The 115,343-nt window shown below is 65.2% G+C and carries 91 protein-coding genes (2 of these 91 only partly in view); 37 read left to right on the top strand and 54 right to left on the bottom strand.

The features are described from left to right. Positions 1-537, top strand: the 3' portion of a protein-coding gene (locus K7H93_RS11100; RefSeq protein WP_230783656.1) for an HNH endonuclease family protein. The gene continues 426 nt to the left of window position 1, outside the view; 537 of the gene's 963 nt are visible here — the last part of the coding sequence; the start codon falls outside the window, past its left edge; it ends in the stop codon at positions 535-537. Positions 538-646: 109 nt separating this feature from the next. Here K7H93_RS11100 and K7H93_RS11095 read toward each other — a convergent pair whose 3' ends face one another. Further along, positions 647-1,942: an Nramp family divalent metal transporter gene (locus tag K7H93_RS11095; protein ID WP_230783655.1), complete on the bottom strand. Its 1,296-nt coding sequence runs from the start codon at positions 1,940-1,942 to the stop codon at positions 647-649. A gap of 236 nt (positions 1,943-2,178) precedes the next feature. Here K7H93_RS11095 and K7H93_RS11090 point away from each other — a divergent pair, with 236 nt between their 5' ends. Together K7H93_RS11090 and K7H93_RS11085 are read left to right on the top strand one after the other, a co-directional pair. Continuing rightward, positions 2,179-3,411, top strand: a complete 1,233-nt coding sequence (locus K7H93_RS11090) for an NAD(P)/FAD-dependent oxidoreductase (protein WP_230783654.1) — start codon at positions 2,179-2,181, stop codon at positions 3,409-3,411. Positions 3,412-3,470: 59 nt separating this feature from the next. Beyond that, positions 3,471-4,466, top strand: coding sequence for an NAD(P)H-binding protein (locus K7H93_RS11085; protein ID WP_230783653.1), 996 nt, complete (start codon positions 3,471-3,473; stop codon positions 4,464-4,466). Positions 4,467-4,469: 3 nt separating this feature from the next. Here K7H93_RS11085 and K7H93_RS16095 read toward each other — a convergent pair whose 3' ends face one another. The 4 genes from K7H93_RS16095 to K7H93_RS11065 all read right to left on the bottom strand — a co-directional run bounded on the left by K7H93_RS16095 (position 4,470) and on the right by K7H93_RS11065 (position 10,084). Continuing rightward, the gene (locus K7H93_RS16095; protein ID WP_230783652.1) at positions 4,470-6,422 is read right to left on the bottom strand and encodes a diguanylate cyclase domain-containing protein; all 1,953 of its coding nucleotides are present in this window, start codon (positions 6,420-6,422) and stop codon (positions 4,470-4,472) included. A gap of 78 nt (positions 6,423-6,500) precedes the next feature. Continuing rightward, entirely contained in the window at positions 6,501-7,583 is a 1,083-nt protein-coding gene (locus K7H93_RS11075) for a DUF2855 family protein (RefSeq protein WP_230783651.1), read from the bottom strand. 90 nt (positions 7,584-7,673) lie between these two features. After that, positions 7,674-8,825 carry a sensor histidine kinase gene (locus tag K7H93_RS11070; protein ID WP_230783650.1) on the bottom strand — a complete coding sequence of 384 codons (1,152 nt, stop codon included), beginning with the start codon at positions 8,823-8,825 and terminating at the stop codon, positions 7,674-7,676. After that, positions 8,822-10,084: a sigma-54-dependent transcriptional regulator gene (locus tag K7H93_RS11065; protein ID WP_230783649.1), complete on the bottom strand. Its 1,263-nt coding sequence runs from the start codon at positions 10,082-10,084 to the stop codon at positions 8,822-8,824. Before K7H93_RS11065 ends, K7H93_RS11070 begins: the two co-directional genes overlap by 4 nt. A gap of 99 nt (positions 10,085-10,183) precedes the next feature. On the opposite strand from K7H93_RS11065, the gene K7H93_RS11060 reads away from it, so the two are divergent. Genes K7H93_RS11060 through K7H93_RS11045 form a run of 4 tightly spaced genes read left to right on the top strand, consistent with a single transcriptional unit; the run spans position 10,184 to position 15,902 of the window. Continuing rightward, positions 10,184-11,479, top strand: coding sequence for an efflux RND transporter periplasmic adaptor subunit (locus K7H93_RS11060; protein WP_230783648.1), 1,296 nt, complete (start codon positions 10,184-10,186; stop codon positions 11,477-11,479). 8 nt (positions 11,480-11,487) lie between these two features. Continuing rightward, a complete protein-coding gene (locus K7H93_RS11055; RefSeq protein ID WP_054525142.1) occupies positions 11,488-12,177 on the top strand; it encodes an ABC transporter ATP-binding protein in 690 nt (229 codons plus the stop codon). 13 nt (positions 12,178-12,190) lie between these two features. Then, entirely contained in the window at positions 12,191-14,611 is a 2,421-nt protein-coding gene (locus K7H93_RS11050; protein ID WP_230783647.1) for an FtsX-like permease family protein, read from the top strand. Next, the gene (locus K7H93_RS11045) at positions 14,604-15,902 is read left to right on the top strand and encodes a TolC family outer membrane protein (RefSeq protein ID WP_230783646.1); all 1,299 of its coding nucleotides are present in this window, start codon (positions 14,604-14,606) and stop codon (positions 15,900-15,902) included. Before K7H93_RS11050 ends, K7H93_RS11045 begins: the two co-directional genes overlap by 8 nt. 4 nt (positions 15,903-15,906) lie before the next feature. On the opposite strand, the gene K7H93_RS11040 is transcribed toward K7H93_RS11045, so the two are convergent. Continuing rightward, the gene (locus tag K7H93_RS11040) at positions 15,907-16,887 is read right to left on the bottom strand and encodes an aldo/keto reductase (protein ID WP_230783645.1); all 981 of its coding nucleotides are present in this window, start codon (positions 16,885-16,887) and stop codon (positions 15,907-15,909) included. 98 nt (positions 16,888-16,985) lie between these two features. On the opposite strand from K7H93_RS11040, the gene K7H93_RS11035 reads away from it, so the two are divergent. The 4 genes from K7H93_RS11035 (at position 16,986) to K7H93_RS11020 (ending at position 19,575) form a co-directional block, all read left to right on the top strand. Then, positions 16,986-17,825, top strand: coding sequence for a LysR family transcriptional regulator (locus K7H93_RS11035; protein ID WP_230783644.1), 840 nt, complete (start codon positions 16,986-16,988; stop codon positions 17,823-17,825). A 67-nt stretch (positions 17,826-17,892) separates the two neighbouring features. Further along, positions 17,893-18,303, top strand: a complete 411-nt coding sequence (locus K7H93_RS11030; RefSeq protein WP_230783643.1) for a DUF2946 family protein — start codon at positions 17,893-17,895, stop codon at positions 18,301-18,303. A gap of 74 nt (positions 18,304-18,377) precedes the next feature. Then, on the top strand, positions 18,378-18,920 hold the full coding sequence (locus tag K7H93_RS11025; RefSeq protein WP_230783642.1) for a copper chaperone PCu(A)C: 543 nt from the start codon (positions 18,378-18,380) through the stop codon (positions 18,918-18,920). Then, positions 18,913-19,575, top strand: a complete 663-nt coding sequence (locus K7H93_RS11020; protein WP_230783641.1) for an SCO family protein — start codon at positions 18,913-18,915, stop codon at positions 19,573-19,575. The genes K7H93_RS11025 and K7H93_RS11020 overlap by 8 nt, the downstream gene beginning before the upstream one ends. A gap of 22 nt (positions 19,576-19,597) precedes the next feature. Here the strand turns inward: K7H93_RS11020 and K7H93_RS11015 are convergent, their stop codons facing one another. From K7H93_RS11015 to K7H93_RS10985, 7 genes are all read right to left on the bottom strand, one after another. After that, the gene (locus K7H93_RS11015) at positions 19,598-20,962 is read right to left on the bottom strand and encodes an efflux transporter outer membrane subunit (RefSeq protein ID WP_230783640.1); all 1,365 of its coding nucleotides are present in this window, start codon (positions 20,960-20,962) and stop codon (positions 19,598-19,600) included. Between the two features lie 5 nt (positions 20,963-20,967). Next, complete coding sequence (locus tag K7H93_RS11010) at positions 20,968-22,086, bottom strand: HlyD family secretion protein (RefSeq protein WP_230783639.1); 1,119 nt, start codon at positions 22,084-22,086, stop codon at positions 20,968-20,970. Further along, positions 22,083-23,768: an MFS transporter gene (locus K7H93_RS11005; RefSeq protein WP_230783638.1), complete on the bottom strand. Its 1,686-nt coding sequence runs from the start codon at positions 23,766-23,768 to the stop codon at positions 22,083-22,085. Before K7H93_RS11005 ends, K7H93_RS11010 begins: the two co-directional genes overlap by 4 nt. Continuing rightward, entirely contained in the window at positions 23,761-24,393 is a 633-nt protein-coding gene (locus K7H93_RS11000) for a TetR/AcrR family transcriptional regulator (RefSeq protein WP_230783637.1), read from the bottom strand. Before K7H93_RS11000 ends, K7H93_RS11005 begins: the two co-directional genes overlap by 8 nt. Before the next feature lie 143 nt (positions 24,394-24,536). Next, a complete protein-coding gene (locus tag K7H93_RS10995; protein ID WP_230783636.1) occupies positions 24,537-26,669 on the bottom strand; it encodes a S9 family peptidase in 2,133 nt (710 codons plus the stop codon). A gap of 66 nt (positions 26,670-26,735) precedes the next feature. Then, positions 26,736-27,143: a MerC domain-containing protein gene (locus tag K7H93_RS10990; RefSeq protein WP_230783635.1), complete on the bottom strand. Its 408-nt coding sequence runs from the start codon at positions 27,141-27,143 to the stop codon at positions 26,736-26,738. After that, positions 27,140-27,730: a DUF1826 domain-containing protein gene (locus tag K7H93_RS10985; RefSeq protein ID WP_230783634.1), complete on the bottom strand. Its 591-nt coding sequence runs from the start codon at positions 27,728-27,730 to the stop codon at positions 27,140-27,142. The genes K7H93_RS10990 and K7H93_RS10985 overlap by 4 nt, the downstream gene beginning before the upstream one ends. Before the next feature lie 171 nt (positions 27,731-27,901). Here K7H93_RS10985 and K7H93_RS10980 point away from each other — a divergent pair, with 171 nt between their 5' ends. Further along, the gene (locus K7H93_RS10980; RefSeq protein ID WP_230783633.1) at positions 27,902-29,260 is read left to right on the top strand and encodes an alkaline phosphatase PhoX; all 1,359 of its coding nucleotides are present in this window, start codon (positions 27,902-27,904) and stop codon (positions 29,258-29,260) included. 26 nt (positions 29,261-29,286) lie between these two features. On the opposite strand, the gene K7H93_RS10975 is transcribed toward K7H93_RS10980, so the two are convergent. Genes K7H93_RS10975 through K7H93_RS10930 form a run of 10 tightly spaced genes read right to left on the bottom strand, consistent with a single transcriptional unit; the run spans position 29,287 to position 39,603 of the window. After that, the gene (locus tag K7H93_RS10975) at positions 29,287-30,357 is read right to left on the bottom strand and encodes a phosphotransferase (RefSeq protein WP_230783632.1); all 1,071 of its coding nucleotides are present in this window, start codon (positions 30,355-30,357) and stop codon (positions 29,287-29,289) included. Beyond that, positions 30,354-31,547 carry an acyl-CoA dehydrogenase family protein gene (locus K7H93_RS10970; RefSeq protein WP_197637174.1) on the bottom strand — a complete coding sequence of 398 codons (1,194 nt, stop codon included), beginning with the start codon at positions 31,545-31,547 and terminating at the stop codon, positions 30,354-30,356. The genes K7H93_RS10975 and K7H93_RS10970 overlap by 4 nt, the downstream gene beginning before the upstream one ends. A gap of 40 nt (positions 31,548-31,587) precedes the next feature. Next, complete coding sequence (locus tag K7H93_RS10965; RefSeq protein WP_230783631.1) at positions 31,588-32,790, bottom strand: cytochrome P450; 1,203 nt, start codon at positions 32,788-32,790, stop codon at positions 31,588-31,590. Positions 32,791-32,815: 25 nt separating this feature from the next. Next, positions 32,816-33,349 carry a VOC family protein gene (locus K7H93_RS10960; protein WP_230783630.1) on the bottom strand — a complete coding sequence of 178 codons (534 nt, stop codon included), beginning with the start codon at positions 33,347-33,349 and terminating at the stop codon, positions 32,816-32,818. Positions 33,350-33,388: 39 nt separating this feature from the next. Next, positions 33,389-34,828, bottom strand: a complete 1,440-nt coding sequence (locus tag K7H93_RS10955; protein WP_230783629.1) for a 2-oxo acid dehydrogenase subunit E2 — start codon at positions 34,826-34,828, stop codon at positions 33,389-33,391. 13 nt (positions 34,829-34,841) lie between these two features. Continuing rightward, positions 34,842-35,852: an alpha-ketoacid dehydrogenase subunit beta gene (locus K7H93_RS10950; RefSeq protein ID WP_010235107.1), complete on the bottom strand. Its 1,011-nt coding sequence runs from the start codon at positions 35,850-35,852 to the stop codon at positions 34,842-34,844. 13 nt (positions 35,853-35,865) lie between these two features. Continuing rightward, positions 35,866-36,837, bottom strand: a complete 972-nt coding sequence (locus tag K7H93_RS10945; protein ID WP_230783628.1) for a thiamine pyrophosphate-dependent dehydrogenase E1 component subunit alpha — start codon at positions 36,835-36,837, stop codon at positions 35,866-35,868. A gap of 19 nt (positions 36,838-36,856) precedes the next feature. Beyond that, positions 36,857-38,065 (bottom strand): acyl-CoA dehydrogenase family protein, encoded by a 1,209-nt coding sequence (locus tag K7H93_RS10940; RefSeq protein WP_230783627.1) that lies wholly within the window; start codon positions 38,063-38,065, stop codon positions 36,857-36,859. Beyond that, positions 38,066-39,211, bottom strand: a complete 1,146-nt coding sequence (locus tag K7H93_RS10935) for a thiolase family protein (RefSeq protein WP_230783626.1) — start codon at positions 39,209-39,211, stop codon at positions 38,066-38,068. It lies immediately after the preceding gene. Next, positions 39,208-39,603: a Zn-ribbon domain-containing OB-fold protein gene (locus K7H93_RS10930; RefSeq protein ID WP_230783625.1), complete on the bottom strand. Its 396-nt coding sequence runs from the start codon at positions 39,601-39,603 to the stop codon at positions 39,208-39,210. The genes K7H93_RS10935 and K7H93_RS10930 overlap by 4 nt, the downstream gene beginning before the upstream one ends. Before the next feature lie 127 nt (positions 39,604-39,730). Between K7H93_RS10930 and K7H93_RS10925 the strand changes: the two genes are divergently transcribed. Next, positions 39,731-41,341 (top strand): GMC family oxidoreductase, encoded by a 1,611-nt coding sequence (locus tag K7H93_RS10925; RefSeq protein WP_230783624.1) that lies wholly within the window; start codon positions 39,731-39,733, stop codon positions 41,339-41,341. Between the two features lie 15 nt (positions 41,342-41,356). Here K7H93_RS10925 and K7H93_RS10920 read toward each other — a convergent pair whose 3' ends face one another. Then, positions 41,357-42,130 carry a helix-turn-helix transcriptional regulator gene (locus tag K7H93_RS10920; protein ID WP_029140296.1) on the bottom strand — a complete coding sequence of 258 codons (774 nt, stop codon included), beginning with the start codon at positions 42,128-42,130 and terminating at the stop codon, positions 41,357-41,359. Positions 42,131-42,257: 127 nt separating this feature from the next. Here K7H93_RS10920 and K7H93_RS10915 point away from each other — a divergent pair, with 127 nt between their 5' ends. Further along, entirely contained in the window at positions 42,258-43,355 is a 1,098-nt protein-coding gene (locus tag K7H93_RS10915) for an acyl-CoA dehydrogenase family protein (RefSeq protein WP_230783623.1), read from the top strand. Between the two features lie 27 nt (positions 43,356-43,382). On the opposite strand, the gene K7H93_RS10910 is transcribed toward K7H93_RS10915, so the two are convergent. Together K7H93_RS10910 and K7H93_RS10905 are read right to left on the bottom strand one after the other, a co-directional pair. Then, on the bottom strand, positions 43,383-44,183 hold the full coding sequence (locus K7H93_RS10910; RefSeq protein WP_230783622.1) for a ThuA domain-containing protein: 801 nt from the start codon (positions 44,181-44,183) through the stop codon (positions 43,383-43,385). Further along, entirely contained in the window at positions 44,180-45,613 is a 1,434-nt protein-coding gene (locus K7H93_RS10905; protein WP_010235095.1) for an aromatic ring-hydroxylating oxygenase subunit alpha, read from the bottom strand. The genes K7H93_RS10910 and K7H93_RS10905 overlap by 4 nt, the downstream gene beginning before the upstream one ends. Positions 45,614-45,764: 151 nt before the next feature. On the opposite strand from K7H93_RS10905, the gene K7H93_RS10900 reads away from it, so the two are divergent. From K7H93_RS10900 to K7H93_RS10890, 3 genes are read left to right on the top strand one after another with little or no spacing between them, the layout of a single operon-like run. After that, positions 45,765-46,547, top strand: coding sequence for an SDR family NAD(P)-dependent oxidoreductase (locus K7H93_RS10900; RefSeq protein WP_230783621.1), 783 nt, complete (start codon positions 45,765-45,767; stop codon positions 46,545-46,547). Continuing rightward, positions 46,544-47,347 carry an SDR family NAD(P)-dependent oxidoreductase gene (locus K7H93_RS10895; RefSeq protein WP_230783620.1) on the top strand — a complete coding sequence of 268 codons (804 nt, stop codon included), beginning with the start codon at positions 46,544-46,546 and terminating at the stop codon, positions 47,345-47,347. Before K7H93_RS10900 ends, K7H93_RS10895 begins: the two co-directional genes overlap by 4 nt. Then, positions 47,344-48,120 carry an SDR family NAD(P)-dependent oxidoreductase gene (locus K7H93_RS10890; protein ID WP_054527009.1) on the top strand — a complete coding sequence of 259 codons (777 nt, stop codon included), beginning with the start codon at positions 47,344-47,346 and terminating at the stop codon, positions 48,118-48,120. Before K7H93_RS10895 ends, K7H93_RS10890 begins: the two co-directional genes overlap by 4 nt. A gap of 33 nt (positions 48,121-48,153) precedes the next feature. Here K7H93_RS10890 and K7H93_RS10885 read toward each other — a convergent pair whose 3' ends face one another. From K7H93_RS10885 to K7H93_RS10875, 3 genes are all read right to left on the bottom strand, one after another. Next, positions 48,154-48,561, bottom strand: a complete 408-nt coding sequence (locus K7H93_RS10885; RefSeq protein ID WP_230783619.1) for a nuclear transport factor 2 family protein — start codon at positions 48,559-48,561, stop codon at positions 48,154-48,156. Further along, positions 48,558-49,916: an aromatic ring-hydroxylating oxygenase subunit alpha gene (locus K7H93_RS10880; protein WP_230783618.1), complete on the bottom strand. Its 1,359-nt coding sequence runs from the start codon at positions 49,914-49,916 to the stop codon at positions 48,558-48,560. Before K7H93_RS10880 ends, K7H93_RS10885 begins: the two co-directional genes overlap by 4 nt. A 154-nt stretch (positions 49,917-50,070) precedes the next feature. Then, positions 50,071-51,258, bottom strand: coding sequence for an aromatic ring-hydroxylating oxygenase subunit alpha (locus K7H93_RS10875; RefSeq protein WP_010235085.1), 1,188 nt, complete (start codon positions 51,256-51,258; stop codon positions 50,071-50,073). Between the two features lie 147 nt (positions 51,259-51,405). Between K7H93_RS10875 and K7H93_RS10870 the strand changes: the two genes are divergently transcribed. Beyond that, positions 51,406-53,025, top strand: coding sequence for an AMP-binding protein (locus K7H93_RS10870; RefSeq protein WP_230783617.1), 1,620 nt, complete (start codon positions 51,406-51,408; stop codon positions 53,023-53,025). Positions 53,026-53,047: 22 nt separating this feature from the next. On the opposite strand, the gene K7H93_RS10865 is transcribed toward K7H93_RS10870, so the two are convergent. Then, positions 53,048-53,851 carry an SDR family NAD(P)-dependent oxidoreductase gene (locus tag K7H93_RS10865; protein WP_230783616.1) on the bottom strand — a complete coding sequence of 268 codons (804 nt, stop codon included), beginning with the start codon at positions 53,849-53,851 and terminating at the stop codon, positions 53,048-53,050. Positions 53,852-53,995: 144 nt separating this feature from the next. Here K7H93_RS10865 and K7H93_RS10860 point away from each other — a divergent pair, with 144 nt between their 5' ends. Beyond that, positions 53,996-54,757, top strand: coding sequence for an SDR family NAD(P)-dependent oxidoreductase (locus K7H93_RS10860; RefSeq protein ID WP_010235077.1), 762 nt, complete (start codon positions 53,996-53,998; stop codon positions 54,755-54,757). A 28-nt stretch (positions 54,758-54,785) separates the two neighbouring features. Here the strand turns inward: K7H93_RS10860 and K7H93_RS10855 are convergent, their stop codons facing one another. Continuing rightward, entirely contained in the window at positions 54,786-55,799 is a 1,014-nt protein-coding gene (locus K7H93_RS10855) for an NADP-dependent oxidoreductase (RefSeq protein ID WP_230783615.1), read from the bottom strand. Positions 55,800-55,941: 142 nt separating this feature from the next. Between K7H93_RS10855 and K7H93_RS10850 the strand changes: the two genes are divergently transcribed. Further along, positions 55,942-58,230, top strand: a complete 2,289-nt coding sequence (locus K7H93_RS10850; protein WP_230783614.1) for a TonB-dependent receptor — start codon at positions 55,942-55,944, stop codon at positions 58,228-58,230. A 67-nt stretch (positions 58,231-58,297) separates the two neighbouring features. After that, positions 58,298-59,065 (top strand): SDR family NAD(P)-dependent oxidoreductase, encoded by a 768-nt coding sequence (locus K7H93_RS10845; RefSeq protein WP_230783613.1) that lies wholly within the window; start codon positions 58,298-58,300, stop codon positions 59,063-59,065. A 72-nt stretch (positions 59,066-59,137) separates the two neighbouring features. Here K7H93_RS10845 and K7H93_RS10840 read toward each other — a convergent pair whose 3' ends face one another. The 4 genes from K7H93_RS10840 to K7H93_RS10825 all read right to left on the bottom strand — a co-directional run bounded on the left by K7H93_RS10840 (position 59,138) and on the right by K7H93_RS10825 (position 61,551). Next, entirely contained in the window at positions 59,138-60,148 is a 1,011-nt protein-coding gene (locus K7H93_RS10840) for an NADP-dependent oxidoreductase (protein ID WP_230783612.1), read from the bottom strand. 4 nt (positions 60,149-60,152) lie between these two features. Next, positions 60,153-60,581 (bottom strand): nuclear transport factor 2 family protein, encoded by a 429-nt coding sequence (locus K7H93_RS10835; protein ID WP_054525108.1) that lies wholly within the window; start codon positions 60,579-60,581, stop codon positions 60,153-60,155. An 88-nt stretch (positions 60,582-60,669) separates the two neighbouring features. After that, a complete protein-coding gene (locus K7H93_RS10830; RefSeq protein WP_230783611.1) occupies positions 60,670-61,020 on the bottom strand; it encodes a Rieske (2Fe-2S) protein in 351 nt (116 codons plus the stop codon). Positions 61,021-61,023: 3 nt separating this feature from the next. Further along, positions 61,024-61,551 carry a VOC family protein gene (locus K7H93_RS10825; RefSeq protein WP_230783610.1) on the bottom strand — a complete coding sequence of 176 codons (528 nt, stop codon included), beginning with the start codon at positions 61,549-61,551 and terminating at the stop codon, positions 61,024-61,026. A 110-nt stretch (positions 61,552-61,661) separates the two neighbouring features. Here K7H93_RS10825 and K7H93_RS10820 point away from each other — a divergent pair, with 110 nt between their 5' ends. The 3 genes from K7H93_RS10820 to K7H93_RS10810 all read left to right on the top strand — a co-directional run bounded on the left by K7H93_RS10820 (position 61,662) and on the right by K7H93_RS10810 (position 66,679). Continuing rightward, positions 61,662-62,069, top strand: a complete 408-nt coding sequence (locus K7H93_RS10820; RefSeq protein ID WP_010235062.1) for a nuclear transport factor 2 family protein — start codon at positions 61,662-61,664, stop codon at positions 62,067-62,069. 117 nt (positions 62,070-62,186) lie between these two features. After that, positions 62,187-63,080: an ABC transporter ATP-binding protein gene (locus K7H93_RS10815; RefSeq protein WP_010235060.1), complete on the top strand. Its 894-nt coding sequence runs from the start codon at positions 62,187-62,189 to the stop codon at positions 63,078-63,080. Positions 63,081-63,094: 14 nt separating this feature from the next. Further along, positions 63,095-66,679, top strand: a complete 3,585-nt coding sequence (locus tag K7H93_RS10810; RefSeq protein WP_230783609.1) for a M1 family aminopeptidase — start codon at positions 63,095-63,097, stop codon at positions 66,677-66,679. Positions 66,680-66,692: 13 nt separating this feature from the next. Here the strand turns inward: K7H93_RS10810 and K7H93_RS10805 are convergent, their stop codons facing one another. From K7H93_RS10805 to K7H93_RS10795, 3 genes are read right to left on the bottom strand one after another with little or no spacing between them, the layout of a single operon-like run. Further along, the gene (locus tag K7H93_RS10805) at positions 66,693-68,411 is read right to left on the bottom strand and encodes a hypothetical protein (RefSeq protein WP_230783608.1); all 1,719 of its coding nucleotides are present in this window, start codon (positions 68,409-68,411) and stop codon (positions 66,693-66,695) included. Beyond that, a complete protein-coding gene (locus tag K7H93_RS10800) occupies positions 68,408-69,346 on the bottom strand; it encodes a lysylphosphatidylglycerol synthase transmembrane domain-containing protein (protein WP_230783607.1) in 939 nt (312 codons plus the stop codon). The genes K7H93_RS10805 and K7H93_RS10800 overlap by 4 nt, the downstream gene beginning before the upstream one ends. Before the next feature lie 28 nt (positions 69,347-69,374). Continuing rightward, positions 69,375-70,364, bottom strand: coding sequence for a glycosyltransferase family 2 protein (locus tag K7H93_RS10795; protein ID WP_010235053.1), 990 nt, complete (start codon positions 70,362-70,364; stop codon positions 69,375-69,377). Between the two features lie 225 nt (positions 70,365-70,589). On the opposite strand from K7H93_RS10795, the gene K7H93_RS10790 reads away from it, so the two are divergent. From K7H93_RS10790 to K7H93_RS10775, 4 genes are all read left to right on the top strand, one after another. Further along, entirely contained in the window at positions 70,590-71,897 is a 1,308-nt protein-coding gene (locus K7H93_RS10790; RefSeq protein WP_230783606.1) for a Coenzyme F420 hydrogenase/dehydrogenase, beta subunit C-terminal domain, read from the top strand. Continuing rightward, entirely contained in the window at positions 71,894-73,480 is a 1,587-nt protein-coding gene (locus tag K7H93_RS10785; RefSeq protein WP_230783605.1) for a hypothetical protein, read from the top strand. Before K7H93_RS10790 ends, K7H93_RS10785 begins: the two co-directional genes overlap by 4 nt. 192 nt (positions 73,481-73,672) lie before the next feature. After that, the gene (locus K7H93_RS10780) at positions 73,673-74,833 is read left to right on the top strand and encodes a glycosyltransferase family 4 protein (protein WP_230783604.1); all 1,161 of its coding nucleotides are present in this window, start codon (positions 73,673-73,675) and stop codon (positions 74,831-74,833) included. A gap of 146 nt (positions 74,834-74,979) precedes the next feature. Then, positions 74,980-78,363, top strand: coding sequence for an FG-GAP-like repeat-containing protein (locus K7H93_RS10775; protein WP_230783603.1), 3,384 nt, complete (start codon positions 74,980-74,982; stop codon positions 78,361-78,363). A gap of 42 nt (positions 78,364-78,405) precedes the next feature. On the opposite strand, the gene K7H93_RS10770 is transcribed toward K7H93_RS10775, so the two are convergent. From K7H93_RS10770 to acs, 6 genes are all read right to left on the bottom strand, one after another. Next, positions 78,406-78,735, bottom strand: a complete 330-nt coding sequence (locus K7H93_RS10770) for a protein tyrosine phosphatase family protein (protein WP_230783602.1) — start codon at positions 78,733-78,735, stop codon at positions 78,406-78,408. A gap of 38 nt (positions 78,736-78,773) precedes the next feature. Then, a complete protein-coding gene (locus K7H93_RS10765; protein WP_230783601.1) occupies positions 78,774-79,529 on the bottom strand; it encodes a proteasome-type protease in 756 nt (251 codons plus the stop codon). Between the two features lie 35 nt (positions 79,530-79,564). After that, the gene (locus K7H93_RS10760) at positions 79,565-80,365 is read right to left on the bottom strand and encodes a transglutaminase family protein (protein WP_230783600.1); all 801 of its coding nucleotides are present in this window, start codon (positions 80,363-80,365) and stop codon (positions 79,565-79,567) included. Then, positions 80,362-81,309, bottom strand: coding sequence for an alpha-E domain-containing protein (locus tag K7H93_RS10755; protein WP_010235037.1), 948 nt, complete (start codon positions 81,307-81,309; stop codon positions 80,362-80,364). The genes K7H93_RS10760 and K7H93_RS10755 overlap by 4 nt, the downstream gene beginning before the upstream one ends. Before the next feature lie 32 nt (positions 81,310-81,341). After that, complete coding sequence (locus K7H93_RS10750) at positions 81,342-82,751, bottom strand: circularly permuted type 2 ATP-grasp protein (protein WP_420840384.1); 1,410 nt, start codon at positions 82,749-82,751, stop codon at positions 81,342-81,344. Positions 82,752-82,880: 129 nt separating this feature from the next. Then, positions 82,881-84,803 (bottom strand): acetate--CoA ligase, encoded by a 1,923-nt coding sequence (acs, locus tag K7H93_RS10745; RefSeq protein WP_230783598.1) that lies wholly within the window; start codon positions 84,801-84,803, stop codon positions 82,881-82,883. A gap of 230 nt (positions 84,804-85,033) precedes the next feature. On the opposite strand from acs, the gene K7H93_RS10740 reads away from it, so the two are divergent. From K7H93_RS10740 to K7H93_RS10705, 8 genes are all read left to right on the top strand, one after another. Beyond that, complete coding sequence (locus K7H93_RS10740) at positions 85,034-87,199, top strand: S46 family peptidase (protein ID WP_420840382.1); 2,166 nt, start codon at positions 85,034-85,036, stop codon at positions 87,197-87,199. A gap of 220 nt (positions 87,200-87,419) precedes the next feature. Next, entirely contained in the window at positions 87,420-88,508 is a 1,089-nt protein-coding gene (locus tag K7H93_RS10735) for a GGDEF domain-containing protein (protein ID WP_230783596.1), read from the top strand. A gap of 92 nt (positions 88,509-88,600) precedes the next feature. After that, positions 88,601-90,073, top strand: a complete 1,473-nt coding sequence (locus tag K7H93_RS10730; RefSeq protein ID WP_230783595.1) for a cytochrome ubiquinol oxidase subunit I — start codon at positions 88,601-88,603, stop codon at positions 90,071-90,073. Beyond that, positions 90,070-91,068, top strand: a complete 999-nt coding sequence (cydB, locus tag K7H93_RS10725) for a cytochrome d ubiquinol oxidase subunit II (RefSeq protein WP_230783594.1) — start codon at positions 90,070-90,072, stop codon at positions 91,066-91,068. The genes K7H93_RS10730 and cydB overlap by 4 nt, the downstream gene beginning before the upstream one ends. Then, entirely contained in the window at positions 91,068-91,193 is a 126-nt protein-coding gene (locus tag K7H93_RS10720) for a DUF2474 domain-containing protein (protein ID WP_230783593.1), read from the top strand. The genes cydB and K7H93_RS10720 overlap by 1 nt, the downstream gene beginning before the upstream one ends. Before the next feature lie 92 nt (positions 91,194-91,285). Further along, a complete protein-coding gene (locus K7H93_RS10715; protein WP_230783592.1) occupies positions 91,286-92,788 on the top strand; it encodes an efflux transporter outer membrane subunit in 1,503 nt (500 codons plus the stop codon). Beyond that, positions 92,785-94,113: an efflux RND transporter periplasmic adaptor subunit gene (locus K7H93_RS10710; RefSeq protein WP_230783591.1), complete on the top strand. Its 1,329-nt coding sequence runs from the start codon at positions 92,785-92,787 to the stop codon at positions 94,111-94,113. The genes K7H93_RS10715 and K7H93_RS10710 overlap by 4 nt, the downstream gene beginning before the upstream one ends. Beyond that, on the top strand, positions 94,106-97,399 hold the full coding sequence (locus K7H93_RS10705; RefSeq protein WP_230783590.1) for an efflux RND transporter permease subunit: 3,294 nt from the start codon (positions 94,106-94,108) through the stop codon (positions 97,397-97,399). Before K7H93_RS10710 ends, K7H93_RS10705 begins: the two co-directional genes overlap by 8 nt. 36 nt (positions 97,400-97,435) lie before the next feature. Here the strand turns inward: K7H93_RS10705 and K7H93_RS10700 are convergent, their stop codons facing one another. The 3 genes from K7H93_RS10700 to K7H93_RS10690 all read right to left on the bottom strand — a co-directional run bounded on the left by K7H93_RS10700 (position 97,436) and on the right by K7H93_RS10690 (position 103,693). Continuing rightward, positions 97,436-97,633, bottom strand: coding sequence for a hypothetical protein (locus K7H93_RS10700; protein ID WP_010235015.1), 198 nt, complete (start codon positions 97,631-97,633; stop codon positions 97,436-97,438). A 103-nt stretch (positions 97,634-97,736) separates the two neighbouring features. After that, positions 97,737-102,257 (bottom strand): glutamate synthase large subunit, encoded by a 4,521-nt coding sequence (gene gltB / locus K7H93_RS10695; protein WP_230783589.1) that lies wholly within the window; start codon positions 102,255-102,257, stop codon positions 97,737-97,739. Next, positions 102,254-103,693, bottom strand: coding sequence for an NAD(P)-dependent oxidoreductase (locus K7H93_RS10690; RefSeq protein ID WP_420840383.1), 1,440 nt, complete (start codon positions 103,691-103,693; stop codon positions 102,254-102,256). Before K7H93_RS10690 ends, gltB begins: the two co-directional genes overlap by 4 nt. 224 nt (positions 103,694-103,917) lie before the next feature. Here K7H93_RS10690 and K7H93_RS10685 point away from each other — a divergent pair, with 224 nt between their 5' ends. After that, positions 103,918-105,771 carry a gamma-glutamyltransferase family protein gene (locus tag K7H93_RS10685; RefSeq protein ID WP_230783587.1) on the top strand — a complete coding sequence of 618 codons (1,854 nt, stop codon included), beginning with the start codon at positions 103,918-103,920 and terminating at the stop codon, positions 105,769-105,771. A gap of 42 nt (positions 105,772-105,813) precedes the next feature. On the opposite strand, the gene ppc is transcribed toward K7H93_RS10685, so the two are convergent. From ppc to K7H93_RS10650, 7 genes are all read right to left on the bottom strand, one after another. Beyond that, positions 105,814-108,480, bottom strand: coding sequence for a phosphoenolpyruvate carboxylase (ppc, locus tag K7H93_RS10680; RefSeq protein ID WP_338080319.1), 2,667 nt, complete (start codon positions 108,478-108,480; stop codon positions 105,814-105,816). 29 nt (positions 108,481-108,509) lie between these two features. Then, positions 108,510-109,118, bottom strand: coding sequence for a bifunctional 4-hydroxy-2-oxoglutarate aldolase/2-dehydro-3-deoxy-phosphogluconate aldolase (locus tag K7H93_RS10675; RefSeq protein ID WP_230783586.1), 609 nt, complete (start codon positions 109,116-109,118; stop codon positions 108,510-108,512). After that, complete coding sequence (gene glk / locus K7H93_RS10670) at positions 109,115-110,092, bottom strand: glucokinase (protein WP_230783585.1); 978 nt, start codon at positions 110,090-110,092, stop codon at positions 109,115-109,117. The genes K7H93_RS10675 and glk overlap by 4 nt, the downstream gene beginning before the upstream one ends. After that, a complete protein-coding gene (edd, locus tag K7H93_RS10665; protein WP_230783584.1) occupies positions 110,089-111,909 on the bottom strand; it encodes a phosphogluconate dehydratase in 1,821 nt (606 codons plus the stop codon). Before edd ends, glk begins: the two co-directional genes overlap by 4 nt. Continuing rightward, positions 111,906-112,523 (bottom strand): 6-phosphogluconolactonase, encoded by a 618-nt coding sequence (locus K7H93_RS10660; protein ID WP_230783583.1) that lies wholly within the window; start codon positions 112,521-112,523, stop codon positions 111,906-111,908. The genes edd and K7H93_RS10660 overlap by 4 nt, the downstream gene beginning before the upstream one ends. After that, positions 112,516-113,964 (bottom strand): glucose-6-phosphate dehydrogenase, encoded by a 1,449-nt coding sequence (gene zwf / locus K7H93_RS10655; RefSeq protein WP_230783582.1) that lies wholly within the window; start codon positions 113,962-113,964, stop codon positions 112,516-112,518. The genes K7H93_RS10660 and zwf overlap by 8 nt, the downstream gene beginning before the upstream one ends. Positions 113,965-114,109: 145 nt before the next feature. Further along, a protein-coding gene (locus K7H93_RS10650) for an alpha-amylase family glycosyl hydrolase (RefSeq protein WP_230783581.1) crosses the window boundary here: on the bottom strand, positions 114,110-115,343 show its 3' portion. 152 nt of this gene lie beyond the right edge of the window; 1,234 of the gene's 1,386 nt are visible here — the last part of the coding sequence; the start codon falls outside the window, past its right edge; its stop codon occupies positions 114,110-114,112.

The raw sequence follows: 115,343 nt of genomic DNA, 5'->3' as shown, positions 1-115,343 counted from the left end.
GGCACCGGCAAGAAAGACAGCTTCCCGCTCGCTGCAGGCGGGGTTCGCGCGACCCGGGCCGATGATCCCCTGTCTGCCGAAAAGCCGCTGCTGCTGAACCCGTGCGAGGAAGATCCGGGGGAGCATCTGGAATACCTGTTCGACCCCGCCAACCCTGTCTCCTTCGTGGTCGCGCGCAAGCTGGTGGGGGGCGACCCGGACTTCGCCGGAGACCACTCCCTCAGCCTCAAAGGCGCGACTTCGATCCACGTCTACGGGCTCAACCGTATCGGCCTGGTCCAGGCCCGCACCGAAGTTCTTCGACGGCTCGAGTTTCTCGGCGCCTTGATGATCGACCTGAAGGCGCTGGCGCAGGACCTCGCGGGTGCGCCGCCCGATGAGACGGTTCGTCGGGCGGAACGGGCCGTCTCCGGATTTGCCGACCGCTTGCTGGTCGAGATGAGAGCGATGGCCGATCCGGCACGGCCCTATTCGGCGATGGTCGCGGCCTGGCTGGACCACTTCGCGTCCAGAGTGGCGGATCCCGACGGTGCGTAGAGAGGCTTCCGGAGCCGGTTAGCTGGCGTTGTATCGACACGCCTGATTTTCGATGTTAATTCCGCCTTCTGCCACCGCGCAAAGCTGCTCCACTCCGGATATCCGCCACCTATCCGACAAGCCTCGCGACCTGCTGGACCGCCAGCACGATAAACAGGATCGCCGATCCCGCCAGCGTGATGTTTGAAACCACACCGTTGCGGGCCTCTGCCGGCAGGCGTTCGGAATTGTTCAGCATCAGCAGCGTGATGGCGAGGAACGGCATGAAGAGCGCCCCGAACGCGCCGTAGATGATTACGAGCAGGAAGGGGCGGTCCGCGAACAGCAGGAGCATCGGCGGAAAGGTCAGCCAGGCGAGGTAGAAACGATAGGCGTTGCTGCCCTCGTGCCCGCCCTCTTCGCGGCCCTTCATCTGATACCACCAGTCGGAGAAAAACAGGCTCATCCCCTGCCACACACCGAGCAGGGATGAGACCGAGGTCGCAGCGAAGCCGATCAGGAACAGGGTCGCAATCGTCGCGCCGAACCGCTCCTCCAGCACGCCCGATAGGCCCAGCAGCCCCTGGTCGCTGTCCTGCAGCGCGATACCGGCGGAATGGAGCAGTTCGGCACCCACGATCAGCATGGCAATGACGAAAATACCCGTCACGATGTACGCGGTGGAATTGTCCACCCGCATCATCGGCAGCCACGGCGTGCCGCGCCATCCCTTGGCCTGCGTCCAGTAGCCATAGGCGGCGGTGGTGATCGTCCCGCCGACCCCGCCGATCAGGCCGAGCGTGTAGAACAGCGAGCCTTCGGGCAGCGTGAAGGTCATGCCGCGGGCAAGGTCCGGCAGGCTTGGCGCGACGAGGATCGCCAGCCCCACCATGATGACGAACATCGTGCCCACGAGCAGCTTCATCACCGTCTCGAAGGTCTCGTACTTGTTGAACCACACGAATACGAAGCCGAACAGGCCCGCGATGATCGCCCAGGCGCGCAGCGACAGGCCCGGAAACAGCGCGGTCAGCGGCAGGGCGGTCGCGCTCATCGCGGTGGCGCCGTAGATGAAACCCCAGATGATCACGTAGACGCCGAAATACCAGCTGGTCCATCGGCCCAGCGATCGCCAGCCCGCAAGGATGGTCGAGCCTGTGGCGAGGTGATAGCGGGCGGAGCCTTCGGACAGCGCGATCTTGACGATGCAACCGAGCACCGCGGCCCACAGCAAGGCATAGCCGAAGCGCGACCCGGCAATCAGCGTGGCGACCAGATCGCCGGCCCCCACCCCGGTCGCCGCGACCACGATTCCGGGGCCGAGATGGCGCCACATCCGGCCGCGCGTCGGCGGAGCATGCCCGGCATCCGGTCCTTCCGGATCGCTCGCATGATGGTGCTGCGCCATTTCGCCCTGGTCGCTCATGATTGCGCTCTCCCTCTTTCGGCCCCCCGGTGCGAAAGCCCAAGCGCGCCGCATATACGCGGGGCGCGTGCCCTGAAACAGCCGCAGTGCATTTGACCGGTGGAATCGGGCGCGGTCAGTGCGGTCTGCTTCGCCAACCAGGTTGTTTGGTGAGGCGAAAATTCCGGCGGTCGTCCATATAACCGCCTGTCACGACCTTGCACCTCAATTGAAACGGAGCGCCACGGCAGTCTGCAATGGAAACCAGAGACGTCATCATCGTGGGCTCGGGCCATGGCGGAGCGCAGGCAGCTATCGCGCTGCGGCAGAACGGGTTCGAAGGATCGGTCCTGATGGTCAGTCGGGACAGCGAATTGCCTTACGAGCGCCCCCCCCTGTCCAAGGAATATCTCTCCGGCGACAAGCCGTTCGAGCGTATCCTGATCCGTCCGGAACAGTTCTGGAGCGACAAAAACATCGAGCTGCGCCTTGGCACCGAGGTCGTCGCGATCGACCCTGCGAAGCACGAGCTGACGCTGGGGACCGGCGAGAGCGTCGGCTACGGCAAGCTCATCTGGGCCGCCGGCGGCGCGCCGCGCGCGCTGACATGCTCGGGCGCGGACCTGAAGGGCGTTCACGCGGTGCGCACGCGCAGCGATGTCGATACCCTGATGCAGGAACTGGGCGACGGCGCGAAGAAGGCGGTGGTGGTCGGTGGCGGCTATATCGGGCTGGAAGCGGCAGCGGTGCTGCGCAAGCTCGATTGCGAAGTCACGCTGCTCGAAGCGCAGCCGCGCGTTCTTGCTCGGGTGGCGGGCGAGGAACTCAGTGCCTTCTATCAGGCCGAGCATCGCGCCCACGGGGTCGATCTGCGGCTCGAGACGATGGTCGACTGTCTTGAGGGCGAGGATGGCAGGGTCGCACGCGTGCGCCTGCACGATGGCAGCGCGATTGACGCCGATCTGGTCATCGTCGGGATCGGGATCGTGCCTTCGGTCGAACCACTGGCGAAGGCAGGCGCGGTGTGTTCGAACGGCGTCGATGTCGACGGGTCGTGCCGCACCTCGCTGGAGAACGTGTTCGCAATCGGCGACTGCGCCGCCCATCGCAGCCGCTGGGCGCAAGATGCGGTGTTGCGGATCGAGTCCGTGCAGAACGCCAACGACATGGCCACCGCCGCGGCGAAGGCGATCTGCGGCGACCCGCAGGATTATGCCGCGTTCCCGTGGTTCTGGTCCAACCAGTATGACCTGAAGCTTCAGACCGCCGGTCTCTCGACAGGCTACGACGCGACGGTGCTGCGCGGAGACCCTGCCGCCCGCTCCTTCTCGGTCGTCTACCTGCGCGATGGACAGGTGATCGCGCTCGACTGCGTCAATGCGATGAAGGATTTCGTCCAAGGCCGGAAGCTGGTCGAGCAGAGCGTTTCGCCGGACCCCAAGGCGGTCGCCGATCCCGGTACCCCGCTGAAGGAACTCGCGACGTCCTGACGCAGGGACTGCGTCAGCAATTCCTCGCCACCTGCCGCGGTATCGCCTAGCCTGATCCGATGCAGGCCGATCGAACATATCGTGTGCAGCCGCGCCGCATTCTCGTCCTTGGCGGGACCGGCACGATCGGACGTGCAACCGTGCACGCACTGGTCGCGCGCGGGCACGAGGTGGTCTGTCTGGCGAGACGCACATCTGAGCGATCCGCGCCCCCTCACCTATCCGGGGCCCAGCTTCGCGCCTGCGATGTGACCGACCCGGCTTCGCTGGCGCGCGACGGCTTCCGGGGCGAAAGGTTCGATGCTGTGCTCTCGTGCCTCGCATCGCGTACCGGCGCACCGGACGATGCCTGGCGGATCGACCACGACGCCCATCTGGACGCTCTGCGGCAGGCACAGGCGGCGGGCATTCCGCACATGATCCTGCTGTCCGCGATCTGCGTGCAGAAGCCCCAACTGGCTTTCCAGAAAGCCAAGCTGGCATTCGAACACTCGCTGATCGCATCGGAGATCGACTATTCCATCGTGCGCCCTACAGCTTTCTTCAAATCACTGTCGGGCCAGGTCGAGCGCGTGCGGCAGGGCAAGCCCTTCGTGATGTTCGGGAACGGCACGTTGACCGCGTGCAAGCCGATCAGCGACGGCGACCTTGCCGCATACCTCGCGGATTGCATCGACAACCCAGAGCGGCGCAACCGCATCCTGCCGATCGGTGGCCCGGGACCGGCGATCACGCCGCGCATGCAGGGGGAGGCGCTGTTCGCCATGCTCGGACAGCCGCCGCGCTTCAAACATGTGCCCGTCGCGTTGCTGGATGCTATCGTCCTGATGCTCGGCACCATCGGGCGCGTCGTCCCTTCGCTAAGAGCCAAGGCCGAACTTGCGCGCATCGGACGCTACTACGCGACCGAGTCCATGCTCGTGTTGAACCCCGAAACCGGCCTCTACGATGCCGAGGCGACGCCCTCGACCGGCTCCGAAACGCTGTTCGACTATTACGCGCAGCTGCTCAGCGGAGAGGCGCAGGCCGAGCGCGGCGAGCATGCCGTGTTCTAGAGCCTAGGACAGCCACTCGGAGCGGTTCCGCCCGGCATGTTTGGCAGCGTAGAGCGCCTTGTCGACGGCCTCCAGAATGGTCCGGCACCCCCGCTCGCTGTCATCGGCATCATGCGGGATCGTCATCGCCCCCGCGCTTACCGTCAGCGTTCCGAGGTCGCTTTTGGCATGCGGGATTCCGATCCGCGCCACGGCCTCCACCGCACCTTCGACCGCACTGCGCGAACCGTTGGTGGAGGAAGCCGGAATGATCGCGGCAATCTCCTCCCCGCCATAGCGGTAGATCGATGCGCTGGGTAAAGCCGCGCCGATCGCGGACACCGCCCGTTCGAGCGCCCTGTCGCCAGCGACATGGCCATAGTGATCGTTGAAAGGCTTGAAGAAGTCGACGTCGAACAGCGCCAGCGCGATCGACGTCCCTGCTCTCGCGTCCACCATCGCCTGGCGCAGATCCTGATCGAACGCCCGCCGGTTCAGCGCGCCGGTCAGGGCATCCCTGCGGCTCTGGTCGAGGAGCTGCCGGTTGGCGAGTTCGAGCTCAAGCGTTCGTTCGGCGACCGTGCGCTCGAGCCCGGCGCGCGCATCCTCGACCTTGTCGGCCATCCGCCGGAAGCTGCGCGCGAGCATGCCGATCTCGTCGTTCCGGTCGACTGGCAGACCATGGTCGCTGCCAGCAACGGATTCGTAGTTGCCGTCGGCCAGATGGCGGGTCGCCCGCGTCATCTTTCGGATCGGGGAAGACACGCTGGTCCGCAGGACGATGACCGCCGCCAGGATGAACGCCGCGAACAACAGGGCGATGAGGATCAGGATCGCCCCGGAAGAGCGCAACGCGCGTGCCTCGACTTGCAACTTAGGGTGCACGGTCACCAGCCACCAGTCCGGCCCGTCGATGCGTGCGCTGGCGATATAGGCATTCAGGTCTTCGTCGAACACGACCTTTGCCTGAGCGGCTCCATCCGGATCGGCTTCCAGCAGGCGGCGATAGATCGCGCTGAGGTCGGGATTGTCCGCCTCCGCGATATCGATCTGGCCGGCGTCCTCGGGCAACCCGTCCATCCCCTTCGGATAGGCCACCAGCATTCCGTCGCGCGAGAGGATCAGGTCGAAGGATCCGCCAGGCCCGCCGTCGGCCACCTCTCCCATAAGGTCGGTCAGGCTGACATCCAGGCTCGGCGTGAAAAGATGGCGCCCAGCGCGATCGACCGGCTTCTGGTACGTGATGGTCCAGTTGGATGCGGTGGCGTCGTAATAGAGGCCGGTCCACACGGGCCGGCGATCGGGGTTGTAGGCCTGCAGGGTGGATTGAAGCACGGAGCCTTCGGTCATGTTCAGATCGCTCGCGGCATTCAGGCCCCATGGCGCCTGCGGCCAATACATGATCAGCGCGTTTTCGGGCAGGCTGGCATGCACGTTGGCGAAGTTCGCCGATCCGCCCGGCCCGAACCTGGCCACGGTCTCATAAGTGAGGATGAGCCGGCGCTGCAATTCATCCGTCAGCGGCGGCCGATCGCGCGCGATGAATCCCGATACGCCGCCAGGAGCGGCTCGCGCATCGTCCTGCCCCGAGAAATATTCGGGGCGGAGGCGGATGGTTCCGTCACCCGGCTCGTAGAAGTAATCCGAGAACCGTGCCGAGGGCACGACAGCAGGGTTGGAATACAGCGCGAGGAAACTCTCGGCCATGCGATCCGCCAGTGTCTCGGCGAGCAGAAAGCGCTCGCTTTCATAGCGCCCGCGCAGCTCGATCTGCATCTTCCACTCGGCGACCAGCGTCTTCTCCGCCTCGTTCTTGACGGCATGGAACGAGAACAGCGCGAGAATTCCCGCCGCGCAGAAGGCGAGCAGGATCATCCGCAAGGCCACCTTGCGCGTAAACGACACGCGCGGGCGGCTGAATACCTCTTCGGCGCAGCCATCCCGCTCGCCGGGAGAAATATCCCCTTCGTGCTTCACAAGTATCCGCTGCTCCGGTCCATCAGACTGGGGAGCGCTATGGAAACATGGTTAAGATCGGGTGAGGATCGGGCGGCTCTAGAAGCCGACCACCCAGGCCTCGTCCGCCGGGGTCTTGCCCAGAGCGACCGCACTCCACGCCTGCTTCACGGCACCATCGCCCTCCTCGCGGTGGATCGTCAGCCAGTCGCGCGATTTCAGCGCGGTGTCTTTCCAGAAGTCGTGCGCGCGCTTTTCGAACACGCCCGGGCCCCACTCCTTGTGGCGCTTCTGGATATGGCCGGGCGCAAAAAACATCTCGCTGCGCTCCCGAATGAATCCGGGCGGCATGGTGTTCGCGTCGTAATGGGTGACACCAACGTTGGAGGTGTATTTCATGTTGTCGCCCAAATGCTCATGCAGCCGCCCGAGCACGCCGCCATCGCCAGACATGTCGATGACGACGGTCGGAATGCTCGCGTCGATATTGTCCAGCGCGTCATAGGTCAGGACCTCGTCGTAGAGGCCCAGCTTTTCGACCGACGCCGCGTTCCGGGGCGAGGTGACGCCGACGCTCCTGGGCGCAGACGCATCGGCGGAGATCGCATAGGCGCATCCGATCGCGGTCTTGGAGGACGCGCTCAGCACGACGACCTGACTGGCGCCGTACCAGTCATGGTCCTGCATGAAGTCGTAGATGCAGAAGGATGTCGCATAGAGCGGGAACAGCACCATGCGCGCATCGTCCAGTTCGCCGTCGTAATCGGGCTCTGCGCCGACACGGGTGTAGGAATTGTACACCGGCGGCAGACCCGCGCGATGCTCCGCGCCATCGACGAAGCGGCCTTCGCTGACCTTTGCCGGTTGCATGACGAGATGGCTTGCCATGGGGAAGAAGCCGTAGATCCGCTCTCCAACCGGCACCTCCGGATGCGCGGATTCAACGATCTCGGCAAAACCCCATACGGGAATAACGCCCTCCCCCTCGCTTTCGACCGGGAAGAACTTCCAGTATCCGATGCGATCTCCCATCACGCCATAGGTGACGTTGTTGGCGGTCAGCGCGAAGCGCTCGATCCGCGCGAGGACCTCTCCATCGCTGAGCGGCGGCACTTCCCGCATGTCGATACGGCCTTCGCGGATATTGTCCTTCTGGACCAGGAACTGGCTGGTTGTCGTCATGTGCGGGCTCTTTGCCTTGTGTGGATGGGCTGCTGACAGCGCCCTAACTACTCATCGCCATCATGAGACCGAAAGCCCCCTTCAGGTCAATCAATCGACAGCATTTCCTGCCGGGAGGCTGATCTTGAACGCGGTAGGGTTCGCCCCCGTCAGCTCCAGCGATCCACCGTGGCCGCGTGCGATCTGGCGGGCTAGCGACAGCCCGATGCCCGACCCCTTCGGCTTGGTCGTGTGGAAAGGCCGGAAGATCAGCGCTGCGCTTTCCGGGTCCACGCCCACGCCGTTGTCGGTGACGGTAATCGCGAGCCGGTTCTCCTCATGATCGATGGAGAGGGTAACGCGCGGTTCACTGGTCGCGCTGGTCGCTTCGGCGGCGTTGTTGAGCAGCGCCCAGACCGCCTGGTGCAGCTGATCGCGATCCATCCGCCATTGCTCGACCGCGCCGATATCCAGCGTGAGCGTCGTGGCAGGCCACCGCTGCGCGAAAAGCTGCGCCAGATCGCGCGCGAACTGATCGAGTGACGAGGCTGCAAGGATCGGCTCGGGCAGCCGGGCGAGCGCACGATAATCGGTCGCGAAGCGCTGCAAGCCTTCGGCGCGGCGTGCAAGCGGGCCGAGAATTTCTGCCAGCAAGGCGGTGTCCACCGGCTCCTGCGCCGCTGCGGTCTGCGCACTCTCGGCCAGCGACACGATCGGCGACAGGCCGTTGAGCAGTTCGTGCCCCAGCACTTCGATCAGGTCCGCACTGGCGCGCGCCTCGGCAGCCAGTTCCTCGCTCTCGACATCGATCAGCGCGGCAACCGTTACGCCCGAAGACGCCTCCACCCGGTCGATCCGCCACAGCCGCCCTTCGTGGCGAAAGGTGGGTGCCGAAGGATCGAGCAGCCCGGGCGGGACCGGAACGATCCGGTCGTCGGCGCCGAAGATCGCACGCGCCGCGCGGTTGAGCACGCGGGCCGTATCGCGATCGAGCGCCAGCAACGGGGTCGGCGCGGCGTCCAGCAACAGGCGATGCACGGCTGCATCTCCGTCCTCTGCCTCGCCACCGTCTGCAAGCGGGCGCGAAGGGACGAGCGCAGCGTTCCACCACGCGAGCGCGAGGGCCCAGATCCCCGCCAGCACGGCGCCGGTCAGCAGCCCCCATCGACCGGTGTACCAGGCGAAGGTCGACACGATTGCACTCGCGAGCAGCGCCAGCCCCAGCCCCGCCGCCCGCCACCCGCGCCCGTGGTACAGCCTCATAGCCCGTGGCGCTCCATCCGGCGGTACAGCGCCCCGCGGCTGAGCCCAAGTGCCTTAGCCGCGTGACTGACATTGTGATGGTGCTCTGCCAGCGCGGCGGCGATCATCGCCTTTTCCGTGCGGTCGAGATCGAAGCTGGGCGCGTTGTTCTCGGCAGGAGCGCTGGCCACAACGGGCGTACCGATCGACAAGGCTGCGGTATCGATCATGCCATCATCGGAGAGCAACACCGCACGTTCCATCTCCGCGGCGAGCCCTCGCACTTCGCCGGGCCAGTCCGCCTCACGCAAGGCCGTCTCGGCCGCTTCGGTAATGCGCGGGATGGCGCGGCCGAAGCGAATCGCTGCATCGGTCACAAAATGGCGCGCCAGGATGGGGATGTCCGCGCGCCGCTGCGCGAGAGGAGGTACGGCAAACTCGATCGTCGCGATCCGTCGGCGGAGCGCAGGCGTCAGCGCATCGGGCCGGTCGACGATCGCGATCGGGCGAATGTTCTCGGAGAGCCTTGCGGCGAGGCGATCCTGCGCCAGTTCGCCGAGCCGGTCTGGATAACGCAGGATCACGCTGCCTGCAGCATCCCCGATTGCGTCGAGCGCGCCTTCCTCGCGCAGATCGATCCGCAGCGGCATGTTCTGCGCATCCGCAGAAGCGGCATGCACCGCGAGCGCGCTCAGCATCCGCCCCGCCCCTGAAGGTCCGGTGATGGCGACGCCCGCCATCGTCGGCCCGACCCGGCGGATCAGCTGGCGCAATTCCTCGATTGGCGCGCTTTCGCCAAGGATGCGCGCTGGCGGCATGGTGCGCTCGGCAGCAGTTGCGCCCGCAGCGGGCGCGGTCGGCTCGCGCGCCACGGCAGCTTCCACCTTGCCGATCAGGTCGACATTGTTCCAAGGCTTGACCGCGAAGTCGCGCGCGCCCGCCTGCATCGCGGCAACCGCCATGCGCACCCCGCCATGCGCGGTCAGCACCACGACGCACGCCGCCGGGTCGTCCGCCATGATCCGGGCGAGACAGGCAAGCCCTTCCTTGCCGTCGCTTTTCCCCGGGGTAAAATTGAGGTCGAGCACGATCCCATCGAAGCGGGACCGCGCGAGCTGCGAGAACGCCTCCTCCGGCTCGTGCACCACGGTCAGGCTGTGCCCGGCCATGCGAAACGCGATTTCCATCGCGCTGGCGACTTCCGGCCGGTCGTCGATCAGCAGAATCGCCAGCCCCGCTTTTGCGCTTGACGCTTCGCCCTGCTGTCCATTTGCGGACACAGTGTCCGGCGACGGACGCTCGGATGCAGAGGCGCTGCTGGATTTTCGTGCGATCATAGTAACTTAGGTCTTTCAGCCCTGTTCGGCGATACTGGCGACATGATGACGCACACAGCCGAACAGTCCAACAGTTTGTCTACGCCCGCACCCGGTGCCGCGATGGATCGCAAGGTCGAAAAGAAGAAGGTGCCGTGGTGGCGCGACAAGCGTTTGCTGATCGCCATCGCGGTGATCGCGATCGCCTTTGTCGGATGGCGCGCGATCCCCGCGAGCGGTTCGACCAATGTCGATGCGGACGACATCCAGACAGGCGAAGTGACCCGCGCCGCCTTCGACGATTACCTGCCGGTCCGCGCGAGCGTGGTGCCCGCCACGACCACCCTCGTCGGCGTGATGAGCGGGGGTCAGGTGGAAGAGCTGTTCGTGCAGGACGGCGCGCTGGTTACCAAGGGCCAGCCACTCGCCCGGCTCGCCAACCCCGATCTCGAACTCACCGTGCTCAGCCAGGAAGCACAGATCGCCAGCCAGCTGGGCGGTGTCGCGGGCGAGAACCTGGGTATCCAGCGCTCCCGCGTCGATCGCGCGGGGCAAGTCGCGGCGGCGGAGTACGATCTGGTCCGAGCACGGCGCGAGCTCGATATCCGCCAGCAGCTGCACGACAAGGGCTTCGTCTCCGATGCCGGGGTCAAAAGCTATCAGGAAGAGGTCGACTACCAGTCGCAGCGCCTCGCCCAGCTGCGTCAGGGCCGCGCCACCGAGGCGGGAATCACCGCCACGCAGGGCCGCATGCTCGACGCCACCCGCGCGCGTTTGCAGAGCAACCTGTCCGCCGTGCGCGGCAGCCTCGATGCGCTGACGATCCGCGCGCCGATGGCCGGCCGCCTGACCAATTTCCCGCTTCAGCCAGGCCAGACGCTCGCGCCGGGCGACCCTGCCGGTCAGGTCGACAGCGAAGGCGACTGGAAGCTGGAGGCCGATGTCGACGAATACTATCTCGGCCGGGTCGAGGTCGGTCAGAAGGCGACCACCTCCGACGGCGCGACGCTGACCGTATCCAAGGTCCTGCCCACCGTTACCGATGGCCGCTTCCGCGTCGAACTGACCTTCCAACAGCTGCCTAAACAGCCGCTCAATCGCGGACAGACGCTCGACGTGCGGATCACGCTCGGCGCGGCGAAGCCCGCACTGATTGCCCCGGTCGGAGCGTGGCTGAGCGAAGGCGGATCTTCGGTCTTCGTGATCGATCCCGATGGCAATCACGCCCGCCGGGTCTCCGTCACTCTCGGTCGCCGCAATCCGCGCCAGGCCGAGATCCTGTCCGGCCTCGAACCGGGGCAGCGCATCGTCACCAGCAATCTCGCCCGGGTGAAGGGCGACACCATCAATATCCGCTGAAAAGAGGGATGAATTTCGTGATCAAGCTCGAGAATATCGAACGCCGCTACGCCTCCGACGAAGTCGAAACGACCGCGCTGGTCGATGTGAACCTGGAGGTGGCGGAGGGCGAATTCCTCGCCATCATGGGGCCCTCTGGCTGCGGCAAATCCACCCTGCTCAACACGCTGGGGACGATCGACCGGCCGACCTCGGGCCACTACTGGTTCGGCGAAGAAGACCTTGCCGCCATGGATGAAAAAGCGCTGGCGAAGTTCCGCGCTGCGCAGTTGGGCTTCGTTTTCCAGAGCTTCAACCTGATCGACGAACTGACGATCGAGGAGAACATCGCACTGGGCCTCGCCTATCGCAAGGATGTGTCCGGCAACAAGGCGGAGCGGGTCGCTGCGGCGATGGACACGGTCGGCATCGCCCACCGTGCGCGCCATTTCCCGCACCAGCTATCGGGCGGCCAGCAGCAGCGCGCCGCCATCGCTCGCGCCATCGTGGGCCAGCCCAAGCTGATCCTCGCCGACGAACCGACCGGCAATCTCGACACCGCCAATGGGGAGCAGGTGATGGACATCCTCACCGCGCTCAACGCCGGTGGTGCGACCATCGTGATGGTCACCCACTCCCCCAGCCACGCGGACATGGCGAAACGGCGGATCGACATGCTCGACGGCCGGATCGTCGCCAGCGCCATGCGCGCAATCTGAGGAGGACGCATTCATGAACCGCTTTGGCCTCCTCTCGCTTTACCGCTCGCTCACCCGGCACAAGCTTTATGCCGCGCTGAACATCGGCGGGCTGGCGATCGGCATCGCCGTGTTCATCGTGCTGGGCCTCTATGTCCGGTTCGAGACGAGTTTCGAGAAGTGGCTGCCCAATCACGAGGAGACCTATCTGATTCAGGCGGAGTGGAACATCCCGGACAGCCCGTTCAACGGAGCGTTCGATTCCACCATGGGGGGCCTGCTGGAAGAATTGCGCGCAGAGCATCCCGGGCTGGTCGGCACACGGTTGCGCGGCGGCGTCGACAGAGGTTCGATTTTGCGCGGCGGGTCATCGACGCTGACGGATTTTGTCCAGGTCGATCCAGCATTCCTCGACGTCATCGAATTGCCCCTGGTCGCGGGTGACAGGGATAGCGCGCTCGCCCGACCCAACAGCGCCATTATCAGCGAGACATTGGCTCGCAGTCTGTTTCAGGATCGCGATCCGATCGGCCGGATGATCACCGCCACCTATGATGAGCCGCAAAACTACCGCGTCACCGCGGTCTTCCGGGACATGCCCGACGCGACCGAGATAAATTTCGACATTGCGACCCCGTTACCGAAAAATCCGCCGAACGAAGTCTGGTACAACTGGGGTTCGAGCCAGGTGCAAACCTTCGTTCGAATGGAAGACCCCAGAGACATCCCCGTGTTCGAGGATTCCATGGCGCAGCTGGTGAAACGCAGCGCCATAGACGATCTCGGCAGCGATGCCGCCGACGTTATGAGCCTGCGGTTGCAACCTCTGGCGGAGGGTCACCTGACGCCTGAAGGCCAGGCGACCGCAAGCCTCCGTTTGACTGTCGTGACGCTCGGCATAGTCGGCGTGCTGACCCTGCTCATCGCCATGGTCAACTACGTAAACCTCGCCACCGCACGGTCCGTCCTGCGGGCCCGTGAGATCGCCATCCGCAAGGTCAGCGGGGCGACACGCGGCGCGATCATCGCCCAGTTGCTGGCAGAGGCGGTGCTGAATGCGGCACTCGCGTGTCTCGTCGGCCTCATCCTCGCCGAAATTGCACTCCCGCTCGTCAATGCAGCCGGTGGCCTGAGCCTCGCAATTCCTTACGCTCTCGTGATCCCGGCGCTCATCATGCTGGCCGTCATCATCGGGCTTGCGGCAGGTAGCTATCCGGCATTGGCGATCTCGGTCTATCGGCCCGCCGCCGTGCTCGCCTCCTCGCGGGCACCCGGCGGCGGCAAGTCGGCGACCCGTGTGCGCGAAGCGCTGGTTGCGCTGCAATTCGGCCTCGCCACCGCGTTCCTGATCGGCACATTGGTCCTCGCGGCGCAAATGCAGCACGTGCGCAACAGCGATCTGGGCTTCGAACGCGACGGCCTTCTGGTGGTCAATTCTTTCGATGCTGCTGCACTATCGCGCAGCCAGCGCGTCGCGATGATAGAGCGTTGGAAGGCCTTACCTGGCGTGCGTTCGGTCGGGATCGCAGATAGCGCCCCCGGTGGCACCGGAACGGTCAATTTCAGCACTGTCTCTCCACCCGGCGCGACCGGCCCCGGCCCGTCGCTTCGTCGCATTTCAACGGGTCCGGACTTCTTCGAGGCTATCGGGGCAAAACCGATTGCCGGTCGGCTGCTGGGGGACGAATTCCGACTCGACGACGTGTCGCGGCGCGAAAGCGGCCAGATAGCGAACATACTTGTCGACCGCTCGGGCAGCAGGGCCTTGGGTTTTTCAGATCCACAGGAGGCCGTCGGTCAGGTCGTCCGGGGAGCGAACGACGATTACGAGATCGTCGGCGTGGTCGAGGATCTGCGGTTCTTCACCCCTCGCGAACCCCATGCGGCCACGTACTTCCAATATAACGGCGATATGCCCGCGTTCCCGGTGGCGAACATCCGGTTTAACGGTAATCCGCGAGAGATCGCATCGGCTGTCCACTCCGTCTGGAACGAAGCCGCAGACAACGTGCCCTTCGACGCGGGAGGCGCGTCCATGCGCCTCGCCGAGTTCTATGAAGACGACGAACGCGCCGCGCGCCTGTTCGCCATCGGCGCGGGGCTTGCGGTGCTGATCGGGATGGTCGGTCTGTGGGGCCTAGCCTCCTTCAACACCGCGCGGCGGGTGAAGGAAATCGGCATCCGCAAATCGCTCGGTGCATCGGCGACCGACATCGTCAAGCTGCTGGTCGGCCAGTTCATGCGGCCGGTGCTGATCGCGAACCTGATCGCATGGCCGCTCGCCTATTTTGCGATGCGCACCTGGCTGGCAGGCTTCGATGACCGGATCGCCCTCTCGCCGCTGTTTTTCATCGGGGCCAGTCTGGTCGCGATCGCGATCGCGGTGCTCACCGTCCTCGGCCAGTCGCTCCGCGCGAGCCGTACCGCTCCGGCATGGGCGCTGCGCCATGACTAGAGGCATCATGACAAGAGCCGCGCTGCTCGGCGGAGCGGCGCTGCTCGGCGCGGCTCCCGCCCAGGCCGACACGTTGCGCGATGCGATTGCGGCAGCCTATGCCACCAATCCCACGCTGGCCGAGGCGCAGGCCCGGCAGGAGGCGCTTGAGGAGGCCCCCGAACAGGCGCGGGCCGAGGGTCGGCCCTCGCTCTCCGCAGTTGCCGGCGCAGGCTACGACGATCTCGGCCGCGGGAGCGCGAGTAGCGCCGATCTGCAAGCGGCCATGCCGATCTGGACCGGCGGCCGCGTATCCTCAGCCGTCCGAGCATCCTCGGCAGATGTCGCGGCGGGCGCACAGGTGGTGCGCGACAATGAGGCGGCGGTGCTCGAGCGGGTGGTCGCGGCCTATGCCGACCTGCTGTTCGCACAGGAAGCGGTCGAGGTCGCGCGGATCGGGATCGAGCGGCTCGACCGGCAGATAGGCGAGGCACAATCGCGTTTCGATCTGGGCGAAGCAACGCGGACCGACGTTGCCCAGTTGCAGGCCCAGCGATCGAGCGTCGTCGCCAATCTCGCCGATGCCGAGGCCGCTCTTGCAAGCGCGCGCGCAGCCTATCGCGCGGTGGTGGGAGAGGAACCGGGCGCGCTGGAGGACGAAGTGCCCCCACCCGGGATGCTTCCCGCCGACCTCGCCGATGCGCGCGCTGCTGCCGAACTCGCCAATCCCCGTCTGCTCGAACGTCTCCGCATCGTCGATGCGTCCAGAGCCAGGATCGACCGCGCTCGGGCAGACGGCGCACCAAGCATCGAGCTTGCGGGCGCCTATGGCCGCGGCGTGGAAGACGCGGGAGGCAGCTTGCGGGATTACGACAGTGCCGCGAGCGTCGGTGTCACCTTGCGCATTCCCTTGCTGACCGGCGGGCTGGTGGCATCGAGAGTGCGCGAGGCGGAAGCGACCGCGCGCGCCGATCGTTACGCCGTCCAGGCAGAGCTGCGCGAAACCATGCGTTCGGTCGAGACCGCCTGGGCCACCCTTCAAGCCGCAAAGCAACGCGAAACGGCCAGCCGCGACGGGTTGGAAGCCGCACAGATCGCGCTCGACGGGGTGCGCGCGGAATACGAATTCGGCCTGCGCTCGACGATCGACATTCTGCTTGCCGAACAGAGCTATCGCTCTGCCCAGCTCGCCCTCGCCCGGGCGCGCAGCGACGTGCTGATGGCGCAGGCCGCACTGCTCAGGGCAACCGGCCATCTCGATCGTGCGGCCTTTCTGGATGGCCGGGAAGGAGATGGCACGGTCGCGGGGTGAGTACTTACGCGTTCACTCCCTTCATGCCCTCGGCAGTATAGCGTTCGCCCACGAAGGTGCCGGGGGCATAGGCGCTGTCGAGCCGGGCAATGTCATCATCGGACAGGGTTAGGCTGGCGGCTGCGATGTTCTGCTCCAGATAGGTCAGCCGCTTGGTGCCGGGGATTGCAAAGACGCCCTTGGCCAGTGCCCATGCCAGCGCGACTTGAGCCGCAGTGGCCTCGCGCTGGTCGGCGATGGCGGTCAGGGTGCCGAGCCGCGCGGTGTTGGCTTCCAGCGCATCTTCCGAAAAACGCGGTGTATGGCGTCGGAAATCATCTTCCGAGAGGGCTTCGCGGTCGAGCGCGCCGGAGAGGAGCCCACGGCCGAGCGGGCTGTAAGCGACGAAGGCAATGCCCAGCTCGCGGCAAGTGGGCAGCACCTCGACCTCCATATCGCGCGTGGTCAGCGAATATTCGCTCTGCACCGCCGCAACCGGATGGACAGCATGCGCGCGCCGCAGGGTGTCGGCAGAGACCTCGCTCAGGCCGATGCGCGCGATCTTGCCCGCTGCGACCAGATCGGCGAGCACGCCCATCGTATCCTCGATATTGCGACCGGCCTCCGCGCGGTGGACATAGTAGAGGTCGATCCGCTCCACCCCGAGCCGCTGGAGCGACGCGTCGCAAGCCTGCCGGATATAGTCCGGGCTGTTGTCGATCGTGCGCGCATATTCGCCCGGTGCTTTGCGAATGCCGAACTTGGTGGCGACGAAGGCTTCGGGCCGACCGTGCTTCAGGAAGCGCGCGAGCAGTTCCTCGTTATGACCATTGCCGTACATGTCGGCAGTATCGAACATGCGCACGCCAAGCTCGTAGGCGCGATCGAGCACGGTCAGCGACTGCGCGTCGTCGGTCTCGCCATAGAATTCGGACATGCCCATGCAGCCCAGGCCAAGCTGCGGGAGTTGCGGGCCTTCGGTGCCGAGGGGAAGTTGGGCGATCATGATGAAGACTCCTGTGATGGTTTCGCTGCCCACCATAGCGCCCGCGCAAATCCGCGAAATTGAATGCGTTTGCACACCATCTGTGCAAAAACGATCAGATGAAGTGGGATGACCTGCAAGTGCTCGCCGTGCTGGAACGCGAGGGATCGCTGGCCGCAGCCGCGCGCAGGCTGGGTGTGAACCATGCGACGGTCTCCCGCCGCATCGCCGCGCTGGAAGAGTCTGTGGGCCAGCAGCTCATCCGCCGCCTCGCCCGCTCCACGCCGCTGACCGAGAAGGGCCGCGAAATTGCCGCCATCGCGCAGGAGATGGAACGGGGTGCGCAGAAGATCGAGCGCGCAAGCCATGCAGCGCAAGGAACGCTGACCGGCATGGTGCGCCTGACCGCGCCGCCGGTACTGGTGAGCGAAGTCATCATTCCGGCGATGGGCGACCTGCGCACTGCTCATCCCGAGCTGTTGATCGCGCTGTCGGCCAATTCGCACCTCGCCTCGCTCGATAGCGGGCAGGCGGACCTCGCAGTGCGCATGGTCGAGCCGCAGGGACGGCAGAATATCGTCCGTCGCATCGGCGAGGTTCGCTTCGCGCTCTACGCGGGCGCCCCGGTCGCTGGACAGCCGCCGTCGGACTGGCGCTTCATCGCCTTCGACGAGACCCTCGCACATGTGCCGCAGCAGCGTTGGCTGGCAGAATTTGCGGGTGCGCGACCGCTGGATCTGCTCACCGGCGATTTCCACTCCCAGTTCGCAGCCGCACGTTCGGGGCTCGGCGTCGCCCTGCTGCCCTGCGTCATGGGCGACGCATGCGCCGATCTTGAGCGGGTCGCACCGGACCAGCCCGAACCGAGGCCCGTGTGGCTGGTCATCCATGCCGACCTGCGCCACGCGCCAGCCGTGCGCGCAGTGGCGGACATGCTGGTGGAGGCATTTGGCGCATAGCGCTGCGGCGAAGCGGCGAAGGCGGCTGGCTGACAAAGCGACGACCGCGCTCTAGGGCACATGGCGGATGAAACCCTTGCGCGCCTTGATTCGGGAATACCGCCACCTTGCGCTCGCGCTGCTGCTGGTGGCGTTTTTTATCCGGGCAATAATCCCCGCGGGTTTCATGGTGTCCACCGCCAGCGACACCGTTCTTTCGGTAACGATCTGTTCCGATGCCTCGGCCGGCCTCAAGCAGATGCAACTGGTCATCCCGGGCAAGAAGCCGGCCAGCGGCCATTCGGATGGCATGGAGAAGGCCAAGCATTGCGCCTTCTCCGGCCTCGCAAAGGCGGCCGGCGGCGCGGGCGACGCCGCACTGCTGGCGCTCGCCCTCGCCTTCATCCTCGTGCTCGGCCTAGCGCCGGTGCGGCACCTTGCGTTTCAGCGAAACTCCTACCTCCGACCGCCGCTGCGCGGCCCTCCGGCAGCGGCCTGACAATCCTAGCCTGACCTGTCGGTTCTGCCGTCGCGCGCCCGGAATGCGCAGCGCGGCCTTTCGGAGTATAGAAAATGCAATTCAAGACGACCCGCCCGCTGGGGCGGACGATCCACGCTGGCTTTGCCGCTGCTGGCGCCGCAGCGCTCATCCTTTCGATCGGAGCGTGCAGCTCGCAATCCCAGCCTGAGGGCGCGGCAAGCGAAAACGCCAGCAGCGAGCTCGTCATCACCGCCCCCTGGTCGCGCGAGACCGCGAAGGGCCAGGACGCGGGCGGCGCTTTCATGACCATCGCCAACGAGGGCAGCGGTGCCGACCGGCTGACCGGCGGATCGACCCCGGTGGCGGGCGACGTGCAGATCCACACGGTCGACATGACCGACGGCGTGATGCGCATGCGTCAGTTGTCCGATGGACTGGATATCCCCGCAGGCGATACGGTCACGCTGAAGCCGGGCAGCTTCCACATCATGCTGATGGGCCTCAATCACCCGCTTGAACGGGGCGAAACCGTCCCCCTGACGCTCACCTTTGAGAAGGCCGGGCCGGTCGAGGTGGAACTCATCGTCAAGCCAGTCGGCTCGCAGGGGCCTGAGGTAGGAGGGGGCGATGAGTGATCCGTTTCCAGAGCTTGAAGAAAAGCAGACGCCGGAAGAACGCGCGGCGGGTTTGAGAACCTTCCGGATGATCGTCTGGCTGTTCGTGGCGCTTTTCGCCGGGATGGGTCTATTCGCTCTGGTCGGGCCGGACAGGCAGCCTGCGCCGGATCAACCGGCCGGTTATGCCGACACGGTCGGCGGTGCATTCTCACTCACCGCCGCGGATGGTTCGACCGTCACCGACCAGACACTGAAGGGAAAGCCGTTTGCGATCTTCTTCGGTTTCACCCGATGCCCGGATGTGTGCCCGACAACGCTCGCAAGCCTCGCCAAATTGCGCAAGCAGATGGGTGAGGACGGCGACAAGTTCCGGATCGTGTTCGTCTCGGTCGACCCCGGCTATGACAGTCCGGAAGATATCGGGCGCTATGTCGACCTGTTCGGCACGCCGATCATCGGCCTCACCGGCTCGGACGAAGAAATCGCCCGGGTCACAAAGGCCTACCACGCCTTTTACAAGAAGGTGCCGACCGAAGGCGATGACTACACCATCGACCACACCGCCTCGGTCTATCTGATGGATGCCGAGGGCAAGCTACGATCGACCATCGACTATCACGAGGATCCGAAGACCTCGCTCGCCAAGCTGAGGCGACTGGTCGACACGACTTGAACGGGTCCGGCGGTGTCCGCGACTAGCGCGGGGCGCCGCCGACCGCCTGGTAAAGCCCCACCAGCGTGGTCAGTTCGTCGGCCTTCGCCTGCACGAGCGAGAGTTCGACCCCGAGCAGCGCACGCTGCGCATCGACCTGCTCGATATAAGGCGTGTAGCCTGCACGGTAGCGATTGCGCGCATGGCGCAGCGCATCCGCGACCGCGCTCTGCTGGGCCTCCAGCGCAGTCTGCTGTTCGCCGAGATTGGCCAGGATCGCCATGCGATCCTCCACCTCCCGGAAGGCACCGAGCACGGTGGAGCGATAGGCCCAGGCCGCCTGATCGCGCTGCGCGGTCGCGCCGTCGAGCTGCGCTTGCAGCCGCCCGCCCTGGAAGATCGGCGCAAGGATGCTGCCGCCGAACGACCAGACGCTGATCGGATCGGCGAGCAGGTCGGAGAGCGCCAGGCCTGCGCTCGCCCCGAGATCGATCGACGGCATGAAATCGGCGCGCGCGACCCGCATCTTGGCGTCGGCTGCGGCGATCCGGTATTCCGCCGCCGCGATATCCGGCCTGCGGCGCAGAAGTTCGGAAGGGAGCGTTGCGGGCGGTGCCGGAGCCACCAGTTCGTCCAGCGTCCCGCCACGTTCGATGCCGCCGGGCAGTTCCCCGGTCAGGACCGACAGCGCATTCTCCTGCCGCGCAATCTGCGCCTTCAATTGTGGGACCAGCTGCGCGGTCGCCTGATATTCGGCCTCCGCCTGCCGCAAGGGCAGCTGCGACGTATAGCCGACCTCGGCACGGTCGCGGGCGAACTTGAGCGCCTCCTGGCGCGCCGCCAGCGTATCTTCCAGCACTGCGAGCCGGGCATCCAGCGCGAGCAGTGTGATGTAGCCTGTGGCGGTGGCCGCGCTCACTGCGAGGCGAACGGCTTCTTCGCCAGCCGCGCTCGCCGCAACGCCTGCCTCTGCCGCATCGACCCGCGCGGCGTTCTTGCCGAAAAGGTCGAGTTCGTAGGAGGCGCGAAAGGTCGGCTGGGCCGCAACCGACTCCTGTGGCCGCCCCAGCGCCGACACCTCGCGCTGCACTCCGCCTTCGACGCCCACGCCAAGGGATGGCAGCAGGTACCCGCGTGAAGCCTGTTCGGTCGCGCGTGCTTCATCCACTCGCGCCGCCGCGATGCGGACATCGGGATTGTTGAGCCGCGCCTGCTCGACAAGGCGGGACAGCTGGGGATCGCCGAAGCTTTCCCACCACGCCGCCTCGACCGGGGCGCTCGCACCAAGCTGCGTGCGCCACTCGATCGGCGGCGTCACGGCACTGCCCACGGGGGCATCCTGCAGGCTCGGCGCGCAGGCGGACAGCGCGAGCGCGGATGTGAGCAGAAGGGCAAGAGATTTGCGCATGGCGATCAATCCTTGGTGTGAACGGTTGCGACGACCGACATGCCCGGCCCCAGCCGCTCGGCAGCCTTCTGCCCCTTGTCGAGCACGATGCGCACCGCGATGCGCTGCGGCACCTTCACGAAATTGCCCGCGCCCGTGTCCGGCTTGACGATGCTGAATTCGCTGCTGGCGGCAGGCGCGATGCTCTGCACCCGACCGGTCAGTTCCAGCCCGCCCAGCGCATCGACTTCCAGCGTCGCCCGCTGGCCCACCGCCATCTCGGCGGTCTGGGTCTCCTTGAAGTTTGCGACCACCCACAGCTCGTCGGGGACGATGTACATCAGCTGCGTCCCCGCGCTGACGAGCTGGCCGACGCGGGCGGTAATCTCGCTCAGGCGGCCCGAACGCGGCGCGCGGATTTCGGTGCGGGAAAGCTCGATCTCGGCGAGGTCTTTCGATGCCTCGGCACCGGCAACCTGCGCTTCCAGCCCACCGCGACCGACCGTGACCGATCGCACGTTCTCGGCGGCGATGGCCCGCTGGGCCTCCGCTTGCTGCACACCGGCCTGCGCCTGCTGCAAGGCGGCGCGCGCCTGGTCGCGCTCGCGTAGCGAGACCGATCCCTCGTCGACCAGTTCGGCAATGCGGTTCATGTCCGCCTGCGCCTTCTGCAGCGCGGCGCGCGCGCTCGTCACCGCGGCGGTCTGCAGCTTGAGCTGCGCCTGGGCGGAGCGCAGGCTCTGCGCGCTATTGGCCAGTGCAGCCTGCTGCGCAGCGGAGTTCGCCGAGCCTTGCAGGACCTTCTGCTGGAACGGCGCATCGTCGATCCGCGCGAGAAGGTCGCCCTCCTCAACCCGCTGGAAGTCGGTGACGGGCACTTCGGTAAGGTAGCCGGCGACCTGCGGGCTCACCACCGTCGTACGGCCGCGCACATAGGCATTGTTCGTCGTCTCGTCGCCGCCAGCGAATGGCGGAAGATCCCAAGCGTACAAGGTCGCGAAGACCCCAGCGAGGATAACGAAGACGGCAACGATGATGCGCCGCCGCGAAACATTGGGAGACCACCCTTTCCCTGTTTCCGCCTCGACGGGCTTGTCTTCGGAAACCTCGGGTTGAGCCTCGCTCTGTGAAGGGGAATTTGTCATTGCTTGGTCCTTGAGAGCATGGCCTCCAGCGAGGCCAGTTCCTTGGCGAGCGGATTGCGCCCGCGAATCTTGTTGATGAGCCACGGCACGAAAATCACGGCGAAGGTCACTGCCGCGAGAGTGCCGACGAGGAAAAACACGTCGTTGAATGCCAGCACCGCCGCCTCGCGCGAGACAGACTGTGAGATGCTGGAGGATGCCACCTGTTGCTGCAGAGCAGGGTCCGACTGCACGGGCGCGACCCGCCGCGCGGCGTTGGACAGGGCCTGCCCAAACTGGATATTGCCGAGCGTCAGCGTGCTACCGGCATCGATCAGGTGCGTCTTCAGGCGTATCGTGTGAAAGGCCGAGAGCAGCGCACTGCCTGCCAGACCGCCCATCGACTGCGACAGCGAGAAGATCGCGATGAAGCTGATGACGAACCTCTGCCCGGCAGCCAGCGCGCGGAGCATGCCTTCCATCATGATAGGGCCCATGGCGAACACCGCGGCGAAAGCGATTGCAGCCTGGGTCCAGTAGAGATCTTGCGGGCGCGACATGACACCTGACCGGGTGTCGGCGAAGGCGGCGATGCAGATGACGAAGACCGCGAACAGGACCGGGCGTGTCAGATCCTTGGGGTCCAGGCGCACCACCGAAAGCACCATGCCGCCGAAGGTCGCGCCGGTCAGCACCCAGAAATAGCCGGTGAGCTGCTGGTTGCCATAGCCCAGCGCGGAGAACATTCCGCTTGCGCCGAAGCCCTGTTCGGCGACCAGCACGCGCACCGTCGCACCGATTGCGGCAAGGCTCAGGATCGCGCGGCTGGACAGCCAGCTGAGGTCAAGCATCGGAGTCTTCCGGTGGGCTTCGATCAGGAAACAGCCCCCGAGGCAAAGGATGGCGACCGCCAGCGCATAGCCGAGCCAGGGGGTATCCCACCACTGGATGCGGCCCTGGATCAGGAACGCGCACAAGGCGCTGATGCCGACTATGAAGAGAGCGATGCTGGGAATATCGAGCGGTTCGAACGTCTCCTTGCGCTCGCCCGGGGGAAGCCGCAGCAGGTACACAAGCCCGAAACCGAGAAGCGACAGGGCAAACTGGAACTGGAAGACATGATCCATGTCGTTATCCACCAGCAGCACCGGCGACAGCGCCCTCGTCAGAGGAAACGCGATCTGCGTAAGGCCAAGCGAAATCACCAGTCCCCCAACCCTCATTGCCGCAGGCAGGCCCTGCATGAGGTAGTAGATCGTCAGCGCCGACAATCCTGCGGCCGTAATCCCGGCCACGGCGCGCGCCACCAGTTCGGGGTAATAGCCCGGGCCGATCATCTGCACGAAATTGGCAGCCACAAGCCCTGCCATCGCCCAGCGCACGAAGGGCTGGATACCGAAATGCTGCCGCACCCGGAAAAGCAGCATGCTCAAGCACGAATAGGTCGAATAGAATGCGACCGTGAGCCAGCCCGCCTCCACCGGTGTAAGGGCGAATTCGGCTTGGACGGCGCCGGAATTCGCCAGCAGGAAGCCGTTCTGACTGCCACCGAGCAGCCCGATGAAAATACCGATGGCAAGATAGGCTGCACGCCTGGCACCCGGGTGGTCCGGATTGGCGGGCGACCCGGGCAGAATCGGCATCTCGTGCGGCTTGAAACGATAGCCGGCCGCGTGGTCGAAAAGCGGTTGGCGATCAGTCACAGCGCAATCCTCTGTCAATCAGAGTGTCTTCGAGCGCCGCCTCGAACGCCCGGTCGTCCGCAACATTATCGACCAGCTTGGCGAGCCGTTCGCGCCGGGCGACCGTACTCGCCGCTGCATAGATGAAATTGGCGACCCTGAATTGCAGGTGGTGCACATCGCCCTCGCACTCTGCCGCAGCCGCCTGGGCAAGATCGAAGAAATAGCGGTGCAGCGGCAGGGAAAGTTCGTCGAGCAACCAGTCGTTGCGATCGGAATCGATCGTGATGTCGCGCAACAGAAGCCGCGGCATATCCGGGTGCGCAAGCTGGTAGTCGATGAAGGCCCTCATCGCGTGGCGCAAACGTTCGCGGGCGGGCTTCGCCTGCGTGTCTGTCATCGCTTGGTGGAGCGCTGCTTGAAGATCCTTCGCCGATTGCGAGACGATCGACTTCCACAAGCCCGCCTTGCCGCCGAACCGATAGGCGATCAGCGCGACGTCGATGTTCGCGTCCGAGGCAATTTCACGCAGCGAGGTCGCTTCGTAGCCCCGCGTGGCAAAGCGCCGCCGGGCGGCGTCGGCGATCGCCGCGCTCGTATCCGTATCGCTTTTTCTGGGCCGCCCCGGCCCGCGTCGCTTGGTCACTCTACGCTCCTGTCAGGAGCGCGATCTAGGATCCTCCTCGAATATATTCAATAGGCGTTGAATATATTCGAGGAGGCAGCACCTGCCGGACCGCAGATCGACCGATCCGACGGATGGTGCGGTGTACGTGCCGTCACATAGCCTCAGTTATCGGGCGACCAGCCGTCCTTGTACCGCTCGAACCAGGCCAGAATGGCGGAGGCCTTCGCGGCGCTCTGCGATGGCCGTGCGGCGATGCTGCCATGGCTGGCGCCAGGCACCTTCACCAGCGCGGTAGGGACGCCGCGCAGCCTGAGCGCAGTATAATACTGCTCGGACTCGCTCACCGGGGTGCGATAATCCTCGCTCCCGACCACCACCAGCGTGGGCGTCTCGACATTGCCGACCAGCGACAGGGGCGAGCGATCCCAGTAGAGCTGCGGGTTCTCCCACGGTTGCGCGCCCAGCCAGTACGAACCGAAGAAAGCTGGCGAGTCCGCGGTCAGGACCTGCGTGGTCCAGTTGATCACCGGCTTCTGCGTCGCTGCAGCCTTGAAGCGGTTTGTCTTGCCGACGATCCAGCTGGTCAGCACCCCGCCGCCCGATCCGCCGGTGACGAACAGCGCGTCGGGATCGGCAATGCCCTGTGCGATCGCTTCATCGACGATGCTGATAAGGTCGAAATAGTCGTTGCCGGGATAGGCCTTGTCGATCTCGTTCGCGAAGCCTTCGCCGTAGCTCGTCGAACCGCGCGGATTGGCGGATAGCACGGCGTAGCCTGCCGCTGCATAGAGCTGGTTGTCGCTCGCGAAATGCGGGCCGTAGGCGGCGAAGGGGCCGCCATGAATTTCAAGGATCAGCGGTACGCGCTGCCCCTCGACATAGCCCGGCGGCAGGGTCAGCCAGCCTTCGATCTGTATCCCGTCATGGCTGGACGCGGTGGTGATCTTGCGCACCTCGCCCATCGTCTTCACTTCGCGCAAAGACCGGTTGAGGTCGGTCAGGATGCGGGTGTCGCCGCCGCGGGTCAGGCGAAGTTCGGCGGGACGCGTCGCGGGTCCGCCGGTCGAGACGATCGCATCGGTCTTCGCCACCGAGAAGCTGCCCCCGGTATAGGGCCGGTCGAGCCCGCCGCCCGAAAGCCCGCTCGCAACGTCGCGGATCGAGCCATCGAGGCCAATGCGTGCCACGCGGGTTTCGCCCGATACATCATACTGCGCGTAAATTGCGCGCCCGTCCGCATCCCATTCGATTTCCGTCGGGCTGAAGTCCCAGCCCTCGGTCAGGATCCGGCGGTTGGAGCCGTCGGTATCCATCACGTAGAGATCGTCGTTCTCGTACGCCCGCAACGCATCGTCGTAGCCGAGATAGGCGATGCGGTTGCCATCGGGCGAAACGCGCGGGCTGTGGTCCGGCCCGTCCCGATCGGTCAGTTGGGAAACCGCTCCGCTGGGCAGATCGACCGCGTAGATTTCTCCCTCGACCGGGTCGCTCTGCCAGTCGGCCTTGCGATTGGCGCCGAAATAGATCGTGCTTCCATCGCGCGACCAGGACAGCGGGCCGCCGTCATGCGAAGGGCCGAAGGTCAGCTGGCGCGGCGCACCGCCATCGGCGGGAATGACGAAGATCTTCTCGAACCCGGGCTTGAGATAGCCCGCCCCGTCCGCCCGGTAGGTCAGCAGGTCGTAAATCTGGAGCGGCTCTGCCCATTCGGCTCCTTCGGGCTTGTTCTCCGGGGCGGCGCCAAGCTTGGGCGCATCGTCCTTCACCAGCATGGTGTAGGCGATGGAGCGTCCATCGGGTGACCACGCCATGCTCGACGGGCTGGTCGGCAATCCGGTCAGGCGGACAGCCTCGCCGCCGTCCATCCATCGCACCCATAGCTGCGCGCTGCCGCCATTGGTCGAGACGAAAGCCAGCCGGTCGCCCGAGGGGGACCAGCGCGGCGAGAAGGCATTGCCATCCTGCCCGGCAACCGGCTTTTCCTCGCCGGTACTAGCATCGACCAGCCAGATCGCGCTGCGCGTGCTATCGCTCATCACATCGTTCGACCGGCGCACATAGGCAATCTGCGACCCATCGGGGCTGATCTGCGGATCGGATGCGGTGGCGAGATCGAACAGGTCCGCTCCGGTGAAACGGCGATCCGGCCCCGACCCGACCGTGCCCATCGCAGATGCGGACTGCGGCGCCTCGGCCTCAGCAGCGGGTTCGGGCGCTGGCGTGTTCTGGGCGACGAGGGTCGCAGGGGTGAGAGCGACCGCGCTCGCCCCGATGAAAATTGCCAGCAGCTTCATACCAATGCTCTCCCCGGACCCTGAAATGTCTCGCCCACGCTGGGCCAGCGGGAGGCCCCGTGTCAATCAGTCGGCTACCTCCGCCGACCGGCATGGTCTGTTCCGGCTTCGCCAGTTGAGAATATGGGCGGTGGCAACCAGTGCCGCGCCAAGTGTCGTGAGCCCGGTTTCGAGCGCCAGAGTATGGGCAAACAGGCCCGAGATCATCAGCACCAGCCCAGAAAAGCCGAGGGCCAGCCGGGAACCCGCCCCGCCCGCACCATGCCGCGATTTCAGCAGGACATAGCTGGTCAGCGGCACCGCGATGAGCACCATGACGAGATGGAACCCTTCCGGCAGCGAGAGCGCAGTGCTCCAGCTCGGCAGGATGGCGATGGCCAGTGGGAAGACGAGGCAATGGATGAGGCAGGCGGTCGACAGCGTCACGCCGGCACCATCCATCGCGGCGGCGACGCCTCTGCTACGCGGCCTCACGCGCCCGGCTCCGGGTCGATCCGCGGCGTATCGATCGCCAGCAGCAAGCGGCGTTCACCGGTGCCCGCGATGGGTGGGGAACGGTGCAGACAGGGATCGTGCCCCTCCCCGAACTGCCAGCCTTTGACCAGTGCGATATCGCCCGCGTCGATATTCCACACCTCCCCGCCCGGCACGTTGTCGCAGGCGAATTGCGTGCCGCGCCCCGCATAGGTGGTGATAAGCCGCAGGTCGGTGAAATCGGCGTGGAGCTTGCGGCAGGAATCATCATCGACCAGTTCAAGCCGCAGACGCACCTCCTCGCAGAGCATCAACGCTGCAAGGCGCGTGGCGAGCATGGCGATGTCCTCCACCAGCGCAGCGGGCAGATCGCCCAGTGCGGCGGCCGCGCGATCGGGCGCACCGCTCGCGCGCCACGTGAACGGATCGCGCGTCAGCAGAGGCCGGTCGCACAGCGGCACCGCTCGGCGCTGCACGACCAGCGGATGTTCCGGTCGCCGTATCGCGCTCCAGTCATCGGTGAAACACGCGTAGTCGGTGGCGTTCGAGGACGATGGCGGACGAGGGAGAGATGCGGCAACTTGCATGATCGGGCGATTTTCTTTCGACACTGGTGTTGGCTCGGCATCCGTCGGGATGCGCCGAGACGCGCGAACTGACAGATGTGATATTATATCATCCATTTCAAGCTGCGATCGTGCTCATTTTCGGTTATGGCGCGTGCCACCGATTCCCTATCCCGCTCACAGGAAGACCCGATGCCCGCGATCCAGACCGCCCCGATCCAGACCGATCGCCGCAAGTTTCTCGCCGGAACCGGCGCAGCATTCGGCGCGCTGCTGGCGAGTGGATGCACCACGAACAGGATGGTGACGGCAGCCGGCACCGCGAGCTTGCCCGCCTACGGCCCGCTGCAACCCGACCCCGCCGGAATGCTCGATCTGCCCGCCGGATTCTCGTACCGGCTGCTGTCCAGCCTCGGCGAGGCCATGAGTGATGGCGGGACCGTGCCCGACAAGGCAGACGGCATGGGCTGCTTCGCCCTCGGCAATGGTGAGATCGCCCTCGTGCGCAACCACGAACTGGTGCCGGGCGACGGCGCGGGTGGCCCGATCGCCAGGGGCTTCGGCACCCGTAATGGCGAGATCGTACCGGGTGGGACGACCAATATCGTGCTCGACGCAAACACGCTGGAGGTGAAGCGCCAGTTCCGCACGCTGGGCGGCACGATCCGCAATTGCTCGGGCGGGGTCACACCGTGGAACACCTGGCTGACGTGCGAGGAGTCGCCGACCGGCCCCGGCCAGCGCTATGGCGAGGGCCTGGCGCAAAATCACGGCTGGGTGTTCGAAGTGCCCGCCAATGCCTCCGGGCTGGTCGATCCCGTCCCGCTGACCGCGATGGGACGCTTCAACCACGAGGCTGCCTGCGTCGATCCGGAGACGGGGATGGTCTATATGACCGAGGACCGCGACGACGGCGTGCTCTATCGTTTCATCCCGAAGGAACGCGGCAAGCTGCGCGCGGGCGGAAGGCTGCAGGCCATGGCGATCGACGGCCTCGCCGATACCCGCAACTGGGATGCGCCGGTCATGCCGGTGCAAAAGCCGTACGAAGCGCGCTGGATCGATCTCGACGAAGTAGAGGCTCCGCTGGACGACCTGCGCATCCGCGCGGTCGCGAAGGGCGCGGCGCTGGTCGCACGCGGCGAAGGCATCCACATGGGCACCGACGACCTGTTCGTGTGCTCGACCAGCGGTGGGCAGAAGGGGCTCGGGCAGATCTTCCGCTTCGTCCCCGGTCGCGGACGCGGGCCGGACATGGTGGAACTTTTCTTCGAGAGCGAAAGCGAGGACCAGTTCAATTTCGGCGACAACCTGACCGTGGCGCCGAACGGCCACCTGATCGTGTGCGAGGATCAGTACACCGATGTCGTCGACAACCACCTGCGTGGAATCACGCCGGATGGTCGCGCCTACACGCTTGCTCGTCTCACCATGCAGACCGAACTGGCCGGGGCCTGCTTCTCACCCGACGGCAAATGGCTCTTCGTAAACGCTTATTCGCCTACGCGCACCGTGGCGATTACAGGGCCGTGGGATCGGTTCATGACCTGAGGCGGATCACTCGCCGGGGTGAAGGGTCACGCTTGCTCGCAGGCCTGCATCGCCTCGCGCGCGAGCCGGGCGAGGATCGGGAACTTCGTTGCCCGCTCTGCCGCCTGCGCGCTGGCGGCATTGCCGCGGATTACCCGGCCCTTGATCCCGTGGAAGATCGCCGCGAGGCGAAAGAAGTTGAACGCGATGTAAAAATCCCAGTTGGGAATGCTCTCCCGCCCGGTCCGCGCGCAATAGGCAGCGACATACTCCGCCTCGCTCGGAATACTGAGTGCGGCCAGATCGGCACCATGCAGCCCCGCCACGATGTCCGGAGGCATCCGGTACATCATCGCGTTATAGGCGAAATCGGCGAGCGGGTGGCCGAGCGTCGACAGCTCCCAGTCGAGCACTGCGAGCACGCGCGGCTCGTCGGGTGCGAAGATCATGTTGTCGCAGCGCAGATCGCCATGGACGATCGCGGTTTCCTCACCCGGCGGGATATTCTCGGGCAGCCATTCGACCAGCGCGTCCATGTCCGCGTTACGGCCCGCCTCTTCGTCGCCCAGATATTGCTTCGACCACCGGGCAATCTGGCGTGCGAAGTAGTTGCCGGGCCTGCCGTAGTCGCCCAGCCCGACCGCCTCGGGATCGACCCCGTGCAATTGGGCGAGCACGCCGTTCATCGCCGCAAAGTAGTCCGGCCGCGCATCGCGGGGCACATCGGGGAAGGTCGCGTCCCAGAAGATGCGCCCTTCGACCATCTCCATCACGAAGAACGGCGTGCCGAGCACGCTCTCGTCCTCGCACAGGCCGTGAATTGCCGGAACGGGAAAGCCGTTCCGGCCCAGCGCCGCCATAACCCGCGCCTCGCGTTCCACCGCGTGCGCACCCTTGAGGATTTCGCCCGGAGGCTTGCGCCGCAGCACGTAGCTGCGCGTCGGCGTGGTCAGCCGGTAGGTCGGGTTTGACTGCCCGCCCTTGAACTGGTCCACCTCCAACGGTCCGGCAAACCCGTCGACATGGCCGCGCAGCCACGCCTCCAGCGCCGCACGGTCCAGTTCGTAGCCCGCGCGGACAGCCGTGGTGCCCGTATTCCCCTCTGCTGCGGCGCTCATGCCGACGCGGCGGCCTCGCGGTGGGCCTTCTTGATCTTCTTGGCGAGCGACCATTTGTGCACCTCGGTCGGGCCATCGTAGATCCGGAACGCGCGCAGCTCGCGAAACACCTGCTCGACAATGGTCTGGTCGGTCACTCCGGTGCCGCCCATCACCTGCACGCAGTTGTCGGCCACCCGCATCAGCGCTTCGGAGACCGCGACCTTCGCCATCGAGCTTTCAGTGGTGCCCAGATCGCCCGTGTCGAGCACGCTGGCGCACCAGTAGATCATCAGTTCGGCCTGCTTGAGGTCGATCTGGTTCTGCGCGAGCATGAAGCCCACGCCTTCGTGATCGATCAGCGGCTTGCCGAAGGCCTGACGGCGGCAGGCATAGTCGCTGGCGATCTCCTGACACCGGATCGCCGCGCCCAGCCAGCGCATGCAGTGCGACAGGCGCGCGGGCGACAGGCGCACCTGCGCGTAACGGAAACCCTCACCCGCCGCGCCGAGCATCTGGTCCGCAGGCACGCGCAGATTCTCGATCGTGACGTCCGCGTGGCCGCCGGGCATCGAATTGTCGATCGTGTTGGGCGCGCCCTCGATCCGGATGGCGGGATCAGGCAGGTCGACCAGGAACATGCAGGCCCCGCCGCCTTCGTCCACGCCCTCGGCGCGCGCCATCACGATGCCCACGCCTGCGCCGTCGGCTCCGGTGATAAAGCGCTTGCGCCCGTTCACCACCCAGTGATTGCCGTCCAGCTTGCAGGTGGTCTTCATCATCGAAGGATCGGACCCGGCCCCGCCCCAGTCGGCAGGCTCGGTCATGAAGAACGCGCTTTGCTCGTCGCCCGAAACCAGTCGGGAGAGGAATTTCTCCTTCAGGTGATCGCTGCCGACATGGCCCAGCAGGTACATGTTGCCCTCGTCCGGCGCGTTGGTGTTGAGCGCCAGCGGGCCGAGCGGCGAGAGGCCCGATTTGATCAGCACATAGGCAGTCTCGACCTGGGTCAGGTGGCTGCCGTCCTCCATGATGTGCGGCGTCATCAACCCTGCCTCGCGGGCGAGCGCGCGGATTTCGCGGACCAGTTCGCGGGTCGGCGCACCGTGATGGTCGCGGCGCGGGTCGTGCTCGTAAGGCGCGATCTTGCTCCGCACGAAGTCCTCCACCCGATCGCCGATGTCCCGGGCGCGTTGCGAAACCTCGATCATTCTCAATCCTTCAGATTATCTCAGTGATGGGTGGGCCCGGCTATTCGGCCCAGCGCAGCTCCAGCTGCAGCAGCGAGCCGACATTGCCGCCACGAAACGTCGGCTGCACATCTTCGGCCAGTGAGAAATGCGGCATATGGGCGAGCCATTCTTCCAGCACCACGATCGCTTCCAGCCGGGCGAGCCCCGCACCCACACAGCGGTGCGGGCCGACCCCCATGGTGGTATGGCGCACCGGCGACAGGCCTCGATCGAAGTCGACGTTCTCCGGGTCATCGAAACAGGCCGGGTCGAGATTGTGCAGCACGCTGGGCAGATAGATCAGATCGCCCTCGCGCACTTCCACCCCGTCGACCTCGGTCGTCTCGACGCAGTTGCGGGTGACCGAAACCGTGGGATAGCGCCGCATCAGTTCGTCGACTGCGGCGGGAATGCGCGAGGCATCCTCCCGCAGGTACTCCTGATCGTCGGGATGGCGCGCGAGGTGCATGATCATGTTGCCCATCATCGCGACCACCGTATCGAGCCCGCCGAACAGCAGATTGCGACACATCCGCTGTGCCTCGTCGAAAGTCCAGGCGCGCCCCTCGATCGGGACCGAGAGGATCCGGCTGAACAGGTCGCTGCCCGGATTGGCCAGCCGTTCGCGGATATAGGGCTCCAGATAGGCATCGGCGGCGTCACGCAGTTCGACAACCGTCATCGATCCGTCGGGCCGGGTCAGCTGCTGGCCCAGCGGGCGCAGCTTCGCGCGGTCTTCAGGCGGAACGCCGATCAGCGTCAGGAAGATATGGATCGGCAGGATTTCGGCGAATTGCGACATGAACTCGCACCCGCCCTTGCCCATCAGCCCTTCGATGAGCAGGCGAGCCTGTTCGCGGACCAGCGGCTCCATCGCGACGACGTGGTTATTCGCGAAGCCCTTCATTACCGCCATGCGGAACGGCTTGTGCTCGGGCGGGTCCTGCTGGAGCGGGATGAACTCCATCACCTCGCCGAGGCCAGGAGTCACCGCAAGCGCTTCATTGGAAAAGCGCTCCGCGTCGCCCCACAGGCTGCGCACCACTTCTCCGCAGGCGCCGATCCAGTGCCCGCCGTTTTCGGTTGTCCAGACGAGGCCGGGGCCGCCGAGCAGGGATTTCCACGCGGCGAAGAAATCCTGCTCCCCACCGGGCGGCGCGAACACGTTGAAATCGACCACCCGGTCTGCCGGGACGTGATCCGGTATTGGCTGCGCGCTCATCCTCCCACTCCCCCGGCCCGTGGGCCTATCCCAGCGTCCGAAGCGGCTCGTTGCCGTCCCAGTCGCGCGCGGCATCGCGCATCATCGTGAAAAGCTGTTCGCCCTGCTCGGACTTTTCGAGGATCTCCAGCAGCCCGCCCGGCCCCGCCCCGGGATCGACATAATAGACCCGCGCGCCGCCGAAGGTGCCTTCGACGATGATCTCGGCCCCCGCATCGCCGACCGCTTTCTTCGCCGCCTCGAAATCCTCGACGATCACCAGCGTGTGGTGCAGCCGGTCTTTCACCCCGTATTCGCCGTTATAATGGGCAGGCGCGTCATTCTCGGGCCGGAAAAGCTCGATCTGGATGTCGTTCCAATAGGCCATCGCGACCGAGAAACGCGCATCGGTCGGCTCGCCGCGATAATGCATGTTCTCCAGCGTAATGTTCTCGAACAGGAAGAAGGGGCCGACCCCCATCGTCTCGGTCCAGTATTTCAGCGCCGCGTCGAAATCGCTCGGCACGTAGGCGAGCTGCTCGCACGGCCCCAGAGCGGTGAGACTTCCAGGCTTGGGCATTGGTTCTTCTCCAGCAGATCACGCCCCGATGGACTTTGCTCAGGCGAACAATTCCTCGGGGTTCTCGAACAGGGTCTTGAAGGTCGCGAGGAACTTCGCCCCCGCCGCACCATCGATCGCACGGTGATCGACCGACAGGGTCAGCGAGATACGCGTCTCGAACGCGATTGCCCCATTCTCGCCCTCGGTCGGCACGCGCGAGGCGGTTCCGACCGCGAGGATCGCGGCCTGCGGCGGATTGATGATCGCATCGAAATTCTCGATCCCGAACATGCCGAGGTTGGACACGGTGAAAGTCCCGCCGTCGAGATCGTCGTAGCCCAGCCGGCCAGCCTCCGCCTTGTCGATCAGCGCACGGGTCGCCTTTGCGATCTGCCCGATGCCGAGCCGGTCGGCCTGACGCACGATCGGCGTCATCAGCCCATTGGGCGAGGCAACCGCAACCGACACATCGGCGTGGGGGAAACGATGGATTTCCTCGCCATGCAGCTGCACGTTGACCTCTGGATGACGCCGCAGCGCACGCGCCGCCGCCATCACCACGAAATCGTTGAGCGAGGCCTTGCTGCCCAGCACCAGATTGGCGTGACGGCGCAGCGCGATAACCGGATCGGCGCAGACCGACGTCCGCAGGTAGAAATGCGGGATGTCCTGCTTGGCCGCGGTGAGCCGCTTGGCGACCACCTTGCGCACGCGATCGAAGGGCTCGATCTCCGGCCTGTTGTCGACCGGCACGAACGGCGCGTCGCTGGCGGTGCCCTGCCCTTCCAGCAGTTTGAGCACATCGGCCTTGCGAATCCGTCCGCGCGGGCCGGTGCCTTCAACCGGGCCCAGATCGACCCCGTTCTGCGAGGCAATCCGCCGGGCGAGCGGAGAGGCGAACACCTCAAGGTTCTCCTCCGGATGATCGACCGGACCGCGCAGCTGCGGCGTACGCGCCGGGCGCGCCGCCTGCTGGACGTCCTGCAAGGTAATCCGGCCCTCGCGACCCGAACCCTCGATGCCCGAAATATCCACGCCCTCGGCCTCGGCGAACTTGAGCGCTTCGGGGCTGATGGGGCGATTGGTGTCGATCTTTACCGGCTTCTTTTCGCCGCCACTGGCATCCTTGGGCGGCACGGGCTGATCGTCCGCCACCTTCTGCGCGGCGGGCTTCTTCTTGCGGACGCTGCCCAGCGCAGAGGTCGGCTTGAACCCGGCAACGAAGCTGTCGATCGCTTCCGCATCGGCGCTACCATCGCCGAACACGGCGAGCAGGCTGCCGACGGCTTCGGCATCGCCGCCCGCCTTCACCACGATCCGTTCAACGACACCGTCTTTCTCGGCCTCGACCTCGTTGGTGATTTTGTCGGTTTCGATCAGGCACAGCAGATCGCCTTTCTTGAAGGCGTCGCCTTCGCTCACCATCCATTCGGCAAGCGTTCCCTCGGTCATCTCGATGCCCCATTTGGGCATGCAAAAGGCGCGCAGATCGGTCATTCCATCCGCCTCCTCAGCGATAATCGAGTGTTTTGCGAACCGCGGCTTCGACCTGGTCGTCGGACGGCAGGTATGCCTGCTCCAGCTCGAGCGCGAAGGGCACGGGCGAGTGCGGCGCAGTGACCATCTCGACCGGGGCACGCAGGCTGGAAAACGCCTTGCGCGCAACCAGCGCGGCAATGTCGGTCGCCAGATTGCAGCGCGGCGGGGCCTCGTCGACGATCACCAGACGCCCGGTCACCTCGACCGAATCGAGGATCGCTTCCTCATCCATCGGGCTGGTCGTGCGCAGGTCCAGCAGGTCGACGCCGATGCCGTCTTCGGCCATCCGCTCCGCCGCGGCTTCGGCCACTCCGACCATCATGCCGGTGGCGATTACCGTCACATCCTCGCCCGCGGTCACCTGACGCGCATGGCCGAAGGGGATAGTGTAATCGCCCTCCGGCACTTCGCCCGAGACGCCGTAAAGCGCCTTGTGCTCAAGGAACATCACCGGATCGTCGCCGCGAATGGCGGTGCGCAGCAGGCCGCGCACATCTTCGGGCGTGGATGGCATCACCACCTTGAGGCCCGGCATCCCGGTCAGGATCTGGTGGACGCACTGGCTGTGCTGCGCCGCGGCGTTGTACCCGCCGCCATAGGCCATGCGGATCACCGCCGGGCAGCGCGTCTTGCCGCCGAACATGTAGCGGAACTTGCCGATCTGGTTCCACAACTGGTCGAGGCTGACCCCGATGAAGTCAGCGAACATCAGCTCTGCAACCGGGCGCTTGCCACTGAGCGCGAGGCCGCCGGCAGTGCCCACGATCGCGCTCTCGGAGATCGGGGTGTCGATCACGCGGGATGCGCCGAACTGTTCAAACAGCCCGGTAGAGGTCGACCAGATACCGCCGATCGCCTCCGGCCCGCCAGCGGTCCCCATGCCGCCGACCACGTCTTCGCCAAGCACCACGACGCTTTCGTCGCGGGCCATTTCTTCGCGGATCGTTTCGCGAACCGCGTCGCGATACATCATTTCAGCCATAGCTCAGCGCTCTTCAATAAGTGACATAGACATCGGTGAGGACATCCTCGGCGGTCGGCCGGGGGGCGGCGCGTGCCGCCTCCACCGCCGCCTCGACATCGGCGTGCGCCGCCTTGTTGAGTTCGTCGAGCGCGTCGGTTTCCAGCAGCCCCGCTTCGGTGGCGCGGCGGCGGAAGATCTGGAGGCAGTCGCGTTCCTTGCGGATCCGGTCGAGTTCGCCGTCGCCGCGATAGTTCTGCGGGTCGCCTTCGAAGTGGCCGTAGAAGCGCTCCGTATCGAACTCGACCGCCGCCGGGCCGTTGCCGGCACGGACATATTCGAGCAGTTCGCGCATGGTCTCGTAGACAGCGAAGAAATCGCAACCGTCCGCGCGCCACACGCGCATGCCGAACGCCTCCGCGCGGCTGGCAATGTCGTTGGCGGTGCCGACCGCGTAATCATCGCCGGTATGTTCGGAATAGTGGTTGTTCTCGAACACGAAGATGCACGGCGCGTTGGTGACGACCGCCATGTTCATCGCTTCGAAGGTCGTGCCCTGGTTGCACGCCCCGTCGCCCGAGAAGGCGATCGCAACGCGGCCTTCCCCGTCGAGCTTGTTGGACAGCGCCGCGCCCACCGCGATCGGCGCGCCTGCGCCGACGATGCCGTTCGCGCCCAGCATGCCCTTGTCGACATCGGCGATATGCATGGAGCCGCCCTTGCCCTTGCACAGGCCTTCGGTGCTGCCCCAGATTTCCTTCATCATCCCCTGCACATCGCAGCCCTTGGCGAGGCAGTGCCCGTGGCCGCGGTGGGTGGAGACGATCTTGTCTTCGGTATCGAGATGTTCGCACACGCCCACCGCGACCGCTTCCTGGCCGCAATAGAGGTGGGTGAACCCGGCGACCTCGCCGGTGGCGATCACATCGTGCAGGCGTTCCTCGAACGCCCGGATCGTGGCCATCCTTCGATAGGCCTGTAGCAGCTGCTCACGGCTCAATTGCATGGTTCTCTCTCCCTCGCGCTCACATGCCGAGCACGGTTTTTGCTATAATTGTCGACTGCACTTCGTTGGTGCCGCCGAAGATGCTCCAGGCACGACTATTGAGATAGCGTGCCATCGCAACCTGCGCGTCCTCCGATCCGATCGGCTCGGGCACATCCTCGCCGTATAGCGGCCTCTCGACCGGCAATTGCAAGGCGCGCGGGCCGTACAGATCCACCGCCAGGAGATCGATGTCCTGGTTGAGGCTGGATGCGATGAGCTTGGTGAGCGAGGTCTGCGGACCGGGATCGCGCCCCTTGGCAACGTTGGCGAGGATCTTGAGCTCGATCATTTCGAGCGCTTCCTGCCGCAACCGTAGCCGCGCGACCCGCCGCCGCCAGGCGAGATCATTGGCCAGCGTACCGCCAGCGCTATCGGGCATGTCGGCTGCCGCCCGTTCGATCACGTCGAGCGCATGGCCCAGCTTGGGCGCATGGCACGATCCGCCACGCTCGTTCTCCAGCAGGAACTTGGCGATGGCCCAGCCCGCGCCCTCTTCCCCGACGAGGTTCTCGACCGGCACCTCGACATTCTCGAGGAACACCTGGTTCACATCGTGATCGCCGGCGATGTTGTGGATCGGGCGCACGCTGATCCCCGGCGTGTCGAGATCGATCAGCAGGAAGCTGATACCCGCCTGCTTCTTGCCGCTGTTATCGGTGCGGACCAGCGCGAACATGCGGTTGGAAAACTGCGCATGGGTGGTCCAGATCTTCGATCCGTCGACCACGTATTTATCGCCGTCGCGCCGCGCGCGGCACGAGAGGCTGGCGAGGTCCGAACCCGAACCGGGTTCGGAGAAACCCTGGCACCAGTAGTCCTCGCCCGAGAGAATGCGGGGAAGGTAATAGTCCTTCTGCGCATCGCTGCCGAAGGTCCACAGCACCGGCGCGACCAGCTTGGTCCCCATGACCGCAGAGTTGGGCGCGCCTGCGAGCGCGAGTTCCTTTTCGAAGATATACTTCTTGGTCGCGGACCAGCCGGTCCCGCCATGCGCCTCGGGCCACTGGTAGGCCAGCCAGCCTTCTTCGTTGAGCTTCGCCATGAACGGAACCGCCACGTCGGGCTCTGCGAAGACACCGGGCGAAAGCCTCGCCCCGCGCTTGAGCTCGGGGGTGAGGTTGGCCTTCAGCCACTCCTGAAGCTCGCTGCGGAAGCGCTCTTCTTCTTCGGTCAGCGCAATATCCATCTATCGCTCCAGGATCGTCACGGCGGAAACACCGGGTGCGCCATAGACATGACTGTAGGCGGTCTTGGGATCGCCCGGCACCTGTCGCGCCCCGGCATCGCCGCGCAGCTGAATGACATTTTCGTAGACCTGCCGCAGGCCGCTCGCCCCGATGGGTTCGCCGCAGGCAATGCAGCCGCCATCGGTGTTGACCGGAAGCCGTCCGTCGATCGCGGTCGCCCCCTCGGCCAGCCAGGCCTCCTGCTCGCCGTCGGCACAAAAGCCGTTCTCGGCCATGTGCATGATTTCCGCGCCCGCTTCAGTGTCTTGCAATTGCGCGATGTCGATCTCGTCCGGACCGATCCCCGCCGCCTCGAACGCCGCCGCACTGGCCAGCGCGGTGGCGGTTCCACCACGTTCGATATCGATCGACGGGGCGAAGACCTCGAAACTGCCCGGCGGGCGGGTCCGCATCGTCGCCGCCTTCAGCCGGATCGGCTTGCAGCCAAGTTCACGCGCCTTGCGCTCGCTCGCCAGGATCAGCGCGACCCCGCCCTCGGCGGGCGAGCAGAACATGTACTTGCTGTAGGGATCGCTGATCATCGGTGCCTGGAGAATCGTCTCCAGATCGATCGGCTCGCGCCGCCACGCGTGGGGCGCGTGGGCACCATTGCAGAACGCCTTTTCGGCCACGCGGCCCAGGCTGTCGCGCGAGATGCCGTGCAGTTCCATGTAGCGCATAATCTTCATCGCGAAGAACTGCGTGGTGACCATGTAGCCGGCTTCGCCATACCAGTCAGGCAGGCCGTATTCGGCGGGCTTCGCATCGAAAGCGCCGCGCGGATGCTTGTCGAAGCCGACCGCGATGCCGAGGTCGAAATCACCCGATTTGATCGCCATCTGCGCGCTGAACAGAGCCGATCCGCCCGCCGCGCAGCCATTGCGCACATTGATGAACTGAACCCCGGTGAGGCCCAGCCGCTCGACCATCGTATCGGGATTGCCCGCCGCATCCGAGCTGCCATAGGCGAACTGGATGTCGGGCCACTCGACCCCGGCATCCTTAAGCGCTTCGCGTACCGCGAACACGCCCTGGTCGATCCCTTCGACCCCGTCGGTTCGCCCGAAGGGATGAATCCCCACGCCGATAATGCACACATCGCTCATGCTGCGGTCTCCACCGGTTCGAACGCAGGGATCGCGCGCGGCTGTTCCGCCTCGTCGTCCAAGGCCGCGAGCGTGAAGCGCAGCGGCATTCCGATCGCCAGATCCTCGAACGCGACGTTGACGAGCCGCGCCTCGACGATCGTCTCGCCAGGCAATGCGACATAGCCGAGCGCCCACGGCCTGAAATCCTCAGACCCTTCATAGGGCGGAGATTTGGGGCGGAAACGCTGGATCGTGTACGACCACAAGCTGCCCTCGCTCGAAAGCGGATGCGGCTCGAAATCTCCGTTTTCCGGACAGGGAAACACGATCCGGCCGGTATGGCGATTGCGCCCGCCGATCAGCCTCGGCGGCACGTCCTGTGTAAACAGCCCTTCGGCTATCGCGCGCATCGACACCTCTTTCCCTCTCATCTTGGAGGCAACGATAGTCGTGTCTTCGCAGCCTATCCCATTCCCCAAAGTGCTAGGTCACACCAGGCCGCCATGCGTGGGATGACACCACAAAAGGGAGAGCGGCATGGCCGGCGAGTGGGATTACATCGTGGTTGGCGCAGGTTCGAGCGGCTGCGTAATGGCCGAAAGGCTGAGCGCGAGCGGCCGCCATCGGGTGCTGGTGCTGGAGGCCGGCGGCGAGAGCGGGTTCTGGAACCGCGTGCCCAAGGGGGTCGCCAAGCTGGTCACCAATCCCGACAAGATCTGGGCCTACAAGGTCACCCAGCCACGCATTCCGGAAGGCGAGGCCAGCGAATTCTGGATTCGCGGCAAGGGCGTCGGCGGATCGAGCTCGGTCAACGGCATGATCTGGAGCCGCGGCGAGGACGAGGATTACGACGCGTGGGAACGCGATCACGGCGCAACCGGGTGGAACGCGGCCGCAATGCTGGGTGCCTTCAAGCGGCTGGAAGATCACGCCGATGGCCCGACCGACCGCTTGGGTTCCGGCGGGCGGGTCCATGTCGAGCCCGAGATTTTCACCTATCCGCTGGCCGAAGACATGATTGCGGCGGGTGAAAGCCTGCAATTGTCGCGCGTGCGTGAACTCAATGCCCGCCCCGGCGCGCGGGTCGGCTATTACAGCCACAATATCCGCAAGGGCAAAAGGGAAAGTGCGGCGCAGACCTTCCTGCGGCCTGCCCGCAAGCGCGACAACGTGACCGTGGTCACCGGCGCGCGCGCACAGCGCATCACTTTCGACGGACGCCGCGCAAACGGGATCGAAGTGGCTGTGGACGGAGAGCTTCGGCATTTCGCGTGCGCGGGCGAGGTGATCGTGTGCGCAGGCGCCATCGAAAGCCCCCTGCTGCTACAGCGTTCGGGGATCGGCGATGCCACCTTGTTGCAGGAACGAGGCGTCGCGCCGCTGGTCGACAATCCCCATGTCGGGCAGCACCTCAACGAACATCTCTCGCTCTCCATGCCCTACCGGCTCGACCGCGGGAAAGGCACCAACCGGCATTTCTACGGAACCGGCGCGGCGCTGGCGATGGCGCGCTACCTGTTGACCGGCGGCGGGATCATGGCGACCGGCCCGTTCGAGGTCGGCGCGTTCCTCAACGTCCACCACCCCGACGGGCGGACCGATGCGCAGTTCTACCTCGGGGGCTACACCTTCGAGGTCGGGGACGAGAACAACCCCGTCCCGCTCGACAAGATCGACCGGCGCCCAGGGCTGACCATCTATGGCTCGCTGCTGCGCCTGACCAGCGAGGGGAGTATTGTGATCGGTGGGCCGGACCTCGACGATGCGCCCGAAATCACGCCCAACTTTCTCTCGACCGAGCACGACCGGGCGAGCGCCATAGCGATGGTCCGCAAGATGCGCGCTTTCGTGGACGCGCCACCGCTGGGCGACAAGGTGGGCGAGGAAATGCTGCCGGGCCGCGAAGTCGACAGCGACGAGGACATCCTAGCCTTCTTCCGCCGCTATTCGAGTTGCGGACTGCACGGGATCGGCACCTGCCGGATGGGCTCGGGCGACGATACGGTGGTCGATCCGGACCTGCGCGTGCGCGGGGTCGAGGGTGTGCGCGTCGTCGACTGCTCGGTCATTCCTGGCCATGTCACAGGCAATACCAATGCACCGGCAATGGCGCTCGGCCTGCTGGCAGCGGAGCGGATGGGAGCCTGATCCGGCTGGCGGGGCTCAGTTGTTCTGGGAGATATAACCCAGCTGCGCGGCCTTGAAGACCGTCTGGCTGCGATTGACGGCGTTCAGCTTGATCGAAGCATTGTGCATGTGGAACCGCACGGTCGCACGGCTACGCGACATGATCATGCTGATTTCCAGATCGGTCTTGCCGATCGCCGCCCAGCGCAGACATTCGACCTCCCGCTTCGACAGGCGCGAGCCCGCCGGAAGCGGCTCGGGCGAGGTCATCACCACGGTGTAGCTGGAGATGAACGCGCGCGAGAGGATCGCGAACAGATCGGCATATTCCTCGTAATCTGCGGCCAGATCGATCCTGTCCTCATCCAGCGGGTTGAAGCTGACCGCGCCGATCCGCCCGAAGGCCATGTGCACCGGCACCACGATCGCCGCGCGGGTCATCGCCCGCTTGGTGAAGTTGGTGAGGTCGATCTTCTCGAGATAGGCGTTGGGCAGGCGGGTGCGGAAACCGTCCTCGTTCACCCAGTAGGGTTCGTTCTCGAACCGGCACGCGGTGGTGATCGGACTGTCGAGCGCGATCCGTGAATTGCGCCACCACGCACTTTCATCACCCGCCCAGCCGAACACCTCCATGGCGAGGACATTGCCGTCCTTGTCCACAGGGGTTCGCTTGTCGGCGATATCGTGCGCCGGGGCGACGCGATAGCCACGCTCCAGCGCGACTGCGTGCAGGGCCTCCGCCGCTGGGCGGATGTCGTCCTGGTCGGTGATCCTGACCGAAGCCAGATCCTTCAATTGAAATTCAGACATGTTCTCTCCGACACCCCCAATACGGCCTGCGGCCCCGCCCAGCAACCTCGCACAGCTAGCCTTTTGGGGAGAGGCAGCGCGATTGCGGCTCGGCTATTTTGAGCAGCTGACGGGAGAAGGAGAAACCGTGAATTTCGACCTGACGGAAGACGAGCAGATGCTGAAGGCCGTCGCCGAGCGCTTTTTGGACAACCAGTATGCGGGGGAGGAACGACGCGAGTATCAATCACAGCCGTGCGGCTTCGAACCCCGAAACTGGGCGTTGCTGGGGGAACTGGGGATTCTCGCCGCCAGCTATCCCGAAGAGGCCGGCGGGCTGGACCTCGGCGCGACGTCGATCTCGCTGATCCATCACGCCATGGGGCGCGGTCTCGCGGTTGAGCCGCTGATCGACTGCGCGCTGCTGGCAGGCGGCATTCTCGTGCGCGCGCAGGACGAGATTGCCGGGCAATGGGCGGACGCCCTCGCGAACGGGGCAAAGCGTGCAGCCCTCGCCCACAACGAATTCGACGCCCCGGGCGGCTGGAGCGGCCTGCGCACCCAGGCGCGCAAGGCGGGCGACACCGTGCAGATCACGGGCACCAAGCCGTTCACGATGGGCGGCTGCGGGGCCGATCTCTATCTGGTTAGCGCGCTTGATGACGAAGCCGCCGACGGCGGCGCGCTCTATCTCGTCGCTGCCGATGCCGATGGCCTCGATGTCGAAACCTGGCGGGTCGCCGACGGGTCGATGGCGGCCATGCTGCGGCTGACCGACGTGCGCCCGATCGCGCGGATCGAGAACGGCGCGCGCCTGCTCGCGCAGGTGGAGCAGACTGCCTCGCTCGCCCGCTCGTCCGAGATGGTCGGGATCATGGAGCGCTTGTTCGAACACACGCTCGACTACCTGCGTCAGCGCGAGCAGTTCGACCAGCCGCTCAGCCGTTTCCAGGCGATCCAGCATCGCATGGCCGCGCTGTACGCCAAGCTCGAACAGGCCAAGTCGCTGCTCGACTTCGCGATCGTGAGCGAGGGCACGTCGGACTATGCGAAACGCCTGGACGGCGCGCGCGCCTTCATCGCGGAAACGGGGATCGAACTGGGCCATGAGGCGATCCAGCTGCACGGGGCGATGGGGATCACACAGGAACTGTCGATCGGCCAGGGGCACAAGCGGCTGATGGTGCTGTCGCGCTGGCCCGAAGCGCCCGACGCCGCGCTCGACCGGTTCGCCCTGGCCAGCTAGGCCGGGGTTCCCCGGGAGCGTTGAAGATCAGGCTGGCTCGCGATCCTTGAGCCAGGCGATACCCCGCCGCAGCAGGTCGTAGAACACCGGCAGATCCCACGCACAGCGATCGAGCGTGGGCCACCACGGCGCCAGCGGCTGAAGGTCGTAATGCCCCCGGCAATGGCCCAGCGTGTTGTAAAGCACCCCGCCCTTCCCGCGCGGCTTCAGATAGAAAACCGGATGTTTGCCCGGCGCATCCGCCGCCTCGCGAAAGCCGGTGCCTTCCTCCGCAGTCTCGGTCTCCAGCAGCACATGAAGGTCGCCGTGCGTCTCAAGATGGTAGAGCTCGTCGGTGGTCTCGAACGGCTCCACTCCTTCCACCAGCGGGTGCGTGGGATCGGCGACCGTCACCGTATAGGGCGCGATCGGCGGATGACTGACGAACTGGCTGCCCAGCAGGTCCATCATCAGCGGGGCCCAGCGCGGGGCCTCCCACACGCCGTCGTCCATCAGGCGCAGGATCGAATTGGTCCCGTGCAGCGCATACCAGCGCCCGCCCGCATCCAGCCAGTCGCGCAAGACCTCCTGCGCGGCGAGCGAGGGGACCACGTCGCAGGTATACGAGATGATCATGTCCGCTTCGCGCAGGGCGTCGAGATTTTCGTAATCCTCGAACACGCGGGTACGGATCTCGGGATGCTCGGCCAGCAGCTTGAGCAGTTCCAGCCGGGCGAAGTCGATATCGTGATAGAGCCCGCCGGCCACCAGCACGCAGTCGATGCGCTGGGGGTGGTCGTCCTCGGTCGCGTGGGCCAGCGGATCGGGTCCGTGATCGGTATCGCTCATGCGGTCTTGCCCGGCGCAGCGCCGCCCAGTTCGCCGTCGATATATTTCATCATGGTATCCTGGAACTGGCGCAGGCGGATTTCCTGATAATTGCCCAGCTGGACCTCGCCCGTCTTGTGCACCTTCAGGCCTTCCTGAACGTAGGGCAGGTTGTCCATGTCCTGCTCGAACACTTCGCCCAGCCCGCCCAGCTCGGGCGCCTCGGTCCATTTCTGGTCGATAGTGAGATACTTGAGCGGCGCGCCTGCGGGCTTGGGCTCGCCCTTCTTCACGCGGGCAAGCACGCGCACTTCCATCACGCAGGTATCGGGCGTCTTTCCGGGATACCAGCGGTAGACGATGTTGGGCATGTAGCCGCCCCAAGGCGCGAAGTTGGGGAACACGTTGTAGACCAGCGCATCGAGCACTTCGGCGTCCGTCGCGTGCGAGTGATCGTAGCCGGTCTGTTCGGTATAGACCTCGCGCATCCGGTCGCCCAGCGCCTCGCGCGCGGTCTTCCCCTCGGGCACCTCGATCGCCATCGGATCGGCATCGGGGTCGTAGTTGTCGGAACTGCGTCCGTTATACTTGATGAACTCGTCGACGATCCACTGTTCGCCCTGCCCCTCGGCAACGTGCGGGCTCATCACCCCGAACGGCACCAGGTTGACGTTCACGTGATCGCCATAAGTCCAGTAGGCACCGTTGCAGTCGCCGGTGAAGGGCAGCAGCTGCGGGTGCGTGACGACCGTGTGCCAGGCCTCCATGAAGGCCTCGGCCGTTACCTTCCAGTTGGCTGGAACCTCCTTCGCCACGCGCATCACGGTGACGCATTCGTCGTGCCGCCAGCGCTTGAAGTGATCGGGTAGCGGCGCGAGGTATTCCTCCAGGCTCGGGCCGCCCTTCTCCTCGCGGATGAAGATATAGCCCTGCCAATGGCCGACTTCGGCATCGGGCAGGTCGAGGTTCTTGTCCTTGAGATGCGGGAAATCCCACTGGCACGGCGCCTTGTTGAAGCTGCCGTCCTTGTTCCACGAGAACGCGTGGAACGGACAGGTAAAACCGTCGGGCGCGCTGCCATCTTCCGTGCGCAGCTTGCGGCCGCGATGCAGGCAGACATTGTGCATCGCGCGGACCGATCCGTCTTCCTGACGCACGACCAGCCAGGATCGACCGGCAATCTCGTGAACGATGTAATCGCCGGGTTCGGGCAAGTCTTCCTCGCGCGCGGCGAATTGCCACACGTAAGGCCACATCCGCTCGCGCTCCAGCCGGGCGAATTCCTCGCTGGTGTAACGCTCCGCCGGGATCGGTTCGGAGCCACGATATTCGTAGCTTTCCTCGATCAGGAAATCGGGCACCTCGCGCGAATCGCGCTTCATGAAATCGACCCAGGTATCGCCTTCGCTGCGATCCTGGCCGGGTGCTACCTGCGGATCTTGTTCGGCCATGTCAGTGTCCTCTCGTGCCGTCTGCGTGCGGCTTCTCGTTTGCATCCGTAATGCCGACCGAGGCCCATGTCGTCACCTTGCCGAAATCATAGGTTACAGAGCATGGCGTGCGCGGCAGGATCGCCTGAATAAGAAAATGGGAGAGTAGGATTTGACTGAACGGCTGGCAGGCAAGGTCGCGCTGGTTACCGGCGGGACAAGCGGCATCGGCGCGGGCACCGTCGCGCGCCTTCGCAGCGATGGGGCGCAGGTATTTTTCACCGGTCGCAACGAAGACGCCGGCAGCGAGATCGCGGGGCTGACCGGCGCAACATTCATCCGCCACGAAGTTTCCGATGTGGACGGCTGGGCCGATGTGATCGCGCAGATTCGCGACGCGCATGGCCGGCTGGACATCGCCTTTGCCAATGCCGGCATGGAACGCGGCGACGGCAGTGTTGAGGACATTTCGCTCGACGGGTGGAACGGCATCCTCGCGGTCAACCAGACCGGCGTGATGCTGACCGTGCAGCACGCGATCCGCGCAATGCGCGACAATCCCGATGGGCCGACGGGCTCGATCATCATCAATTCCTCGATGAACGCGAACCGCGCGATGGGCAATTTCGTCGCCTATTCGGTGACCAAGGCGGCGGTGGTGGCGCTGGCGAAATCCGCTGCGATCCATTGCGGCAACCAGGGCTACAAGATCCGCGTCAATGCGATCCTGCCCGGCGTGGTGGAGACTGCGCTGATTTCCAACCTGATCGCCAGCAACGAAAACCCCGACGCAATGCGTGCCGGTTACGCCGGCATGTCCCCGCTCAAGCGCATGGGCGAGGTCGAGGAAATCGCGGCCCTGGTGTCGTTCCTCGGATCGGACGAGGCGGCGTTTATTTCCGGCGCAGACCTGACCATCGACGGTGCCAGCACCGCCGGGATGATGGGGCTGTGAGCGCGGGCAGGCTCGCGGGCCGCGTTGCTTTCGTCACCGGGGGCCTGCGCGGAATCGGCCATGCGGCTGCCGCGCGGATGCTTGACGATGGCGCAACCGTGATCGTCAGCGATCTCGATTCCGAAAGCGACGCGCACGACCTGCTTGGCGATCTGGCCGACAGGGTCGGCTACGTGCAGGCCAACGTGACCGACGAAGGCGACTGGGCGCGCGCGCTCGACCATGTCAAGCAGGCGCACGGTGCGTGCCACATCCTGGTCAACAATGCCGGGATCGACCTGACCGGTGCGGTCGAGACGCTCGAGCTGGAAGACTGGCGGCGGATCATGGCGATCAATGTCGATGGCGTCTTCATGGGCACCAAGCGCTTCGTCCCGCTGATGGCTGAAAGCGGCAGCGCGGTCGAAGGCGGGTCGAGCATCGTCAACGTCAGCTCGATCATGGGGCTGGTCGGCTATGCCGAAGTCTCCGCCTACAACGCCAGCAAGGGCGCGGTGCGGCTGTTCACCAAGGGCATCGCGATCGAGTTCGCGACCAAGGGCATGCCGATCCGCGCCAATTCGGTGCATCCCGGCTTCGTCGAGACGCCGCTGCTCAAGGCAGGTTTCCAGCGCTGGGTCGACAAGGGCGTGGCCGAAAAGCCGCAGGATCTGGTCGACGCGATGAATGCCGCGACCCCGATGGGCAGGCTCGCCCAGCCGCGCGAGATTGCGGCGGGCATCGCCTTTCTGGCGGGGCCGGACGCCAGCTACATGACCGGCTCGGAAATGGTGATCGACGGGGGATGGACCGCACAATGACAATTGCACTCGAAGGAATCGTCGCGCTGGTTACCGGCGCGAACGGCGGCATCGGCCGCGAAGTCGTCAAGGCAATGAAGGCGGCAGGTGCCACCGTGATCGCCAGCGATCTGGCCGATACCGACGAAAGCGGGGCAGACCACTACTTCCGCCACGATGTCTCCAAGCCGGAAGACTGGCAGCAGATCGCGGCTTTCGTGAAAACGGAGTTCGGCCACCTCGATGCGCTGGTGAACAATGCCGGCATCTCGACCGTGGCCTCGTTCGAGGAGACGCCGCTGAGCGAGTTTCACCGGATCAATTCGGTCAATCTCGACAGCATCGTGATCGGCACGCAGGCGCTGATGGAGATGCTTAAGGCAGGCGGGAAGCGGCGCGAGAGCGGCGCAGCGGTGGTCAACTTCTCCAGCGTCGGCGGGCAGCGCGGCGCGCCGTTCAACGCGGCCTATTGCACCAGCAAGGCCGCGGTCGCGATGCTCAGCAAGTGCACCGGCGCGGAGTTCGCCGCGCTGGGATACAACATCCGCGTCAACAGCGTGCATCCCGGCGGGATCGATACCGGCATGATGCGCTCGATCGCGGCCCGCTATGTCGAGCTGGGCGCTGCCCCCGACGTCGACACCGCGCTGGCCAATGTCGCCACGCGCCACCCGATCGGCCGGATGGGCCGACCCGACGAACTGGCCGGCGGGGTCGTCTTCCTCTGCTCCGACGCAGCCAGCTTCATGACCTGCGAGGAACTGAACATCGACGGCGGCTACGTCTTCACCTGATCGGCTACCGGGCCGCGCGAGCGGCCCGGCCCCTCAGCCGAAAGGCGTGAAGGTCAGTCGTGCTATCCGCCAGGTTCCATTGACCTTGCTCGCATCCACGGCATAGGCACCGCGCATCGAGAAGGCATCGCCCCCGTTCGGCATGCCATGCGCGACCACGTAGGCGCTCAGCTGCGCGGTCTCCGTATCGCGGGTCTCGACGAGGAAGTTGGACAGGTAGTGCTCCAAGGAGGCCATGCTCGTGAACATGCCGTCGATCATCGCGCGTACCGCCGCGCGACCTTCGGCAACGGGCGCGCCAACCGCTGAATTGTCGAGCACGCCATCCTCGGCGTAGTAGGCGGCCGCATCGTCCGCGCTCGCCCGGCGGTCGATCGCGCGGCAATAGCCGACCAGCATATCCTGCAGGGCGAGACGTTCCTCGGTCCCGGTTCCGCTCATTTCGCCTTGTCCATGCCGCCGAAATGCTGTTGCGGCTCGGTCGGCCCGCCCAGGACGATGTCGTTGAGCAGTTCATGGAAGCGCTGGATGCGCTTTTCCTGGTGGGTCAGGATGCAGCCCTTGAACCCGCGCGAATTGAGGCCCTGCTGCTGCGTGGTCCCGATGGAGAGATCCTGATCGGCCACGAAGCCGAGCGACTGGCCATCGCCATAGACCGAATGACGCGCCTCGGCATCATGGCGCAGCGGCAGTTCGCCCACCGGGGTCACCACGGTCTCCATACCTTCGACCGGCGGATAGAGGCACCAGTGCTGGAACACGCATTTGGCCGGGTCGGTCGGGTGCGGTTCGGTGCGCAGGATCTGGCACTGCTCGGGCGACATGGTCAGTGTCAGGTTGGGGAACATCGTGCAGTGGAAATAGTCGACCAGCTGCTGGTCCGACATCTGATGGTAATTGGTGAAACCACGCCCCGGCCCCAGCCGCCGCTTGGCCTCGATGATCGCCTCCCGGATTTCCGCCGGCCGGCCCTCGTATTCGTCCGGATCGACATCCCACTGCCGGGCAATCTCGTCCAGCGGGGTCGGCACCGCTTCGAAGTGCTGGCGCGTGGTCGCCTGATGGCCCTTCATCCACATCGCGTTGTGGCCGCTATCGTACATCTCGAACACGGTGTCCGGCAGGCCGTCATTGATGAAGGTCGCCAGTTCGGGATGGATCGTGGGCAGGTGATAGCTCTCGTTGAAATTGTCGCGGATGATCTTCCAGTTGAACTCCGCGTCGGCGGAGATGTTGAGCACCCTGACCCAGTTTTCGAGGCCATATCCCTCCAGCCGCTCAGGATAGGGGGACAGCCATTCGAGCAGCGGCGGCACGTCCTCGTCCATGCACCAGAACACGAACGGGCCCCACGTCTCGCAGCGCAGTTCGGTCAGGTGGACCTTGCCGCATGGATTGCCGCCGGGAAAATCGTCCGCGTCCTGCACTTCGACCAGCGTACCCGCCGGATCGAACTGCCAGCCGTGGTAGGAACACACGATCCGATCGACCGCAGCGACATCGCCCAGAACCAGCCGGTTCCCGCGGTGCGGGCAGGCATTGTAGAAGGCGCGGATCGAACCATCCGCCTGCTTGACCATGATCACCGATTCATTGGCGAAGTTGTGGCGCACGATGTCGCCTTCCTCCTCCAGTTCGGCGGTCACCGCGCCCAGGTGCCAGACCTTGGGCCACAGGTTGGCGAATTCCTTCTCCAGCCACTCCCTGGAGGTGTAACGATCGGCGGTGATCGTGTCGCCGCGCACCTCCTGATCGAAGCCTTCGGAATAGCGCGAGATGCCCTTCTCGATGTTCATAGCGTCCTCTTCATGTCCTGACTCGTAGCGGTCCGGCTTGTCGGGGTTTGCCCGTTTTCCCTTTGATGCGTCGTTTGGGCAGGCTGGGCCACTAACCGTTTATCCAGCTAGCGCCGGATAATGCGGACGCGAGCGGCCCGCCCGGCCCCTGCCCCTAAAGCTCGGGCTTGGGCGCGTCCGGATCATTGGCGAGATACCAGTTGACCCACTCGTGGAAGTACTGGTTGCCGCGCTCGTTCTTGCCGAAGACCAGGTCTTCGTGCGCGCCGCTAGCCAGGCCCTTCTGGATTTCCATCCCGATCAGATAGTCTTCCTCGTAGGTTACGTTGCGGAAGAAGTTCATCGCCCCTTCCACCGCCTCGCGATCCGCATCGTCCTTGATCGGTTCGCGGCGCAGATAGTTGAGCACGGTGCGGTTCTTGTCGGGCGTCGGCCCGGGGAACAGCTGCGCGATCTGGGTGATCTCGGGCGCGATGAAGGCGGAGACATTGGGGAACAGGATGCGCACGAAGTCGAACCCGTTGTTTTCCTGTTCGCCCCACTTGTCGCGCGGATGCTCGCGCAGCTTCTCTGCGATCGCATGGTGGGGGAAGCCGATCCGCAGGTTCGGGCCGAACGCCTCGTAATGCATCCGGTTGGATGGGGTCCGCGGAAAAATGGTCTCGGGATGCAGCGACCCGAAGTGATAGCCTTCCAGATAGCCGTCGAAGGCGATCTTCCAGTTCGCGCCTTCGATCTCGCGGCTGCCCATATAGGTCCAGCTGCCAAGGTCGAGATCGGCGAAATCATTGAGGTAACCCTGGAAGTACTCGTCGAGATCGATCGTTGCCTCCGGGTCGAGGCTGACGAAGATCATCCCCGCACGCTCTTCGCACGGCAGTTCGCGCAACGAGCGGTCCTGCTTGTCGACATCGCCGAACAGCGATTTTTCCGCCACGCCCAGGAGCTTGCCGTCCTGACCGTAGGTCCACGCGTGATATTTGCAGGTGAAGCGCGAGCAATTGCCGCGCCCGGCCTCTGCAACGGGCGCACCGCGGTGGGCGCATACGTTGAGGAAGGCGCGCACGGCGCCTTTTTTGTCGCGCGCGATCAGCACCGGCATGCCGACCGCATCCATCGCCTTGTAGTCGCCCGGCTCGGGCATTTCCGCAGTGAAGGCCAGCATCAGCGGCACCTTCTTGAAGATCAGGTCGATCTCCCGCTGGTACTGTTCGGGATCGACATAGGCCGCCGCCGGGACCCGCATGACCTCGGAGGTCTGGTGGGTCTTCTTGTTCTCGACATAATCGAGCATGATTTCGGCGACGTCGCCAACCTTCGCAATGCGATCGATCTTGCCCATGGGGTCTCTCCAGCCTTTATGGTTTTGCCAGCCACAGTGCCGCCCTACGCGCACGTGGACAAGCTGGGAGAGGTAACAGGTGCCGCCCTTCGCCCGGCTGCTAGATTTCGACGCGAAACTATAAGAACGAAACAGAGAGGGGCTTTCATGGCCGACCCGCGCAAAGCCTGGAACTGGCTCGCCATTCCGCCCGCGCACCACGCAGACAGCGACTGGCGGGACACGACAATCGCCAAGCGCGCGCAAGAACTGGCGCAGGCCGACCCCGGCTTCATCGCGATCAGCGACGAACGCCGCGACCTCACCCGGCGCGAGTGGCTGGACGAGGCGCGCGCGTTGGCCGCTGCGTTGCAGGACCGCGGCTATGCGGCGGGCGATGTTATCGCCTTCCAACTGCCCAACTGGCACGAGACTGCCGTGATCGATCTCGCCGCGGCGCTGGCAGGGCTGGTGATCGTCCCGATCGTACCGATCTACCGCGATGCCGAAGTCGGCCTGATGCTGGCGGATTCCGGAGCCCGCGCGCTGTTCACCTGCGCCGAGTTCCGCAATTACGACTTCGCCGCAATGGCCGCGCGCGTGCAGCGGGAGCTGCCCCAGCTAGAGGATATCTTCGTCGTGCGCGGGGACGATACCGTCGGCGAAGACTACGCCTCGCTAGTACAGCAAGGTACACAGCTCGACCTCAAAGAGGTCGAGGTCGACCCGAAGGGGGTCAAGATGGTGCTCTACACCTCGGGCACCACCGGCCGGCCCAAGGGCGTGCTCCATTCGCACACCACGCTCGATCATGTGCTCGATCATAGCGCAGCGCACTGGGGGGTGGACGCGGGCGATACGCTGATCATGCCCTCCCCCGTCACGCATATTTCGGGCTTCGCCAACGGGCTGGAAATGCCGCTGGTGCGGGGCACGCGAACCATTCTGATGGAGCGCTGGGATGCGGCCGAGGCGGTCGCGCTGATCGACCGGCATCGGGTCAGCGGCACGGTGGCGGCAACGCCATTCCTGGTCGAGCTCGCCGATACCGCACGCAAGGCGGGCACCCGCCTTCCTTCGCTACGCTGGTTCGCCTGCGGCGGCGCGGCGGTGCCGCCCGAACTGATCCCGAGCGCGCGCAAAGCGTTCGACAATCTCGTCGCGTTTCGCGTGTTCGGTGCCTCCGAAGTGCCGCTGGTGACCTATGGCTGGCCCGACAATCCCGAACTCGCCGCGACCACGGATGGCGAGGTCGTCGATTATCAGGTCCGCATCGTCGACGGCGAGGGCCGCGATCTGCCGCCGGGCGAAGAGGGTGAGATCCTCGCCCATGGCCCTGCCATGATGCTCGGCTATTCGGACGAGGAGCAAACCCGCGCCGCAATCGACGAGCGCGGCTTTTTCCGCACAGGCGATCTGGGCCGCTTGACCGCCGATGGCGCGCTGACCGTGACCGGGCGCAAGAAGGATTTGATCATCCGCGGCGGCGAAAACATTAGCGCGGTCGAGATCGAGGACGTCTTGCGCACCCACCCTGGCCTGCAGGATGTGAGCGTGGTGGCAATGCCGCACGATCGCCTTGGCGAAGGGGTCTGCGCCTACTGCATCGCCGGGGACGAACCGCCCGCAATCGGCGATCTGGTCGATCATGTGATCAATTCAGGCCTCGCCAAACAGAAGATCCCCGAGCGGTTCGAGTTCGTGACCGACTTCCCGCGCACGGCGAGCGGCAAGGTGCGCAAGGATCAGCTGCGCAAGGACATCGCCCGCAAGCTCGCCGACGCCTAGGCGGGCCTGCGGGCGGCGCGTCTCAGTTCGCCGAGGCCGCCTCGATCGAGGCCTGCATCTCTTCCTGCGTCGGGTTGCCGCGCAGGCACAGCCCGCCGTTTACCTGCAGGTTCTCGCCGGTCATGAAACAGGCATCGCTGGCGAGGAAAACAGCCGCTTCGGCAACGTCTTCTGAGGTCCCCCACCGGCCCAGCGGATAGCCTTTGCGGAAGCTCTCGAACAGGCCGGGCACCTTGGCAGCGTCCGCGTTCATCGGCGTGTCGGTGAGACCGGGAGAGATCGAATTGGCGCGCACGCCCTCGACACCGAACTCGTTGGCGACGCACCGCACGACATGATCGGTCCCGGCCTTGGTCCCCATGTAGGCGGCGTGATTTTCCAGCATGATGACGGCGGTGGCGGAGCTGATCTGGATGATCGAGCCGCCCTGCCCGCCATGGCTGCGGGCCATCTTGCGCAGCATCGCCTGGAAGAACTGGTATGGCCCGATGAATTGCAGCGCCGTCATCTGGTCGAGCGTTTCGCGGGTCGTGTCGAGGAACGGCTCCAGCAGGCCCCAGCCGGTGGAATTGACCGCAATGTCGATCCCGCCCATCTGCTCCATCGCCGCATCGGCCAGCTCGGCAAGGCTGCTTTCCTGCGTGATATCGCACGCGTGCCATACAGCGCCGGTGTCCTTCGCGAAGTCTTCCAGCACATCGGCCTTGCGGCCCGAGACCATTACCTGTGCGCCTTCATCCATGAACCTGCGCGCCATCACCTGGCCCATGTTGTCCCGGCTGCTCGCGCCCAGAATAATCGCCCGCTTGCCTTCCAGCCGTTTCATATCCGCTCTCCTGCTTTAGTTATCGGATCGAGCGTATCAGAGCCCCGGAAGCGCCGGGCCTGTTACAAAACGCAGTGGTGTGCACCGGCCCGCTCGAACACGGTGGGATGGAGATAATCTCAAGCAATTTTCCGGGAGACGACAATGGACCTGCAACTCAAGGGCAAGAAGGCGATTCTGGTCGGTGCAAACGGCGGCATCGGGCGGCAAGTCGCACACGTGCTCGCCGAAGAAGGCTGCGACGTCGCGATTTGCGGACGCAGCGCGGACAAGGTTTCCGCCACCGCCAAGGAATGCGAAGGCAAGGGCGCGAAGGTTTATTCCGAAGCGCTCGACGTGACTGATGCGAGCGCGGTGCCCGCTTTCGTCAGCAATGCCGCAGACGCGCTGGGCGGGTGCGACATCTTCGTCAGCTTCACCTCGGCCAACCCGGGTGAGGATACCGACGAGGCATGGCAGACCATTCTGGCGACCGACGTGCTCCCGATGCGGCGCGGGATCGAGGCGGCTCTTCCGCATCTCGAAAAATCCGGCGCGGGTAGCGTGCTGTGCATCAGCTCTACCGGCGCGGTCGAGGAGTTCATGGGCGTGCAGCCCTACAACGCGTTGAAGGCGGCGGTGATGGCCTATTCCTCCGCCCAGTCGCAGGCGCTCGCGCCCAAGAACATCCGGGTCAATTGCATCACCCCGGGCCCGGTGTGGACCGAGGACGGCCCGTGGCCCCAGATCAAGGAAGGCATGCCCGATTTCTTCGGCCAGATCATGGGCCAGATGCCGCTGGGCAAAATGACCGACGGCACCGAACTGGCCAAGGCGATCGCCTTCGTCGCCTCGCCGGTATGCTCCACCATGACCGGCGCGAACATCGTGGTCGACAGCGGGATTACCAAGCGCAACCAGTTCTGATTGCGCGCACCGCCGGGCGAGCCGATCCTCAGTCGAGTGCGAGGATCAGCTTGCCCGTGTTGGCGCCGGAAAACAGCCGCATGAATGCGGGATAGGCATTGTCGATCCCGTGCTGGATGTCTTCGTCCATCACGACCTCGCCGCTGGCGATCCACTTGGCCATCTGCGCCCCGCCCTCGGCAAAGCGATCGACATAGGCAGAGATCAGGTATCCGTGCAGCGTCGCCTCCTGCGCGAGCACCTGCCACAGGTTGCGCGCGCCGTGCTTGGTCTCGCTGTTATACTCGCTGATCAGACCGCACAGCACGATCCGGGCATGCTTGGCGAGGTTCATCAGTTCGGCATCGAACACGGTTCCGCCGACATTCTCGAACACGATATTCGCGCCATCGGGCGTGACCTCGCGGATCGCGTCGGCCAGCTGCTCCGTGGACTTGCCGCGATAATCGACCGCCGCGTCATAGCCATAGCGCTCGACCAGCCTTGCGCATTTGTCAGGTCCGCCAGCGATGCCGACCGTGCGGCAGCCGTGGATCTTTGCAATCTGCCCGACCACCGATCCGACCGCGCCAGCCGCGCCGGAGACCAGCACGGTCTCGCCCGGCTGGGGCTTCGCGACTTCGAGCAGCCCGAAATAAGCGGTCAACCCGACCGCGCCGAAAGCAGAAAGGAACCGAGAGGGGCTGTCGACTGCCGAGACATCGACCTTGGCAGTGAACCCGTCGGGCACCACGGCGGAATATTCCTCGATCGCGTTCAATCCCATCACCCAATCGCCGGGCGCATAATCGGGATGATCGCTCGCGTGCACCTGCCCCACGGTCGTCGCCCGGACGGGATCGTCCAGAGCGATCGGCGGCATGTAGCTGGGCGCGTCGTCCATCCATCCGCGCTGTGCAGGATCGAGCGAGGCGAAGTGGTTGCGCAGCACGAAACCACCCGCGGGCGGGGCCGGAATTGCGGCGCTTACCAGCTCGAAATCGGTCTCCACCGGCTCGCCTTCAGGGCGGCGGCGGAGAAGAAAACGCTTGTTATCGGTCATGAATATCTCCCCTTCCCATTCCTCACAAATAGGCTGTGCAACGGCACCTCTACCAATTGTCAGTTCAAGTCGGACGGCAGCTCAGGGAAAACACTGAGGTTGAAGCCATCGGTGAATGGCGAACTCACGAGGGGATTAGAGGATGACTGTTTCGACCTATCGTACGGTCCTGGCAACCGCGCTGGGCACCTCCGCCTTGATGTGGGCGATGCCCGCGCAGGCACAGGCGCAGACGCCGCAAGACGATTCGCCCGATGGCTATGTCGGGAACCAGGCCGATGACAGCGACATGGATGGCGAGATCATCGTTACCGCCCGCCGCCGCGACGAAGCGCTGCAGGATACGCCGGTCGCAATCACCGCGATCAACACCCAGACGCTGGATAATCGCGGCACCACGACCATCGGCGATATTCAGGGCCTGTCGCCCAACCTGCTGATCACCAACCAGAACAGCGGCGCGGCTGCGGCGAACCTCTCCATTCGCGGCCTCACCTATGCCGACGTCGAGAAATCCGCCGAACCGACCGTGGGCGTCGTGATCGACGGCGTATTCATCGGCACCAGCACCGGCCAGTTCCTCGACTTCTTCGATATCGAACAGGTCGAAGTGCTGCGCGGCCCGCAAGGCACGCTGTTCGGCCGCAACACGATCGGCGGCGTGATCAACATCCGCCGCACCCGCCCGACCGGCCAGTTCGGCGTCAAGGCCGAAGCAAGCTATGGCGAGTACGGCACCTTTGCGACCCGCGCGGTCGTCAACACGCCGATGCTCGGCGATACGGTGTCGGGCAAGTTCTTCTACTTCCACACCGAATCCGACGGCTATTACACCGATTACTACACCGGCGACCGTCGCGGCGGGAGCAACAACGAAAACTATGGCGTAGCGATCAAGGTTGGTGATGGCGGCCCCTTCGAAGCCCTGCTGACGCTGGAACAGCAGGAACAGTCCTTCGACGTGGTCAACGCGCCGATCACCGAGACGGGGGAAGTCTTCTGCGGCTTCATGCCCGCGATCGAATGCAATCGTAACACGACGAGCGACCTGTACACGGTCTTCACCGAGCCTTTCAAATCGACCTACAAGGCCCCGGCAGGTACGCTGGAGATGAACCTCGATCTGGGCAGCCTCGCGCTCACCTCGATCACCAGCTATCGCAAATCGGAAGAGAACCAGGGCCAGGATTTCGACGGTTCCAGCGTAGATCTGTACAAGGTCCGCCGCCTTCAGAACTACGACCAGTTCAGCCAGGAGCTGCGCGCCGCCGGCAACTTCACCGACAATTTCGATTTCGTGATCGGTGGGTACTATTTCAACTCGAACTACGACCTGATCCAGTACACCTCGGTCTTCGGGTTCCAGCCGGGGGTCGATGCGAGCACCACGGACAACAATCCGCAATCGGTTATAGGCTCGGTGGAAAGCTTCGCCGTGTTCGGCGACTTCAACCTCAGCCTGTCGGATACGGTCCGCGTGTCGTTCGGCGGACGGTACACGACCGACACCAAGGAGCTCAGCAACGGGTTCGCCCAGACCGGGCTCGTCGGCCAGGGCGAAGCCACGTTCAAGAAATTCACCCCCAAGCTGGGGGTCGACTGGCGGCCCAACGAAGATCTGATGGTCTATGCCAGCTATTCGCAGGGCTTCCGCTCGGGCGGGTTCTCCCCGCGTGCAGCGACGGCCGCGACCGCCAGCCGCCCCTACGAGCCCGAGGTCGTCGACAGCTTCGAACTGGGCACCAAACTGAGTTTCGGCCGCACCCAGTTCAACTTCGCCGGGTTCTATTCGAAGTATAATGACCTGCAGGCGAACACGACCATCCCCGGCGGTCCGACGGGCAACCAGACGATCACCGACAACGTCGCCTCGGCAACCATCTGGGGCCTGGAAGCGGACTTCACGTCGCGTTTGACCAGCGAGCTGACCATCAATGGGGCCCTGGGCTATCTCAACAACGAGGTCGACGGGTTCATCGTGGGCAACGTCTCGCCGGTGAACGGCAACATCATCCCGTTCGACTATTCGAACAACAACCTGATCTACAACCCGAAGATCACCGGCTCGATCGGCGCGACCTACGACCAGCCGACCAGTTTCGGCAGCATGGTCGGCAACGTCACCTTCCGGTACATCGATCCGTACGATCAGCAGATTTCGCTCGGGCCGCTCAGCGGCGACCTGGCCAACGGGCCGGTGATCGTGAACGGAAACGACCCGCGGGTTCGCTCCGATGCGCAGACCCTGCTCGACGCCAGCATCCGCGCGAATTTCGAAATCGGTGGCGCACGCGCCTATGCCTCGGTCTTCGTGCGCAACCTGCTCGACGATCGCGGACCGAACGCCGCGTTCACCGTGGCCGGGCTGTTCTCCTTCTCGTCGGCCCGCGAACCGCGCATCTTCGGCGCATCTCTCGGCTTCGACTTCTAACCCAGACCCATCCCAGCGAGGCCGGGCATCGCGCCCGGCCTCTTTTTTATTCCGCTAGGAGGAAATCATGACCAAACGCCTCGATGGCAAGATCGCACTCATCACCGGCGGCGCGTCGGTCCCCGGTCTGGGCAGCGCAACCGCGCAGCGCCTCGCCGAAGAGGGGGCGAAAGTCTGCGTGACAGACATTGATCTCGACGGCGCGGAAGCGGTCGCCAAAGGCATCCGCGATGCGGGCGGCACCGCGATGGCGCTGAAGCAGGACGTCGCCGATGAAGCCGACTGGGACAGCGTGCTCGACCGGATTGCGCAGGAATGGGGCTCGCTCGACATCCTCGTCAACAATGCCGGGATCGCCGTACTGCGCCCGATCGAGAACCTGACCAGCGCGGACTGGAACAAGCAGCTGACCGTCAATCTGGACAGCGTGTTCTTCGGCACGCGGCGCGCGGTGGAGATCATGCGCAAGGCCGGGAAAGGCGGCTCGATCGTCAACCTGTCGTCGGTCGCCGGGCTGGTCGGTGTGCCCGCCTGTTCCGCCTATGCTGCGGCCAAGGCCGGGGTGCGGATGTTCGGCAAGACCATCGCGATCGAATGCGCGCGCGACAACATCCGGGTCAATTCGATCCACCCGGGGATGATCGACACCAACATGCAGAACGTCGCGAAAGCGGACAATGCAGAGCACTTCGATGCGGTGGTCGACTCGATCCCGATGGGCCGGATGGGCGATCCGGTCGATATCGCCAATGCAGTGCTGTTCCTCAGCTGCGACGAAGGTCGCTATGTCACCGGGACCGAACTGGTGGTCGATGGCGGGATGACCGCTCAGTAAGCTAGCTCATGACGCACAAAAAAGGGGGCGCGCCGGGATCGGCTGCGCCCCCTTTTTCCTGTTCGCACAGGATCAGTCGATCGCGACGATGACCTTGCCCGACTTGTCGCCGGTCAGCATGCGCCGGAACGCCTGCAGCGTGTTTTCGATGCCGCGCGTCTCGTCGATATCGCCGACCAGCTTGCCCTCGTCGTACCAGGTGCGCAGTTGCGGGTAGTAGTCGTAGCCCTGGGCCAGATAGTCGGGCAGGAAGATGCCCTTCACGGTCAGGCGCTTCATCAGGATCTGGTCGAACCGCGCCGGGCCAGCCTCGCCGCTTTCGCTGGTATAGCCCGAAAGCAGCCCGCAAATGCCGATCCTGCCGCCCAGCGCCATGTTGGGTAGCGCCGCATCGAGGATCGGGCCGCCGACATTTTCGAAATAGACGTCGATCCCGCCATCGATCTTCGCGATCTCTTCGGCGACATTCTGCCGCTTGTAGTCGATCGCACCGTCGAGCCCGAGCGTGCCCGTCAGCCACTCGCACTTCTCGGGCGAACCGGCGATGCCGTAGACCTTGCAGCCCATGTTGCGCGCGATCTGGCAGGCCGCTCCGCCGGTCGCCCCGGCAGCTGCGGAGACGAGCACGGTCTGCCCTTCCTCAAGACCGCCGATCACATCGGTCAGCCCGCACAGCGCGGTCATGCCATTGAGACCGAGCACGCCGAAATGCTGGCGGACATCGTCGATATCCGCGTCCAGCTTGGTCAACCCGGACAGCGCCGGGTCGACCGTGCTGTGGGTCGCCCAGTCGCCGAAGCCGCGAACCAGGTCGCCCTCTTCGAAGGCATCGCTGCGCGAAGCCTCGACGCGGCCGATAAACTGGCCCTGCATCGTCGCGCCGAGCGGGATCGGCGGTGAATAGCCGTCCTCCCGCGCGCTCATCCACACGCGCACGCCTGCATCCATGGAGAGGTATTGCGCGGCAACCCGCACCTGCCCCTCCGCCAGTTCGGGCAGGGTTTCTTCCTGCAAAGACAGTGCGGCTTCGTAATCGTGCCCTTCGGGCCGCGCATCGAGACGCCAGTGGCGACGGGTGCTCATCGCCTCAGCACCCCTTCGGCTGGATTTGCTTGTGAATATTGCGGAAGCTGCGGCGCGAGAACACCCAGCGTCCGTCCACCTTCACGCATTCGTCGTCATAGGCTCCGCGATCGCGCACGGTATTGTCGCCCTGGTCGTAGACTTCTGCGGTCCAGCTGCGGACCTTCGCATGGTCGCCGTCGATCTCGATCGCGCCGGGCCAGGCCTGGAACATGATGCCGGGATATTGCTCCATCGCCGATTTCCACAGGGCGACGATGTTGTCGCGGCCTTCCTGCGGCGGAAATTCGGGGTAATCGGGCATTTCCCACCGGGCGTCTTGCGACCAGCAAGCCCCCCAATCATCCGCGTCGCGCCGCGTCACCGCGTCCGCATAGGCTTCGATCAGCTCGCGAATAGCGAGCCGGTCCTCGACCGGGCCGGTATAGCTCATGAAATGTCCTCTCCATTATTGTCCGGCAGACCCTACAGGCTGCGAGGCCGCGGGCCAGCTGTGCAATATTGGAGGGGGGTAGCAGGCCTCAGCCTAGCTTTGGGCGCTCGCCTATCGCGGGCGGCTGATCCGGCACGGCGACCTCCAGCATGCCCTCGCTCTCGCGCGTTTCGAACATGCGCAGCGCAGGATAGGCCCCGCCGATGCACTTGCCGGTGCGCGCCTCGAACCGCGCGCCGTGGAGCGGACACATGATCGTGCCGCGACGGATACGCCCTGTCGAAAGGGCAGAGGCCTGATGGGTGCAGCAATCGTTGAAAGCGGTGAACGCACCATCCTCGCGCACGATCAGGACGTTCCATTCACCCAGCTTCGTCGCGAGCTTCCCCTCTTCGGGAAATGCGTCGATCGCAACAGCCTCAAACCACGTGGCACTCATTCATCACCCTTCCAGAACACGAACGGGCTCGCTGCCGTCCCACCCGGCCGCCGCGTCCGCAACCATGTCGTAAAAACCGACCAGCGCGGACACAGGCCGGTAAAGTTCGACCATGTGCCCAAGGCTGGCGACGGTGTCGATGAAAACGAACTGGAAGCCGTCCTCCATCGTCCCGCGAAACGCCTCCGTGTGGCCCCGGTCGGCAAAGCGCGCGACCGCAGCTTCCAGATCGTCCTCGAACAGCGCGATATGGTGCAGCCCGGTTTCCCCCTCCGCGAACATCTCGCGGAACGGAGACACGCCAGCGCTATCCTGCTGGACGAACTCCACCATCACCGGCCCCCACTGGCCATAGGCGGAGCTGTGGACCAGATCGCTGTCGGCCCCGCGATAGGTCGCATGGGCAAGCGTAATCCGGTCGAGCACGAAGAACGGGCCGGAGCCGAACAGCCGATGGTGATCCATCGCCGCCGCGCGGACATCCTCGCAGAAATACGCGATTTGCCTGACCGGACTTGCGACGTCTCCCATATCCACCGGCCTAGCAGCCACGCTTGAGCGGCACAGGCTAACCATTTCGGCAGGTGCCCGCGCGCGGGCTGATCGAAAGAATGCCCCCGATAAGAAACCGGGAGAGAGTGATGACGCACGATGAAAAGCTCAAGCTGATCGACGACCTTTACGCCGCCACCGGAGCGGGCGACTGGGAACGCGCGGAGTCCATGCTGACCGAAGACTTCTTCGCCAGCGAGGCCGATCACCTGCCGATGAAGGGCCGCTTCACCGGTCGTGGCGGGCTGAGAGAGCTCTACACGCTGGTCTTCACAATGGTCGATGCCAGCGGGATCAAGCGGATCGAGACCACCACCGGCGGCGACTACGCGGTGGTGATCCTCGAAATCCAGTTCGCGCAGGAAGGACTGGCCCCGGCGGAGACCTGCGAGATGTTCCGCTTCCGCGACGGCAAGGTGTGCGAGATCAAGCCCTATTACTACAACCCCGCCGCGTTCGATGCTGCGGTGGCGGCCAAGAAGGCGGGCAACGCCTGATCCCGCGGGCGGTAAGCCGCCTCATCGACCAGCGACATCAGCGCTTCGATTGGCGTCAGGGCACGCTGCCCGATCTCATGCTAGGCCTTGGTCAGCTTGAGGGGAGTCAGCTTACCAATGCTCGAACTGCAAAACGTCACGCACACCTATCCCAATGGAGTGCGCGCGCTCGACGATGTGACGCTGTCGATCCCGAAGGGGATGTTCGGCCTGCTGGGCCCCAACGGCGCGGGCAAGTCGACCCTGATGCGCACGGTTGCGACGCTGCAGACGCCCAGTTCGGGCAGCATCCGCTTCGGCGAGATCGACATCCTCGAAAATCCCGAGGAACTGCGCAAGCAGCTCGGCTACCTACCGCAGGATTTCGGCGTGTACCCGCGCGTTTCCGCTTACGACATGCTCGATCACATGGCGGTGCTGAAGGGCATTTCTTCCGCTTCGGATCGCAAGGCGACGGTCGAGACGCTGCTCAACCAGGTGAACCTGTGGGGCGTGCGCAAGAAGGCGATTGCGGGCTTTTCCGGCGGGATGCGCCAGCGCTTCGGTATTGCGCAGGCGCTGATCGGCAACCCCAACCTCATCATCGTCGACGAACCGACCGCCGGGCTGGACCCGGAAGAGCGTAACCGCTTCCTCAACCTGCTGGCTGAAATTGGCGAGAACGTGGTGGTGATCCTCTCCACGCACATCGTGGAGGATGTCGCCGACCTGTGCCCGCGCATGGCGGTGCTGATCGACGGCAAGATCAGCCTGCAGGGCGCACCGAAGGAACTGATCGACAAGGCACGCGGCACCGTGTGGGCCAAGACGATCGAGCGTTCCGAACTCGACGAGATGCGCGAGAAATACGAGGTGATCTCCACCCGCCTGTTCGCGGGCCAGACGATCATCCACGTCCTGTCCGACGGGGCGCCGGGGCCTGGTTTCCAGGCGGTCGAAGGCGGGCTTGAGGATGTCTATTTCTCCGCCCTCGCCAGCTCGCGCCGCGCGCCTGCCGACATCGCCGCCTGAGCGGGAGCAGCACCATGTTTGCAAAAATCGCGCTGTTCGAACTGCGCTACCAGCTGCGCAACCCGGTGTTCTGGGTCGCGACGGTCATCTTCTTCCTGCTGACCTATGGCGCGATGGCGAGTGACGACATCACCATCGGCGGGGGTGGCAATGTCAACGCCAACAGCCCCGTGGCGATCGTCACGACCCACATGATCCTGACGCTGTTCTTCATGTTCGTGACCACCGCCTTCGTCGCCAACGTGATCGTGCGCGACGAGGAAAGCGGGTTCGGTCCGCTCATCAGGTCCACTCAGGTCAGCAAGTTCAGCTACCTGTTCGGGCGCTTTACCGGCGCTTTCGTCGCCGCCGCATGCGCCTTCCTGGTGGTGCCGCTGGGGATCTGGATCGGCTCGCTGATGCCGTGGCTCGACCCCGAAACGATCGGGCCCAACCGCTTCTCCTACTACGCGTTCGCCTATTTCGTGTTCGCCCTGCCGAGCATCTTCATGGTCAGCGCGCTGTTCTTTGCAGTGGCGACCATCACCCGCTCGATGATGTACACCTACGTCGCCGTGGTGCTGTTTCTGGTGCTCTACATCGTCCTCAACTCGGTGATGTCGAGCCAGCCCGAATACCGCGACCTGGCGAGCTATATCGAGCCTTTCGGACTGGCCGCTTTCGGCAATGCGACCCGTTACTGGACTGCCGCGGAATCGAACACGCTGATCCCGCCGATCGACGGTGTTCTGCTGGCCAACCGGGCGATCTGGCTGGGCTTTTCCGCCCTCATGCTGGCACTCGCCTACTGGCGGTTCAGCTTCGCGAGCAAGTCGATCTCGGCACGCAAGGCGCGCAAGGCCGACAGGAAGCAGGCGAAACTGGCGGCGAAGGAGCCGCGGCTGGTCGACACCCTGCCCCAGCCGACGCCCGAGCGTGCCGGCTGGGCCCGGCTGGTCGCGCGCACCCGGTTCGAGATGGGGCAGGTGCTGCGCAGCCCCGCCTTCTTCGTGCTGCTGCTGATCGGCCTGTTCAACGCCTTCGCCGGGCTGTTCTTCGGCAACGAGATTTACGGCACGCCCGCACGCCCCCTCACCTTCGCGCTGATCGAGCCGCTGATGGGCACCTTCGCGCTGATCCCGATCATCATCGCGATCTACTACGGCGGGGAGCTGGTCTGGCGCGACCGGGAGCGCAAGTTCAACGAGATCATCGATTCCACCTCGGTTCCCGGGTGGTCGTACATGGTGCCCAAGACGATTGCGGTCGCCTTCGTGCTGATCGCGACCCTGCTGATCTCCGTGGTCGCGGCGATGCTGATCCAGGCCTTTCGCGGCTATACCGATTTCGAGATCGGCAAATATCTCGCCTGGTACGTGCTGCCGATGTCGGTCGACATGGTGCTGCTCGCGATCCTGTCGATCTTTATCCAGGCGCTGAGCCCGAACAAGTTCGTCGGCTGGGGCATCATGGTGCTCTACCTGATCGGCACCATCGTGCTCTCCAGCCTGGGCTTCGAGCATCCGCTGTATCTCTATGGCAGCACCGGCACGATGCGCGTGTCCGATATCAACGGCGCGAATGTCGGCTGGTCGACCGGCTGGTGGCTGCGGCTGTACTGGGGCGCGATCGCGCTGGTGCTGGCGGTGCTCGCCCACTTGCTGTGGCGGCGCGGAGCCGATGGCGCGCTGCTGCCCCGCCTGCGGCAATTGCCGCGCAGGCTCGCCTCGCCGTCGGGTGCCATCCTTGTCTGTGCGCTGGCCGTGGCCGCGCTGTCGGGCGGGTGGATCTTCTACCAGATGAACGTGGTCGACGAGTACCGCACGCAGGACGACGTCGAGGCCCAGCTGGCGGCGTACGAGAAGAAATATCTCAAATACGAAAACCTGCCCCAGCCGACCGCGACCGACATGAAGCTCGCCGTCGACCTCTATCCCGAGGAAACCCGCATGGAGGCGCGCGGGACGATCGCTTTCGTCAACAACACGGGCAGGCCGCTGGAGCAGTTGCATCTGCGGATCGCCGATTCCGACGCGGAAATCCGCTCGATCAAAGTCGAGGGCGCGACTCTCGACATGGATGACGAAGAGAACAAGTACCGCATCTACCGCTTCGATCAGCCGCTGGCCCCGGGTGCGACAGGTACGTTCACCTTCGCCACGCGGCGCTGGCAGCAGGGCATGCGTGCCAGCGGTGACGACACCCGGCTGGTGCGCAACGGCACCTTCCTGAGCAACAGCGAGTTCGTGCCGCAGATCGGCATGAGCCGGTCCGGCCTGCTGAGCGACCGGGCAACCCGGCGCAAATACGATCTGCCCGCCGAACTGCGGCAGGCCAAGCTGGAAGACGAAAGCGCGCGCAACCGCAATTACGTGGGCAATTCGCCGTGGGTCACCTCGGACATCACGGTCTCGACCGTCGCCGGCCAGACCCCGGTCGCCCCCGGCGACCGCGTGTCCGACGAGGTCCGCGGCGACCGGCGCGTGGCGCGGTTCGTGTCGAAGCAGCCGATCCTCGCGTTCTTCTCGATCCAGTCGGCAGACTACGAAGTCACCCGGCGGGTGCACAACGGCACCACGCTGGAAATCTACCACCACCCCAAACACGACTTCAACGTGGAGCGGATGCTGGACGCGATGGAGGTCAGCCTCGACTATTACGAGGCCAATTTCGGCCCCTACCAGTTCGACTATGCGCGGATCATCGAATTCCCGGGCTACGCATCCTTCGCGCAGGCCTTTGCCGGGACGATCCCCTATTCCGAAGACATGGGCTTCATCGCCGATAATGGCGATGCGGAGAGCATCGACTACGTCACCTATGTCACCGCGCACGAGCTCGGCCACCAATACTGGGCGCACCAGCTGATCAGTTCGGATCAGCAGGGCGGCACCATGCTGGTCGAAACGATGGCCCAGTATTCCGCGCTGATGGTGATGAAGCACCTGTACGGCGAAGATAACATCCGCCGCTTCCTGAAATACGAGCTGGACAACTACCTCGCAGCGCGCGGCAGCGAGGCGATCGAGGAACTGCCGCTCGAACGGGTCGAAGACCAGGGCTACATCCACTACCGCAAGGGTGCGGTGGTCACCTACCTGCTGCAGGACCGGCTGGGTGAGGATCGGGTCAATACGATGCTGTCCGGCCTGCTCGATCGCTACAAGTTCAAGGGGCCGCCCTACGCCAACGCGAACGATCTGGTCGGCGGTTACCTGTCGCTGGCGCGCAACAAGCAGGAACGCGATCTGGTGACCGACCTGCTTCAGCGGATCACGCTGTACGATCTGAAGGCGGACGAGGCCAAGGTGACGAAGCGCGCGGACGGCAAGTTCGAGACCGAGATCACCGTGGATGCGGAAAAGTTCTACGCCGATGGTCAGGGCAAGGAGCGCAAGGCGCTGCTGAGCGACGAGATCGAAGTGGGCGTGTTTGCGCAGAAGCCCGGTCTGGGCGCGTTCGAGCGCAAGGACGTGCTGGCGCTGCGCCGCTACCCCGTCCACTCCGGCTCGCAGACGATCCGGATCGTCACCGACACACGGCCGAGCTTCGCGGGGATCGATCCGTACAACAAGTATATCGACCGCAATTCGGACGATAATATCGTCGCAATCGACTAGCGATATGCGACGCTCAGCCTGCCTCTCCGCTCCCGCCTTGCGGGCTGCGGCCGAGGCAGGCGGCGTCGAGCAGCATCAGTTCGCCGTCGTGGATGATGCAGCCGGGCGCAGCGCGACGCAGGGCAGATGGTCCGCGCGCAAGCCGCGCCTGTGCCGCGCGGAACGCCGCGGGCACGACCAGATCCCACCGCTCGGGCAAGGTGCCCTGCATCAGGAAAGCACGATCGACCGCGATCACGGTGACGCCGTATTTCTCGACATACTCGTCCAGCGCCGCCTGATCGGATGAAGAAACCGCCGCCAGCGCATCCTCCAGCCGGTCCCGAAGCGGGCCGAAATAGCCCATGTGATAGGGAATCGAATGCTCTGCGCTGGCGAGCGTACGATGGCCGGTCAGCGCGGGGATGAAGTCCAGCTCCTCGCTCACCCCGCCGATCACCGCTGAATCGGGCAGGCTATCGATCCGCGCGATCGCGCCGGGATCGGCAGGGCGGGTCAGCCCCGGGGTGGGCGAGAGGAAGGATGCGACGAGGAAGGCAGCCAGCAGGCCGCCGCCCGCATAGACGCGCGCGTCGATCGCCCCTGCCCGCAGCCGCGCATCGAGCCACATGCCGGCCACCTGCCCGATCGCGATGAACTCGAGCACCGAGAGCGTGCGCTGGGTATATCGGCTGGGCAGATGAAGCGAGAACGCCAAGGCAACCGCCACCGCCCACCACGCGATCCCGGCGATCAGCACCCAGGCATAGATGAAATTGCCCGGCTCCCCGTCGACGCGGAAGGAACCGCGCCGCACTGCCGCGAAGGCGAGCCACAGCATCGGCACCAGCAGCAACATGTTGGGCAGCCAGGCCCACCGGGTCGACCAGCAGGGGACGATTTCGGGCAGCAGGCCGGTGCGCGCCTGGCACACCAGATCGACCTTGCCCGACAGGCCGACCACCGCGCTGCGTGCGAGGCCGGTGTTCATGTTCTCCATCCCCAGCGCGTCGCTGATCGTGAGGGTCGGCCTCCAGCCCTCGGTCGCGCCCGCCAGCGGGATCACTGCCGCGCCGACCGCTATCGCGCCGAGCCCGCACAGCACCCATGTCCTGAGGCTGAAATCGATCCGGAACGGCCGCCAGCCGACCCGCGACAGGCCCATCATCGTCAGGGCGACCAGCGCGGTGGTCGGGTACAGCAGGCCGAGCACGAACAGCGTCGGGATCATCTGCCACCCGCGATTGCGCAGAAGCCCGTCGAGGAACACCAGCAGCAGCGGAGCGGAAAAGGCGCGCGGTGTGGCCGAGTAGATCGAATCCTCGTGCAGTACGAACCCGGCCAGCAGCGCGGCAGCGGCAAAGGCGGCGAGCGGGCGCTGGGTCAGCGCCAGCGCGATCCGCCAGGCCATCCAGACGGAAAGGAACAGCAGCGGCACCGGCAGCAGTCTTGCGAATACCAGATGTTCGAGGCCGAGCATGTTCGCCACCGTGAACAGCATCCGGTAGGCCCACGGCCCGACCGACTGCCAGTAATCCGCCAGCAGGTCGCCGCGCATCGCGTCCGGATCATTCAGCCGCGCCATCCAGGTGAGGAACTGGCGGGCATCGTCCTGAATCGTGAGCGGCGCGTAAGTCAGCGTGCCGGGCACGAAGAAGGCAAGGTAGAGATAGATCAGCGCGGTCACGCCGGTCGCGGCGAACAGCAGGGTGCGCCAGCCGCGTTCGTCGTCGAGTGCGGGAAGGATCATCATGCGGCGCGCTCCTTGCGGACCTGGACCAGATAGTCGCCCATGAAGGGCAGGCCCGCGATTGCGGGCACGAGATAGCGCAAGGTCGCCAGCACGCCGAGCACGGCGGCGGACCCTGCCGAGAGATAGGGCGCGTACAGCAGCACGATCGCCGCATCGCGCGTGCCCACCCCCGCCATGGTGAAAGGCAGCAGGCCGGCAAGGATCGCAAGCGTGGCAAAGGCCATGTTGTCGAGGAACGGCACTCGGCCCAATCCTTGCGCGAAAAGCCAGAACTGCGCGAGATGCCCGCCCCAGATCAGCAGGCTGACCCCGGCGACCTTGGCCACGCGCCTGCGGTCGCTCCAGAACCAGCCGACCGCCTGCTGCCAGGTCTCGCCAAAGCCCGACAACCAGCGCCCGATCCGACCCGGCGCGATCCGCCCGGCGAGCGCGAGGAGCCGGCTCGCGAACCGCAAGGGCGAAAGCAGGACCATCAGCAGCACCAGCACTGCGCCGGTGCCCGCCGCAGCGAGCATCAGCCACAGATTGCCCCAACCGACCCACAGCAGTGCAAGCACGCCCCAGAACAGCAGCGCCGCCATGTCGAGCGATCGCTCCATTACCACCACGCCCACCGCAAGCTTTGGGTCGAACCCGTGGCGACCGGTCAGCGCGACCGCCTTGGCCAGATCGCCCAGCTTCGAGGGCAGCACGAGGTTGAGCGAGGATGCGCCCAGGATCAGCCGGGTGGCAGGCCACAGGCCGATCGGCGTCTGGGTCAGCATGCCGAAACGCAGCGCGGTGACCAGCGTCAGCGGCACGATCGTCGCGAGGCCCGCGGCAAGCCACCAGCCATCCGCAGCGGCCAGCGCCGCGCGGATCGACGACAGATCGACCTGCCACCAGATCAGCGCGAGCAGGATCAGGCTGACCAGTGCCCCGATCGCCTTCTTCACTGTGCCGTCTCCCTCATCGGAGGGGTACTCACCCCGCGGGCGGCGGGGCGGGCGGCTCCCGATCGCGCAGCCGCAGGTGCGCGTCCGCCAGTTCCTTGCGCTTCATATATTGCAGGTCCTGCAGCAGCCGACGATTGATCGCGAACAGCTCGCCCAGCAGGCCCGCCACCCAGAAAATCAGCGCCGCGATCAGCATCACCGCCGCGACGACCAGGCTGGGCACATGCGCGCGCTCGGTCCCCATGTAGAACAGCACCAGCCAGCGGATCATCAGACCCGTCCCAAGCAAAGCGGGCAGCAGGCTGAGCAGGAAGAACGTCTTGCCCGGCTTGTAGACGAAGAAGGACCGCAGGATCGACATCATCGAGCGGCGCACATAGTCGCGGATCGAGCGGACCAGCCGCGAAGGACGCGTCTCTCCATTCACGCCGACCGGTACGGAGACGATGCGAAAATCGCTGAGCCCCGCCTGGATGATCGATTCCAGCGTGTAGGTATAGCTGTCGAACACGTTGATCCGCAGTGCGACCTCTCGGCTCAGTGCGCGGAAACCGCTCGGCGCGTCGGCAATGTCCGTCCCCGATACGATCTGGACCACGCGGCTGCCCAGCTTCTGCAGGAACCGCTTGGTGCTGCTGAAATGCTCGATATCGGGGATCGGCCTCGCGCCGATCACGTATTGCGCCTGCCCTTTCAGGATCGGCTCGACCAGTTGCGGGATGTCGGACGCGTCGTACTGGTTGTCCGCATCGGTGTTGATGATGATGTCCGCGCCTTCGGCAAGGCCGCGCTGGACACCGGCCATGAAGCCGTGCGCCAGCCCCATGTTCACCGGCAGATCGACGATATGATCGACCCCATGCGCCTTGGCGACCTCCACCGTCCGGTCGGTGCTGCCATCATTGATGATCAGCCATTCGACCACGTCGATGCCGGGCACTTCGCGCGGCAGATCGCTCAGCGCCTCGCCAAGCGTCTCTTCCTCGTTGTAGCAGGGGATTTGAATGATCAGCTTCACAGGCGGGCTCTTTGATCGATGGGTCTCACGGGAGTGTGCGGGGCGCTAAAGCCCCTAGACCCGTTGATGGCCAGAAGAAATGTTGCCGTGATCGGCGCTCCCCCTCTATGGGCTCGCACAGTTTGGCTCAACCGGACAAAGGTAGTCACGATTTCTCTCCCAGCGCCATCACAAAGCCCGACGCCACCGATCGCCGAGGTCGCCCAGCGCCTGCGCGACAAGGTCGTGCGGCGCGCCATCTGCGTCGGCTGCGGAGCCTGCGTGGCGCTGGATGCCAGCGGGCGCTCGGCGATGGAGCGCACCGCGACCGGGCCCAAGCCTGCCTTCGCGCCCGGCACCGCGCTGCCCGAACTCGCGTGGGACGCATGCCCGGGCAAGGGCATCGACTACCCGCAGCTCTACCTAGACCATTACGGCCGGATGCCGGACTCCTGGCTGGTCGGGCACATCGTCGCGACCCGAACCGGCTATGCGGGCGACCCGTCGGTGCGCGCACGCGGTGCATCTGGCGGCGTGACCACGGCGGTGCTGCTCCACCTGCTGCAGTCGGGCCGGATCGACGCGGCAATCGTCGCGCGGCAGGGCGTGCCCGCCCCGCTCGAAGCGAGCCCGGTGATTGCGACCACGGCGGAGGAGATCCTCGACGCGGCGCAATCGGTCTACATCCCGGTCGCGATGCTCGACATCCTCTCACGGCTGGAGCCGGGCAAGCGCTATGCGATCACGCTGGTCCCCGAACAGGCGGCGGCACTGCGGCGGCTGCAGCATTCGGGGCACAAGCAGGCGCAGCAGATCGACTACGTCCTCGGCCCCTATACCGGCACCGCGCTCTACCCCGCCGCGATCGACAGCTTCGTACGCGCACATGGCGTGGCGAAGGACGATCCCGTCACCAGCTTGGAATGGCGCGCGGGCGAGTGGCCGGGCTATCTCGAGATCAAGACGCAGAGCGGCAAGGTACTGCGATCCAAGAAGGTCTATTACAACTTCCTGATCCCCTTCTTCGTCACCCGCGCCAGCCTGCAGAGCATGGATTTCGCCAACGAGTTCTGCGACCTGTCGGTCGGCGATGCGTGGAGCCCCGCGTTCGAGGCGCAGGGCGGCGGGCACTCGGTGGTCGTCACGCGCAGTGATAAGATGGAGGCGCTGGTCGAGGAGATGATCGCCGCAGGCGCGCTGGTGCTGGAGCGCGAGGACGATCTCAAGGCGACCGAAATGCACGGCCACATGATCGACTTCAAGAAACGTGGCGGCTTCATCCGTAACCAGTGGCGACGCAAGATCGGGCTGGCTGCGCCCGATTACGGCATGGAGCCAGCGACAATCCCGCCATCGCGCAAGATTGCCGAACTGGTCATTTCCACCCTGTTCGTGGTCGGCAGCACCGCCCCTGCCCGCTTCGTGCTGCGGCAGATCCCCGAGAGCGTGATCGGCCCGGTGTTCAACAAGCTGCGGCTCAGCTGGAAGAAGGCGAGCAAGCCGACCAAGCGCAAGGGGCTGGCCGATTTCCGCATGATCGTGGACGAGGAATGAGCGCGCCCGATCTGCATGCCCCACTGCTTCGCGTGGCGCAGCGCTGGATGCCGCGCATCCTGACGCAGGTGTGCCGCGACCCCACTTCCCCGCTGTTCGGCTGTGCAGACCGCAACTGGTGGCACTACAAGATCCGCGACTTCCCCTCGATCATCCTCCAGCAGGCCGGCTACGCGCTGCACGAGGCCGCGCGCCTGCCGCAGTGGCACGACCAGCGAGAGGCGCTGGAGGCCATCGCCGCCGCCAGCGCCCGGTTCTGGAACGCGCGCGCGCAAAAGCATTATGCGTTCGAGGAATATTACCCGTGGGAGCAGGGCTACCCCCCGCTCGCCTTCGCCACGCTCGCGGTTGCCAAGCTGGCGGATCAGGGCGTGGTCGCCGTGGAAGACCTGCGTGACGGTCTGCGGATCGCCGCGCGCCAGCTGCGCACCCGGTTCGAAGCGCAGGCGGGCAACCAGCAGGTCGCCGGGCTCGCCGCGCTTGCATGGATCGACAAGCTGCTGCCGCAGGATGCCGATCCTGCAGCCTTCGCGCAGGTAAAGGCCCGCACGCTGGATTTGCAGCACGCGGAAGGCTGGTTCTGGGAATATGACGGGCCGGACCTGGGCTATCTCGCGGTCACCATCGATTGCCTGTGGGACCTTTACGATGCGACCGGCGATGCGGACTACCGCGACGCCATCGCCCGCGCGCTCGGCTTCATGGCCGCGTTCCCCGCTGCCGCGCCCAACGGGGTCGGCCAGCACAACAGCCGCAACACCGATTACCTCGTGCCCTACGGCATCATCCGTTCCGCAATCGAGGGCACAGAGCCTGAGCGTGCGGACGCGGCGCGGGTCGCGCAGTGGGCGTTCGCCAGCGCCGACAGGGAGGATCACACCTACGCCGCGACCGACGACCGCTATATCTGCCACTATATCGGCCACTCGGTGATGCGCGCGCTCGCCCTGCTGGAAGGCCGGGCGGCGCTGGCTTTCGATGCCGCCGCGCCCGCGCCGCGCATGTTCGACGGATCGGGCCACTATCTGGCCGACGGCCTGATCGTCTCGCCGCGCAAGGGCGGCATCCTCACCATCAGCGGCCCCTCCGGCGAGGCGAGCGATTTCGGCTGGATCGTGGGGCGCGATGAGACGCAATATGTGTCGCACTGGTGGAGCGCGGACTGGTCGATCGAGCCGGTCGATGGCGGTATCGCGGTTGCGGGGCGGATGTTCTCCCACCGCGAGAAGCTGTCCAACCCGTTCCAGCATATCGTGCTGCGCTGTCTCGCATTCGTGCTCGGCAAGCGCCTGATCCCGATCCTCAAGCGTGTGCTGATCTTCAAGCGCGGCGGGCAATCGGAGCCGGTCCTGAACCGCAAGATCACGCATCGCGACGGCAGCGTCGAGATCACCGACCGGATAGAGGGCCTGCGCACCACCGACCGCCTGCTGCGTGCGCCGCGTGCATCCAAGCGCCACGTAGCCAGTGCCGACAGCTATCATCCGCAGGATCTGGCGCCGATCCGCGGATTTGCGCTGTCCGAAGAGCGCTCGGCTACGCCCGACGCAATCACTATCGTCACGCGCATCACCCCGTGCTAACCGCGCAGCCAAACAGGCGCACCGCCGCGCGGCCTTTTCAGGGCGCGTAGGGTCCGCCAGGAAGATTGCGGGACGAGGGAACAACCGATCGCACAGACCGAGCCTAGCGCGAAGACCGCGGTCTTCGATTCAGACCGGACGGGTGGCAAGGCCGCCGGTCTGCGGGTCGCGCTGTTCTCGGGAAATTACAACATGGTTCGCGATGGCGCGAACAAGGCGCTCAACCGGCTGGTGCGCTACCTGCTGGAGCATGGCGCGCAGGTGCGGGTCTATTCGCCGACCATTGCGGAGCCTGCCTTCGCGCCTGCGGGCGATCTTGTCTCGGTCCCCTCCTTCGCGATCCCGACGCGCAAGGAATACCGCCTGGCACTGGGCCTGCCTGCCGCCGTGCGCGAAGACATCCGCGCCTTCGCGCCCAACGTGGTCCACCTGTCCGCGCCCGACCGGCTCGGCCGCCAGATGCAGACTTTCGCCGCCGAGATCGAAGTGCCGGTGGTGGCCAGCCTGCACACACTGTTCCAGACCTACTTCACCTATTACGGGCTCGACATCTTCCGGGGCTATGCGGAGCGTTATCTCGACCGCTTCTATGGCCGGTGCGACATCGTGCTCGCCCCCAACCCCTACCTTGTCGAGGAACTGCGCCAGACGACGCAGCTTGGCGATCATGTGCATACCTGGAGCCGCGGCGTCGACCACAAGCTGTGGAATCCCTCACGCCGCGACCCAGAATGGCGCCGGGCCAAGGGCTATGCGGATGACGAGGCGGTGCTGCTGTTCTTCGGGCGGCTGGTGAAGGAAAAGGGCATCGACGTGTTCGAAGAGGTTGTGAAGACCCTTCGCGAGCGTGGACGCAAGGTCCGCCCGCTGATCGTCGGCGCCGGGCCTGCGGGCGACGATCTCGCCGGGCGGATCGGCGAGGCCGTGTTCACCGGCCATGTCGAGGGTGAGGAACTGGCACGCGCGGTCGGCAGCGCGGACATCCTCGTCAATCCGAGCATCACCGAAGCGTTCGGCAACGTCAATCTGGAAGCAATGGCGTCCGGCCTGGCGGTGGTCAGCGCGGATGCTCCGGCAGCTCGGGCGTTGATCGAGGATGGCAAGAACGGACTGATCGTGCCCCCGCGCGATGCCCGCGCCTATGCCGATGCGATCGAGCGGCTGACGGACGCCCCCGCCTACCGGAAAACCCTCGCCGATGCGGGGATCGCGTTCAGCGAGCGCTATCACTGGTCGGCGATCCTCGACAATGTCATCGCCAGCTATCGCCAGGCGATTGCAGAGGGCCCGCACCTGCGCGACCCGAAGGTTGCGGCAGTCGCGGCAAAGCGCCGCGCGGCCTTCGCGGCCTGACGCCGACCGGGGGAACACCCTCCCCGGACTTGCCAAAAATCCTGTTCTCATGATCCGGCAGGCGTTAAACCGTTATCGGATCGTGAACGCGGTTGGCTGTAAGAAGCTTCATCCTGCGCTCCGGAGGCGAGGCGAGGGGTTCTGGGATGACCTATCGCGGACATGCGCGGATGCTTGCGCGTAACGAAGTGCGGGATGCCGAATTCGCCCGAAGCGGCGAGGTGAGCCTCGCCCCGCCTGTGTCTGCCTATCGCGGATTCGGTTACAGCCCCGTCGCCGGCGGCTGGACCGACGACACCACCTTTCCGCGCCGCATGGCCGACGTGAACGGCGATGGCCGCGCGGACATCGTCGGCTTCGGCGCTGCTGGCGTCTTCGTCGCGCTGGCCGATCCGGCCGGCGGGTTCGGCGAGACATTGCTCGCCTACAACAGCTTCGGGGCCAGCGCCGAGGCCGGTGGGTGGGCTAACAACTCCGTCTATCCGCGAATGCTTGCAGATGTGAACGGAGATGGCCGCGCTGACCTGCTCGGCTTCGGATCGGCGGGCGTCTATGTCGCACTCGGCCTCGCGCCGACGGCTGAGCAGCCGGTCCGCTTCGGCGACGTTGCGCTCGCCTATAACGGGTTCGGCGCCGCGATCGAGGCAGGCGGCTGGACCAACGAAGGCATCTATCCGCGCACCGCGGCCGATGTGAATGGCGACGGACGGGCAGATCTCGTCGGCTTCGGATCGGCAGGAGTTTACGTCTCACTCGCCCGCGAAGACGCCACCTTCGCGCAGGCGACGCTCGCCTATAATGGCTTCGGTGCAAGCGATGTTGCTGGCGGCTGGGCCTCTTCCGAGCGCTATCCGCGCGAAATGGCGGACGTGAACGGAGATGGCCGGGCGGACATCGTCGGCTTCGGTGCAAATGGCGTGTTCGTTGCGCTGGCGCAGGAGAGTGGTGGCTTCGGCCCGACCATTCTCGGCCTCGCCAGCTTCGGCTTCGCACCCGAAGGCGGCGGCTGGACCAGCAGCGATACCTATCCGCGCCGCCTCGCCGACATGAACGGCGACGGGTATGCCGACATCGTCGGCTTTGGCGGGCTCGGCGCTTACGTCGCGCTCGGCAATGGCGACGGAACCTTTGCGGATCCCACCCTCGCGCTGCGGTCCTTCGGCGCAAGCGATGCGGGCGGCGGCTGGTTTTCGAACGACCGGTTCTACCGCACGCTGGCCGATGTGAATGGAGACGGCCAGGCGGATATCGTCGGCTTCGGCGGCGACTTCACCTATGTCTCGCTCAGCGGCAATCGCGCGCCGACGATCACCAGCAGCGATGCCGTGACGCTCCTCGAAGGATCGGTGCTGGCATATACCGTTACGGCGAGCGATCCGGACAACAACACGCTGTTCTTTTCGCTGAGCGGCGAGGATGCGGAGGCATTCTCGATCGACGCCCGGACCGGCGCGGTCAGTTTCCGCCAGGCCGCCGATTTCGAGGCCCCGGCTGATGGGAACGGCGACAACACTTACGAGATCATAGTGACCGCCAGCGACGGCGTGCTTGCCAGTTCCTTCGCCGTCACGCTGTATGTCACCAATCTCAACGAGATTACCGGAACCTCTGAATTCGAGTCCTTGTACGGGACCGAAGCGGGCGACCTGATCCGCGCACTCGGAGGGGGGGACTTCATATATGGCGGTAGCGGAGACGACTTCCTCGAAGGGGGTGCAGGAAACGACACGCTCTACGGCGGAGCGGGCGATGACATCCTCTACGGAGACGCCGCCGGTTTCGACGATGGCGGTAACGACGTCCTTTTCGACGATGGGGGCGGAAATGACCGCCTCTACGGCCAGGACGGAAACGATTATATCGGTGTCAGTCGCTCCAGCCAGACGGCCAATGTCTTGTTACTCGATGGCGGAGCCGGAAACGATTCGATCGTTTTTTCCAGCACCCGCTATGTTGATACCGTCACCATCCTCGGCGGATCCGGCGATGACGAGATCATTGTCAACGCCGTCTCGCAAAGCACGGTTGACGCTGGGTCGGGAGACGACTTCGTCGTGATCAATCCGAGTGGGGGGGTGCAGACGATCACTCTCGGGACGGGGAATGATATCATCTGGCTGGAGCGCCGAGACCCGGTCGCCTCACCCGACGCAACGATTATCATCACGGATATGACTGCCAGTGAGGATCGCCTGGCTCTTGAGGAATATCTCCCCGAGTACCTGATCGGCTGGGATCCGGCGACCAACCCCTTCGCGAGCGGGCACCTGCAACTGGTCGATGTGAACGGCACCGCGACGCTCCAGATCGACCGGGACGGTGCATCCCAGAGCGCCTATAGTCCGCAGTCCGTGGTGAGCTTCACCGGCAGAACCGCCGCCACAATGACTGCGCGCGAGCTGGGTTACCCAATAAATGGCGACGCCCCGGTCGGGGAGACGTTTACCGGTACGTCCGCGCGTGAAATCCTGAGCGGCAGCAATGGAGCCGATACTCTCAGCGGTCTTGCCGGAGACGATACGATCTGGGGCCGAGCGGACGACGACCTTATCGAAGGCGGCGAAGGTGCGGACCAGCTCAACGGTGGGTTGGGCAACGACACGCTCTACGGCAATAATTTCAACGACGCTGGGCCGGATATATCGGACGATATTCTCGACGACATCGGCGGTGGGAACGACCGGCTGTTCGGCCAGCGGGGCAATGACACCCTGTTCGTCTCACGCCTGACTCAGGCCTCCAGCGTCCTCCTTCTCGATGGCGGCCAGGGCGAAGACCGGATCTTTTTCAATTCCGTGCGCTACATTGATGATGTCACGGTGGTCGGTGGGACGGGCGCCGACCAGATTTATGTCGGCGGGGTCCGGTTGGGCTTGATCGATGCTGGCGAAGGCGATGATTCCGTCAATATCAGCATATTCGGGGGCTCGCAGAGCGTGACCCTGGGGGCCGGAAGCGACGCCATCACGGTCCAGTCGCTGCTCAACACGATTGCCTACAGCCTCGGTAGCGAGGTCGTGGTGACCGATTTCACCGCGGGAGAAGACCGGCTCTCGCTCACAGGCTTCCTGAACTCGGCATCGCAGAACTTGCCGGCCGGTTCCAATCCCTTCGCCACCGGGCACCTGCAACTGGTCGCTGAGGGCGAGGACACGCTGATCCAGTACGACCGCGATGGTGCTTCGGGCGAGAACTACGCCTTTGCGACCATCTTCAGGCTGGTCGGCGTCTCACCGGACAGCCTGAGCGCGACCGAACTGGGCTACGCCCCCGATGGGTCGGGCTCCGCCGCGGTCGTATCGCAGGAGGCTGCGTACGAATATCGCTTCGACGATGGCTGGAGCGGACACGCGTACAATGATGCGGTCCGCGCGCTGGCGCAGTTCGATCGTCCGACCGGGGCTGGCGGCCCTCATATGCAGAACTTCCCCGCAGCCTTCGCGCAGCCTGCGGTAGACGGATCAGGCGACTGGCCCATGCTGCAGGTAACCCTGCCGGACGCAGGCCTTGAACATCTGCAAATGTACTGACCGCCGCGGGCCTGCGCGGTGCGCAGGCTTAGGACCTGTCGCTTAGCCTTGCGCCGCTTCGTAGAGGCGGCCCGAGCGCGCGCCGGAGCGGCAGAAGGCCAGTACCGGGCCCGGCATCTCGGCCAGTGCCTGCGCGAAATCGTCTTTGCGCGCGGCGATATCGTCCGGCCCGGCGATGGGGATATGCCGTGCCTCGATCCCAGCATCCTGCGCGGCCGCAGCAATCACGGACCAGCTTGGCTGGCCGGGTTCCTCGCCATCGGGGCGGTTGCCGATGATCGAGCGGAAGCCACGATCGGCCAGCGCGGGCAAGTCTGCCGGGTCGATCTGCCCCGCGACCCACACGTTTTCGTCGAGCTGCGTCATGTCCATTGCATTGGTCCTCTTGTCGGATCGATGGTTGCGCCGCCTCAGTCCTCGCTCGCCGCGCCGGTTTCGAATTCGAACGGCGGCAGGCGGTTGACCGCCTCGCGGAGCGACAGGCTCCATTGCTCGGAGATGCGACGGAAATAGGGATCGTTCACTTCGATCCGCTGCTGGTGGGCAAGCTTGCACGCATCGCGTTCGTAAGTCGCCAGGTCCAGTGGGAGATCGACTGCCAGGTTGGAGCGGATGGTCGAATCGAAGCTGACCATCAGCAGCCGGGTCGCATCCTCGAAGGTCATCGCAGGGTCGAAGGTGCGCACGATGATCGGGCGACCATACTTGGTCTCGCCGGTCTGGAAGAAGGGCGAGTCATCGCCCGCCTCGATGAAGTTGCCTTCCGGGTAGATCAGGAACAGGCGCGGTTCGCTGCCCGCGATCTGGCCGCCTAGGATCAGGCTCGCGCGGAACGAAGCGCTCGCCTCGGGCCCCTCGTGCCGCAGCGACGCAATCACCTCGCGCAGGGTATTGCCCACGATGGTCGCGATCTGGAACATGGACGGGGCCGACAGGATCGACGGGTCGCGTTCAGACGGCGCCTTGGTCCGCTCGTCCAGCAGGCTGACGACCGCCTGCGTGGTCGCGAGATTGCCCGCCGAAAGCAGCGTGATGATCCGCTCTCCCGGGTTTTCCCAGTGGCGCATCTTGCGCACCTGCGAGACGTCGTCGACGCCTGCATTGGTCCGCGTATCGGACATGAAGATCAGGCCGCGGTCCAGCCGCATGCCCACGCAATAGGTCATCTAGTTCGGCACTCGTCGTAGTTGTGGGGAAAGGACTATTGCTCGACCTTCAGGGTGACAAGCACGCCTTCGTCACTTCCCCCCATCCTCATGCCGTTGATCGGCGCGGCCTCGCGAAAGTCTATCCCGGTGGCAACGCGGATATAGCGCTCGTCGGGGGAATAGCCGTTGGACACATCGAAACCAACCCAGCCCAAGCCTTCGAAGTAGGCTTCCGCCCAGGCGTGGCTGGCATCCTGTTCGACCCGGTCGTTCATCATCAGGTAGCCCGAGACGTAGCGTGCAGGCAGGCCCATCAACCGGGCGGCCGAACAGAAGATATGCGCGTGGTCCTGACACACGCCGGTGCCGCCCGTGATCGCTTCTTCCGCCGTGGTGCCCGAATGGGTGTTGCCGCCTTCATAGCCGACCGTATCGAGAATCGCGGCGGACAATGCGTGCCCGGTGGAAACCTGCGCAATGTCGCAATCGCCTAGACCGGCCACCAGCTTGCGCACACCCTCGCCCGCCTGCGTCAGCGGGGAAGAGCGCTTGAAGTGCCACAGCGGCAGGAAGCCCTGGTGCTTGCCCAGAACGCCGTCACCCTCGGTGTTTTCGACCAGGCCGACGCAACGGATGGAGGTTTCGGTGCGGCCCGGCTCGATCCCGATCAGGTCGACCCGGTTGCCGTTGTGATCGTCATAGCACAGCTCGGTCGCCCCGCCCTCGACCGTGATGGTCCAGTCCAGCACCTTCTGGCCGCGGCTGTCTTTCGGCCGCATGCGGACCTGCTGCAGCCCGTAGGAGACGGGCGCGTCATAGGTGTAACGCGTTTCGTGATCGACCCGCAGCCTCATGCGCCCGGTCCGAACGAATAGTCGGTGGAAATCTGGCTCGCGAGCCGGTTGTTCGCGTCGAGGAAGCTCTCGATGAACTCGTGCAGGCCGTCGTCGAAGATGGAGTCCATCGAACGGCCCAGATAGTCGAGGTGAATGCGGTCGGCCAATTCGCAGGACTCCGTGCGGTTGTCGTAGTTCTTCGCGAGGTAGCCCAGATTGTCGCATATCTTGTTATAGCAGAACGCGAGGCTGCGCGGCATCTGTTCATGCAGGATCAGGAACTGGGCGATGTCGCGCGGATTGACCGTCGCGCCGTGGAGCCACTGATAACTGCGCAGCGCCGAGACAGAGCGCAGGATCGTCTCCCACTGTTTGATGTCGAGCGTCGAGCCGACCTGGCTGATCGAGGGCAGCAGCAGGTAGTACTTCACATCGAGGATGCGCGCGGTGTTGTCGGCGCGTTCGATGAAGGTGCCCAGCCGCACGAAATTGAATCCGTCGTTGCGCAGCATCGTGCCGGTGGTCGCGCCGCGCACCAGCGCGTTCTGCTGGCGGATCGTGGTCAGCGTGTCGGGCAGGTCCGCTTCGGGGATGGTCCCGCGCAGCAGCTTGTCGAGCGTCATCCAGCTTTCGTTGGTCGCTTCCCACACCTCGCTGGTCAGCCCGATCCGGACGCCGCGCGCATTGTCGCGCGCGGATTTGACCATCGAGATGATGCTGGAGGGATTGTCGCGGTCGCTGAGCAGGAATTCGATCACCTTGGACGAGTTTGGCTCGCCATGTCGGGCCTTGAAAGCATCCAGCTGGCCGACCGTGGTCAGCACGGACTGCCATTCCGAACGCGACGAACCTGCACGCGTCAGCGCGATCCGGAAACCTGCGTCGAGCAGACGCGCGGTCGCCTCCGCCCGCTCGAGATAGCGGAACATCCAGAACAGGCCTGATGCGGTCTTACCCAGCATCGCGCGCCTCCATCGAAAGGGTCGTCGCGCGATCAGTCATCGAGCACCCATGTATCCTTGGTCCCACCGCCCTGGCTCGAATTCACGACCAGCGATCCTTCGTTCATCGCCACGCGGGTCAGCCCGCCGGGCACGATGTCAATCGAATTGGGCGCCATCAGCACGAAGGGGCGGAAATCGACGTGGCGCGGGGCAAGGCCCTGCTCGGTAAAGATCGGCACGGTCGACAGCGCCAGCGTGGGCTGTGCGATGTAGCCTTCGGGCTGTTCCTTCAGCTTTGCGCGGAAGTCGGCGATTTCCTGCTTGCTGGCGGTCGGGCCGATCAGCATGCCGTAGCCGCCCGATCCATGGACCTCTTTCACCACCAGCTCGTCCAGCTTGTCGAGCACTTCGGCCAGCTGGTCGGGCTCCGAACAGCGCCAGGTGGGCACGTTCTTCAACAGCGGTTCTTCGCCGGTGTAGAATTTCACGATCTCGGGCATGTAGCTGTACAGCGCCTTGTCGTCGGCGATCCCCGTGCCCGGCGCATTGGCGATGGTCACACCGCCCGCGCGATACACATCGAAGATCCCCGGCACGCCGAGCATCGATTGCGGATTGAAGTTGAGCGGATCGAGATACTCGTCGTCGATCCGGCGGTAGATCACGTCGACCGGCTTGTAGCCTTGCGTGGTGCGCATCGCGACCCGCCCGTCGATCACCCTGAGGTCGGACCCCTCGATCAGTTCCGCACCCATCTGATCGGCGAGGAAGCTGTGTTCGAAATAGGCGGAGTTGAATGTTCCCGGCGTCAGCACGGCCACGGTCGGCTTGTCGAGGCAGGCGGCAGGCGCGCATGACGACAGCGAGCGGCGCAGCCAGCTAGGGTAATCGCTCACCTCGCGGATCGGGATATCCGCGAACAGCTCCGGAAACATCTGGAGCATGATCTCGCGGTTTTCGAGCATGTAGGACACGCCCGAGGGGGTCCGCGCATTGTCTTCCAGCACGTAGAATTCGTCGGGCCCGGTGCGCACGATGTCGGTGCCGATGATGTGGGTGTAGATGCCGCCGGGCGGATCGAAGCCCATCATCTTGGGCAGGAACGCGGCATTATTGGCGATCAGGCTTTCGGGCACACGTCCTGCGCGCAGGATCTCCTGCCGGTGATAGATATCGTACAGGAATGCATTGATCGCACGAACGCGCTGCTCGATCCCCTTGGAGAGCTTGCGCCATTCGTTGCCCGACAGCACGCGCGGCACGACGTCGAACGGGATCAGGCGCTCATCCGCCGCCTCTTCGCCATAGACGTTGAAGGTGATACCGATCTTGCGGAAGAAATTCTCCGCCTGCTCGGACTTTCGCAGGACCCGGTTGTCAGGTTGGGAATCGAGCCATTTGCGAAATGCCTGGTAGGCTTCCCGGGTCTCGCCCGACTTGCCCCCATCATATCCAAGCATTTCGTCGAAGCTCAATTGAGTTCCCGGCCTTCCTGTTCGGCTGTTCCGGCTTCTCTACTGGCCGTATGCCGTCGATAGTCACCCAACCAAGAGCCTGCGTCAATTGTTCCGCCGCGCGAAATCTTCACCTCATCCGGAGACGCGCCCCTCGATCAGCCGATCGACCAGCGACGGGTCTGCGAGCGTCGATGTATCGCCCAGAGAACCATAATCGTTCTCGGCGATCTTGCGCAGGATACGGCGCATGATCTTGCCCGAACGGGTCTTTGGCAAAGCATCGGTGAAATGGATCCGGTCAGGCGTGGCCACCGGGCCGATTTCCTTGCGGACCTGCTGGCGCAGTTCCTCCGCAAGCGCGTCCGAACCGTCATCGCCCGCGTTGAGCGTGACATAGCAATAGATGCCCTGCCCCTTGATGTCGTGCGGGAAGCCGACCACCGCGGCTTCCGCCACATGCGGGTGGAGCACCAGCGCGCTCTCGACTTCGGCGGTGCCCATCCGGTGGCCGGAGACGTTGATCACATCGTCGACCCGCCCGGTGATGCGGTAGTAGCCGTGCGCATCGCGTTGGCACCCATCGCCTGTAAAGTACTTGCCCTTGTAGGTGCTGAAATAGGTCTGCACGAAGCGGTCGTGATCGCCGTAGACGGTGCGCGCCTGCCCCGGCCAGCTCGCGGCAAGGCACAGATTGCCCTCCGCAACGCCTTCCAGCACGCCGCCTTCATTGTCGACCAGTTGCGGCTGCACGCCGAAGAACGGCAGGCCGGCACTGCCCGGTTTCATCGCGTGGGCGGCGGGCAGCGTGGTCAGCATGATACCGCCCGTCTCGGTCTGCCACCAGGTATCGACCACCGGCACCCGGCCCTCGCCCGGCACGTCGCGATACCAGCGCCATGCTTCGGGATTGATCGGCTCGCCCACCGAACCAAGCAGGCGCAGGCTCGAGCGGTCGTGCGCGGTGACGAAGCGGTCGCCCTCGCGCATCAGCGCGCGGATTGCGGTCGGCGCGGTGTAAAAGATCGAAACCCTGTGCTTTTCGATCACCTGCCAGAACCGCCCGTGGTCGGGATAGTTGGGCACGCCTTCGAAGATCACCTGTGTCGCGCCGTTCAGCAGCGGTCCGTAGGTGACGTAGCTGTGCCCGGTGATCCAACCGATGTCGGCGGAACACCAGAAGATGTCATCCGGCCTGTGATCGAACGCATAGTGGAAGGTTGTCGCGGTCCACACGCCGTAGCCGCCGGTGGTGTGCAGCACACCCTTAGGCTTGCCGGTCGAGCCCGAGGTATAGAGGATGAACAGCGGGTCTTCCGCATTCATCGGCTCGCACGGGCAGTCGTCTTCACTGGCAAGGTCGGCGTACCAGTGGTCGCGGCCCTGCTTCATCGCGATGTCCGCCCCGGTATGGGCGATCACCAGCACGCCCTTCACCGGAGTATCGTGTTCGTCGACAGCGGCATCGACATTGGCCTTGAGGGGGATCGGCTTGCTCCCGCGCAGGCCTTCATCGGCGGTGATCACGAACTGGCTGTCGCAATCGATGATGCGGCCGGCCAGCGCCTCGGGCGAGAATCCGCCGAACACGACCGAATGGATCGCGCCCAACCGCGCGCAGGCGAGCATCGCGACCACGCCTTCGACCACCATCGGCATGTAAAGCGTGACCCGCGCGCCCTTGGTCACGCCCATCGCCTTGAGCGCATTGGCCATGCGCACGACCTCACGATGAAGATCGGCGTAGGTCAGTGTGCGGATTTCGCCGTCGGGCTCGTCGGGCTCGAAGATGAGCGCAGTCTTGTCCGCCTTGTCGGCCAGATGCCGGTCGACTGCATTGTGACACAGGTTGAGCGCGCCGTCGGCGAACCACTTGATATCGACCGGGTCAAACGACCATTCGCCGCCTTTGGTGGGGGCATCGATCCAGTCGAGCCGCTGCGCCTGCTCAAGCCAGAACCCGTCCGGGTCGGACAGCGAGCGGGCGTAATCCGCCTCGTACTGCGCTGCGGTGCAGTTGGTCTTCGCGGTCTGCGGCGGGTCGATGAATTCGCTCACGGCGCTGGCTCTCCCAATCGTGTTTTGCCGATGGCTAACCGATCGGCACGGTTTTGGCGACCGCGCAGCGCTGCGGGGGAACGCTGATATAATGATCGGCTCCGGACCAACGCGCCATTCAGACCGACGAACGACAGTGCGCCGCCCTTGCACCACGCGGGCAAGGCCAATAGCGAGTTACCCTGTAACATCGGCGCGAGTCGCGCGCGATGAAATTTCAGGGGAAACAGATGCGTAACAAGGTGTTTTTGATGGCCGCCCTCATGGCGGGTGTCGCGGCCCAACCGCTCGCTGCCAAGGAGGGGATGTTCACCCCCGAGCAGCTGCCCGAGATCGCCGACGATCTGAAAGAGACCGGCCTCGAACTCGATCCCGAAGCGCTCACCGACCTGACCGGCTTCCCGATGGGCTCGGTCGTCAGCCTGGGCGGCTGCTCCGCCAGCTTCGTTTCGCCGCAGGGACTGGTCGTCACCAACCACCACTGCGCGCGCGGATCGGTCCAGTACAACTCGACCGCGGAGAACAACTATCTCGAAAACGGCTTCCTCGCGAAGACGATGGGCGCCGAACTGCCTGCCGCGCCCGGCTCGCGCATTTATGTCACCACCGACTTCAGCGACGTGACCCAGCGCATGCGCGAAGGCACCGACACGATGACGCCCAACGCGCGCTATGACGCGATCGACCAGCGCGCGAAGGACATCACCGCGGAATGCGAACAGGAAGCAGGCTATCGCTGCCGGGTGGCGAGCTATTACGGCGGCGACGAGTACAAGCTGATCAAGCAGCTCGAAGTGAAGGACGTGCGCCTCGTCTACGCACCGGCGGATTCGATCGGCAAGTACGGCGGCGACGTCGATAACTGGATGTGGCCGCGCCACACCGGTGACTTCTCGTTCTACCGCGCCTATGTCGCGCCCGACGGCTCCTCGGCCGAATATTCCGAAGACAACGTGCCCTACAAGGCCGAGCACTTCCTGAAGGTCTCCAAGAGCGGGCTCGACGAAGGCGATTTCGTGATGGTCGCAGGCTATCCCGGCTCGACCTCGCGCTACGCGATGCTCGCCGAAGTCGAAAACACCTTCGGCTGGGAATATCCGACCTTCCAGAAGCTGCTGACCGACTGGATCGGCACCATCGAAGCCGCCGCGCCGGAAGGATCGGATGCGCGCGTCAAATACGAAGCACGCCTTGCCGGGCTCAACAATTACGAGAAGAACCTGCGCGGCCAGATCGAAGGCGCGCGCCGCGTCGGCCTGATCGAACGTCGCCGCGAACGGGAAGCCGCGCTGGCCGACTGGATCGCCGCCGATCCCTCGCGGGCGGCCTATGGTCCGGCGATCGAAAACCTGGCCGAACTCTCGCAGGAAAGCGCCACTGCGGCGCGCACCAGCTTCTGGTACGGCAACGCCACCCGCGCGCAGCTGCTCTCGGTCGCCGAGCGGCTCTATCGCCTCGCCAAGGAGCGTGAGAAGCCCAACGCCCAGCGCGAGTCGGGCTATCAGGAACGCGACATGGCGTTCTTCCGTCAGGGCCTGCAGGCACTCGACCGCCGCTATGATCCGAGCGTCGACAAGGCCGAATGGGAGCTGTTCCTCAGCGGCTATCTCGCCCAGCCGCAGGCCGAACGCGTCGCCGTGTTCGACAACGCCCTGGGCCTGACCGGCGTCGACGATGCCAAGCAGCTCGATGCGATCCTCGACGGTTACTACGCCAACACCTCGCTCGACGAGAGCGAGACCCGGCTCGCGCTGATGGATGCCAGCGTCGCCGATCTGGAAGCGAGCGACGATCCCTTCATGAAGCTCGCCATCGCGCTCTACGATTACGAGCGCGGGCTGGAAGACCAAGCAGAGGAGCGCGCCGGTCGCGGCCTCGCCCTGCGCCCCGCCTATATGGAGGCGATCACGCAGTGGCAGTCCGAACAGGGCATGCTGCCCTATCCCGATGCCAATTCGACGCTGCGCATCACTTACGGCAACGTGATGGGCGGATCGCCCTTCGACGGGATGGAATACCTGCCCTTCACCACGCTCGAAGGGATCACCCAGAAGGACACCGGGATCGATCCGTTCAACGCTCCGGCGCGCGAACTCGCCCTGATCGAGGCGAAGGATTACGGCCAGTACGAGCTCGACTCGATCGGCTCGGTCCCGGTCAACTTCCTGTCCGACCTCGACGTGACCGGCGGCAACAGCGGCTCTGCCACCCTCAATGCCAAGGGCGAGCTGGTAGGCCTGCTGTTCGACGGCACGTTCGAAAGCGTGAATTCGGACTGGGATTTCGACCCGCGCACCACGCGGTCGATCCATGTCGACACCCGCTACATGTTGTGGGTGATGGAAAAGGTCGACGGGGCGCAGAACCTGATCGCGGAAATGGACATCGTCGACTAGACGGCGATCCACTTCGGAAGAAAAGAAAGGGCGGCCTGCGGGTCGCCCTTTTTTCACAGCAAACGCCGGTTTAGCGGCGCATAGCCGATCGCCGTTTCAATCTTTGTTAGCGATATATGGCTATCGTCCTCGTATGAGGATGGACGAGAGGACACAGGGTACCTCGCCCGATCGGCCTGAAGGACGATTGCGCGCGACGCGAGGCCCCTTACCCTGGCTGATGCGGTGGAGCCATGGGACACCCCATGCGCTGCGCCCGTTCATGTGCGGTGCTCTGCTTTCCTCGCCCGGCGCGGTAATTCTGGGCGCAGTGAATGGCCTGTTCCTGGCCACCCTCGCCCATTTTACAATCGGTGGCCCCGCCTTCGCAATCATCATCGCGATCGAAACGATCCTGCTGTTCGCCCGCTTGGTCAGCCTGAAGCGGGTGAGCGAGATCCGTTCCAAGGGCGAAACACCGGGCATTGATACACCGATCACGCTTTCGATCCTGTGGTGCGCACTGCAGGGTGCACTTTTCTTCTTCTCGATGAGAAGCGGCAATACGGCCATGATGGTCCTTGTCGCGGCCCATTGCATGGGTCTGGTCGGGCCGCTGTGCGCGCGCAACTACGCAGCCCCCCGGCTCGGCCTGCTGCTGGTCGCGCTATGCGTGGGCCCGTTTCTGGCCGGCGCGGCGAGCACGGGCGAACCGCTGATGCTGGCGCTGCTGGCGCTGCTTCCCGGCTTCCTGATCGGCTCGGTCCAGCTACTCGCGCACTATCGCAGCGCGATGCTTTCCGCCCTCAGCGCGGAGATGATCAATGCCGAACGTGCACGTCGCGATCCCTTGACCGGTCTGCTCAATCGGCATGGGCTGGAAGGGGTTATGAAAAGCCTCTCCCGCGGCGAGGTGTTCTCGCTGGTGTGTTTCGATCTGGACGGCTTCAAGCCGATCAACGACCGCTTCGGCCATGCCGCAGGCGACGATTTGCTATGCGAGGTCGCCAATCGGATGCAGTCCGCGCTTGCCGAGGGGCAGGTTCTCTCGCGGATCGGCGGAGACGAATTTCTTGTCTTACTCCCTGGACAGGGCGCCCAGGCCGCCGAAACGGTCATCCAGGCGGTACTCGCCAAGGTCTCCGGCGCGCCCTACGCGGCCGATGCAAAAAGCCTGGTCGAAATCGGCGTTACTGCGGGCTTCGCCTGTTACCCGGACGATGCCACCAACATTGCGGAGCTGCATGTTCTGGCCGACCGGGCGCTTTATGCCGCGAAGAGGGCGGGCAAGGGTATCGGCACGCGCTACGCGCCCACGCTGGCCGCGTGACGGCTCAGCAGATCGTCTCTGTTGCGCAGATCGCAACGCCCGATGACGAACCGGCGCTGGTAGCACGGCAGGCTTTTCTGTAAGTCGCGCCCATGTTCGATGCAGTCGATCCCATCATTCTGGCCCGGATCCAGTTCGCGTTCACGGTCAGCTTCCATTTCATCTTCCCGGCCTTTTCGATCGGGCTGGCGAGCTATCTTGCTGTCCTGGAAGGCCTTTGGCTGAAGACCGGCAAGACGGTCTACATGGACCTGTTCAAATACTGGCTGAAAATCTTCGCGATCGCGTTTGCGATGGGCGTCGTCAGCGGCATCGTGATGTCCTACCAGTTCGGCACCAACTGGGCGGTCTTCTCCGACAAGGCAGGGCCGGTGATCGGGCCGCTGATGGCCTACGAGGTGCTGACCGCATTCTTCCTCGAAGCGGGCTTCCTCGGCGTGATGCTGTTCGGGATGAACCGCGTGGGCAAGAAGCTGCATTACGTGGCCACGCTGATGGTCGCAGGCGGCACCTTCATCAGCGCGTTCTGGATCCTCTCGGTCAATAGCTGGATGCAGACGCCCGTCGGCTACGAGATGGGTGCCAATGGCCAGTTCCTGCCGGGCGACAGCTGGGTCGAGATCATCTTCAACCCCAGCTTCCCCTATCGCCTCGTTCACACCGTGCTGGGCGCGTACATCACCACCGCCTTCGTGGTCGGCGGCGTGGGCGCGTGGCACCTGCTGAAGGATCGGACCAACGGCCACGCCCGCAAGATGTTCTCCATGGCGATGTGGATGGCCGCGCTGGTCGTGCCGATCCAGATCTTCGCGGGCGACATGCACGGGCTCAACACGCTGGAGCATCAGCCGCAGAAGGTGATGGCGATGGAAGGCCATTACGAAAGCCACCCCGACGGCGCGCCGCTGATCCTGTTCGGAATTCCGGACAGCGACGCGCGCGAGGTGAAATATGCGGTCGAGATTCCCAAGGCCTCCAGCCTGATCCTCAAGCACGATCTGAATGCGCCGCTCGACGGGCTCGATACGATCCCGCTCGACGAGCAGCCGCCCGTGGGCATCGTCTTCTGGAGCTTCCGGGTCATGGTCGGCCTGGGCTTCGCGATGCTGGGCGTCGGCCTGTGGAGCCTGCTCGCGCGCTGGCGCGGCAAGCTCTACGAATGGCGCTGGCTGCACCGCGCCGCGCTGGTGCTGGGCCCGGCTGGCTTTGTCGCGGTGATCGCGGGGTGGATCACCACCGAGGTCGGCCGCCAGCCATACGTCATCTACAACCTGCTGCGCACCGCCGATGCGGCCAGCCCGCTGGCCGCGCCTGCGGTAGGCGCTTCGCTGATCGCCTTCGTGCTTGTCTATTTCGCGGTCTTCGGCACCGGCACCTGGTACATCATGCGCCTGATGAGCCAGCCGCCCCACGCCCGTGAAACCGGGGTCAAGCGCGGCGATACGGGCCCAATCCGTACCGCCGGGATTACGCCGGGGCCGACGCAGGATCCGGGCAATCTCAGCCCGGATTCGCTCAGTTCGATCCAGTACATCGAGCCTGAGAGTAAGGAGGACGAGCAATGATCGACCTCACGACGATCTGGGCCTTCATCATCGCCTTCGCGATCTTCGCCTATGTGGTGATGGACGGGTTCGACCTCGGCATCGGAGTGCTCTTCCCCAGCTTCGCGGTGGGCCGCGAACGCGACCGTGCGATGAACTCCATCGCGCCGGTGTGGGATGGTAACGAGACCTGGCTGGTGCTGGGCGGCGGCGGCCTGTTCGCGGCCTTCCCGCTGGCCTATGCGGTGATCCTGCCCGCGACCTATCCGTTGATCATCGCAATGCTGCTGGGCCTCGTCTTCCGCGGGGTCGCGTTCGAATATCGCTGGCGCGATTCCTCGCACCGGCGATTCTGGGATGCGGCGTTCAGCGGCGGTTCGATCGTCGCCGCGCTGTCGCAGGGGATGATCCTTGGCGCGCTGCTGCAGGGCATCGAAGTTACCGACCGCGCCTATTCGGGCAGCTGGTTCGACTGGCTGACGCCCTACACGCTGCTGACGGGTGTCGGCACGGTCGCAGGCTACGCGCTGTTGGGTGCCACATGGCTGGTATGGAAGCTGGACGGCGACGGGCAGGCCCATGCGCGCAAGCTGGGCAAGATCGCGGCGCTCGCAACCCTCGCGCTGATGGGCGCGGTCAGCCTCTACAACCTCGTCTTGCGGCCCGAATATGCCGACCGCTGGCTGAGCGCGCCTGCCATCTACTGGGTCGCGCCGATCCCGATCGCCACGCTGATCGTGGCCGGGTTCCTTTGGCACGCGCTGTCGTGCGACCGGCACTCCAAGCCCTTCTGGCTCTCGCTTGCGCTGTTCCTGTTCGGGCTCGCGGGCGTAGGCGTGACCATCTGGCCCAATGTCGTCCCGCCGGGACTGACGATCTGGGATGCCGCCGCGCCCGAACGCAGCCAGATCTTCATGCTTGTCGGCGTGGCAATCACCATGCCGCTGATCATCGCCTATACCGCTTGGGCCTACTGGGTGTTTCGCGGCAAAGTGGGCGACGAAGGCTACCACTGATGGCGGAAGGTGACGTCGATTCTCCCCTCTGGAAACGGCTCGGCTGGATGGCCGCGATCTGGGGGATGAGCGTCGCCGCGCTGGGTGCGGTGGCCTTTCTGATCCGCTGGTGGCTGATACCCTGAGGGCACGCACCGGCCACAATCGGTCGCCGATCGAAACTTAAATTCCCGGACGCACTCGCCAATCGGGAGAGCCTTGCCTATCGTCGCCGCCCATGCGCTGCGCGATCACAATTGCCCTCGCCGCCCTGGCCCTGACCGGATGCGTCAATCTTGCGCCCGACCGCGCCCAGCCGCAGGTTACCGCGCAGCTGCCCGAGGGGTTCCCCAATAACGAGAATGCGGCACCTTATCGGCCCGCCGCATGGTGGACCGCGTTCCAGGACCCGGTGCTCGACGCGCTGGTGGCCGATGCGCTGGGCGACAATCTCGACATCGCCGAAGCCTCTGCCCGGGTCGCGCAAGCCGCCGCGCAGGCGCGCGTGGCCCGCTCCGCCCTGCTGCCACGAGTCAGTGCCAGCGGCGATGCCAGCTATTCCAACACCCCGCTGAGCGGGAGCGCCTTCGGCGGCTTTCCCGGAGGGGGCGGCGGCGCTCAGAGCAGCCGGATCGAAAACGATTCCTACTCGCTCGGCCTCGGCGCCTCCTACGAGATCGACCTGTTCGGCCGCGTCCGCAACGATTACGCAGCCGCACGCGCCGATGCCCTCGCCGCCGAATATGATTATCGTACGGTCCAGCTCGCCGCCGCGGCCGAGACCATCGCGACCTATTTCGAAATCGTCGATTCGCGTCGCCAGATCGAACTGACGCTCGAAACGATCGATCTGCTGGCCGATCGCGCCGCGCGGACCGAAGAACGGTTCCGGCGCGGACTGACCCAGAGCTTCGAGCTTTATCAGGTGCAGCAGGACCAGCGAAATGTTCAGGCATCCCTGCCCCAGCGTGAAGCCGCGCTCGACGACGCTGAGGGCCGTCTTGGTGTGCTTGTGCGCGTTTATCCGCAGGCTGTGGAGGCGCGTCTCGCACGCCCGCTGACGCCTCAACTGGTGTTCGACGAGGTGCCTGCAGGCCTGCCCGCCGACCTGCTCGGCCAGCGGCCCGACGTCGCTGCGGCCTGGGCGAGGCTGGAGGCCGCGCGCGCACGCGTCGGCGCCCGCAAGGCAGAGCGCTTCCCCTCGATCACGCTGTCCGCACAGCCGGGCACGCAGGGGGGCGACATCGGCGGCGCGCTGGACGTGGCGAACAACTGGGCGGTCAACCTTGCCGCCGGGCTGACTGCGCCGATCTTCCAGGGCGGGCGGATTTCCGCCAATATCGAGGCTGCGAAAGCAACCTACGATGCGGCAGCGGCCAATTACGCGCGCACCGTGCTGACCGCCTTTCGCGAAGCGAACAGCGCGATCGAGGATTACGAAGAGAACCGCCAGCGCTATCGGCTGATCCTCGCCCAGCGCGAAGAGGCGCGGTTCTCCGCCGATCTGCAGGTCCGTCGGTTCGAGGCCGGAGTGGGCGATTATGTCAGCTATCTCGATGCGTTGCGCGCACTGTACCAAGTCGAATCCGCGCTGTCTTCGGCAGGCCGCACGGTCGCGATCTCGCGCCTTGGCATCCACCGGGCGCTGGGCGGAGACTGGGCCGCCCCATCAGCGCCCGATTGGCTCGCCCCCAACCCGGTCGAGATGGTGCCCGCCCCTCAGGAAGGACAAGAGCCATGAGCCGTCGCAAACAATTGCTGCTGGTGGCGGCCGTGCTGGTCGGGGCGATCCTGATTGCAGTGCTGATGGTGACCCTGCGGCCAGAAACGGAAGAGCAGGAGCGGGTCGAGCAGGCCCCGCTGGTAGAGACGGTCGCCTTCCAGCAGGACACAGGCCCGTTGGAAGTGCGCGGTAGCGGCACTGTGCAGGCGAGCGAAACCGTCACCGTCGGGGCCGAGGTCGGCGGGCGGCTGGTCTATGTGAACCCGGCTTTTCGCGAGGGCCGCACCGTCCCGCGCGGGGCAACGCTGTTCCGCGTGAACCCGGTCGACTACCAGAACCAGGTCCGCACCGCGCGCGCCGATGTCGCGGCGCAGGATGTCGCTGTGCTGCAGGCGCGCGAAGAACTGGAAATCGCCCGCGAGGAACTCGACCGGTTCGCGCAGCGCCAATCGACCCGCGACGTATTGCAGGCGGGGATAGACCCTGACGATTATGCCGCGCGCATCCTGCCCCCCGGCTCACTCGCGCAGCAGGCATTCTCCGGGCAACAGGCAGGTCGGGATCGCGACTCGCCCAGCCGCCTCGCCACGCGCGAACCGCAACTGCGCTCCGCTCAGGCGGCGCGGGAACGTGCCTCCGCCAATCTCGAAGCCGCCCAGCTCTCGCTCTCCCGCACCCGGATCAGCGCGCCCTTCAGCAGCCTGGTGGAGGAAGAGAACGCCGCGGTCGGCACGCTGGTGCAGCCGGGCCAGACCCTCGGCACGCTGGTCGCGACCGACGCTTTCGAGGTGCGCGTGGCACTTACCGAGGATGAGGCAGCTCTGATCCCTTCCCTGCTGCGCGCCGATGCAGGCCGCATCCCCGCCAGCGTGACCTTCGTCTATGGCGGCGTCACCTACCGATGGGATGCCTTCGTTGACCGCGCGGACCCGATCCTCGACCCGCAGACGCGCACCATCGACGCCTTTTTGAAAGTGCCCTCTCCGCTACGTAGCGGGCAGCCGGTCGATGCAGGCGAGGATGCTCCGCAGGGCCCGCCGCTGCTGCTCGGCAGTTTCGTCGAGGCGCGGATCGTGGGGGAGGTGCCGGTGCCATTCGCCCGCATCCCGATCGCCGCGCTCAGGCCCGGCAACGAGATCTGGGTGGTGCGCGAGGGGCGGCTGCGTATCCTGCCCGTACGCGTCATCCAGCGCTCCGACGAGATTGCCTACGTCACCACGCAGAGTCTTGCCGCCGGTGGCAGAATCGTGACCAGTACCCTGCGCGCGCCGACCGACGGCATGCGCGTACGGGTCGCAGGGGCAGAAAAGCAGCGCCGAGCGGGCCAGTCCGGCGGTGAGTGACACGGAAGACCATACCGGCGCGGTCGACCGATACGGCAACGAAGCGAGTGACCGGGCGCGCGACCGCTCGGGGCCTATCGCGTTTATGGCGCGCAACGGCGTTGCAGCCAACCTGCTGCTACTGGCGATGCTGGTGGCGGGCTATTTCTCCTACACCAGCATCGTGCAGGAGGTGTTTCCCGAAAGCAGCCTCGATACGATTTCCGTCTCGGTCACCTATCCCGGTGCCACGCCCGAGGAGATCGAGGAATCGATCGTCCAGAAGGTAGAGGAAGCCGTCGAGGCGATCGAGGGCGTGAAGCAGATTACCGCGACCGCAGCCGAAGGGCGCGGCACGGTCAATGTAGAGCTGGAACTGGGCGCGGACATCGCCCGCGCGCTGGACGAGGTGAAGTCCGAAGTCGATCAGATCCAGACCTTCCCCGACGAGGCGGAGGAACCCGATATTCGCGAACTCACCACCCGGCTGGTGGTGCTGCGGATCGCGCTGTTCGGCGACGTGAACGAGCGGACGCTGAAGGAAACCGCCTACCGGCTGGAAGATGCGGCCGCCGCCCTGCCGGAGATCAGCTATGTCGATACCTCGGCGGTCCGCAATTACGAGATCTATGCCGATGTTCCCCAATCGCGCCTGCGTGCGCTCGGCCTGTCGCTCCCACAGGTCGCCCAGATCGTCGGCCAGTCGAGCCTCGACACCCCGGCAGGGTCTATCGAGACGGGCCGGGAAGAGGTGCGCGTGCGCACCATCGGCCAGAACTACGACCAGCAGGACTTCGAGAATATCATTGTCCTGACCACGCAGGACGGCGCAACCCTGAGGCTGGGCGACATTGCCGATGTCGACGACAGCTTCGAGGATTCGGACCTCATCACCCGGTTCAACGACCAGCCGGTCGCCTTCGTTGACGTGTACCGAACCAGCGACGAACGCGTGCTCGATATTGCCGAGGCGGCCAAGAACCTGGTGGCCAACGAGTTCGACATGCCGCCCGGCATCTCCTACGCGATCTGGGAAGACAGCTCGGAACTGCTCGAAGACCGGCTGGACCTGTTGCTGCGCAACGCCGCGTTCGGTCTCGTCTTGGTGCTGGCCGCGCTGACCCTGTTCCTCGACCTGCGGCTGGCGATGTGGACCGCCGTGGGCATTGGCGCGACCTTCGTGGGCGCCATCTTCATTCTCGACTGGGCCGGGTCGAGCATCAACATGTTCTCCCTGTTCGGCTTCATCCTCGCGCTTGGCCTGGTGGTCGACGACGCGGTTGTCGTGGGCGAGAATGTTTATGCAGAGCGGGAGCGCGGTCGCACCGGAATGGGTGCCGCGATCGCCGGGGCACAGCGCGTGAAGGTGCCGGTGTTCTTCGCGGTCGCGACGACCATTACCGCGTTCCTGCCGCTGCTGGCGGTGGGCGGCGTGATCGGCAAGATTCTGGCCGATATCCCGCTGGTGGTGATCGCGGTACTCACGCTCTCGCTGATCGAGGCGCTCTATGTCCTGCCCCATCACCTGAGCACGCTGCCCGATCCCTCGCACAAGCCTGGCAACCCGGTCACACGCTTCTTCGCGCGGGTGCAGGCGTGGGTCGATGAGCGGTTCAAGGCCTTTGTCGAGGGCCCGCTCGACAGGACACTGCGCTTCGTGGTGGCCGCGCCCTATCTGGTCGTCGCAGGCGGAATCGCTCTTCTGATCCTCTTCGTGGCGATGCTGCCCGCGGGGATCATCAAGTTCTCCTTCTTCCCCGAGATCGAAGGGGACATCGTCACCGCCTCGCTCGAAATGCCTGCGGGCACCACGGTCGAGCGGACGGCCGAGATAACCAACCGGATCGAAGCGGCGGCCGACCGAGCGCTCGCCCGGCTCGAGTCTTCCCCATCCGGCGAAACGCAGGCGCAAACCGGGGCTGCGAGCGGCGGGCCTAATCCGAGCTTTCTCGAAGCGACCTACACGACGATCGGGCTGGCGCAGACGGGCCAGGGCCCGGGCGGACCACAGCGAACCGTACGCCCCAACCTTGCCAACGTGCAGCTCAGCCTCGTCCCCGCGGCCCAGCGCGACACATCCGCAGTGAGGATCGAAGAGGCATGGCGCGAGGAGCTGGGCGAAGTGCCCGAGGCGAAATCCCTCTCCATTTCCTCCTCGCTGCTGGGGATCGGCGAACCGGTCAACGTACAGCTGAGCCACCCGGACGATGCGGTGCTCGATCTCGCCGGCGACCGGCTGATGAACCAACTGGCAGGCGTTGCCGGCGTGTTCGACATCGAAAGCGATCAGGACGCGGGCCAGCAGGAAATCGAGCTACGCCTGAAGCCTTCGGCGCGCACGCTGGGGGTAACCTTGCAGGATGTCGCAGGGCAGGTGCGGGCGGCATTCTTCGGAGCCGAAGCGGTGCGCGTCCAGCGCGGGCGCGAGGACGTGCGGGTCTATATTCGCCTGCCCGAGGAAGAGCGCGATTCGATCGCCGATATCGAGAATTACCGGGTCCGCGTGCCCGGCGGCGAGGTCGCCCTGTCGAGCCTGGCGGAGGTATCCTTCGGCGAGGCGCCTTCGGTCATCCGGCGGGAGGACGGGCACCGGATCACTACGATTACTGCCGATGTCGATAGCGACACGATCACAGGGCAAGAGGTGGCCGACCTGCTCGACAACGAGATCATGCCCGAACTGCAGGCGGATTACCCCTCCCTACAATATGATTTTGGGGGAGAGCAGGAGGAACAGCAGGAAAGCTTCGGCGATCTTGGGCAGGCTTTCCTGCTCGCGCTGGTGGCGATCTACGCGCTGCTCGCGGTGCCCTTCCGCTCTTACATCCAGCCGCTGATCATCATGGCGGCGATCCCCTTCGGCATGATCGGGGCGCTGATCGGGCACCTGCTTCTGGGCATCCCGCTGGGAATTCTCTCGATGTTCGGGATCATCGCGCTGTCCGGCGTAATCATCAACGGCGCGCTGGTGCTTATCGACTTCCTGAACGAAAACCTCGCCAACGGCATGGAGCCGGGCGAGGCTGTTATCGACGCGGCGAAATCACGCTTCCGCCCGATAATGCTGACCGCAATCACGACGTTTCTGGGCGTGGCGCCGATCACGTTCGAGACCAGCCTGCAGGCGCAGTTCCTGATCCCGATGTCGGCCAGCTTGGGCTTTGGCGTCCTGTTCGGCACTGCGCTGCTGATCCTGCTGATCCCTGCGCTCGCGACGATCCAGATGCGCGCGGTCGCGAGGGTTCAGAGGTGGCGCGGCAGAAACCGCGATGCCGTCGATCCCGGAGGCGAACCTATGGTTCCCTAGGGGCGCAACGCAAGCGCGCTCCTAGGGATAAAAGCTCTAGCCCAGCTTGCGGCGAACCAGCATCGCGCCGGCAGCGAGACCGAAAATGATCGCGACCGGAGGTGCGGGAACGGGCGTGCCCCCACCGCTCGAGCCACCGCCATGACCGGGGTCCGAAGGCGGCGTGTCCATCGCGACAGCCGGAGCGGCCACGGCCAGAAACGCGGCACCCGCGAGGGCAGTGATCAGTTTCATTCGATACCTCCTGTTTGTCGGCAGGAGGCATGCCAGAAAGGTCCCGGCAGTCGAGCGTCGATCACGCAGGTGACCGAAATCGGCACGACTTGCCGGGCAAGGCTTATTCCGCCGCTTCGACGGTCTCGATCGAGTCGGTCAGCGGGTGGGAGAGCTTGCCGATCATGTCTTTCGGGCAAACCTGCCAGACACTTGCGAGCGTGTTTTCCCACCGGTCGAGCAGGCCGCGCGCATAGGCGCTGCCGGTCAGTTCCACGTGGCGCTCGACCAGATCACGCAGATGCGTGCGCCAGTGCTCGCTCGCAATCCGCTGCCACAGGATCGAGCCGGGATTGGCGAGTTTCGGGAACATGCCGTTCTCATCCAGAACGAAAGCCATCCCCCCGGTCATTCCGGCACCGAAATTGGCACCGACCGGACCGAGGAAGACTGCGCTGCCGCCGGTCATGTATTCGCAGCCATTGGCACCGCATCCCTCGACTACGGTCACCGCGCCCGAATTGCGCACCGCAAACCGCTCGCCCGCCTTGCCCGCTGCAAACAGCGCACCCGAGGTCGCGCCATACAGCGCGGTGTTGCCGATGATGCCGTTGTGCTGGCTTTCGCGCGCGACGCCTGCGGGCGGATGCACGACGATCTCGCCGCCTGACAGGCCCTTGCCGACATAGTCGTTGGCATCCCCTTCGATCCGAAGACGGATACCGCGCGCGAGGAATGCGCCAAGCGACTGGCCCGCCTGACCGGTCAGATAGAGATCGATCGTGCCGTCGGGCAGACCGTCCGGTCCGTGGCGGGTGACCACCTCGGACGACAGGCGCGTGCCGACCGCGCGGTGCACGTTGCGTACCGGCAGATGCAGCGTCGTCTGCGTGCCGTTCTCCAGCGCGTCGCGCAGGTCGCCGAGCACCTCGGCGTCGAGGCTGTCGGGCACCGGGTTGCGATGTTCAGGGATCGAGAACACGCGCGGCTCGTCCGTCTGCACCTTCTGTAGGATCGGATTGAGGTCGAGATCGTCGAGATGCTCCGCCCCGCGGCTAACCTGCCGCAAGAGCTCGGTCCGTCCGATAACCTCTTCCAGAGAGGATACGCCCAGCTTGGCGAGGATGCGGCGGACGTCTTCGGCAAGGAAATCCATCAGTTGGATGACCTTTTCCGGGCTGCCGTCGAACATCGCGCGCAGGCGCGGGTCCTGTGTGCAAACCCCAACCGGGCATGTGTTCGAGTGGCACTGGCGGACCATGATGCAGCCCATCGCGACCAGGCTCATCGTCCCGATGCCGAACTCTTCCGCGCCCAGGATCGCGCCAATCACGATCTCGCGCCCGGTCTTCAGGCCACCGTCCACGCGCAACTTCACCTTGTGGCGCAAGCCATTGAGTGCGAGCACCTGGTTGACCTCGGCCAGACCCATTTCCCAAGGCGTGCCGGCGAACTTGATGCTGGTCTGCGGGCTCGCGCCCGTGCCGCCGGTGTGGCCCGAAATCAGGATTGCGTCGGCATGCGCCTTGGCCACGCCAGCCGCAATCGTGCCGATCCCCGCCGCGCTGACCAGCTTTACGCATACGCGCGCACGCGGGTTGATCTGCTTGAGATCGTAAATCAGCTGCGCGAGGTCTTCGATCGAGTAGATGTCGTGATGCGGCGGCGGCGAGATCAGCGTCACGCCGGGCGTCGAGTGACGCAGCTTGGCGATCACCTCGTCCACCTTGAAGCCGGGCAACTGCCCGCCCTCGCCCGGCTTGGCCCCTTGCGCGACCTTGATCTCGATCTCTTCGCAATTGTTGAGGTAGTGCGCGGTGACGCCGAAGCGCCCGCTCGCCACCTGCTTGATCCCGCTATTGGCCAGATCGCCGTTCTCGCGACGGGTGAAGCGTTCGGCGGACTCACCGCCCTCGCCCGAAACCGCCTTGGCCCCGATCCGGTTCATCGCGATCGCCAGCGTCTCGTGCGCTTCTGGCGACAGCGCGCCAAGGCTCATCCCCGGGGTCAGGAAGCGTGTACGGATCACCTCGCCCGGCTCGACCTCGTCGAGCGGCAGCGGTTCGACCGCCTCGTCGATCCCCAGCAGGTCGCGCAGGTAGATCGGCGGCTGGTTCTCGACCGCGTCGACGAAGCGACGCCATTGCTTCTCGTTGCCAGTCGCGCAGGCGGTCTGCAGCGCATGCATGCCCTCCGCGCCCCAGGCGTGCGTTTCCTCGCCATAGCGGCGGCGGTAGAAGCCACCGACCGGCAGCTGCGCATGGCGTCCGCCGAATGCACGGACATGCCGTTTCTCCGCGCTCAGATGCAGCGACGCATAGCCCTCGCCCGAAATCTTGTTCGGCATGCCGGGGAAAAGGTCGGCAGTGATCGCGCGGCTGAGCCCGACGGCCTCGAAATTGTAGCCGCCGCGATAGCTGGAGATGACCGAAACGCCCATCTTGGCCATGATCTTGAGCAGGCCGTCTTCCAGCGAAGTGCGAAAATTGGCCAGCGCCTCTTCGCGCGAGAGATCGCCGTAGAGGCCACGCGCATGGCGAGCGAGCAAGGCACCTTCAGCAAGGTACGGGTTCACCGTGGTCGCACCGACGCCGATCAGCACCGCCAGCGTGTGCGTATCGACGCATTCGGCCGAGCGGACATTGACCGAGGTGAAGCTGCGCAGGCCCACCCGCGTCAGGTGGGTGTGCACGGCTGCGGCGGCGAGGATCATCGGAACGCCGACCCGGTCGGGCCCGGTATTCTCGTCGCTGAGGAAAATCTCCGACTTCCCGCGCCGGACCAGCGCCTCCGCCTCTGCCCGGATCCGCTCGATCGCCTGGCGCAGATCGGCCGGTTCGCCACGTGCGCGGAAGGTGCAGTCGATATCGCCGATCGTGTCGCCGAATCCGGCCCGCAGACGGTCCCACAGGTTCGACGTCAGCACCGGGCTTTCGAGCACCAGCACGGAATCGTTCTGCGCGTCTTCTTCCAAGATGTTCGCGAGATTGGCGAACCGGGTCCGCAGGCTCATCACGTGCCGTTCGCGCAGGGAATCGATCGGCGGGTTGGTCACCTGAGCGAAGTTCTGGCGGAAGAACTGGCTGACATTGCGCGGCATGCCGCTGATCACCGCGAGCGGCGTGTCGTCGCCCATCGAGCCGATCGCTTCCTTGCCGTCGAGCGCCATGGCGTCGAGGATCAGCTCCATATCCTCGTTGGTCATGCCAGCCGCGGTCAGGCGGCGGTCGAGCTGATCGTCGTCGAACGGCGGATCGGCGGGCATGTCGATCTTGGGCAGGTCGTCGCTGTTGCGGAAGCCAGCGACCAGCGCACCGTAATCCGCCTCCCGCGCGATCCGCGCCTTGAGCTCGGCATCGCGCAGCAGGCGGCCCGCCTCCAGATCGATCGCGATCATCTGGCCGGGGCCCAGACGCCCCTTCTCGGCCACGCGGTCCTCTTCCAGCGCAACCATCCCGCTTTCCGAGCCGACCACCAGCAGGCCATCATCGGTGCGGGCAAAGGCCAGCGGACGCAAAGCATTGCGGTCGAGCCCGGCGACCGCCCAATGGCCGTCGGTCATCGCGAGCGCGGCGGGGCCGTCCCACGGCTCCATGACGGATGCCATGTACTGGTACATCGCCCGGTTCTCCGCCGGCATGTCGGCGGAGACCTGCCATGCCTCTGGGATCAGCATCGACTTGGCGGTGGGCATCGCCTTGCCGGAGCGGACCAGCAGCTCGATCGCGGCATCGAGGCTGGCAGTGTCGGACGCGCCGACCGGGATCACCGGCTTGATGTCGTCCGCCGTGCCCGCGAAGGACAGGCTCGCCATCTTGATCTCGTGCGTGCGCATCCAGTTACGGTTGCCGCGGATCGTGTTGATCTCGCCATTATGGGCCAGCGTGCGGAACGGCTGGGCGAGCCACCATTGCGGGAAGGTGTTGGTCGAATAGCGCTGGTGAAGGATCGCCATCCGGCTGGTGACCAGCGGGTCGCGCACGTCGGGATAGAAGGTCGCAAGGCTCTCTGCGAGGAACAGGCCCTTGTAGACGATCGACTGGGCAGAGAGCGAGGCGACATAGAAATCGCGCAGCTGCGCCTCGACGATCCGTCGCTCGATCCGCCGACGCACGATGTAGAGCCGCTTTTCGAACTCATCCAGCGTGCTTTCGGACGGGCTCGGCCCGGCGATCATCACCTGTTCGATTTCCGGGCGGGTTTCCTTCGCCTTGCGCCCGATGACCGAGATATCGACCGGCACCTGCCGCCAGCCATAAACGAACAGCCCGGCGCGGATCAGCTCCGCCTCCACGATCGTACGGCATGCATCCTGCGCGCCCAGATCGGTGCGCGGCAGGAACACCACGCCGACCGCAAGCCGCCCGTCGCGCAGCGAATGGCCGCTCGCGCTGATCGCGCTGGTGAAGAACTCCACCGGCAGGTCGAGCAGCAGGCCCGCGCCATCGCCGGTCTTGCCGTCGGCGTCGACCGCCCCGCGATGCCAGATCGAGGACAGCGCCTCGATCGCGCAATCGACCACGCGGCGCGTCGGCTTGCCCGAAATCTCGCCGATCAGCCCGACGCCGCAGGCATCGTGCTCGCTATCGGCATGGTACATCCCTTCCGCTGCAAGGCGGAGCGCTTCTTCGTGTTGGTTGATCATGCTGCTGCCGCGCTCGGATTGCGTTGCTGGACAAGGTAGGCGTCGATTTTCTCGGCTACATCGCGCCCGTCGCGTACCGCCCAGACGACCAGGCTGGCACCGCGGGAAATGTCCCCCCCTGCGAATACTCCGGGGAGCGAGGTCATCATGTCCTCATCACATTCCAGCGTGCCCCAGTCGGTTACGTTGAGACCTTCCTCGCCGAAAATCGCCGGCAGCGGCTCGGGCTCGAAGCCCAGAGCGAGGATCACGAGATCGGCGTCGAGCGCAAAGCTGCTCGACGGGTCGACCACCGGGCGGCGACGGCCATCGGCATCGGGCTCGCCCAGCTCCATCCGGTTGGCCTGCACCCGCTCGGCACGGGTCTCGCCTTGAATCGAGGCGGGGCCGGACAGCCACAGGAACTCGACGCCCTCTTCCTCGGCATGGGCAACCTCGGTGCGGCTGCCGGGCATGTTTTCCCGGTCGCGGCGATAAAGGCACTTCACGCTCTTCGCACCCTGACGAATCGCAGTTCGGACGCAGTCCATGGCGGTATCGCCGCCGCCGATCACGACCACGTCGCGATCCTTCGCGAACAAGCTGCCATCGGCGTGCTCGGCGACCTCGTCACCCAGACCGCTGCGGTTGGAAGCGGTCAGGAAATCGATTGCGCGGACGACACCGTCCTTGTCCGCACCATCGACCGTAAGCTCGCGCGACTGGTAAACGCCGGTGGCGACGAACACCGCATCGTGCCGCTCGCGCAATTCGGCCAGAGTGATATCCTTGCCCACCTCGACACCGCGATGGATGGTAATGCCACCTTCCTCGATCCGTGCGACGCGCCGGTCGACCACGCTCTTGTCGAGCTTGAAGTTGGGGATGCCGTAGATCAGCAGCCCGCCCGCCCGGTCGTGCCGGTCGTAAATCTCGACCTCGTAGCCCGCGACGCGAAGGTATTCCGCAGCGGTCAGCCCGGCGGGCCCCGCACCGATCACGGCGACCGACTGGCCGGTTGGCGTGCCCGGCTCGATCGGTCGCACCCAGCCGTTCTCCCACGCATTGTCGCCGAGGTATTTCTCGACACTGCCGATGGTGACTGCGCCGTGGCCGGAGAACTCGATCACGCAATTGCCTTCGCACAACCGGTCCTGCGGGCAGATCCGGCCGCAAATCTCGGGCATGGTCGAGGTGCGCGAGGACAGGTCGTAGGCCTCTTGCAGGCGCCCCTCGGCGGTCAGGCGCAGCCAGTCGGGAATGTGATTGTGCAGCGGGCAATGGACCTGGCAGTACGGCACGCCGCATTGCGCGCAGCGCCCCGCCTGGGCGCGCGCGGCATCATCCGCAAAGGGCGCACCGATCTCAAGGAAGTCCGCACGGCGGCTATCGGGGGTGCGCTTGGCCGGATAGGCCTGTTGGCGGTCGACAAATTTGTTGGTGACGTTACGTTCGATCGGATCGGCCCAGTTCAAAGCGAAAAGTTTCGGTTTCGGAAAGTCAGCGCCGCATTTGGCGCATCACTCGATCAGCATTGAGGATGCTCCACGAAATTTCAATGCAAATTTGTTGCGCCTGCGAAGAAGCACAGCTTTGCCGGAGCGACCTCGGGTGCGCCCCCTTTTGCTCTTGCCCCGCTTCCCCTAGCGTCAATACCGGCATTTAGGGGAGTAGAGTCGCAATGCGCAAAATTTCGAGTTTTCTGGCTTCGGGCATCGCAGCAGGCGCGCTGATCGCCAGCCCGGCGCTGGCGCAGGACGATCCGCCCCCGCTCAACCCTGCCGACACCGCCGAAAATGCGACGCAGGGAATCGGCGCGGGCGCGCGGCCCGTGGGTGCGGATTGGAGCCGCTCCCCGGTGGCGGCACCGCACGGCATGGCCGCGACCGCGCATCCGCTGGCGACGCAGATCGCGCTCGACATCCTCAAGGCGGGCGGCAGCGCGGTCGACGCGGCAATTGCCGCCAACGCCGCGCTGGGCCTGATGGAGCCGACCGGGAACGGCATCGGCGGCGACCTGTTCGCGATCATCTACGATCCCAAGACCGACAAGCTTTACGGCATCAACGGATCGGGCCGCAGTCCCTCGGGCCAGACTCTCGATCAGCTGAAGGAAAAGCTTGGGCCGGACGCGACCGCAATTCCGCCGGTGGGGCCCTTGCCGATCACCATTCCCGGCACGGTCGATGCCTGGTTCGACATGCACGATCGCTTCGGCAAACTGCCGATGACGCAGATTCTCGCGCCTGCGATCACCTACGCACGCGAAGGGCATCCGGTGGCCCCGGTGATCGCGATGTATCTCGACCGTTCGCTCGCCGCCTACGAGGCGCGGCTCAAGCGGTTCGATTTCGACTTCGACAATGCCCGCGCGACCTGGTTCGCCGACGGAGATGCGCCCAAGCCGGGCGAGATGTTCAAGAACCCCGATCTCGCCAACACGCTGGAGCGGATCGCGCGCAATGGACGCGACGAATATTACGAAGGCGAAACCGCGCGGATCATCGTCGACTATCTGCGCGAACAGGGCAGCGCGTTCACGCTGGCGGACTTCGCCAATCATGACAGCGAGTGGGTCGATGTCTCGTGCGTCGCCTATCGCAAGGGGTACGAGCTGTGCGAACTGCCGCCCAACAGCCAGGGCTTCGCCGCGCTGCAGATGGTCAACATCCTCAAGAATGTGGACCTGTCGCAGTGGGAGCGCGGATCGCCGCAAGTGATCCACTACATCACCGAGGCCAAGCGCCTCGCGTTCGAGGATGTCGCGCGCTTCTACGCCGACCCCGACTTCGCCGCCGCGCCGCAGGCCCTGCTGAGCGATGCCTACGGACGCGATCGGTTCGCGCTGATCGATCCGGAGCGTGCCACGCCCGCTTTCGGGCCGGGTGATCCTGAGGTGGAGCCCAAGCTGGAGGGTGAAGGCGACACCACCTACCTCACCGTGGCAGACAAGGACGGGATGATGGTCAGCCTGATCCAGTCCAATTATCGCGGCATGGGCGGCGGGCTTGTCGCGCCAGGGCTTGGCTTCATGTTCCAGGATCGCGGCGAGCTGTTCAGCCTCGATCCCGAACACCCCAATGCCTACGCACCCAGCAAGCGACCCTTCCACACGATCATTCCGGCCTTCGTAAAGAAAGACGGCAAGCCGTTCATGACGCTGGGGCTGATGGGCGGGGGGATGCAGCCGCAGGGGCACGTGCAGATCCTCATCAACCTCGTCGACTACGGGATGAACCTGCAGGAGGCGGGCGATGCCGCGCGGCTGATGCACGATGGCGGCCGCCAGCCGACCGACGCGCTGGCAGGTAGCGCCGCCGATACCGTGGACATCGACAATCTGGGCGTGCTGATGGTCGAACCCGGCATCCCCATTGCGACCGTGGAGGCACTGCGTGCGATGGGCCACAATGTCGAGGTGGAGACCACCGGCATCCCGTTCGGCGGCTATCAGGCGATCGCCCGCGATGCCGAGAGTGGCGTCTATGTCGGCGCGACCGAGATGCGCAAGGACGGCCAGGCCTCGGGCTATTGAGCGATGGGGCGGGCCTTGTCGGCCCGCCCCTCCTTCACCAATTCAGCCGCTGTTGCGCAGCGCGGTCGCGATCGCGTTGATCGACAGCTGGATGCCCTCGGCAATCCGTTCGTCCGGCTCGCCCGAGCGGTGCCGCTTGAGCAGTTCGACCTGCAGCAGGTTGAGCGGTTCGATATAGGGCAGCCGCAGCCGGATCGACGCATCGAGGCGGGGGGAATTTTCGAGCAGGAAGGACTGCCCGGTCGCATCCAGCAGCGCGTCATGCGTGCGCTGCCATTCGTCGCGGATCGCCCCGAACACGCCCTTCGCCAGATCGCGATCCTCGACCAGTTCGCTATAGCGCTCGGCAATGCCCATGTCGGATTTGGCGAGCACCATTTCCATATTGGCGAGCGCGTTGCGCAGGAACGGCCATTCGCGCGCCATTTCGCGCAGCAGCGCCTTGTCTTCGAACTGCGACAGCGCGGTACCGACGCCGTACCAGCCGGGCAGCATCACGCGCGCCTGGCTCCACGAGAAGACCCAAGGAATCGCGCGCAGATTCTCGATCCGGTCGTCCGACTTGCGGCTCGCCGGGCGCGATCCGATCTTGAGCGTGGCGATCTCCGCGATGGGAGTCATCTGACGGAAGAATCCGACGAACCCATCGGTGCCGTAGACCAGATCGCGATAGGTGCTGAACGCGGTCTCCGAGACCGCATCCATCGCCTCGGCATAGCGGCGATAATCGTCCTGCGGCACCCGTTCGGGCTCCATCGTGGCGAGCATCGCGGCGGTTACCATCGCGTCCAGATTTACCGCAGCGACCTCCGGCGTGCCGTATTTTGCCGCGATCACCTCGCCCTGTTCGGTGATCCGGATGCGCCCGTTGACCGTGCCCGAGGGCTGGCCGCGGATCGCATCGAAGGCGGAGCCGCCACCCCGGCCGACCGAACCGCCGCGCCCGTGGAACAGCTGCATGGTCACGCCCGCTTCGGCAAATACCGGGGCCAGCGCCTCGCTCGCCCGCGCAAGCATCCAGCTGGAGGTCAGATAGCCGCCATCCTTGTTGGAATCGGAATAGCCGATCATCACTTCCTGATGGCCGCGCGCACTGGCCATCGCGGCGACCTCCGGCAGGCCGAAATAGCTGCGCATCACCTCGGGCGCATTCTTCAGGTCGCCGATCGTCTCGAACAGCGGCACCGCCTGGATCGCGCAGTGCGGCGTTTCGCCCGCGCGATACAGGCCCACTTCCTTGAGCAGGATGTGCACTTCGAGCAGGTCGGACACGGTCTCCGCCATCGAGACCACGTATTGCGTGATGCAGTGCGGGCCGAACCGCGCATGTGCCTGCGCAGTCGCCTCGAGGATCGCCAGTTCCTTGGTCGTCTCCTCTCCGTATTCCATCCACTGCGATCGCAGTGGACGCGCGCTGGCGAGTTCGCGGCGCAGCAAGGCTATGCGCGCCTCCTCGTCGAGTGCGGTGTAGTCCTCCTCTACGCCCGCTTTGGCGAGCAATTCGCCCACCACACGCTCGTGCACCGCGCTGTTCTGCCGCAGGTCGAGCGTGGCGAGGTGGAAGCCGAAGGTGCGGACCGCCCGCACCAGCCGCCCGAGCGCGCCCTGCGAGGCGAGCGTCTGGCCGCCCGCCTTCGTCAAGGACCGGGCGACCACCCGCAGATCCTCCTGCAGGCCATCGGGGCTGTCATAGGGCTCGGCCGGGCCGATCGCGGCGCGCGAAGGCTCCTTGCCGACCAGTTCCTCGAAGGTTGCGGCGAGGCGGTTGTAGATGCCGATGATCGCGCGGCGGTAAGGCTCGTCCTGCCGGTGCGAAGACTCGTCACCGCTCGCGTCGGCCAGCCGCGCAAGCTCGGGATCGACCTCGGTCAGCTCGCTCGACAGCGAAAGCTCGCCGCCCAGCTTGTGGAGCGCGTCGAGATAATATTCGATCACGGTTTCCGCAGCGAAGGCCTGCGCGAAACGCAGCGAATCCGCGGTGACATAGGGGTTGCCGTCGCGGTCGCCGCCGATCCAGCTGCCGACCCGGAGGAAGCTGGCCGGGCGGCTGCCCAGTGCGTCTTCCCAGCGGCGATAGAGAACGGGGATCGCGGGCAGGAAGCTGTCGCGCATGAAGGAAACCGCGTTCTCGACCTCGTCGGTCACGAACAGCCGCTCACGCCGCAGCGTGCGGGTGTGCCACAGCAGTGCGATCTGGCGGATGATCGATTCCTCGACATCGTCGCCCTCGGGCGTGGAGATCGCCTGCGCATCGCGCATCCGCATCAGCTCGGCGATCCGTACGCGGTGGTCGATCACGCTCTTGCGGCGCACTTCGGTGGGGTGTGCGGTGAGCACCGGCATCACCAGCGCGTGGTCGAGCATTTCGGAAACCTGCTCGCTCGAAATGCCCTGCTCCTTCAGCGAAGCCAGCGCATCGACGAAGGGCATGTCCTGTTCGGCCATCATCCCCTCGCGGTCTTCCGCAAGGTTGGCGAGCATCGAGAACAGGCCGAAGCCGCGCACGAAGGCGAGCGTATCGTCGAGGTCTAGCTGCCCAAGCCGCAGGTCGACCGGCACCTCGTTGCGATGGCGCTCGACACTGGCGGCGCGGATTTCCTCGGTCCGCTGAAACAGCTGGTCGCCGCCATGTTCGCGGATCACATCGCCCAGTAGCTTGCCGAGATAGCGGATATCGGGGTTTTGCTGGATTGCGGGTCGGGTGGCGATGGAAATTCTCCCTGGGTTGCGGATGCCTACTATACCAATCGGGCCGCAGACTGTGCCCGCGCCCGGATCGCTTCCCGGTCAACCTCGCCCTGCGGCACCAGCCAGCTGCCGCCCACGCACAACACCTGATCGAGCGCGAGCCAGTCGGCGGCGGTTTCCTGTCTTATGCCGCCGGTGGGGCAGAACTTCAGCCCGCCGAACGGGCCTGCCAGTGCCTTGAGCGCAGGAATACCGCCATTGGCCTCTGCCGGGAAGAACTTGAAATGTTCAAGGCCCAGTTCGAGCCCGCGCATGATGTCGCCAGCCGTCGCAACCCCGGGAAGGAAAGGCACCCGCGCGCGAATCGCCGCGCGGCCCAGCGCCTCAGTCAGGCCGGGAGAGACGATGAACTGCGCGCCTGCATCGATCGCGGCCTGCAATTGCTCCTGATCGACGACCGTGCCCGCGCCCACGATCGCGCCGTCGACCTCGCGCATCGCCCGGATCGCGTCGAGAGCGACCGGGGTTCGCAGCGTCACTTCGAGCACGCGCAGGCCGCCTGCAACCAGCGCCTCGGCCATCGGCACCGCATCTTCCAGCCGGTCCACCACCAGCACCGGGATCACCGGCGCGGTGCGCATGATTTCTTCGATCGTCATCCGTGTTCCTTCGCGAAGGCAGCGGCCGCGCCGAACAGGCCCGGCTGGGGGTGGGTGATCAGCTTGACGGGGATCGTGCCCATCAGGTCCGCAAAGCGCCCCTTGGCGCGAAACCGCTCGGCAAAGCCCGATCCCGGGAGGATGTCGCGCAGGCGATAGCCCAGCCCGCCGGCGATCACGACGCCGCCAAAGCCGCCCTGAGCCAGCGCAAAATCACCCGCCGCGCTCCCCAGCGCGAGGCAGAACCGGTCGACGGCAGCGGCGGCAAGGCTGTCGCTGCCCGCCATTCCCGCCTGCCAGATCGCTACATCGTCCATCTCGGCAACCGGCTTTCCTTCGAGCGCGGCGAGCGTTGCGTAGATCTCGACGATGCCGGGGCCGGACACCACCCGCTCCACCGAAACCCGCATGTGGCGTTTGCGCAGGCGGGCGAAGATCGCGTCCTCTATCTGGTCGAGCGGAGCAAAATCGACATGCCCGCCCTCGGTCGCCTGCACCCGGTAGCCACTGGAATCGCGCCACAAATGCGCAACGCCCAGCCCTGTGCCGGGGCCGAGCACACTCAGCGTGCCCTCCGCAGCGAGTGGCTGGTCGGGGCCTGCAAGACGAAGAAACTGGTCATCCGGCGCCTGCGCCACGGCATGGGAGACCGCCGCGAAATCGTTCACCAGAGTGTAGCGCGACGCGCCGAGCTTTTCCTTTATCAGCGCGGGGCGGATCACCCACGGATTATTGGTGAAGCGGATCGCATCGCCGCTCGTCCGGCCCGCAATTGCGAGGCTTACCGCGTCGGGCAGGTGGCCGCCTTTGCGCGCGCGATAATCCTCCCACGCGGTCTGAAAACTCACGTGATCGGCGGTGTGGAGCGTCTCCGGCTCGTCGAGCGAGATCGCTCCATCCTCGGCGATGGTCGCGATGGCGAAGCGCGCGTGGGTGCCGCCGATATCGACCGCGACCAGCTGGCTTTCGCTCACAGCCCCGCCTCGGCGAGCATCGCAGAGCCGCCCTTTTCCGCCGGATCGGAGTAGCGGCGCATCATCGCGAACAGCTCGCGGCCAGTGCCCCGTGCTTCCGGCGGAGCCTCCGCCTGCTCGCGCGCGGCCCATTCACCAGCGTCCACAAGCGCACTCAGCGTGCCTTCAAGCGCACACACGCGCACCAGGTCGCCGTCGCGCAGCTTACCGAGGGGGCCACCGAGATACGCCTCGGGCGAGACGTGGATCGCGGAGGGGACCTTGCCGCTCGCGCCCGACATTCGGCCGTCGGTGACCAGCGCGACCTTGTAGCCACGGTCCTGTAGGACTCCCAGGGGCGAGCTCAGCTTGTGCAATTCGGGCATGCCGTTCGCCGCCGGGCCCTGGAAGCGGACGACGACGACCACGTCGCGGTCCAGCTCGCCCGCCTTGAAGGCTTCGGCGACCTGATGCTGGGTGGAGAACACGCGTGCCGGTGCCTCGATCGTGCGATGCTCGGGCGCGACTGCACTGACTTTCATCGTGGCGCGGCCGAGATTGCCGGCGAGCAACGCGAGGCCCCCGTCGGACTGGAACGGATCGGAGACCGGCTTGAGCAGAGTATCGTCGCGCGACTGCTCCGCGCCCGGCTTCCACACCAGAGCATCCTCTTCGATGAAGGGCTCCTGCGCGCCTTCCTCCAGCGATGCGCCGTAGACCGTGCGGATGTCGGGATGCGCCAGCCCTGCGCCGAGCAGTTCACGGATCACGAAGGGCATGCCACCCGCCGCGTGGAAGTAGTTTATGTCGCCTGCGCCGTTGGGATAGACGCTGGCGATCAGCGGGACGACATTGCTCAGCTCGTCCATATCGTCCCAGTCGATCGCGATGCCCGCCGCGCGCGCGATCGCGGGGATGTGGAGCATGTGATTGGTCGAGCCGCCGGTGGCGAGCAGGCCGATGGTGGCGTTGACAATCGCCTTCTCATCGATGCACGCACCCAGCGGACGGTAATCATCGCCCTGCCAGCCGATCTCCGTGACCCGGTGCACCGCCGCGCGGGTCAATTCCTGGCGCAGCTTGTTGCCCGGATTGACGAAGCTGGAGCCGGGCATGTGCAGCCCCATCATCTCCATCATCATCTGGTTGGAATTGGCCGTGCCGTAGAAGGTGCAGGTGCCCGCGCCGTGATAGCTGGCGCTTTCCGCCTCCAGCAGTTCCTCCTCGCCCAACTTGCCCTCGGCATAGAGCTGGCGGACGCGGATCTTCTCTTTGTTGGCGAGGCCAGAGGGCATCGGCCCGGCAGGCACCAGAATGGTCGGCAGATGGCCGAAACGCAACGCGCCGATCAGCAGGCCGGGCACGATCTTGTCGCAGATGCCCAGCAGCAGCGCGCCTTCGAACATGCCGTGGCTGAGGCCGACTGCCGTGCCCATCGCGATCACATCGCGGCTGAACAGTGACAGCTCCATCGAATCCTGCCCCTGCGTCACCCCGTCGCACATCGCGGGCACCCCGCCTGCGACCTGCGCGGTGGCGCCGCGTTCGCGCGCGAAAATCTTGATCTGCTCGGGATAGCGGCCGTAGGGCTGATGCGCGCTGAGCATGTCGTTATAGGCGGTGACGATGCCGATATTCATCGCCTGCCCGCTCTTGATCGCGGCCTTGTCCTCCCCGCTCGCAGCAAAGCCGTGCGCGAGATTGCCGCAGGAGAGCGAGGGGCGGTGGACGCCCTCTTCCCGCGCGCGCTCGATCAGGTCGAGATAGCGCGCCCGCCCGTCGCGCGAACGCTCCACGATCCGGTCGGTGACGCGGGCGACGGTGTCGTTCAGTGTCATTGCGCGCTCCAGTAGATGGTCACAGGGCCGCTCGCCTCGCGCAGGAAGCGCGCGACCGGCAGGTCACTTGCACAATCCTGCGCCCGCTCGATCACCTGCTTCTTGTCCGCTCCGCGCAGCACGATGATGCTCTCACGCGGGGCCTTGGTCAGCGCGGCGAAATTCATGCTCAGACGCGGGAACGGCGCTTCGGGGGGAAGCGGATCGGGCACGGTGCGGATCACCGCGCGTCCGGGGCGGTCTTCGGCCTGCATCTGTGGGAACAGCGAGGCGATGTGCCCATCCGTTCCCATGCCCAGCCACAACAGGTCGAGATCGGGCACTGCCATGCCCTCTTCCAATGCGACGATCCGCGCCCCGCTGTCGCCCAGCGCACGCTCCAGCTTCGCCTGATTGCTCGCCTCGTGATCGCGCGGCACCTGCCGGTCGTCGCCCAGCATGATCGTCGCCCCGCTCCAGTCGAGCCCGCGCTCCGCCAGTTCGGCGAAGATCGCCACCGGGGTCGATCCGCCGGGCACCGCGATCACCGGCGCATCGCTGGCCCCCACCACGCGTTCGATATGGTCGGCCACCGCCTTGGCGGAGCCATCGGGTGCCCAGCGCAGATCACTCATGCCAGGTCACCCCGTCACGCTCGGTCAGAGCGATCGCCGCACTCGGCCCCCAGCTGCCCGCGCCGTAGCGCTTGGGCGGAGCGTCTTCCTTCGCCCAGATTGCGCGGATGCCGTCGACCCAGCGCCACTGCGCCTCGACCTCGTCACGGCGCACGAACAGCGTCGGGTCGCCATCGATCAGGTCGAGCAGCAGCCGCTCGTAGGCGATCCGGCGGCGGGCCTTGGCGAAGGCATGGGTCAGCGAGAGGTCCAGCGGCACTTCGCGCAAGGTCACGCCTTCGCGGTCCATGCTGGGCTGCTTGGCCATCACCATCAGCCGCACGTATTCCTCGGGCTGCAGGCGGATCACCAGCCGGTTCGCATCCAGCCGCCCGCCGCGCCCGGCAAAGATATTGTGCGGCACGCATTTGAACTGGATCACGATCTCGCTGCGCCGCTCGGTCATGCGCTTGCCGGTGCGCAGGTAGAAGGGCACGCCCTGCCAGCGCCAGCTATCGACATGCGCCTTGATCGCGACGAAGGTTTCGGTGTCGGACGCCTCGCCCAGATCGTCGGCATAGCCTTCCACCGCCTCGCCCTGCACGGCCCCGCTGCCATACTGGCCGCGGACCATTTCCTCGGGCGAAACCGGGCGCAGCGATCGCAGCACCTTGACCTTCTCGTCGCGCACGCTGGCCGCGTCGTAATCGACCGGCGGCTCCATCGCGATCAGCGCAAGCAGCTGGAGCATGTGGTTCTGGACCATGTCGCGCAGCGCGCCGGTCTCGTCGTAGAAGCCGTGCCGCCCTTCCAGACCCACCGTCTCGCTGATGGTGATCTGCACATGGTCGATGTGGTTGGCGTTCCACAGCGGTTCGAACATCATGTTGGCGAAGCGCAGCGCCATCAGGTTTTGGACCGTTTCCTTGCCCAGATAGTGGTCGATGCGGAAAATCCGGTCTTCGGCGAAGGCGCTGGCGACCGCATCGTTGATCTTGGCCGAACTGGCGAGATCATTGCCGAGCGGCTTTTCCAGCCCGATCCGCACATTGTCGCCCGCCAGCCCGGCGGATTGTAGCCCCTTGATCGTGGGTTCGAACAGGAACGGCGCGGTCGACAGGAAGATCGAGAGCCCGCCCGAGATATCGCCCAGCTTGGCGGCGAGATCGTCAAACCCCTCGATCGTCGATGCGTCGAGCGGCTGGTATTGTAGATGCTTGAGGAAAGAGGCGATCTTGGCCTCGTCCTTGCGGTCATCGGGCAGGTACTGGTCCAGCGCTTCCTTGGCGAGCGTGCGGAACTCCTCGTCGGACAGCTCGCTGCGCGCGGTGCCGACGATCCGCAGATCAGCCGCGATCAGCTCGTCTTCGTGCAACGCGTAGAGCGATGGCAGCAGCATCCGCTTGGCTAGATCGCCGGTCGCCCCGAACAAAAGGAGCGAGGAAGAGGGGTGTCGCTTCAAAAAGGTCGCTCCCTGATAATCGTGCGGCGGAGCAATGTTCCAGCAACCGCCAGACCGCAGCTATCCTAGGGCAAGCCTTGCCCGGATTTCCAGCCGCATAGCTATGTGATGATTTAACGCCCGGGGTAGTTCCGGCCTGCCGATCCTATCGCTCGCCCCCGGTCGAAAGCAGGCGGAAGCCCCAGGCGGGCAGCGACACGGTATCGCCCGCCGCGATGGTAACCGCGTCTCCGTCACGAAATTCGCGGTAGGTGCCCGCCGCCAGCCCGTCCGCCAGCCTCGCCTCGACCGCTGTGTCGGAGAGGTTGAACAGGCCGACCACCTTGTTGCCGTCCTTCTGCCGGACCCAGCCGAACAGCTGCTGCGGCCTGTCGTTGACGACCTGCTGCATCACCGCGCCCCATTGCCCGTTGCCCAGCGCGGGGTTGGCGGTGCGAAAGGCGATCAGGTCCTTGAGAAGTGCGCCATAGTCGCAGCCTTCGCGCTGGCTCCAGTCGATCGGGTCCTTCTCGAAAAAGGCGAGGCGGTGCGCGTTGCACGCCTCCATCCCGTTATGGACCAGCGGCAGCCCTTCGCCGGTAAAGGCGAGCGCGGTCAGCGCTTCCAGCCCGTCACCGTAATTCTCGTAGATCGTGCCTTCCCACGCATTGCTGTCGTGGTTCTCGATATAGGTCAGGCGCATGGCCTCGCGCGGCCACAGGCTCTCGTTCTCGGCGTAATAGCCGAACAGCGCGGTCGCATCCGCCTCGCCCTTTGCGATCCGCTTGCCTGTATGGTGCCAGTCCCATGCGTAGGTCGCATCGAAGGCGGCGCGGTGGTGGACGGTCTGCTGCACCTCGCCCAGCATGAAGACCGGGCGGATCGCATCGAGCCGTGCGCGCATCGTCTCCCAGAAATCGATCGGGACATAGCCGGCGACATCGGCGCGATAGCCGTCCACGTCGAATTCGCGGACCCAGTATTCCATCGCCTTGCCGACATGCTCGCGCACCCCGGGCTTCGACCAGTCTAGATCGATGATGTCGGACCAGTCCCACCACGGGGTCGGGCGGAAATGGCCGTCCCAGGTCTTTTCGTACCAGTCGGGATGCTCGCTCGCGAGGGCATTGTCCCACGCGGTGTGGTTGGCCACCAGGTCGAGGATGACGTGGAAGCCCTGCGCGTGCGCGGCGTCGATGAAGTTGCGCAGGTCCTGCTCGGTGCCGAACTCGGGATTGACCGCGTAATAGTCGCGCACCGAATAGGGGCTGCCCAGCGTGCCCTTGCGGTTGACCTCGCCGATCGGGTGAATCGGCATCAGCCACAAGATGTCGACACCCAGCTCCTTCAGCCGCGGCAGCTCCTTCTGCGCGGCGGCGAAGGTGCCCTCGGGCGTGAAC

Origin of the sequence: Citromicrobium bathyomarinum, assembly GCF_021021475.1 — a bacterium.
GTDB classification, from domain to species: Bacteria; Pseudomonadota; Alphaproteobacteria; order Sphingomonadales; family Sphingomonadaceae; genus Alteriqipengyuania; species Alteriqipengyuania bathyomarina.
Note: the sequence above shows the minus strand (reverse complement) of the source record. Positions and strands in the feature narration are given on the sequence as shown.

Excerpts from the sequence above, each read along its gene's own strand:
- K7H93_RS11095 (WP_230783655.1), bottom strand. The coding sequence starts at position 1,942 with ATGAGCGACCAGGGCGAAATGGCGCAGCACCATCATGCGAGCGATCCG.
- K7H93_RS11090 (WP_230783654.1), top strand. The coding sequence starts at position 2,179 with ATGGAAACCAGAGACGTCATCATCGTGGGCTCGGGCCATGGCGGAGCG.
- K7H93_RS11085 (WP_230783653.1), top strand. The coding sequence starts at position 3,471 with ATGCAGGCCGATCGAACATATCGTGTGCAGCCGCGCCGCATTCTCGTC.
- K7H93_RS11075 (WP_230783651.1), bottom strand. The coding sequence starts at position 7,583 with ATGACGACAACCAGCCAGTTCCTGGTCCAGAAGGACAATATCCGCGAA.
- K7H93_RS11070 (WP_230783650.1), bottom strand. The coding sequence starts at position 8,825 with ATGAGGCTGTACCACGGGCGCGGGTGGCGGGCGGCGGGGCTGGGGCTG.
- K7H93_RS11060 (WP_230783648.1), top strand. The coding sequence starts at position 10,184 with ATGATGACGCACACAGCCGAACAGTCCAACAGTTTGTCTACGCCCGCA.
- K7H93_RS11055 (WP_054525142.1), top strand. The coding sequence starts at position 11,488 with ATGAATTTCGTGATCAAGCTCGAGAATATCGAACGCCGCTACGCCTCC.
- K7H93_RS11050 (WP_230783647.1), top strand. The coding sequence starts at position 12,191 with ATGAACCGCTTTGGCCTCCTCTCGCTTTACCGCTCGCTCACCCGGCAC.
- K7H93_RS11045 (WP_230783646.1), top strand. The coding sequence starts at position 14,604 with ATGACTAGAGGCATCATGACAAGAGCCGCGCTGCTCGGCGGAGCGGCG.
- K7H93_RS11040 (WP_230783645.1), bottom strand. The coding sequence starts at position 16,887 with ATGATCGCCCAACTTCCCCTCGGCACCGAAGGCCCGCAACTCCCGCAG.
- K7H93_RS11035 (WP_230783644.1), top strand. The coding sequence starts at position 16,986 with ATGAAGTGGGATGACCTGCAAGTGCTCGCCGTGCTGGAACGCGAGGGA.
- K7H93_RS11030 (WP_230783643.1), top strand. The coding sequence starts at position 17,893 with ATGAAACCCTTGCGCGCCTTGATTCGGGAATACCGCCACCTTGCGCTC.
- K7H93_RS11025 (WP_230783642.1), top strand. The coding sequence starts at position 18,378 with ATGCAATTCAAGACGACCCGCCCGCTGGGGCGGACGATCCACGCTGGC.
- K7H93_RS11020 (WP_230783641.1), top strand. The coding sequence starts at position 18,913 with ATGAGTGATCCGTTTCCAGAGCTTGAAGAAAAGCAGACGCCGGAAGAA.
- K7H93_RS11015 (WP_230783640.1), bottom strand. The coding sequence starts at position 20,962 with ATGCGCAAATCTCTTGCCCTTCTGCTCACATCCGCGCTCGCGCTGTCC.
- K7H93_RS11010 (WP_230783639.1), bottom strand. The coding sequence starts at position 22,086 with ATGACAAATTCCCCTTCACAGAGCGAGGCTCAACCCGAGGTTTCCGAA.
- K7H93_RS10995 (WP_230783636.1), bottom strand. The coding sequence starts at position 26,669 with ATGAAGCTGCTGGCAATTTTCATCGGGGCGAGCGCGGTCGCTCTCACC.
- K7H93_RS10985 (WP_230783634.1), bottom strand. The coding sequence starts at position 27,730 with ATGCAAGTTGCCGCATCTCTCCCTCGTCCGCCATCGTCCTCGAACGCC.
- K7H93_RS10980 (WP_230783633.1), top strand. The coding sequence starts at position 27,902 with ATGCCCGCGATCCAGACCGCCCCGATCCAGACCGATCGCCGCAAGTTT.
- K7H93_RS10975 (WP_230783632.1), bottom strand. The coding sequence starts at position 30,357 with ATGAGCGCCGCAGCAGAGGGGAATACGGGCACCACGGCTGTCCGCGCG.
- K7H93_RS10970 (WP_197637174.1), bottom strand. The coding sequence starts at position 31,547 with ATGATCGAGGTTTCGCAACGCGCCCGGGACATCGGCGATCGGGTGGAG.
- K7H93_RS10965 (WP_230783631.1), bottom strand. The coding sequence starts at position 32,790 with ATGAGCGCGCAGCCAATACCGGATCACGTCCCGGCAGACCGGGTGGTC.
- K7H93_RS10960 (WP_230783630.1), bottom strand. The coding sequence starts at position 33,349 with ATGCCCAAGCCTGGAAGTCTCACCGCTCTGGGGCCGTGCGAGCAGCTC.
- K7H93_RS10955 (WP_230783629.1), bottom strand. The coding sequence starts at position 34,828 with ATGACCGATCTGCGCGCCTTTTGCATGCCCAAATGGGGCATCGAGATG.
- K7H93_RS10950 (WP_010235107.1), bottom strand. The coding sequence starts at position 35,852 with ATGGCTGAAATGATGTATCGCGACGCGGTTCGCGAAACGATCCGCGAA.
- K7H93_RS10945 (WP_230783628.1), bottom strand. The coding sequence starts at position 36,837 with ATGCAATTGAGCCGTGAGCAGCTGCTACAGGCCTATCGAAGGATGGCC.
- K7H93_RS10940 (WP_230783627.1), bottom strand. The coding sequence starts at position 38,065 with ATGGATATTGCGCTGACCGAAGAAGAAGAGCGCTTCCGCAGCGAGCTT.
- K7H93_RS10935 (WP_230783626.1), bottom strand. The coding sequence starts at position 39,211 with ATGAGCGATGTGTGCATTATCGGCGTGGGGATTCATCCCTTCGGGCGA.
- K7H93_RS10930 (WP_230783625.1), bottom strand. The coding sequence starts at position 39,603 with ATGCGCGCGATAGCCGAAGGGCTGTTTACACAGGACGTGCCGCCGAGG.
- K7H93_RS10925 (WP_230783624.1), top strand. The coding sequence starts at position 39,731 with ATGGCCGGCGAGTGGGATTACATCGTGGTTGGCGCAGGTTCGAGCGGC.
- K7H93_RS10920 (WP_029140296.1), bottom strand. The coding sequence starts at position 42,130 with ATGTCTGAATTTCAATTGAAGGATCTGGCTTCGGTCAGGATCACCGAC.
- K7H93_RS10910 (WP_230783622.1), bottom strand. The coding sequence starts at position 44,183 with ATGAGCGATACCGATCACGGACCCGATCCGCTGGCCCACGCGACCGAG.
- K7H93_RS10905 (WP_010235095.1), bottom strand. The coding sequence starts at position 45,613 with ATGGCCGAACAAGATCCGCAGGTAGCACCCGGCCAGGATCGCAGCGAA.
- K7H93_RS10890 (WP_054527009.1), top strand. The coding sequence starts at position 47,344 with ATGACAATTGCACTCGAAGGAATCGTCGCGCTGGTTACCGGCGCGAAC.
- K7H93_RS10885 (WP_230783619.1), bottom strand. The coding sequence starts at position 48,561 with ATGAGCGGAACCGGGACCGAGGAACGTCTCGCCCTGCAGGATATGCTG.
- K7H93_RS10880 (WP_230783618.1), bottom strand. The coding sequence starts at position 49,916 with ATGAACATCGAGAAGGGCATCTCGCGCTATTCCGAAGGCTTCGATCAG.
- K7H93_RS10875 (WP_010235085.1), bottom strand. The coding sequence starts at position 51,258 with ATGGGCAAGATCGATCGCATTGCGAAGGTTGGCGACGTCGCCGAAATC.
- K7H93_RS10870 (WP_230783617.1), top strand. The coding sequence starts at position 51,406 with ATGGCCGACCCGCGCAAAGCCTGGAACTGGCTCGCCATTCCGCCCGCG.
- K7H93_RS10865 (WP_230783616.1), bottom strand. The coding sequence starts at position 53,851 with ATGAAACGGCTGGAAGGCAAGCGGGCGATTATTCTGGGCGCGAGCAGC.
- K7H93_RS10860 (WP_010235077.1), top strand. The coding sequence starts at position 53,996 with ATGGACCTGCAACTCAAGGGCAAGAAGGCGATTCTGGTCGGTGCAAAC.
- K7H93_RS10855 (WP_230783615.1), bottom strand. The coding sequence starts at position 55,799 with ATGACCGATAACAAGCGTTTTCTTCTCCGCCGCCGCCCTGAAGGCGAG.
- K7H93_RS10850 (WP_230783614.1), top strand. The coding sequence starts at position 55,942 with ATGACTGTTTCGACCTATCGTACGGTCCTGGCAACCGCGCTGGGCACC.
- K7H93_RS10845 (WP_230783613.1), top strand. The coding sequence starts at position 58,298 with ATGACCAAACGCCTCGATGGCAAGATCGCACTCATCACCGGCGGCGCG.
- K7H93_RS10840 (WP_230783612.1), bottom strand. The coding sequence starts at position 60,148 with ATGAGCACCCGTCGCCACTGGCGTCTCGATGCGCGGCCCGAAGGGCAC.
- K7H93_RS10835 (WP_054525108.1), bottom strand. The coding sequence starts at position 60,581 with ATGAGCTATACCGGCCCGGTCGAGGACCGGCTCGCTATTCGCGAGCTG.
- K7H93_RS10830 (WP_230783611.1), bottom strand. The coding sequence starts at position 61,020 with ATGAGTGCCACGTGGTTTGAGGCTGTTGCGATCGACGCATTTCCCGAA.
- K7H93_RS10825 (WP_230783610.1), bottom strand. The coding sequence starts at position 61,551 with ATGGGAGACGTCGCAAGTCCGGTCAGGCAAATCGCGTATTTCTGCGAG.
- K7H93_RS10820 (WP_010235062.1), top strand. The coding sequence starts at position 61,662 with ATGACGCACGATGAAAAGCTCAAGCTGATCGACGACCTTTACGCCGCC.
- K7H93_RS10815 (WP_010235060.1), top strand. The coding sequence starts at position 62,187 with ATGCTCGAACTGCAAAACGTCACGCACACCTATCCCAATGGAGTGCGC.
- K7H93_RS10810 (WP_230783609.1), top strand. The coding sequence starts at position 63,095 with ATGTTTGCAAAAATCGCGCTGTTCGAACTGCGCTACCAGCTGCGCAAC.
- K7H93_RS10805 (WP_230783608.1), bottom strand. The coding sequence starts at position 68,411 with ATGATGATCCTTCCCGCACTCGACGACGAACGCGGCTGGCGCACCCTG.
- K7H93_RS10785 (WP_230783605.1), top strand. The coding sequence starts at position 71,894 with ATGAGCGCGCCCGATCTGCATGCCCCACTGCTTCGCGTGGCGCAGCGC.
- K7H93_RS10780 (WP_230783604.1), top strand. The coding sequence starts at position 73,673 with ATGGTTCGCGATGGCGCGAACAAGGCGCTCAACCGGCTGGTGCGCTAC.
- K7H93_RS10775 (WP_230783603.1), top strand. The coding sequence starts at position 74,980 with ATGACCTATCGCGGACATGCGCGGATGCTTGCGCGTAACGAAGTGCGG.
- K7H93_RS10770 (WP_230783602.1), bottom strand. The coding sequence starts at position 78,735 with ATGGACATGACGCAGCTCGACGAAAACGTGTGGGTCGCGGGGCAGATC.
- K7H93_RS10765 (WP_230783601.1), bottom strand. The coding sequence starts at position 79,529 with ATGACCTATTGCGTGGGCATGCGGCTGGACCGCGGCCTGATCTTCATG.
- K7H93_RS10760 (WP_230783600.1), bottom strand. The coding sequence starts at position 80,365 with ATGAGGCTGCGGGTCGATCACGAAACGCGTTACACCTATGACGCGCCC.
- K7H93_RS10755 (WP_010235037.1), bottom strand. The coding sequence starts at position 81,309 with ATGCTGGGTAAGACCGCATCAGGCCTGTTCTGGATGTTCCGCTATCTC.
- K7H93_RS10750 (WP_420840384.1), bottom strand. The coding sequence starts at position 82,751 with ATGCTTGGATATGATGGGGGCAAGTCGGGCGAGACCCGGGAAGCCTAC.
- K7H93_RS10740 (WP_420840382.1), top strand. The coding sequence starts at position 85,034 with ATGCGTAACAAGGTGTTTTTGATGGCCGCCCTCATGGCGGGTGTCGCG.
- K7H93_RS10735 (WP_230783596.1), top strand. The coding sequence starts at position 87,420 with ATGCGGTGGAGCCATGGGACACCCCATGCGCTGCGCCCGTTCATGTGC.
- K7H93_RS10730 (WP_230783595.1), top strand. The coding sequence starts at position 88,601 with ATGTTCGATGCAGTCGATCCCATCATTCTGGCCCGGATCCAGTTCGCG.
- cydB (WP_230783594.1), top strand. The coding sequence starts at position 90,070 with ATGATCGACCTCACGACGATCTGGGCCTTCATCATCGCCTTCGCGATC.
- K7H93_RS10720 (WP_230783593.1), top strand. The coding sequence starts at position 91,068 with ATGGCGGAAGGTGACGTCGATTCTCCCCTCTGGAAACGGCTCGGCTGG.
- K7H93_RS10715 (WP_230783592.1), top strand. The coding sequence starts at position 91,286 with ATGCGCTGCGCGATCACAATTGCCCTCGCCGCCCTGGCCCTGACCGGA.
- K7H93_RS10710 (WP_230783591.1), top strand. The coding sequence starts at position 92,785 with ATGAGCCGTCGCAAACAATTGCTGCTGGTGGCGGCCGTGCTGGTCGGG.
- K7H93_RS10700 (WP_010235015.1), bottom strand. The coding sequence starts at position 97,633 with ATGAAACTGATCACTGCCCTCGCGGGTGCCGCGTTTCTGGCCGTGGCC.
- gltB (WP_230783589.1), bottom strand. The coding sequence starts at position 102,257 with ATGATCAACCAACACGAAGAAGCGCTCCGCCTTGCAGCGGAAGGGATG.
- K7H93_RS10685 (WP_230783587.1), top strand. The coding sequence starts at position 103,918 with ATGCGCAAAATTTCGAGTTTTCTGGCTTCGGGCATCGCAGCAGGCGCG.
- K7H93_RS10675 (WP_230783586.1), bottom strand. The coding sequence starts at position 109,118 with ATGACGATCGAAGAAATCATGCGCACCGCGCCGGTGATCCCGGTGCTG.
- edd (WP_230783584.1), bottom strand. The coding sequence starts at position 111,909 with ATGACACTGAACGACACCGTCGCCCGCGTCACCGACCGGATCGTGGAG.
- K7H93_RS10660 (WP_230783583.1), bottom strand. The coding sequence starts at position 112,523 with ATGAGTGATCTGCGCTGGGCACCCGATGGCTCCGCCAAGGCGGTGGCC.